The organism is Roseomonas aerilata DSM 19363 (assembly GCF_000711725.1).
Classification (GTDB): domain Bacteria; phylum Pseudomonadota; class Alphaproteobacteria; order Acetobacterales; family Acetobacteraceae; genus Roseomonas; species Roseomonas aerilata.
On record NZ_JONP01000006.1, the window covers coordinates 54283 to 168268 of the forward strand.

The 113986-nt window shown below is 71.0% G+C and carries 98 protein-coding genes (2 of these 98 running past the window's edge); 51 read left to right on the top strand and 47 right to left on the bottom strand.

Annotation, left to right across the window (positions count from 1 at the left end):
• The 4 genes in view from BO39_RS08650 to BO39_RS08665 are tightly spaced (at most 1 nt apart) and all read right to left on the bottom strand, a layout consistent with a single transcriptional unit that may run on beyond the window.
• Positions 1–797, bottom strand: partial view of a branched-chain amino acid ABC transporter permease gene (locus BO39_RS08650; protein WP_043832083.1) — the 5' portion only. Its footprint begins 169 nt before the window's first position; the window shows 797 of its 966 coding nt (coding positions 1–797); the start codon lies at positions 795–797; its stop codon lies off the left edge, out of view.
• Positions 794–1663, bottom strand: a complete 870-nt coding sequence (locus tag BO39_RS08655; protein WP_043832085.1) for a branched-chain amino acid ABC transporter permease — start codon at positions 1661–1663, stop codon at positions 794–796. Before BO39_RS08655 ends, BO39_RS08650 begins: the two co-directional genes overlap by 4 nt.
• Before the next feature lies 1 nt (position 1664).
• A complete protein-coding gene (locus tag BO39_RS08660) occupies positions 1665–2879 on the bottom strand; it encodes an ABC transporter substrate-binding protein (RefSeq protein ID WP_043832087.1) in 1215 nt (404 codons plus the stop codon).
• Entirely contained in the window at positions 2876–3736 is an 861-nt protein-coding gene (locus BO39_RS08665) for a GntR family transcriptional regulator (RefSeq protein WP_084697969.1), read from the bottom strand. Before BO39_RS08665 ends, BO39_RS08660 begins: the two co-directional genes overlap by 4 nt.
• A 126-nt stretch (positions 3737–3862) precedes the next feature.
• Between BO39_RS08665 and leuC the strand changes: the two genes are divergently transcribed.
• The 5 genes from leuC to BO39_RS08690 are packed head-to-tail and all read left to right on the top strand — an operon-like array spanning position 3863 to position 8421.
• A complete protein-coding gene (leuC, locus tag BO39_RS08670; protein WP_043832089.1) occupies positions 3863–5287 on the top strand; it encodes a 3-isopropylmalate dehydratase large subunit in 1425 nt (474 codons plus the stop codon).
• A 2-nt stretch (positions 5288–5289) separates the two neighbouring features.
• A complete protein-coding gene (leuD, locus tag BO39_RS08675) occupies positions 5290–5940 on the top strand; it encodes a 3-isopropylmalate dehydratase small subunit (protein ID WP_043832091.1) in 651 nt (216 codons plus the stop codon).
• Complete coding sequence (locus tag BO39_RS08680) at positions 5937–6725, top strand: MBL fold metallo-hydrolase (RefSeq protein WP_043832093.1); 789 nt, start codon at positions 5937–5939, stop codon at positions 6723–6725. Before leuD ends, BO39_RS08680 begins: the two co-directional genes overlap by 4 nt.
• Positions 6722–7618, top strand: a complete 897-nt coding sequence (locus BO39_RS08685) for a hypothetical protein (RefSeq protein ID WP_043832095.1) — start codon at positions 6722–6724, stop codon at positions 7616–7618. The genes BO39_RS08680 and BO39_RS08685 overlap by 4 nt, the downstream gene beginning before the upstream one ends.
• Positions 7615–8421, top strand: a complete 807-nt coding sequence (locus BO39_RS08690) for an HpcH/HpaI aldolase family protein (protein ID WP_052401829.1) — start codon at positions 7615–7617, stop codon at positions 8419–8421. The genes BO39_RS08685 and BO39_RS08690 overlap by 4 nt, the downstream gene beginning before the upstream one ends.
• Before the next feature lie 14 nt (positions 8422–8435).
• On the opposite strand, the gene BO39_RS08695 is transcribed toward BO39_RS08690, so the two are convergent.
• Positions 8436–9164 carry a hypothetical protein gene (locus tag BO39_RS08695; protein WP_043832098.1) on the bottom strand — a complete coding sequence of 243 codons (729 nt, stop codon included), beginning with the start codon at positions 9162–9164 and terminating at the stop codon, positions 8436–8438.
• A 92-nt stretch (positions 9165–9256) separates the two neighbouring features.
• Here BO39_RS08695 and BO39_RS08700 point away from each other — a divergent pair, with 92 nt between their 5' ends.
• Together BO39_RS08700 and BO39_RS08705 are read left to right on the top strand one after the other, a co-directional pair.
• Positions 9257–10234 carry a Bug family tripartite tricarboxylate transporter substrate binding protein gene (locus BO39_RS08700; protein ID WP_043832100.1) on the top strand — a complete coding sequence of 326 codons (978 nt, stop codon included), beginning with the start codon at positions 9257–9259 and terminating at the stop codon, positions 10232–10234.
• Between the two features lie 26 nt (positions 10235–10260).
• Positions 10261–11235 (top strand): Bug family tripartite tricarboxylate transporter substrate binding protein, encoded by a 975-nt coding sequence (locus BO39_RS08705; RefSeq protein ID WP_043832103.1) that lies wholly within the window; start codon positions 10261–10263, stop codon positions 11233–11235.
• A gap of 16 nt (positions 11236–11251) precedes the next feature.
• Here the strand turns inward: BO39_RS08705 and BO39_RS08710 are convergent, their stop codons facing one another.
• Both BO39_RS08710 and BO39_RS08715 read right to left on the bottom strand, forming a co-directional pair.
• Positions 11252–12214, bottom strand: coding sequence for a Bug family tripartite tricarboxylate transporter substrate binding protein (locus tag BO39_RS08710; RefSeq protein ID WP_043832105.1), 963 nt, complete (start codon positions 12212–12214; stop codon positions 11252–11254).
• Positions 12215–12219: 5 nt separating this feature from the next.
• Positions 12220–13452, bottom strand: coding sequence for an FAD-dependent oxidoreductase (locus tag BO39_RS08715; protein WP_052401830.1), 1233 nt, complete (start codon positions 13450–13452; stop codon positions 12220–12222).
• Between the two features lie 95 nt (positions 13453–13547).
• On the opposite strand from BO39_RS08715, the gene BO39_RS08720 reads away from it, so the two are divergent.
• A complete protein-coding gene (locus tag BO39_RS08720; RefSeq protein ID WP_043832106.1) occupies positions 13548–14333 on the top strand; it encodes a maleate cis-trans isomerase family protein in 786 nt (261 codons plus the stop codon).
• Positions 14334–14473: 140 nt separating this feature from the next.
• Here BO39_RS08720 and BO39_RS29765 read toward each other — a convergent pair whose 3' ends face one another.
• The 4 genes from BO39_RS29765 to BO39_RS08740 form a co-directional block, all read right to left on the bottom strand.
• Positions 14474–15094, bottom strand: a complete 621-nt coding sequence (locus BO39_RS29765; protein ID WP_052401831.1) for a MarR family winged helix-turn-helix transcriptional regulator — start codon at positions 15092–15094, stop codon at positions 14474–14476.
• A 391-nt stretch (positions 15095–15485) separates the two neighbouring features.
• A complete protein-coding gene (locus tag BO39_RS08730; RefSeq protein ID WP_211257404.1) occupies positions 15486–16232 on the bottom strand; it encodes an SDR family NAD(P)-dependent oxidoreductase in 747 nt (248 codons plus the stop codon).
• Positions 16233–16313: 81 nt separating this feature from the next.
• Positions 16314–17294: a Bug family tripartite tricarboxylate transporter substrate binding protein gene (locus BO39_RS08735; protein WP_169742746.1), complete on the bottom strand. Its 981-nt coding sequence runs from the start codon at positions 17292–17294 to the stop codon at positions 16314–16316.
• 44 nt (positions 17295–17338) lie between these two features.
• Positions 17339–18997, bottom strand: coding sequence for an FAD-dependent monooxygenase (locus tag BO39_RS08740; RefSeq protein WP_043832108.1), 1659 nt, complete (start codon positions 18995–18997; stop codon positions 17339–17341).
• Positions 18998–19108: 111 nt separating this feature from the next.
• Between BO39_RS08740 and BO39_RS08745 the strand changes: the two genes are divergently transcribed.
• Positions 19109–20023: a LysR substrate-binding domain-containing protein gene (locus BO39_RS08745; RefSeq protein WP_043832377.1), complete on the top strand. Its 915-nt coding sequence runs from the start codon at positions 19109–19111 to the stop codon at positions 20021–20023.
• Positions 20024–20263: 240 nt separating this feature from the next.
• Here BO39_RS08745 and BO39_RS08750 read toward each other — a convergent pair whose 3' ends face one another.
• The 10 genes from BO39_RS08750 to BO39_RS08795 form a co-directional block, all read right to left on the bottom strand.
• A complete protein-coding gene (locus tag BO39_RS08750; RefSeq protein ID WP_043832110.1) occupies positions 20264–22636 on the bottom strand; it encodes a hypothetical protein in 2373 nt (790 codons plus the stop codon).
• Between the two features lie 56 nt (positions 22637–22692).
• Entirely contained in the window at positions 22693–23136 is a 444-nt protein-coding gene (locus BO39_RS08755; RefSeq protein ID WP_169742747.1) for a nuclear transport factor 2 family protein, read from the bottom strand.
• Positions 23137–23143: 7 nt separating this feature from the next.
• The gene (locus BO39_RS08760) at positions 23144–23722 is read right to left on the bottom strand and encodes a VOC family protein (protein ID WP_043832380.1); all 579 of its coding nucleotides are present in this window, start codon (positions 23720–23722) and stop codon (positions 23144–23146) included.
• Positions 23723–23997: 275 nt separating this feature from the next.
• Positions 23998–25458, bottom strand: coding sequence for an HWE histidine kinase domain-containing protein (locus tag BO39_RS08765; protein ID WP_052401835.1), 1461 nt, complete (start codon positions 25456–25458; stop codon positions 23998–24000).
• Entirely contained in the window at positions 25455–25925 is a 471-nt protein-coding gene (locus tag BO39_RS08770; protein WP_043832112.1) for a response regulator, read from the bottom strand. The genes BO39_RS08765 and BO39_RS08770 overlap by 4 nt, the downstream gene beginning before the upstream one ends.
• A gap of 1 nt (position 25926) precedes the next feature.
• Positions 25927–28191, bottom strand: a complete 2265-nt coding sequence (locus BO39_RS08775; protein WP_043832114.1) for an ATP-binding protein — start codon at positions 28189–28191, stop codon at positions 25927–25929.
• Positions 28192–28703: 512 nt separating this feature from the next.
• Complete coding sequence (locus BO39_RS08780) at positions 28704–32261, bottom strand: molybdopterin cofactor-binding domain-containing protein (RefSeq protein ID WP_084697974.1); 3558 nt, start codon at positions 32259–32261, stop codon at positions 28704–28706.
• Positions 32258–32746: a (2Fe-2S)-binding protein gene (locus BO39_RS08785; RefSeq protein WP_052401836.1), complete on the bottom strand. Its 489-nt coding sequence runs from the start codon at positions 32744–32746 to the stop codon at positions 32258–32260. Before BO39_RS08785 ends, BO39_RS08780 begins: the two co-directional genes overlap by 4 nt.
• A gap of 105 nt (positions 32747–32851) precedes the next feature.
• On the bottom strand, positions 32852–34003 hold the full coding sequence (locus BO39_RS08790; protein WP_043832116.1) for an FAD-dependent monooxygenase: 1152 nt from the start codon (positions 34001–34003) through the stop codon (positions 32852–32854).
• 88 nt (positions 34004–34091) lie between these two features.
• The gene (locus BO39_RS08795) at positions 34092–35138 is read right to left on the bottom strand and encodes an aromatic ring-hydroxylating dioxygenase subunit alpha (RefSeq protein ID WP_043832118.1); all 1047 of its coding nucleotides are present in this window, start codon (positions 35136–35138) and stop codon (positions 34092–34094) included.
• Between the two features lie 232 nt (positions 35139–35370).
• Here BO39_RS08795 and BO39_RS08800 point away from each other — a divergent pair, with 232 nt between their 5' ends.
• The 5 genes from BO39_RS08800 to BO39_RS08820 all read left to right on the top strand — a co-directional run bounded on the left by BO39_RS08800 (position 35371) and on the right by BO39_RS08820 (position 40560).
• Positions 35371–36075, top strand: coding sequence for a TetR/AcrR family transcriptional regulator (locus BO39_RS08800; RefSeq protein WP_043832120.1), 705 nt, complete (start codon positions 35371–35373; stop codon positions 36073–36075).
• 92 nt (positions 36076–36167) lie between these two features.
• A complete protein-coding gene (locus BO39_RS08805; protein WP_043832123.1) occupies positions 36168–37922 on the top strand; it encodes a hypothetical protein in 1755 nt (584 codons plus the stop codon).
• A gap of 128 nt (positions 37923–38050) precedes the next feature.
• On the top strand, positions 38051–38830 hold the full coding sequence (locus tag BO39_RS08810; RefSeq protein ID WP_052401837.1) for an SDR family NAD(P)-dependent oxidoreductase: 780 nt from the start codon (positions 38051–38053) through the stop codon (positions 38828–38830).
• Between the two features lie 88 nt (positions 38831–38918).
• Entirely contained in the window at positions 38919–40001 is a 1083-nt protein-coding gene (locus BO39_RS08815) for an NAD(P)H-dependent flavin oxidoreductase (RefSeq protein ID WP_043832125.1), read from the top strand.
• 28 nt (positions 40002–40029) lie between these two features.
• Positions 40030–40560 carry a GNAT family N-acetyltransferase gene (locus BO39_RS08820; protein WP_052401838.1) on the top strand — a complete coding sequence of 177 codons (531 nt, stop codon included), beginning with the start codon at positions 40030–40032 and terminating at the stop codon, positions 40558–40560.
• Positions 40561–40573: 13 nt separating this feature from the next.
• On the opposite strand, the gene BO39_RS08825 is transcribed toward BO39_RS08820, so the two are convergent.
• The 3 genes from BO39_RS08825 to BO39_RS08835 all read right to left on the bottom strand — a co-directional run bounded on the left by BO39_RS08825 (position 40574) and on the right by BO39_RS08835 (position 43280).
• Positions 40574–40849, bottom strand: a complete 276-nt coding sequence (locus BO39_RS08825; protein ID WP_043832128.1) for a DUF6489 family protein — start codon at positions 40847–40849, stop codon at positions 40574–40576.
• A gap of 22 nt (positions 40850–40871) precedes the next feature.
• Positions 40872–41873: an LLM class flavin-dependent oxidoreductase gene (locus BO39_RS08830; RefSeq protein ID WP_043832391.1), complete on the bottom strand. Its 1002-nt coding sequence runs from the start codon at positions 41871–41873 to the stop codon at positions 40872–40874.
• A 75-nt stretch (positions 41874–41948) separates the two neighbouring features.
• The gene (locus tag BO39_RS08835) at positions 41949–43280 is read right to left on the bottom strand and encodes an LLM class flavin-dependent oxidoreductase (protein ID WP_043832129.1); all 1332 of its coding nucleotides are present in this window, start codon (positions 43278–43280) and stop codon (positions 41949–41951) included.
• Positions 43281–43533: 253 nt separating this feature from the next.
• On the opposite strand from BO39_RS08835, the gene BO39_RS08840 reads away from it, so the two are divergent.
• Positions 43534–43779 (top strand): hypothetical protein, encoded by a 246-nt coding sequence (locus BO39_RS08840; RefSeq protein WP_043832132.1) that lies wholly within the window; start codon positions 43534–43536, stop codon positions 43777–43779.
• Positions 43780–43795: 16 nt separating this feature from the next.
• Here the strand turns inward: BO39_RS08840 and BO39_RS08845 are convergent, their stop codons facing one another.
• From BO39_RS08845 to BO39_RS08860, 4 genes are all read right to left on the bottom strand, one after another.
• Positions 43796–46276 carry a glycogen/starch/alpha-glucan phosphorylase gene (locus BO39_RS08845; protein WP_043832133.1) on the bottom strand — a complete coding sequence of 827 codons (2481 nt, stop codon included), beginning with the start codon at positions 46274–46276 and terminating at the stop codon, positions 43796–43798.
• Positions 46277–46372: 96 nt separating this feature from the next.
• Positions 46373–47815, bottom strand: a complete 1443-nt coding sequence (glgA, locus tag BO39_RS08850) for a glycogen synthase GlgA (protein ID WP_211257411.1) — start codon at positions 47813–47815, stop codon at positions 46373–46375.
• A gap of 5 nt (positions 47816–47820) precedes the next feature.
• Positions 47821–49089 carry a glucose-1-phosphate adenylyltransferase gene (gene glgC / locus BO39_RS08855; RefSeq protein WP_043832137.1) on the bottom strand — a complete coding sequence of 423 codons (1269 nt, stop codon included), beginning with the start codon at positions 49087–49089 and terminating at the stop codon, positions 47821–47823.
• Between the two features lie 158 nt (positions 49090–49247).
• Entirely contained in the window at positions 49248–50912 is a 1665-nt protein-coding gene (locus BO39_RS08860; RefSeq protein ID WP_043832138.1) for an ABC transporter substrate-binding protein, read from the bottom strand.
• 137 nt (positions 50913–51049) lie between these two features.
• On the opposite strand from BO39_RS08860, the gene BO39_RS34925 reads away from it, so the two are divergent.
• The 6 genes from BO39_RS34925 (at position 51050) to BO39_RS08885 (ending at position 56753) form a co-directional block, all read left to right on the top strand.
• Positions 51050–51178 (top strand): hypothetical protein, encoded by a 129-nt coding sequence (locus BO39_RS34925; protein WP_281175534.1) that lies wholly within the window; start codon positions 51050–51052, stop codon positions 51176–51178.
• Positions 51175–52227 carry an ABC transporter ATP-binding protein gene (locus BO39_RS08865; RefSeq protein WP_043832140.1) on the top strand — a complete coding sequence of 351 codons (1053 nt, stop codon included), beginning with the start codon at positions 51175–51177 and terminating at the stop codon, positions 52225–52227. Before BO39_RS34925 ends, BO39_RS08865 begins: the two co-directional genes overlap by 4 nt.
• Positions 52224–53198 (top strand): ABC transporter ATP-binding protein, encoded by a 975-nt coding sequence (locus tag BO39_RS08870; protein WP_043832142.1) that lies wholly within the window; start codon positions 52224–52226, stop codon positions 53196–53198. Before BO39_RS08865 ends, BO39_RS08870 begins: the two co-directional genes overlap by 4 nt.
• 13 nt (positions 53199–53211) lie before the next feature.
• Positions 53212–54165: an ABC transporter permease gene (locus tag BO39_RS08875; RefSeq protein WP_043832145.1), complete on the top strand. Its 954-nt coding sequence runs from the start codon at positions 53212–53214 to the stop codon at positions 54163–54165.
• Positions 54162–55067, top strand: a complete 906-nt coding sequence (locus tag BO39_RS08880) for an ABC transporter permease (RefSeq protein WP_043832147.1) — start codon at positions 54162–54164, stop codon at positions 55065–55067. Before BO39_RS08875 ends, BO39_RS08880 begins: the two co-directional genes overlap by 4 nt.
• A 75-nt stretch (positions 55068–55142) precedes the next feature.
• On the top strand, positions 55143–56753 hold the full coding sequence (locus BO39_RS08885; RefSeq protein WP_043832148.1) for an ABC transporter substrate-binding protein: 1611 nt from the start codon (positions 55143–55145) through the stop codon (positions 56751–56753).
• A gap of 40 nt (positions 56754–56793) precedes the next feature.
• Here the strand turns inward: BO39_RS08885 and BO39_RS08890 are convergent, their stop codons facing one another.
• Positions 56794–58392 (bottom strand): zinc-binding metallopeptidase family protein, encoded by a 1599-nt coding sequence (locus BO39_RS08890; protein WP_043832150.1) that lies wholly within the window; start codon positions 58390–58392, stop codon positions 56794–56796.
• Positions 58393–58463: 71 nt separating this feature from the next.
• Entirely contained in the window at positions 58464–59360 is an 897-nt protein-coding gene (locus tag BO39_RS08895; RefSeq protein WP_156963597.1) for a DUF4189 domain-containing protein, read from the bottom strand.
• Positions 59361–59447: 87 nt separating this feature from the next.
• Here BO39_RS08895 and BO39_RS08900 point away from each other — a divergent pair, with 87 nt between their 5' ends.
• Entirely contained in the window at positions 59448–61316 is a 1869-nt protein-coding gene (locus tag BO39_RS08900) for a transglycosylase domain-containing protein (RefSeq protein ID WP_084697975.1), read from the top strand.
• Between the two features lie 37 nt (positions 61317–61353).
• Positions 61354–61923: a hypothetical protein gene (locus BO39_RS08905; protein ID WP_043832152.1), complete on the top strand. Its 570-nt coding sequence runs from the start codon at positions 61354–61356 to the stop codon at positions 61921–61923.
• Between the two features lie 4 nt (positions 61924–61927).
• Here the strand turns inward: BO39_RS08905 and lhpI are convergent, their stop codons facing one another.
• On the bottom strand, positions 61928–62893 hold the full coding sequence (gene lhpI, locus BO39_RS08910) for a bifunctional Delta(1)-pyrroline-2-carboxylate/Delta(1)-piperideine-2-carboxylate reductase (protein WP_245615051.1): 966 nt from the start codon (positions 62891–62893) through the stop codon (positions 61928–61930).
• A 220-nt stretch (positions 62894–63113) separates the two neighbouring features.
• On the opposite strand from lhpI, the gene BO39_RS08915 reads away from it, so the two are divergent.
• From BO39_RS08915 to BO39_RS08945, 7 genes are all read left to right on the top strand, one after another.
• On the top strand, positions 63114–64169 hold the full coding sequence (locus BO39_RS08915; RefSeq protein WP_052401839.1) for an amino acid ABC transporter substrate-binding protein: 1056 nt from the start codon (positions 63114–63116) through the stop codon (positions 64167–64169).
• Positions 64170–64246: 77 nt separating this feature from the next.
• The gene (locus tag BO39_RS08920; RefSeq protein ID WP_043832154.1) at positions 64247–65449 is read left to right on the top strand and encodes an amino acid ABC transporter permease; all 1203 of its coding nucleotides are present in this window, start codon (positions 64247–64249) and stop codon (positions 65447–65449) included.
• Positions 65450–65462: 13 nt separating this feature from the next.
• Entirely contained in the window at positions 65463–66605 is a 1143-nt protein-coding gene (locus tag BO39_RS08925) for an amino acid ABC transporter permease (RefSeq protein ID WP_043832155.1), read from the top strand.
• A gap of 35 nt (positions 66606–66640) precedes the next feature.
• Positions 66641–67432 (top strand): amino acid ABC transporter ATP-binding protein, encoded by a 792-nt coding sequence (locus tag BO39_RS08930; protein ID WP_043832157.1) that lies wholly within the window; start codon positions 66641–66643, stop codon positions 67430–67432.
• Between the two features lie 114 nt (positions 67433–67546).
• Entirely contained in the window at positions 67547–69427 is a 1881-nt protein-coding gene (locus BO39_RS08935) for a potassium transporter Kup (protein ID WP_281175535.1), read from the top strand.
• Between the two features lie 27 nt (positions 69428–69454).
• Positions 69455–69820, top strand: coding sequence for a hypothetical protein (locus tag BO39_RS08940; protein ID WP_043832159.1), 366 nt, complete (start codon positions 69455–69457; stop codon positions 69818–69820).
• Between the two features lie 160 nt (positions 69821–69980).
• The gene (locus BO39_RS08945) at positions 69981–70346 is read left to right on the top strand and encodes a hypothetical protein (protein ID WP_043832161.1); all 366 of its coding nucleotides are present in this window, start codon (positions 69981–69983) and stop codon (positions 70344–70346) included.
• Here the strand turns inward: BO39_RS08945 and BO39_RS08950 are convergent.
• Together BO39_RS08950 and BO39_RS08955 are read right to left on the bottom strand one after the other, a co-directional pair.
• Complete coding sequence (locus BO39_RS08950) at positions 70334–70744, bottom strand: MarR family transcriptional regulator (protein WP_043832163.1); 411 nt, start codon at positions 70742–70744, stop codon at positions 70334–70336. The two genes, BO39_RS08945 and BO39_RS08950, sit on opposite strands and share 13 nt — an antisense overlap.
• 173 nt (positions 70745–70917) lie before the next feature.
• Positions 70918–71721 carry an IclR family transcriptional regulator gene (locus BO39_RS08955; protein WP_052401840.1) on the bottom strand — a complete coding sequence of 268 codons (804 nt, stop codon included), beginning with the start codon at positions 71719–71721 and terminating at the stop codon, positions 70918–70920.
• Between the two features lie 138 nt (positions 71722–71859).
• On the opposite strand from BO39_RS08955, the gene BO39_RS08960 reads away from it, so the two are divergent.
• The 4 genes from BO39_RS08960 (at position 71860) to BO39_RS08975 (ending at position 77233) form a co-directional block, all read left to right on the top strand.
• Positions 71860–73953, top strand: a complete 2094-nt coding sequence (locus tag BO39_RS08960) for a hydantoinase/oxoprolinase family protein (RefSeq protein ID WP_043832170.1) — start codon at positions 71860–71862, stop codon at positions 73951–73953.
• Positions 73950–75752, top strand: a complete 1803-nt coding sequence (locus BO39_RS08965) for a hydantoinase B/oxoprolinase family protein (RefSeq protein ID WP_052401841.1) — start codon at positions 73950–73952, stop codon at positions 75750–75752. Before BO39_RS08960 ends, BO39_RS08965 begins: the two co-directional genes overlap by 4 nt.
• 9 nt (positions 75753–75761) lie before the next feature.
• The gene (locus BO39_RS08970; protein WP_156963598.1) at positions 75762–76166 is read left to right on the top strand and encodes a hypothetical protein; all 405 of its coding nucleotides are present in this window, start codon (positions 75762–75764) and stop codon (positions 76164–76166) included.
• A 95-nt stretch (positions 76167–76261) separates the two neighbouring features.
• Complete coding sequence (locus BO39_RS08975) at positions 76262–77233, top strand: Bug family tripartite tricarboxylate transporter substrate binding protein (RefSeq protein WP_043832175.1); 972 nt, start codon at positions 76262–76264, stop codon at positions 77231–77233.
• Positions 77234–77523: 290 nt separating this feature from the next.
• Here BO39_RS08975 and BO39_RS08980 read toward each other — a convergent pair whose 3' ends face one another.
• From BO39_RS08980 to BO39_RS09015, 7 genes are all read right to left on the bottom strand, one after another.
• On the bottom strand, positions 77524–82056 hold the full coding sequence (locus BO39_RS08980; protein WP_043832177.1) for an FkbM family methyltransferase: 4533 nt from the start codon (positions 82054–82056) through the stop codon (positions 77524–77526).
• Positions 82057–82542: 486 nt separating this feature from the next.
• The gene (locus BO39_RS08985; protein WP_043832180.1) at positions 82543–83643 is read right to left on the bottom strand and encodes an NAD(P)/FAD-dependent oxidoreductase; all 1101 of its coding nucleotides are present in this window, start codon (positions 83641–83643) and stop codon (positions 82543–82545) included.
• Complete coding sequence (locus BO39_RS08990) at positions 83640–84335, bottom strand: methyltransferase domain-containing protein (protein WP_043832182.1); 696 nt, start codon at positions 84333–84335, stop codon at positions 83640–83642. The genes BO39_RS08985 and BO39_RS08990 overlap by 4 nt, the downstream gene beginning before the upstream one ends.
• A 12-nt stretch (positions 84336–84347) precedes the next feature.
• Complete coding sequence (locus BO39_RS08995) at positions 84348–85400, bottom strand: type III polyketide synthase (RefSeq protein WP_043832184.1); 1053 nt, start codon at positions 85398–85400, stop codon at positions 84348–84350.
• A 109-nt stretch (positions 85401–85509) separates the two neighbouring features.
• On the bottom strand, positions 85510–86967 hold the full coding sequence (locus BO39_RS09000) for a replication initiation protein (protein ID WP_052401842.1): 1458 nt from the start codon (positions 86965–86967) through the stop codon (positions 85510–85512).
• A gap of 237 nt (positions 86968–87204) precedes the next feature.
• Entirely contained in the window at positions 87205–87573 is a 369-nt protein-coding gene (locus tag BO39_RS09010) for an HU family DNA-binding protein (RefSeq protein ID WP_043832192.1), read from the bottom strand.
• Between the two features lie 127 nt (positions 87574–87700).
• Positions 87701–89737 carry an NAD(+) synthase gene (locus tag BO39_RS09015; protein WP_043832194.1) on the bottom strand — a complete coding sequence of 679 codons (2037 nt, stop codon included), beginning with the start codon at positions 89735–89737 and terminating at the stop codon, positions 87701–87703.
• A gap of 189 nt (positions 89738–89926) precedes the next feature.
• Here BO39_RS09015 and BO39_RS09020 point away from each other — a divergent pair, with 189 nt between their 5' ends.
• The 4 genes from BO39_RS09020 (at position 89927) to BO39_RS09030 (ending at position 93192) form a co-directional block, all read left to right on the top strand.
• Positions 89927–91459, top strand: coding sequence for an MDR family MFS transporter (locus tag BO39_RS09020; RefSeq protein WP_052401843.1), 1533 nt, complete (start codon positions 89927–89929; stop codon positions 91457–91459).
• Between the two features lie 62 nt (positions 91460–91521).
• Entirely contained in the window at positions 91522–91680 is a 159-nt protein-coding gene (locus BO39_RS32500; protein ID WP_156963600.1) for a hypothetical protein, read from the top strand.
• A gap of 51 nt (positions 91681–91731) precedes the next feature.
• The gene (gene proB, locus BO39_RS09025; RefSeq protein ID WP_043832197.1) at positions 91732–92850 is read left to right on the top strand and encodes a glutamate 5-kinase; all 1119 of its coding nucleotides are present in this window, start codon (positions 91732–91734) and stop codon (positions 92848–92850) included.
• Between the two features lie 12 nt (positions 92851–92862).
• The gene (locus BO39_RS09030; protein ID WP_043832199.1) at positions 92863–93192 is read left to right on the top strand and encodes a hypothetical protein; all 330 of its coding nucleotides are present in this window, start codon (positions 92863–92865) and stop codon (positions 93190–93192) included.
• Positions 93193–93199: 7 nt separating this feature from the next.
• Here BO39_RS09030 and BO39_RS09035 read toward each other — a convergent pair whose 3' ends face one another.
• The 3 genes from BO39_RS09035 to BO39_RS09045 are packed head-to-tail and all read right to left on the bottom strand — an operon-like array spanning position 93200 to position 97352.
• The gene (locus BO39_RS09035) at positions 93200–94291 is read right to left on the bottom strand and encodes an ABC transporter ATP-binding protein (protein WP_052401844.1); all 1092 of its coding nucleotides are present in this window, start codon (positions 94289–94291) and stop codon (positions 93200–93202) included.
• On the bottom strand, positions 94288–96015 hold the full coding sequence (locus BO39_RS09040) for an ABC transporter permease (protein ID WP_043832201.1): 1728 nt from the start codon (positions 96013–96015) through the stop codon (positions 94288–94290). Before BO39_RS09040 ends, BO39_RS09035 begins: the two co-directional genes overlap by 4 nt.
• Entirely contained in the window at positions 96012–97352 is a 1341-nt protein-coding gene (locus BO39_RS09045; protein WP_156963601.1) for an ABC transporter substrate-binding protein, read from the bottom strand. The genes BO39_RS09040 and BO39_RS09045 overlap by 4 nt, the downstream gene beginning before the upstream one ends.
• 133 nt (positions 97353–97485) lie before the next feature.
• Here BO39_RS09045 and BO39_RS09050 point away from each other — a divergent pair, with 133 nt between their 5' ends.
• The 12 genes from BO39_RS09050 to BO39_RS09115 all read left to right on the top strand — a co-directional run bounded on the left by BO39_RS09050 (position 97486) and on the right by BO39_RS09115 (position 110230).
• The gene (locus tag BO39_RS09050; protein WP_043832203.1) at positions 97486–98772 is read left to right on the top strand and encodes a glutamate-5-semialdehyde dehydrogenase; all 1287 of its coding nucleotides are present in this window, start codon (positions 97486–97488) and stop codon (positions 98770–98772) included.
• A 28-nt stretch (positions 98773–98800) separates the two neighbouring features.
• Positions 98801–99682 carry a 2-keto-4-pentenoate hydratase gene (locus tag BO39_RS09055; protein ID WP_043832205.1) on the top strand — a complete coding sequence of 294 codons (882 nt, stop codon included), beginning with the start codon at positions 98801–98803 and terminating at the stop codon, positions 99680–99682.
• 33 nt (positions 99683–99715) lie between these two features.
• Positions 99716–100471, top strand: coding sequence for a nicotinate-nucleotide adenylyltransferase (locus tag BO39_RS09060; RefSeq protein WP_342666317.1), 756 nt, complete (start codon positions 99716–99718; stop codon positions 100469–100471).
• A gap of 82 nt (positions 100472–100553) precedes the next feature.
• The gene (gene rsfS, locus BO39_RS33925) at positions 100554–101894 is read left to right on the top strand and encodes a ribosome silencing factor (RefSeq protein WP_052401845.1); all 1341 of its coding nucleotides are present in this window, start codon (positions 100554–100556) and stop codon (positions 101892–101894) included.
• 6 nt (positions 101895–101900) lie between these two features.
• A complete protein-coding gene (locus tag BO39_RS09075; protein ID WP_043832207.1) occupies positions 101901–102368 on the top strand; it encodes a 23S rRNA (pseudouridine(1915)-N(3))-methyltransferase RlmH in 468 nt (155 codons plus the stop codon).
• A gap of 40 nt (positions 102369–102408) precedes the next feature.
• The gene (locus BO39_RS09080; RefSeq protein WP_052401846.1) at positions 102409–103083 is read left to right on the top strand and encodes an NnrU family protein; all 675 of its coding nucleotides are present in this window, start codon (positions 102409–102411) and stop codon (positions 103081–103083) included.
• A gap of 67 nt (positions 103084–103150) precedes the next feature.
• A complete protein-coding gene (locus BO39_RS09090; protein ID WP_043832208.1) occupies positions 103151–103924 on the top strand; it encodes a class I SAM-dependent methyltransferase in 774 nt (257 codons plus the stop codon).
• Positions 103925–104035: 111 nt separating this feature from the next.
• A complete protein-coding gene (gene gpmI, locus BO39_RS09095; RefSeq protein WP_043832209.1) occupies positions 104036–105571 on the top strand; it encodes a 2,3-bisphosphoglycerate-independent phosphoglycerate mutase in 1536 nt (511 codons plus the stop codon).
• The gene (locus BO39_RS34930) at positions 105568–106980 is read left to right on the top strand and encodes a murein hydrolase activator EnvC family protein (protein WP_043832210.1); all 1413 of its coding nucleotides are present in this window, start codon (positions 105568–105570) and stop codon (positions 106978–106980) included. Before gpmI ends, BO39_RS34930 begins: the two co-directional genes overlap by 4 nt.
• Positions 106981–107169: 189 nt before the next feature.
• Entirely contained in the window at positions 107170–108555 is a 1386-nt protein-coding gene (locus BO39_RS09105; protein WP_043832211.1) for a S41 family peptidase, read from the top strand.
• A 24-nt stretch (positions 108556–108579) separates the two neighbouring features.
• Positions 108580–109737 (top strand): divergent polysaccharide deacetylase family protein, encoded by a 1158-nt coding sequence (locus BO39_RS09110; protein ID WP_052401847.1) that lies wholly within the window; start codon positions 108580–108582, stop codon positions 109735–109737.
• 1 nt (position 109738) lies between these two features.
• A complete protein-coding gene (locus BO39_RS09115) occupies positions 109739–110230 on the top strand; it encodes an RNA pyrophosphohydrolase (RefSeq protein ID WP_043832212.1) in 492 nt (163 codons plus the stop codon).
• A gap of 2 nt (positions 110231–110232) precedes the next feature.
• Here the strand turns inward: BO39_RS09115 and BO39_RS09120 are convergent, their stop codons facing one another.
• The gene (locus BO39_RS09120) at positions 110233–111366 is read right to left on the bottom strand and encodes an endo-1,4-beta-xylanase (protein WP_043832422.1); all 1134 of its coding nucleotides are present in this window, start codon (positions 111364–111366) and stop codon (positions 110233–110235) included.
• Positions 111367–111376: 10 nt separating this feature from the next.
• Positions 111377–112231 carry a ferritin-like domain-containing protein gene (locus BO39_RS09125; RefSeq protein ID WP_043832213.1) on the bottom strand — a complete coding sequence of 285 codons (855 nt, stop codon included), beginning with the start codon at positions 112229–112231 and terminating at the stop codon, positions 111377–111379.
• A 168-nt stretch (positions 112232–112399) separates the two neighbouring features.
• On the opposite strand from BO39_RS09125, the gene BO39_RS09130 reads away from it, so the two are divergent.
• Positions 112400–113338: an alpha/beta hydrolase gene (locus BO39_RS09130; protein WP_043832214.1), complete on the top strand. Its 939-nt coding sequence runs from the start codon at positions 112400–112402 to the stop codon at positions 113336–113338.
• Between the two features lie 56 nt (positions 113339–113394).
• On the opposite strand, the gene atpC is transcribed toward BO39_RS09130, so the two are convergent.
• Both atpC and atpD read right to left on the bottom strand, forming a co-directional pair.
• Positions 113395–113805, bottom strand: coding sequence for an ATP synthase F1 subunit epsilon (gene atpC, locus BO39_RS09135; RefSeq protein WP_043832215.1), 411 nt, complete (start codon positions 113803–113805; stop codon positions 113395–113397).
• Positions 113806–113809: 4 nt separating this feature from the next.
• Positions 113810–113986: the 3' end of a F0F1 ATP synthase subunit beta gene (atpD, locus tag BO39_RS09140; RefSeq protein WP_043832216.1), read on the bottom strand. It continues 1251 nt past the right edge of the window; the window shows 177 of its 1428 coding nt (coding positions 1252–1428); the start codon falls outside the window, past its right edge; it ends in the stop codon at positions 113810–113812.

Consider the following 113986-nt stretch of genomic DNA (forward strand, 5'->3'; position numbering starts at 1 on the left):
GCCAGCGCTCCAACCACCGGCCCCAGCACCGTGCCCGTGCCGCCGAGCACGCAGGCGATCAGCACCTCAATCGAGATCCAGGTGCCGTAGGCGATGTTGGCGTCGAGATAGAGGAAGTTCTGCGCGTAGAGGCACCCGGCCGCCGCCGTGACGCCGCCCGAAAGCGCGATGGCGCGAAGCTTCGTCCGCAGCACGTCCACGCCCAGCGCCCGGGCCGCGTCCTCGTTCTCGCGGACCGCGACCAGTTGCGCGCCGAAGCGGTGGTGGGCGATCCAGCCCGTCAGCAGCAGCACCGCCGCGACGGCGCCGGCAAGCAGCCAGAGGAAGGCGGCGCGCGAGGCGAATTGCAGGTTCTCCACGCCGGGGGAGAGCCGGATCAGCAGCCCCGACGCGCCGCCCGTGAAGTCCGCGGCGTTCGCGAGGATCCGCAGCACCTCGGCGAAGGCGAGGGTGACGAGCGCGAAGTACGAACCGCGCAGCCGCGCCCGGAAGGAGAGCGCGCCGATCACCCAACCCACGGCGGCCCCGAGCGCGATCCCCGCCGCGAGGCCCGCCCAGGCATTCACGCCGTAGCGGATCTGCAGGACTGCCGTGGCGTAGGCCCCAGTGCCGAAGAAGGCCGCGTGCCCGAAGGAGAGCTGGCCGGCATAACCGCCCAGCAGGTTCCAGCCCTGCGCCGCCAGCGCGACGATGAGAGAGGAGAGCAGGAAGTTCAGCACGACGTTTGAGGCGACGAGCGGCAGCAGCGCGATCACCGCCAGCAGCGCCAGCCCGGGAATGACCTCCCGCGGATTCATGCCCTGGCCCCGAACAGCCCGGTCGGCCGCAGCAGCAGCACGAGGATGAAGATCAGGAAGATGCCGAGCTGCCCCAGGCTCTCGCCCAGCAGCAGCCCGCCGAGGCTTTCCACCACGCCCACGAAAAGCCCGCCGACCAGCGCACCGGGGATGGAGCCCATGCCGCCCAGCACGACGATCGTGAAGGCCACCAGCACGAAGGCGTTGCCCACGCGCGGGTTCACGTAAAAGGTCGGCAGCAGCAGGCAGGCCGCGACCGCGAGGCAGGCGCAGCCTAGCCCGAAGGTCACGGCATAGACGTGCCGCGGATCGATGCCGCAGAGCTGTGCGCCGAACTTCTCCTTCGCGACAGCACGGATGGCGCGGCCCGTATCCGTCAGGGCCAGCAGGGCCCAGAGTAGGGCCGCCGTGACGAGGGCCACGCCGAAGCCGATCAGCCGCGGGCGGGAGAGCAGCATGGGCCCGATCTCAACCACGTCGAACCCCGCATCGCCTCCGAGCGTCCGCGTGTCCGAGCGGAACAGCGCGAGCAACGCGTTCTCGATCATGATCGACAGGCCGAGCGTGACCAGCAGCGTGTTGCCGTCGTCGCCGTGGCTCGCGGGCCCGATCACCCAGCGCTGCAGCGCGTAGCCGAAGCCGAAGAAGGCCACCACCAGAGGCAGGATCGCCGTGTATGGGTCAAGCCCGAAGGCGGCGTGCAGTCCCCAGGCCGCGAACATCGCGACCGAGAGCAGGGCCCCGTGCGCGAAGTTCACGATGTGCAGCACGCCATAGACGAGCGTGAGCCCCAGCGCGACGAGCGCATAGGCCGCGCCGGCGAGAAGGCCGTTGGCGACGGCCTCCGCGATCAGTTCGGGCGGCACGTCAGCCCTGGATCGGGAAGACGGGCCGGGCGTCGGCGGCCTCGGCGGGGAAAATCACCTTGATGTCGCCGTCCTGAACCTGAGTGTTCACCGGGCGCGCGCCCTGGTTCTGGCCGTTCACGAAGCGCGTGGGGCCGTAGGGCATGATGTGCCCGGAATAGTCGGAGGCCGCGAGCGCCGCCATCACCTTCGCCCTGTCCGCCGCGCCGGCGCGGTTCACCGCATCGGCCACCAGCTTCACGCAGGAGTAGTTCAGCGGGATGTTGTAGGCCCAGAACTTGCCGGCCGCGTCCACCTGCGCCTTCAGCGCCACGGCCTCGGAGTTCTTCGGGTCGTGCCAGTGGTTGCAATCCATCACCCCCAGCGCGGCGTCCGGGAACTCCTTCACGAAGCGGTAGTTCGAGGCGGCGCCGTTCAGCACGGCGTAAACCCCCTTCGGCCGGATCCGCTGCTGCCGCATGGTGCGGGAGAGCAGCACGAACTCTCCGTAATAGGAGGAGGGGATCAGCAGGTCCGGCCGCAAGGAGCGCAGGCGCAGCGCAATGTTGTTCATGTCGCGCGCGGGAGTTGGATGCGGGATCGTCTCCAGCACCTCGAAGCCGTGCTTCGGCAGCTCCATTGCCATCAGCCGCGCCAGGCCCGAACCGAATAGCCCGTCCTCATGCACCAGCACGACGGTCTTGCAGGGTTTGCCCGCGGCGTCGTTCAGCCGTATGAGGTTCTCCACCGCCGCCGAGGTTACCGTCCCGAAGCCTGGCGCCAGGCGGAAGGTATTGGCCAGCCCGCGCGTGACGATCCCGTCGGCCACCCCGACATCGACCACATAGGGCAGGTCGTAGCGCGCGGCGGCCTGGCTGGCGGCGAGGCAGATCGGGCTGGCGAAGCCGCCGACGATCGCGACCACCCCCTCCCCTTGCAGCTTCTCCACCTCCTGCGCCCCGGCTTCGGGATTGGAGCGCGCGTCGGCCACCACCAGCTCGATCTTCGCCCCGCCCAGCGCCGGCAAGCCGCCATCGGCGTTGATTTTCGCGACCGCCGCCTCGGCGCCCAGCCGGCCGAGCTCCCCGTCCTGCGCGAGCGCGCCGGTGAGGGGCTGCAGCAGGCCGATTTTCACGGGAGCGGGCTGGGCCCGCAGCACGGCCGGCATCGCGAGAAGCGCGGCGCCAGAGGCCGCGGTGCCGAGCAGAGCGCGGCGGTTGATGGGATAAACTGTCATCGGCTCGTCCTCTTGCGCTCTGATCTGGAGGTCTTCGTGCAGCTTACCGATGCCGCCTTCGCGGAGGCGGCATCGGCGGCATTCGCCGCGGGCGGCACGCTCGTCGGGCTCCAGCGCCGCTCGCCCTCGGCGCCGGTTCGCTGAAGCTGCATCTCGAAGGAGAAACGGTCCGGGCGGTACAGGGCGCGCAGGTGCTCCACCGGCCGCCCCTCCTCGTCCTGCACAAGCCGCGTCAGCGCGATCAGCGGCGCGCCGATCTCAACCTCCAGGGCCTCGGCCAGCTCCGGTCCGGCGAGCGCCGCGCCGATGCTCTGGCGCGCCCGGCCGATCCTCAGCCCCGACCGCTCAAGCAGCGTCAGCAGCGGGTGGCTCGCCAGTTCCGCCTCGGAATAGGTCCGCCCGATCCCCGCGGGCACGTGGGTGGTGAGGTGGGAGAAAGGCCCGCCGCCCATGCGCCGCACGCGCACGGCCCGCTGCGCGGCCTCGCCCGGCGCCAGTTCCAGCGCCTCGGCCACGGGCGGGGGCGGCACGGCATAGGCGAAGGAGAGCAGCCGCACCTCAGTGCGCCGGCCCATCTCCTTGAGGTGCAGGAACACGTCCGAGAAATCGACGATGGTCGGCGGCAGCACCGCGCCGGCGCGGACGAAGGTGCCGACGCCGGGGCGGCGCTCCACGAGCTGTTCCTGCGCCAGCTGGTCCAGCGCGCGGCGCACGGTCACCCGCGCCACGCCGTGCTCGGCGGCCAGGTCGGGCTCCCCCGGCAGGCGCGCGCCAGGCGGCAGCGCGCCGCCCGCGATGCGGTCGCGCAGCACGAGGTAGATCCGGCGCGCCTTGAAGGGTTCGACCGCCGCGCTCAAACGTCCGCTCCTTCGTGCCCACCTGTCCTGTAGGCAGGACAGCTTCCTGTCTAGGTTACAGAACAGCAGGATTGCATCAAGCCTCATCGCAAGCCTATCGTTCAGAAGCACAGGGAGGCCAGGACAATGGCGGACCAAGCGCCGCGCACGCTGTTCGACAAGGTGTGGGACGCCCATGTCGTCCTGACGCGCGAGGACGGGCAGGCCTTGCTGCTCATCGACCGGCACTTCTTCCACGAGGGCTCGCACCACGCCTTCAACCAGCTGGCGGCGCGCGGTGCGCGGGTGCCCTACCCGACGCAGAACATCGGCGTGGTGGACCACTACATCCCTACGCGCGGCCCCCGGAACAGGGGTCCCGGGGCGATCGCCGATCCGACGATCCGCCGCATGGTGGAGCAGGTCACCGATAACGCCGCGCGGCACGGGCTCCGCCTCTTCGGCCTGAACAGCCCCGGCCAGGGGATCGTCCATGTCGTCGGTCCCGAGCAGGGCCTGACCCTGCCCGGCCTCACAATCGTCTGCGGCGACAGCCACACTTCCACGCACGGGGCCTTCGGCGCGCTCGCCTTCGGCATCGGCGCGAGCGAGGTCGCGCATGTGCTGATGACGCAGACCCTCTGGCAGCGCCGCCCGGGGCGGATGCGCATCGCGGTGGAGGGAGAATTGGGACCGGGGATTGGCGCGAAGGACGTTGCGCTTTCCATCATCGCCCGCATCGGCGCGGACGGCGCCGCGCGCCACGCGGTGGAATATGCAGGGTCCGCCATTCGCGCCCTTTCGATGGAGGGGCGCCTGACCCTCTGCAACCTTGCCATCGAGTCCGGGGCCCGCTGCGGCATGGTGGCGCCGGACGAGACCACCCTCGCCTTCCTTCGCGGCCGCCCCTTCGCGCCGCAGGGCGCAGAATTCGACCAGGCGGCCGAGGCCTGGTTGGCGCTGCCCGGAGATACGGACGCCGCCTTCGACCGCGAGGTGACGCTGTCGGCGGACGAGATCGCGCCGATCGTCACCTGGGGCGTGAGCCCGGAGGACGCGCTGCCCGTCACCGCCACCCTGCCCGATCCCGACCGCACCCAGGACCCCGCCCGCGCCGCCGGGATCCGCGACGGGCTGGACTATATGGGCCTTCGCGCCGGGCAGAAGCTGTCCGACATCGCCGTGGACCGCGTCTTTATCGGCTCCTGCACGAACAGCCGCATCGAGGACCTGCGCGCGGCCGCCGCCGTCCTCGCCGGGCGCCGTGCCCGCGTGCCCGGCCTCGTCTCCCCCGGCTCGACCCTCGTGAAGCAGCAGGCGGAGCAGGAGGGACTGGACCGCATCTTCCGCGACGCCGGATTGGAATGGGTGGAATCCGGCTGCTCGATGTGCGTGGGCATGAACGGCGACCTGCTGGCTGCTGGGGAGCGCTGCGCCTCCACCACCAACCGCAACTTCAAGGGGCGGCAAGGCAAGGGCTCGCGCACGCATCTCATGTCGCCCGCGATGGTCGCCGCGGCCGCCGTCACCGGCCACCTGACTGACGTGCGCCCCCTGCTCGAGGGCCGCTGACGGTGCAGCCCTTCCTCACACTGGCCGCCACCGCCTGTCCGCTGCCGCTCGCGAACGTGGACACCGACCAGCTCATCCCCGCGCGCTTCATGAGCCGCCCCCGCAGCGCCGGCTACGGCGACGTGCTGCTGTACGACCTCCGCTTTGACGCCGACGGCACGGCACGCCCGGGCTTCCCGCTCAACGACCCCGCCCGTACGGGCGCCGGCATCCTCGTCGCCCGCCGCAACTTCGGCAGCGGCTCCTCGCGGGAGGCGGCGGCCTATGCCCTGGTGGACCACGGCATCCGCTGCGTCCTCGCGCCCAGCTTCGGGGACATCTTCAGCAGCAACGCCGTCAATAACGGCCTTCTCCCGGCACGGCTCGAGGAGGAGGCGGTGGAGTGGATCCTAGCCTGGCTGGAAGCCGGCAACACTGAGATGACGGTCGATCTCGATGCCTGCAGCGTCTCGGCCGGTGGCCGCAGCTGGAGCTTCGCCATCGACCCGGTCTGGCGCACGAAGCTGCTCAACGGCTGGACGGACGTGGACCTGACCCTCAGCCACGCCGCCGCGATCGAGGCCTTCGCGACCACTGACCGGGCGCGCCGCCCCTGGGCGTGGTTGCCGGACGTGCCCTCGAAAGAACCAAGCCAGGAGACGCCAGCAGCATGACGAGCCCCGCGCCGGATTTCACGCGAACTGGCACCCTGCCCCGCGCCATCACGCCGGACTGCCTGTGGACGGGGCGCTGCCTGCCGAGCAGCGTGCCCGACATGCACGCGCATTACGCGCTCTACCTGCTGAAGGGCAGCGAGAAGACGGTGCTGATCGACACCGGCCACCCTATCCATTGGGCCGAGGTGCGGCGCGACGTGGACGCCTTCCTCGCTGGTCGTCCCCTCGACTACATCTTCCCAACGCATAGCGAGCTGCCGCATTCCGGCCTGCTGGAGCGATGGATGCGCGAGTTCCCGCAGGCTGTCGCGATCGGCGACATGCGGGACTACCCGCTCTACCACCCCCAACTCGCGCACCGCTTCCGCCAGGTCGAGCCCGGCGACCGCCTGGACCTCGGCGACCGCGAGTTGCTCTTCCTCCCGCCCGTCTGGCGCGACCTGCCGGACACCCTTTGGGCCTTCGACACGAAGGACCGCATCCTCTTCCTCTCGGATGCCTGCGCCTATTTCCACGCGCATGTCCCCGGCCAGTGCGACCACCTGAGCAGTGAGATCGCGCCGCCCGACCTCGCGATCATGAGGGACTTCAACGACAAGGCCCTGCACTGGCCAAAGTTCACGGACAGCCGCCCCAGCTTCCCGGAGATCGATGAGCTTCTTGCGCGCCTTCGCCCGCGCTTCCTCGCCGGCGCGCATGGCTGCGTGGTCGATACGCCGGCGGAGGCGCTGCCGCTCTTCAAGAGGGGCATCGCCATGGGCCCGGGGGCGGCAGCGACATGACCGAGACCGAGGGCTTCGCCGAAATCATCCCCGGCACGCTCGCCGCCACCGGCGGCTGGCTGGACGTGGCCGCGCGTCCCATCAGCTGGATCCCGCCCACGGCACGCGGCCTGCTGCCCGTGCAGGGTTATATCCTGCGCGACGGCGAGAGCTGGCTCATGGTGGATACCGGCCTTGCCGTGCACTGGCCCCTCGTGGCCGAAGGCATCCGCCGCACGCTGGAAGGTACCACGGAGCGCCGGCTGATCACCACGCGGCGCGAGCAGGACTGCATGATCAACCTGCCGGCCATCCTCGGCGAGTTCGGCGTGCGCGAGGTGCTATACGCGGGCGTTCTCAATCCGCTCGACTTCTTCGAGGGCGTGGAGGAACGCGACGCCGTCGCCCGGATTGAAGCGACGCCCGGCCTGCGCGCCACGCGCATCGCCCCCGGCGCGGTCACGGTCGTCGGGCGCCTGCGGCTGGAAGTCCTGCGCGTGGAGCTGCGCCTTCTCGCGACGAACTGGTTCTACGAGACGGAGACGGCGACGCTCTTCACCTCCGATGCCTTCGCCTTCCTCGCGCGGCCCGCGCAGGCCTGGAGCGCCGGCCTCTCGCGCCTGCGCGCGCCGGACGAGGCGCCGATCCGGGCGGAGGACGCCGCACTCTATCTCTCCGCCAAGATGGACTGGCTGATCGGCATCGACCCCGCCCCGGTGCTGGCCGATCTCGACGCTATCCAGGCCGCCCGTCCCATCGCCCGCCTCTGCCCCGGCTTCGGCCTCGTGATCGAGGGCGAGGCGGCGGTGCGCGAAGCTTTCGATGCGGTCCGGGAAGCGCTGCGGATCCTCGGCGCGCGCCCGCGTAAGGTGTGGCGCTTCCCGGACGCGTTGAACGCAGAGGCGGCGGCATGAGCGGCTATCCCGGCACCGCCTTCCGCGCCCGCATGCAGGCGGGAGAGCTCGCCCTCGGCAGCAATCTTCGCCTCACCCGCAGTGCGGAGGCAGGGCCCATCCTCGCGGCCTGCGGTTTCCACTGGGCGATGCTCGACTTCGAGCACAGTCCGGCCTCGCCACATATCGCGCACGACGTCGCGCTCTCGGCCATCCGCGCCGGCATCCTGCCCCTCGCGCGCCCTTCCAGCCACGACCCGCACGAGATCGCGGGGCTTCTCACCAACGGCGCGCTCGGCCTCGTCGTGCCGCATGTGGACACACCGGAGCAGGCGGCGGCCGTTGCGCGGGCGGCGCGCTTCGCGCCGCGCGGCAATCTCTCCGTCCCTGGAACCCTCGCGCATTTCGGCTATGACAAGGGCCTCGCAGAGGCCTGCGCGATCTTCAATGAGGAGGTCGTGGTTGCGGTGATGATCGAGAGCCGCACGGCAGTCGAGAATGTCGAGGCGATCGCGGCGGTGCCGGGCGTGGACGGGCTGTTCATCGGCGGCTCGGACCTGCTCTGGGATCTCGGCTTGCCCGGCCGCTACGACGCGCCCGAACTGCTCGACGCCGTGGAGCGGACCTGCGCCGCGGCCGCGCGCAACGGGCTCTTCGCCGGCATGGGTGGGCCACGCGACGAGGGCCCCTGGCACGGTTTCCTCCGCGCCGGGATGCGCATGATCCTGACCGAGAATGATCTCTCGCTGATGATGCGCGGCGCGCGCGACCGACGCGCCTTCTTCGAGGGTGTGCTCTCCGGCAGTGCGGCGGTGGGGGCCTGATGGAAGCGCCGGCCTCAACGTTGTGGGGCCGGCATCCCCTCCAGGACGAGCGGCCCCTGGTCGTCCACCGCGGCCCAGGCGGCGAAGGCGGGAGAGGGCGAGACGCGTCCGCTCCGCAGAAGGCGGAGCCAGGTCTCTGCCGCGCGCACGAAGGGGTTCACCCCGCGTGGCCAGATGATGAGGCTGATCGCCTCGGCCATTCGCCGCTCGTCGATGTCCGCGCCGTAGGCCGCTTCAAGCTCGACCTCCAGCGCCCAGAGCCTTCCGCGCGCAGCATGCACCGCAAGGCGCGCCAGCCGCACCGTCTCGTCCGGCAGGTCGCCCGCGGCATTCAGGGCGGAGGCGGCTTCGAGATAGGCGGCCGCAGGATCGTACCCCGGGAAGTGCGGCGCCCATTCCCCGCGCAGGAAGCCGAGCGCATCCGCGCCCAGGGCCCAGGCCGTCTGCCGGAAAAGTGCCGCTGCCTCGCGATCGGTGCCGCCGCAACGTCGGAAGGCGGCGACGTGGTGCGTGCCCACCGGCTCGTTGCAGGCAACGAGGATCGCGAGCCACACGCATTCCCGTGCGAGCGGCGTCATGTGGCGCTCATCCACCGTCAGCGCGCGGTACATCGCGCCGTAGGCCTGGTGCAACTCAGGCAGCGCGGCAGCGAGAAGCCCGCGATGCGGCAGCACGTAGCCGCGCTCCGCCTGGAGCGATGCCAGCGTATCGTGGATACCGGCCGCGGCCTCGTTCTTGCTCATTCGATCAGGGCCCTCCGTGCCGCAAACTCCCGCGCACTGTCGCGCCGGTCAATGGATGGCTGGGCGCCCGAGCAACATCTGTGAGGAACACCATGCGTCGCCGCACCGCGCTCAGCCTGCTGTCCACCCCGTTACTGCCCCTGCCGCACATCGCACGGGCGCAGGCGGCGTGGCGCCCGAGCCGCCCTGTGACGCTGCTCGTGCCCTTCCCGCCCGGCGGCGCCACGGATCTCTGCGCGCGCGCCCTTCAGCCCGGGCTTCAGGCGGCGCTTGGACAGAACGTGGTCATCGACAACCGGCCGGGCGCGACGGGGGTGATCGGCACGCGCGTGGTAGCCGCCATGCCTGGCGACGGACACGTCCTTCTCGTCAACGCCAGCGGCACGATGACGATCCAGCCCGTGGTCATGCAGTCCCCCGGCTTCGATCCTGAGAAGGATTTCAAGCCGATCATCCTGGCGATGAGCGCGCCGAACGTCATCGTCGTCCATCCCTCCGTGCCCGCGACGAATGTCGCGGAGCTGCGGAACTGGATGCTGCAGAAGGGCGACGCGCTCTCCTTCTCCTCCTCCGGCATCGGGTCATCCGAGCAGCTCGGGCTGGAGCTCTTCCTCCTCCGCACCGGGACGCGCGCCGTGCACGTGCCCTTCGCCGGTGGCGCGGCGGCGATCACGGCGGTCATCCAGAACACGGTACCGCTCTCGATGGTGAATTCGGGCACGGCCGCGCCACAGATCACCTCGGGTCAGGTCCGCATGATCGCCGTGGCCGGCCCCCGCCGGCTCACATGGGCGCCCGACGTGCCGACCATGGCGGAACAGGGACTGGAAGACCTCACCTCCCAATCTTGGACCGGTCTCTTCGTGCCCGCCGCCACGCCCGAACCGATTGCCGAAGCACTGCACGAGGCGCTTGCCGCCACGCTGCGCCAACCGGAGGTCGTGGAGCGGTTGGAGAGGATCCGCTTCGTCGTCGGGGGCGGAAGCCGCGTGGACCTCGGAAAGCTTGTCTCCGACGACCTCGTCCGCTGGCGCGGCGTGGTGCGGGACGCCCGCATTGCCGTGAACTGACGACCTTCCTGACGGAGCCACGCCCCATGACCGCTTCCCGCCGCTCGATCCTGACCGCGCTGTCGGCCGGGGCCGGCGCGTTCCTCTTGCCGCGTCGCCCTGCCGCGCAACCTGGCTGGATGCCCGCGCGCCCCGTGCGGCTCGTCGTGCCCTTCACGCCCGGCGGCACCACGGACCTTCTGGGACGCCTCGCCGCGCGGGGGATGGAACCCTCGCTCGGCACCTCCGTGGTCATCGACAACCGGGGCGGCGCCGGCGGCGTGATCGGCAGCGACCTTGTGGCGAAGGCCTCGCCGGACGGGTACACCATCCTTCTCTCGAACATCGCCTCCCAGGCGATCGGGCCTGCGGTGTCGAAGCACGTGCCCTACGATCCCGTGCGCGACTTCACGCCCATTGGCCTCATCGCGGCGGTGCCGAGCGCGATCGTCGTCGCGATGGACAGCCCGATCCGCAGCCTGCCCGAGCTGGTGGCGCGCGCCCGCACCGGCAACGTGAAGTTCGGCTCCACCGGCATCGGCACCTCCAGCCACGTGAAGCTCGAACTGCTCAACCGCGCGGCCGGTGTGACGATCCTGCACGCGCCTTATCGCGGCTCCGCACCGGCTGTCGCGGACGTGCTGGGCGGGCAGATCGACGGCCTGATCGCGGCGGTTCCCGATGTCGGGCGCAACGACCGGCTGCGCATGCTGGCCGTGACCACGCCGGAACGTGCCGCGCGCTGGCCCGAGGTGCCGAGCGTGCGTGAGTTCGGCTTCGAGACGCTTGTCGCCACCAACTGGTTCGGGCTCTCCGGCCCCGCGGGGATGCCGGATGCCGCCGCCGACGTGTTGCACGACGCCCTCGCGAAGGGCCTCTCCGCCCCGGAGGTGCAGGAACGGCTTCTCGACTTCGGGGCGGGACCCAACAGGCTCTCGCGTCGCGACTATGCGGCCCTGGTCGCCTCCGATGTGGCACGATGGGCCAGGATCGCGAAGGAAGCGGGAATCCAGGCGGAGTGAGCCGCCCCGCCCCTGCTCAGTCCGCCCGCACGCCGGCCTCGCGCACCGCCTTGCCCCAGCGCGCCAGCTCGTCCGCGACGTAGCCCGCGTACCAGGCGCGATCATGGGCCGGCGGCACGGCGCCGAAATCGGCCAGCCGTGCGCGCACCGTTTCCGTCGAAAGGGCCTCCAGCGCTGCCGCGCTCATCCGATCCGCGATTGCGTCCGGCAGGCCGGGCGGGCCAGAGAGGCCGAACCAGGTGGGCGCCGTCATTTGCGGCAGCCCCAGCTCGGTGAAGGTGGGCACGGCATCCCAGCCCGGCGTCCGGCGCCCCGAGGTGATCGCGAGGATGCGCACGCGGTCGTTGCGCCCGGCTTCGGCAAGGGTCGTGATCATCGCCTCTACCGTTCCGCCCATGACATCCGAGATGCCGGGCGCGGAGCCGCGATAGGGCACGTGGACGAGCTGGGTGCCCGTGAGCCGCGCGAGGGTGGTGGTGAGGACGTGCGAGGTGGTCCCGTTCCCCGGAGAGGCCACGGTCACCGGCCGCGTGCGCGCCGCGAACAAGAAGCCGGCCAGATCGCGGGCCGGAGAGGCTTCGCCGACGACCAGGACGGAGGGCACGTCCGCGAGAAGCGCGATATGGGTGAAGTCCCGAACGCTGTCATAGGGCACACGGGGGTAGACGTTCGGCCCTACCGCGTGGGAAGCAATGTTGGACATGACGAAGGCGTAGCCGTCCGGCGTCGCCTTCGCGACGGCGTCGCTGCCCACCGTGCCGCCCGCACCCGCACGGTTCTCCACCACCATGGGCTGGCCGAGCCTCTGTGCCATCCGCTGCGCATAGACGCGCGCCACGATGTCCGTGGTGCCGCCGGGCGGGAAGGGAACGACGAAACGGATGGGGCGGGATGGCCAGGCGCCCGCTTCCTGCGCGTGGAGGGTGCGGGTTGCGGTCAGCGCTGCGGCCGCCGCGAGCAGGATGCGTCGTTCCGTCATTCCCCTCACTCCACCCGCGCGGCTTCGCGCAGTCCGGTGATCATGGATGTTCGCAGCAGGTGTTCGCGCAGTCGGGCCGGGTCGGCGCAGAGCGCCTGCATGTCGGTGAGCATCGCGCGCCGGCGAGCCGGATCGGTCTCGCGCATGCGGGCGCGGTTGCGGTCGGCCTGGGCGATGATCTCGCGCTCCGCCACTGGTCGGCGGCGACGGGTGTAACGGTTGAGCAGCCCCTCCCCCGCCTCGCCGCGGAGTACGGGCAGGAGGGTCGCGGCCAGCTCGAAGGCGTCGTGGATGCCGCCGTTCATCCCCATGCCACCCGAGGGTGAGTTCAGATGCGCGGCATCCCCCGCGAGCAAAAGGCGGCCCTTGCGGTAATCCGCCACGATCCTCTGGTGGATGCGGTATGGGCGGAGGTCCGGTACGTCATAGGGCGTCGGCTTCGGGTGGATGGCCTGCAGCTTGCGCTCGACCGCCGCAGGCTCCAGCGCCTCCTCCACGCTCTCCCCCGGCGCGGGATAGAGGCTGGCGCGCCAGCGGCCGGGCACGCGTAGCAGCGAGAAGGTGCCGGAGAAGGCGGGATGGCTCGTCCAGACATAGTTTACGTTGGACAGGTGCGGAAGATGCTCGTGAAGGGGAAAGGTCGTCGTCGCGAGGATGGTGGTCTCGGGATAGGTGTCGCCCGGAAAATCGAGACCCATGGCGTGGCGGACCTGGCTGCGCGCGCCGTCGCAGCCGATGACGTAGTCCGCAGATACCGTCTCGCCACCTTCCAGCGTGAGGACCACCCCGTCTGCGTCCTGCATTAACGCCGTGACGGATGCATCGAAGCGCACCGTTCCCGCAGGCAGCAGCGAAAGCAGAAGATGTGACAGCCGCTGCTGCTCGCACTGCAAGCGATGCGGAAAGGCCGTGTCCTCGCGGAGCACGGAGAGGTCGAAGACCGCGCGTTCACCGGTTTCGTGCAGGCGGATCTGCCATTCCGGTGTCACCAGCCCCTGCGCGATCAGCGGCCGGGCGACGCCGATCGTGTCCAACATGTCGAGCGTCGGCGGATGGAAGGTGGAGGCGCGCAGCTCCTCCGCGATCGCCGGTCCCGCCTCCAACACCAGGGGCGTGGCCCCAGCACGATGCAGCAGAACGGCGAGCGTAAGGCCAACCGGCCCGGCGCCGACGATCGCGGTGCGGGAGGAACGATGCAGGGCGAGGACTCCGCTGGTTCGGCTTGCGCAGTCGGCCATGACCTGTCCAACTTGTCCATCACGCAACCTGAGCGGCGGGGCCATGCCGGAGTGCGAGCCGGAAGCGGTTTCCCAGCCTGAACGAGGCTGACCCGGTGGCCCTGGAATACGCACCCCGCGGACTGATCGGCGTGCTGACGCCGCAGGCGAACACGACGGTCGAGCCGGAGCTGGCGATCCTCCTGCCACCCGGGGTCGCGATGATCAACACCCGCCTCACCAGCCCGAAGCCGACGATCGTCGCGCGGCTGCTGGACTACCTGCGCGACCTGGAAGGGGCCGTCGCACAGTTCGCCAATGCGCCGCTGGCTGCGCTGGCCTTCGCCTGCACTGGCGCCTCCTACTACGCCGGCCCGGAGGAGGAAGCGGCGATCGTCGTCCGCATGGAAGCCGCGCGCGGCGTGCCCGTGGTGACGGCGGGACAGGCCGTACGCGACGCGCTCCGGGCCCTGTCGGCGCGTCGCATCGGCCTTGTCTCCCCCTATCCCGACGACCTGACGCGCGCGGCCATCGCCTACTGGAAGGCGCAGGGCTTTGAGGTCGTCCGCATCTCCGGCTCGGCGCTGCAGGACGGTGTCTTCCACCCGATCTACGCGATGGACGGCGCGGGCGCTCAGGCGGCGCTGGAGGCGCTGGACCCCGCGGGGCTGGATGCGATCGTCATGCTCGGCACCGGCATGCCGACGCTGCGGCCCATCCTCGCGCATGGATACCGCGGCGGCGTACCCGTGCTCTCATGCATGCTCTGCCTCGCCTGGCGCAGCGTGGAGGCGGCCGCCGGCGGCCCGGCCAATGCCGCAAGCCTGCAGGGATGGCTGGGTGGGCGAGATTGGCAGGCGCGGTGGCGGATGCGCCAGCACGGCGGATCACCCGACGCCTGATCGGGCCCGCTGCTGTTCCGCAACGCGGCAGGACTTACGGGCGCTCTGGACCCAAGCAGGAAGAGGCAGATGCCCAGCCCGCGCCAGACTGGTTTAAGGGATTTGAAGGCGCGTCCGGACGAGCGCACCTACCTCGAGCTTCAGGAAGCCCGCGACTGCCGTGGCTTGCGAGCGGCGGGCGGCAGCGCCTTCGCTGCCTGTGCCGCCGGCGTCTCACGGGGGGCCGCGCCCTCCAGGCCGAGCCTCACCTTCGCCAGCATGCGCAGCAGGGTCTCCACCTCCTCCGTGGTGAGGTGTTGCAGCGCGGCGGCGTTGCGCTCCGCGGCTATGTCGACGATCTGTTGGCGCAGCGCCCAGCCCTTCGGCGTCAGGTGGATGTTCACCGTGCGCCGGTCTTCCGCATTTCGCCGCCGCTGCGCCAGGCCAAGTCGCTCCATCTGGTTCACGGCCGAGACGACCGACGGGCCCATGAGGCGGACGCGCCGCGCCAGCTCGTTCTGGATCAGCCCATCCTCCTCGTAGAGGGCCCAAAGATAGGACCACAGGCTGACGGGAATGCCGAGCGGCTGCATGTGCGCCTGCACGCTTGCACGGAACATGCGGTGAAGATCACGGACCTGGTAACCGAAGTTCCAGCGGTCCGCGTAGAATTCCTCACGCTTGCTGACAGGCCAGCGCGCGCGCTCGCGGGCACCGGCCGGGGCGACAGGCTGCTGCCGGGGCTGGCGCGCACTCCCCGAGGCCGTGTCGCGCTTGGGCATATGGACGCTGGATCCTTGAATCTGGCCGGCCAGAAGAGGCCCGCGACGGGGCCGGCCCTCGGCCGCCTGCCCAAGGGGCTTGATAAGCACATCGCCGCAGCGAGGACCAGAAGCCCGGCGGCAGTATCAAGGGCGGGCACCAGCTCGGCCTATGCCGGCCGCTGCTCGCCGTAGAATCCACCCCTCCCCAGCGGAAGCCCAGGCGGGGCGAGTTCGGGGCAATCCTGCGCATGCGCGCTTGAACAGCCGTATTCTGTGTCCGGGCGACGCAGCCAGCCAGCATGGTCCCTCGTGCGCTTACCTGCGGCGCTTCAAACCCGAGTTGCCGCGGATGCCGCGGATGCCGCGGAGGCGATGCTTGCGGGGGGCCTTCGTGAAGGCCGCGTGAGCTTCAATGCATAACGGAGCCGCCGTCAACCACGACCGTCTGTCCCGTCATGAAGTCGCTTTCCGAGGAGAGGAGAAAGGCCAGCGCGCCGGTCAGGTCCTCGGGCGTCTGATCGCGCATCAGGCAGCGCGTTTCGAGGACGGATCTCGTCATCTCCTCAGGGTAGTCCTCGTTTCCGACCAGTCCATCGCTGAGCGTCAGGCCAGGCGCCAGGCAATTCACCCGAATGCCGCAGCCCCCGAGTTCGCGCGCCGCGGCCCGCGTCATCGCGATGATCGCGCCCTTGGAGGAGACATAGGGCATCATCATGGGCGTGCCCTTGAACACTGTCCCCGAGGCGATGTTGACGATCTTGCCATAACCCTTGGCCCGCATAACCGGAAGGACGGCCTTGATGCACTCGAAGGTGCCGCGCACATTCACCCGCAACACCCGGTCGAACTCCTCCGAACCGATCTCGCTGAACGGACGCGGGCGCAGTGTCGCGAAGAGCGCCGCGTTGTTCACCAGCCCGCTGACTCCCCCGAACTGCGCGACGCTGTGCTCGACGAGACGGGCCACGGCCTCGGAGTCGGTGATATCGCAGACCTGACCGGTGGCGTTCCCGCCCAGTTCACGGATCGCGGCCACGGTCGCATCGGGCGACAGGATGTCGCAGACAGTCACGCGCGCGCCCTCTGCGGCGAGCGCACGGGCATAGGCCGCGCCGATCCCCTGCGCGCCTCCCGTCACGATGACGCTGCGATCCAAGAGCCTGCGCATGGCCGATTTTCCCTGAAACGGAGAAGGGGCTTCGAGATGCCGGACGAAGGTTTGCGGGCTGTCCGCAGTTCACTCAATGCTCGCACCGACCTGAGCGATCAGTTCGCGGTACACCCGCCTGTCCTGGGCCAGCGAGGTTCGGAACTCGGCGGGCGTCCCGGCAACCACCTCGCCCCCAAAGTCCTGGAGCAACCTGGCGCGAAGCTCCGGCGCGGCGAGCACCGAGCGCGCGGCCTCCGCAATGTGCTGCACCGTCGCCTCCGCCATCCCAGCCGGCCCGAGCAGGCCGAACCATCCCTTGGAGGAGAAGCCGGAAATGCTTTCGGCTGCTGTCGGCACCTCCTCGATACCCGGGAAGCGCGCGGGCGAGGTCACGGCGAGGGCCTTCAGGAATCCACCCTTCACCTGCGGCGTGATGACCGGGGTGCCGTCGATCAGCAAATCCACACGACCCGCGATCGTGTCCTGCACGGCGCCTGACATGGCGGAATAGGGCACGTTCACCATCTCGATCCCAAGCGATGTCCGCAGCCGCTCGCCGACGAAGCGCGGCAGGCCGGTGGCGCTGATCGTGGCGAAGGTGACCGGCCCCGGCCGGCTGCGTGCGTAGGCGCCGAGTTCCGCCAGGGTGCTCGCCGGCATCCCGGGCCGCGCGGCCACCATGAAGGGCGTCGACATGAGGAGCGAGACGGGCGTGAAGTCGCGTTCCCCATTGAAGGGCACGTTCCGCATCAGCCCCTCGTTCAGCAGCAGCATGGAGGCATGCGCGAAGAGCAGCGTATGCCCGTCCGTCTCTCCCCTCGCGACGGCCTGCGCGGCCAGGTTGCCGCTGGCGGCCGGCCGATTGTCCACGATCACGGGCTGGCCCCAATGCGCCGAAAGGCGGTCCGCCAGGATGCGCGCGATCACGTCGGGCGCACCTCCTGCCGGTATGCCGACGAGGAACCTGACCGGACGGGAGGGATAACCGCCCTCCGCCGCTCGCGCCCGTCGCACGCACCAACCCAGGCCTGCCGCAGCCACGATCAACCCCCGGCGTGACGTCGTCATTCGCGTCCTCCTCCCTCTCTGGCGCCCCTCTTCGGGGGCGTTCCTCATGCCGCTGCTGTGGCGCGCTCCGCAGGGCGGCTTCGGCCCGCTTCGCTGGCGCCGCGCACCACGTCCAGCAGGACCGGTGCGTCCATGGGCAGCTCGCTTCCCCGCCAGGCCACGTGCTGGTCCGGCCTGATCAGGGCGAGCGGTGCCTCGTAGCGGGCAGCCAGGCGCGGGTCGCCGGGGCGCACCACCCGCAGGGGCAGGCCGATGCCCTGCGCGGCCGCCTGCAGCGCTGTCACCACCGCCTCGTGGCCAGCATCCAGCACCAACAGGCTGAACCCGTCGGAGAGGTGGTCGTAGAGCGAGGATCCGTCCGCGAGCCAGAGATGCGGCGCCACGCAGCCGGGATGGGCCGATGGCTCATAGACCATGCTGTGGCGCGGAGGCGGCTCCGTGTCGTCGGGCACGATGATCGGCGAACCGGCATAGCAGTAGCCCTTCACCACGCCGAGCGAGCGCATCTCACGGATCTTCTGGACGAGGATCGTCTCGCCCACCTCCCGCCGTGTCGCCTCGCCGAGAAAGCCCTCCGCCTCGATCCCCGGCCTGGCGAGCTGGTTGCCCACCGTCGCGTAGTTCGCCACCGCCTCCGCGATGGCCCATTCGTGCACGGGCCGCCGCTCCGTCTCGTAGGCGTCGAGAAGCCCCGCCCCTCCCCATCCCTCGATCATGGCGGCCAGCTTCCAGCCGAGGTCCACCGCGTCGCCCACGCCCATGTTCATGCCGAAGCCGCCGAAGGGCGGGTGGAGGTGGCAGGCGTCGCCGGCAAGAAAGACATCTCCGCGGCGGTATCCATCCGCGATCAACCGGCGCGCAACCCAGGGATCGGCCCCGACCACCTCCACGTCGATATCGAGCCCTGTCGAGCGTCGGATCAGGGCAGGAATGTCGATGGCGACTGGATCGACATCCGCGCCGATCTTCGTGGCAATGAAGTACCAGAGCCCGTCATCGCTCATCGGGCCGAGCAGCGCGGGCACGTCCTCGTTGATCATCCAGTACATGAGCGCCGGCCCGTGTGCGTTCAGCGCCGCAAGGCGCGAGGAGCGGAAGACGATGTTGAGGTTTGCGGCATATCCCCCATCGCCCTGCATGCGCGCGCCGATCAGCTTGCGCACGCTGCTGCGGGCGCCGTCCGCGCCCACGAGGTAGCGCGCGCGGATGCTTCGCCGCCTCGCCCCGGAAGGGTGCGCGACGGTAGCGAGGATGCCGGCCTCGTCCTCCACAAAACCTTCCAGAGCCGTGTCGAACTCGACCCGCACGGAGGGGAGCGAGACCGCATGCGCGCGCAGCACCTCTTCCAGCGTGTATTGCGGCACCCATTGCGCGCCTTCCGCATAGAGGTCGTTCGGGGCCTGCCCGCAACTGAAGACGCCCTCGAAGCGGGCGAGCAGCGGCCCGCCCATGCGGGTGGCGAAGACAACGTCCGCCGGGTAGTCGTCGCGGATCGGCGAGGCCCGGCGCAGCGTCTCGGCGATGCCCCAGCGGCGAAGGTGCTCGCGCGTGCGCACATTGGTCATCTTGGCGCGGGGGCTGTAGCCGACGCGGTCGTTCCTCTCGACGACCCCGCACGCGATGCCGCGACGTCCGAGTTCGATCGCGAGCGAGAGGCCCACGGGCCCCGCGCCGACAACGAGAACCTCCACGACGTCGCTCATCTGCCCGGTGCTTCCTTCCCTGATGCTGCCGAGGATCAGCGGTTGAGCGATCCGGAAGAAGATGGAGAATCGGGGTCAGCGATGCCGATTCGTTATCCGTGGCAGGTCAGGATGAAGCTTCAGCACTTCCGTGAAGTGGTCGCGATCGCCGAGCAGGGCAGCATTCGCGCGGCCGCGCGCCTGCTGGGCGTGGCGCAGCCCGCCCTCACCCGCAGTCTAGCGGATCTGGAACACGAGCTTGGCGCCCCGCTTTTCGAACGGCGCGTGCGCGGCGTGATCCCGACCCCGCTCGGCCAGGCCTTCGTCCGCCGCGCCGCTTCCATCTCCCAGGAGATCCGGCGGACGGAGGAGGAGATGGCGCAGCTTCGCGGCGCCACCACGGGCACGGTAACGGCGGGCCTATCCATCGCCGCGCACCTCGCCTTCCTTCCCTCGGCGCTTGCGCCCTTCCTGAAACGCTACCCGGACACGAGGCTGCACGTGATCGAGGGCTTCTATCCTACGCTCGAGGGCGGGCTGCGCGAGGGGCGGATCGACTTCTACTTCGGCGTCGATCCCGGCCCCCCCATCGCGCGCGAACTCTCGCGCGAGGTCTTCCGACCCAACCGCCGGACGGTCCTGTGCCGCGCCGGGCACCCGCTCGCCGCCTCCACCTCGCTGTCCCAACTCAGCAGTGCCGGATGGACCACCACCTCAATCACCGTCAGCGCGGAGGATGAGGTCAGCGCCATCTTCGAGCGCCACGGTCTGCCCGCGCCGAAACTCGCCCTGCGCTGCCAGTCCGCGCTCACGGTAATGACCTGCATCGCCTACAGCGACCTGCTGGCCATGGTGCCGCTGCAGTGGAGCAAATTCGCGCTGACCCGCGGCGCTCTGACAACGATCGAGGTGAAGGAAGAACTCGCCGCGCCACCCCTGGTGATCATCAAACGCGCCGACCTTCCGCTCACCCCCGCGGCGACGCATCTCCTCACCCTGCTCAAGCGGGCGCCAGCAGCGAGCGGGCACGCGACGAGGAGCCTTTGAGGCGGTCGTTCACCCCATCCCTAACGCCAGAGAGGACCCTTCCCTCTCCAGACCTTCGGCAAGCGCGCGGCATTCGTCCCACGCCATCCAGGGGCCTGGCTGGACGCACAGGTCCAACCCTGGACCTGCGTCTGGCCGCCGGCGAGGCGATGATTGAGGGCTTGTTCCCCCCTGGTGCCTTTCCTGCGCGTGCAGTCGCCTCCGGTCCATGACCCGAGGCGCACCGGCCGCAAACCGCCATCAAACCGCCCGGAGGTGCCGGATAGGCCGCCCCGGTGCGATCTCCTCCACCGCGGCCGCGATGGATTGCGCGTCGATCCCCGCCAGCTGGTAGAGATCTTGCAACGACCCCGTCTGGCCGAAGCGCGTGACGCCGAGCGCGCGGGCACGGTGGCCGCGTACGGAGCCGAGCCAGCCGAGCGTTGCCGGATGCCCATCCAGCACGGTGACCAGCGCGCAGTCGCGCGGCACCTTCGCGAGCAGCCGCTCGATATGGCATGCGGCCCCTCCTTTGCGCTCGGCCATCCAGCCCTGGTGCAGCCGGTCGGCGGAGGTCACGGCCAGCAGCCCGATATCGCGCCGGTCCTCGGCGACAAGGCTGACCGCCTCCAGCGCCTCGGGCGCCACGGCGCCGGTATAGGCGATGACGGCTTCCGCATTCGGCCCTGGGGGGCGCAGCCAGTAGGCCCCGGCGATCATGTCCGCTGCCTCCGCCAGCCCGATCTCGCGCGAAGGTTGCGGGATCGTCCGGGTCGAGAGGCGGAAATAGACGGATCCGCCGGCCTCGTCCCCCACTCCGCCGGCACGCTGCACGTGCTCGAAGGCCCAGCGCAGCAGCACCGCCAGCTCGTCCACGTAGGCGGGTTCGAAGCTCGCCAGTCCGTCCTGCGCCATGCCGATCAGCGGCGTCGCGATCGACTGGTGCGCCCCTCCTTCCCCGGCCAGCGAGATGCCGGACGGCGTGGCGACGAGGATAAAGCGAGCGTCCTGGTAGCAGGCGTAGTTCAGCGCATCGAGGCCGCGCTCGATGAAGGGATCGTAGAGCGTGCCCACGGGGATCAGCCGCTCGCCGTTAATGGCGTGGGACAGTCCGAGCGCGGAGAGCAGCGTGAAAAGGTTCATCTCGGCGATGCCGAGTTCCAGGTGCTGTCCCTTGGGGGAGAAGCGCCAGTGGAAGGTGGAGGGGATGCGCTCCGTCCGGAAAACATCCGCCACCTCCTCCCGCGCAAAGAGGCCGCGCCGGTTCACCCAGCCGCCGAGATTGGTCGAGACGGTCACGTCGGGCGAGGTGGTGACGATGCGCCGGGCGAGCGGCGTGTCCCCTTTCGCGAGCTCGTTCATCAACTGCCCGAAGCCATGCTGGGTCGAGAGTTCCCGCCCCGCCGGCACCGGCAGCGCCTCCGGCACGGGAATGGCCGGGGCTTCCAGGCGACGTGGGCCATTCGCGTTGAAGGGAACCGCGGCCAGGAAGGCGTCGAGCCTGGCAGCGGGCAGGCGCATCCCCTCGTGGCGATTCCATTCCTGCCCCGGCCGAATGCCCATCGCGGCGCGCAGCGTCTCCACCTGCGCCGGCGTCAGCAGCCCCGCGTGGTTGTCCTTGTGGCCGGCCAGCGGCAGGCCCGATCCCTTGATGGTGTAGCAGATGAAGCAGACCGGCCGGTCATGCGCCTTCGCGGTCTCGAAGGCCTCGATGAGGAGGGCGAGGTCGTGGCCGCCGAGGTTGCCCATCAGCGCCGCCAGTTCCTCGTCCGAGCGGCGTTCGAGCAGGGCCGTCAGTGGCCCTTGGTCGCCCAGTTCCTCCGTCAGCCGCGCGCGCCAGGCCGCGCCACCGCCGAAGGTCAGCGCGGAGTAGAGCGGGTTGGGGCAGGCCTCGATCCATTCCCGCAGCCTCTCCCCGCCGGGCTCGGCGAAGGCGGCTCTCTGCAGCCGGCCGTGGCGCAGCACCACGACATCCCAGCCGAAGTTGCGGAACATCGTCTCGAACTTCGACCACAGCCCCTCGCGGATTACAGCGTCCAGGCTCTGGCGGTTGTAGTCCACCACCCACCAGGTGTTGCGCAGGCCGTGCTTCCAGCCCTCCAGCAGGGCCTCGAAGATGTTGCCCTCGTCCATCTCCGCGTCGCCGACGAGCGCGACCATCCGTCCGACCGCTCGCTCCGTTCCCCAGCCCTGCGCCCGCACATAGTCCTGCACGAGGGAGGAGAAGAGTGTCTGCGCCACGCCGAGGCCGACGGAGCCCGTGGAGAAATCCACGTCGTCATGGTCCTTGGTGCGGGACGGGTAGGACTGCGCCCCGCCGAGCCCGCGGAAGTTCTTCAGCCGCTCCAGCGTCTGGTTCCCCAGCAGGTACTGGATGGCGTGGAACACCGGGCTGGCATGCGGCTTCACCGCGACCCGGTCCTCCGGCCGCAGCACGGCCAGATAGAGCGCCGTCATGATGGTGGCGATGGAGGCGCTGGAAGCCTGGTGCCCGCCCACCTTCAGCCCGTCCCTGTTCGGGCGAAGGTGGTTGGCGTTGTGGATCATCCATGTGGCCAGCCAGAGGATCTTGCGCTCCAGCTCCGCCAGCGCCTCAAGATCCGGCGCAGCCGCCCCCGCATCACCTTCGCGCATGATCGCCTCCCAAGATCCGGCCCTTTGCGGACCTGCGGCGCCGGCGCGCCCTGTTGTCAGGCCGCGCCGAACAGCACGCTCAGGCGCCGCTCCGCGAAGCGCCAGGCACCGTCCCCGCCCTCGGCGTAGGTATCCTCGTACTCCGCGATGAGAAGGGGGAAGGCCGGTCCCATGCCGGGCCCATCATGGCGATAGAGGGTGAGGAGAAGTGTGCCGTGCACCAGCCCGCCCTCCCCCGGCGAGAGGCGGAGGTTGCTCTGCGCGTGGCGGGAAAGGCGAGCGGTCATCGCCGCGCGCTCCTGCGCCCAGGCCGCGATGGTGGCGCGGCCGATCTTGTCCGCGCCGATCCCGATAACCCGCCCGTCCTCGGTGTAGAGGTTCGGCAACTCGTCGGCGCGCCCATGGTCGATCAGCCAGGCGTGCTCCTGCACGAGCCATTCGATGGCCGCCCTCGTCACGGGGTCGATCGCGATGGCCAGGCTGGCGGGCGCCGTCCGCACCACCGGCTCAGACCGGCAGGCCGATGGGCGGGATCGAGGCCGGCAGGAATTCGCCGGCACGGATCGCGGGCTGGAGCGACGCGAAGTCGCGGCCCGCGCTGTGAGCCTGGAAGACCTTCTCGGGGTCGAAGAAGGTGCCGATCGGGTTGGCCGCGAAATCCGGGGAGGAGCGCATGAACTCGCCCGAAAGCGCCCAGTCGCCGAAGTTGTCGCTCTGCAGCTCCACGTAGTTGCCCTCGGGATCTCGGTAGTAGAGCGAGATCGTCAGCCCGTGGTCCAGCGCGAAGGCCGGCAGGATGCCCTCGTCGCGCATCCGCGCGTAGGACGACATGAGGTCCGCGAAGCTGGCGTACTCGAAGGCGCTGTGATGCATGCCGTTGTGCCGCACCTTCTCAGGATCGTCGGAAAGGCCCGGAACCGACAGGAAGGCGATGCGGTGGTTCGCCTCGTCGTTCGTCGTCCAGGCGTTGTTGGCGTCCATGAAGTTGACGCGCACGCCGACCACCTTGCCGTACCAGTCCACCATCTCGGGCAGGCGGCTCGTCTTGAGCGTGACATGGTGAAAGACAGGACGGATGACGTTCATGTTTCCTCCGGGCTTCTTCATATCCTGGCGCGGGACGAGCGCGGCGGGCTGCTTTCTAAAGCCTCGACCGATGTGTCAGCAGATGGGAAGAGGCGATCTTTGATGCCTGGGAGGCATCACCCAAGGAACGGTTGCCGCTTCCGGCAGGTCGGTGGGTGCGCGAAGCCGGCGCCGCTTGCGCCCTGCCCGCGGACACCCACCCGTTGCGCCGAAACAGGAACGCTCATGCCCCCGCCGGGCCCGAGGATGCCAGAACGAAGGAGGTCCCGCGGCCGTCAGACCGCCATAAGACGGTCCCGATCGCCGCTCGCCGACAGAACCTCCGCCGGCACGGATTCAAGCGGCATCTGGATCTCGCAGACGAGTCCCTGCGGCTCCCAGAAAAGCGCGACTTCGCCGCTCAGCTGCACGCGCACCGCGCTTTCAAGCATCCGTCCGCCGAAGCCGCGACGCTTCGGGACATCGTTCAGCGGGGGCCCACCAGATTCCGCCCAGCGCAGCTTCAAGCGCGCCAGGTTGTCGCCGCCGCGCTCCACCTGCCAGGAAACGGATACGCGACCCTCCGCGGCCGAGAGGGCGCCGTACTTCACGGCGTTGGTGGCCAGCTCATGCGCGATCATGGCGAGCGGCTGCACCGTCGAGACGGGAAGCGAGACACGCGGCCCCTTCAGCACCGCGCGCCCGGGGTCGGTTCCCAGGAAGGGCAGGAGTTCCCCTTCCAGCAGGGCGCGAAGGTCGGCCCCGGCCCAGCGATCCTCGACAAGCAGCGCCTGCGCCCGGACCAGCGCCGCGACCCGGCCCTCGACCGCGCGGATATAGCCCGGCACGTCCGCCACCTTCGTCAGCCGCAGCGTGGCCTGCACGACCGCCAGCGCGTTCTTCGCGCGGTGATCCACCTCGCGGGAGAGCAAGGTCTGCCGCTCCTCCGCCAGTTTGCGCTCGGTGATGTCGAGCGAGACGCCTGCCAGGCCGAGCGCGGTCCCATCGGGCGCATGGACCGGTCGCCCGCGCACCTGCAGCCAGCGCACCGTGCCGTCGGATTGGACCGCACGGTACTCGACGTCGTAGTCCGCGTGCTCCGACACCGAGCGCGCCAGGGCCGACTGCACGCGCTCGCGGTCCTTGGCGTGGATGGCGGCGAGAAGATCCGTATAGGTGAAGGGGCCCTCATCCTCCTGGCCGAAGGCCGCGCGGAAATGCGACGAGGCGGTAAGAGCCCCGCTGCGGAGATCCAGTTCCCAGGTGCCGAGCCGCCCGGCCTCCAGAGCCAGGCGCAGCCGCGCCTCGCTCTCGCGCAGCGCCGCCAGTGTTTCCCGCTGGCCTGCACGAGCCCGGGCATCGTCCTGCGCGCGCCTGACGGCGATCGGCAGCCGGGCGAGGCGCTGCTTCACCACGTAGTCCGTGGCGCCCTGCCTCACCGCCTCGACGGCGGCTTCCTCGCCCATCGTGCCCGAGACAAAGATGAAGGGCGTATCGGGCGCGATCTCGCGCGCGACGGAAAGGGCCGTGAGGCCGTCGAAATCCGGAAGGACGAAGTCGGCCAGGATGAGGTCGATCTCGCCCCGGAGCAGGGCCGCGGTGAAGTCCGCGCGGCCGCCGACGAGCTGGATGGTGCTGGCAAGGCCCCAATGCGCCAGGTATTCCGCGATCAGCTCGGCATCGATCGCGCTGTCTTCCAGGTGCAGGATGCGGCAGTCGGCGCTTTCCGGCGCCAGGGCCGGTCGGGCTGACGTCACGTCCCCTCGCCCGGATTCCCGGAACCGGCATGGTCCGGCGGCGGCTCGTTCAGCACGGCCCAGAAGGCACCGATGTCGCGGATCGCCTCGAAGAACTCTCGGTGCCCGACCGGCTTGACCACGAAGGCGTTGACGCCGAGGCCGTAGCTCTTGATCAGGTCCTGCTCCTCGCGCGAGGAGGTCAGCATCACCACCGGCACGTTGCGCGTGCGCGCCTCGCGCCGCATCTCCTCCAGCACTTCGAGCCCGTCCATCCGCGGCAGCTTGATGTCGAGCAGCACCACGGCCGGCAGCTGTGGCGCTTCGTCCGGCGAATTGCCGCGGCGGAACAGCATGTCCAGCGCCTCGACGCCGTCCCGTGCCACCACGACCGGGTTGGCCAGGCGGCTTTTCTCCAGGGCGGCCAGGGTCAGCTCGATATCGTTCGGGCTGTCCTCCACGAGCAGAACGGGCCTGAGCTGCGACATCTCAGATCGACTCCCCGGTCACCGCGTCAGGGCGGGGCAGCGAGAAGCTGAACACCGCCCCCTTGCCCGGGCTGCCCTCGGCCCAGATCCGGCCGCCATGCCGCTCGATGATGCGCTGGGCATTCGCGAGGCCGATGCCGACCCCCTCGAATTCCTCGGCCCGGTGCAGCCGTTGGAACACGCCGAAAAGCTTGTGCGCGTAGGCCATCTCGAAACCGACCCCGTTGTCCTTCACGTGGAAGACGAACTCTTTCTCCGCCGTTTCGCAACCGATCTCGACGACTGCCGGATCCCGGCCGCGCGTGTACTTGACGGCATTCGAGAGAAGATTCTGGAAGACCTGCCTCAGCATGGCGGGATCCGCGTGGATCAGCGGCATCGGCGAGACCCGCCACTCGATGGGCCGCCCGCCCTGCTCCGGCTCCAATGCGCGGCGAACCTCCGCCAGGAGCGCCGCCGGGTCGAACCCCACGGGAACAAGGGAAGTCCGGCCCATCTGCGAGAAGTTCAGCAGCGCGTCCACCAGCCGGCCCGCATTCTCCGCGGCCTCGATGACGGTGGTGAGATACCGGCGCCCCCTGTCGGTCAGCCTCTCGCCCTCGCGCTCGCGCAGCATTTCCGAGAAGCCGACGATGTGGCGGAACGGCGCACGCAGGTCGTGCGAGACGGAGTACGAGAAGGCCGCCAGTTCCTTGTTCACGCGCTCCAGCCGCCCGGTCAGCTCCGCCCGCTCCTCTGCCGCCCGCAGCACGCCGCCGACGATGGCGGTGCGCAGGTCGCGCGCGGCCTCCACTTCCGCCGCGCTCCAGGGCGCCGAGCGCTGGCGGACCGTTTCCGCCCAGGCGGCGAAGGAACGCCGCGGATGCAGGCGGCTCGGCGTCGGATCCGCTGGCTTCCGGGGATCGCCACCCCATTTCACCGTCCGGACCAATTCGGGCCGGAACCACAGGACGAAGCTCGGGTGGAGCTTGGAGATCGAGACGGCGAGGAGGCCGCTGGCGGTGTCGGCGATGGCCTCGGCCGAGGGCAGCAGCTCGGAGAGGGCGCCGCTCTCCAGCACCTCCTCCATCCCGCGCTCGGCCAGCCAGGCCGCGATGCGCCGCACCTCCGCCTCCGGCGGCGTTCGGCCGGTGAGGACGCAGGCCCCCTCCGTCAGCACCGCCGCCCCCTCCGCCCCGGTCAGTTCGAGCAGGTCCCTGGGCACCGCCATCAAGCCATCGACGAAGTGCTTCGCCTCCGCCATGCGCGCCAGCAGGCGTCCTTCAAGGCCCTTCAGACGGGCGCGCGCCTCGGCATGCGCCATCTCCTCGCGGGCGGCGATGCGGACGGCGAACATCTGCGCCACCAGGTCGCAGGCATTCCGCGCGGCGAACGACACGCGGCGCGGCGTGGCGTGGTGGCAGGAGACAAGGCCCCAGAGCCGCCCGTCGCCGCGAATGACGGAGACGGACATGGAGGCCGGCGTCCCCATGTTGCGCATGTATTCAAGGTGCACCGGCGACACGCTGCGAAGGCTCGAGAAGGTGAGGTCGAGCGGCGGACCGTCCTCCGCCTGCAGGATGGTGACCGGGCTGTAGCCGGCGTCGGCGATCAGCCGCTGCGGGTTCAGCTCATAGAGCCGTCGGGCCTGCGCGGGGATGTCAGAGGCCGGGAAACGCAGGCCGAGATAGGAGGGCAGGCGCTCGTTCCGGTCCTCGGCGATGACCGTCCCGTCCCAGTTATCCTCGAAACGATAGACGAGCACGCGGTCGAAGCCGGTGATGCGCCGCACGGCCGCCGCGGTGGTGGCCGCCAGCAGCTCCGGCGTCGCCACGCGCCCGAGGCGGGCATAGGCGTCGCGCACGCCGGGATAGAGTGCCTCGAGGGTGCTCCGCGCCTCAGGCCCCTCGTCGTCGCCTTCCACTTCCAGCTCGAGCACGACCTGCCCATCGGGGGAGCGATGCCCCACCGCCTGGAAGGCCGCGCCGGATGTCGCCCGGAAGCGGCCGAGCTGCATCGGGCCGACGCTCGGCAGGCCGCGCAGCTTCGGGCGCAGCACCTTCACCCAGTCATTCGGGAGGACACGCTCGATCGGCTCACCGAACGCTACGGCAAGGTCCGTCGCGAGCACCGCCTCCGAGGCGGCGCTCGCGTGGAGAAGTTGCAGATCCTCTGCCCCAAAGGCCAGCAGGTGGCCGTGCGGCTGGATGCTACCGGGGATATGGATCGGCTCGCGCTCGCATCCCACCGTTGGATCGGCGGGCCGGTCAGCATGGTCGAGCGGCATCAGAGCGGCCTCTCTACCCTGGACTCGTGCGCCGCGCGTCCTCGCTGCAACCCTGCGCCGCCGACGCTGCCGAGCCCTGCGCGCCTCCCCCGCGTGACCATCGTGCGAAGCCGCAACTCCCCCCTTTCGGAAGTGGCTTCCGGAGCGGGGTCTCGGCGAGGTTCCGGACAGGAAAGCAAGTACACATCCGCAGAATGATCGGTCGATGCTTACGAAAGCGTTTCGCGCTTGTCTACGGAGCGGTTGCAGGTCAACTCCGGCCACGCCGAATAGTAGCAAGATGTGGCCTTGGCGACTTCCTCACGCATGATGAAGCTTTTACAACGCCCTGCACCGCTGGGCCGCCTGATGAAACGGCCAGGCGCGTGCCCGGCTCCTGGCGCCCGCGTCGCCCATCTCGGCACCATGTTTCCATGAGGCACCACGCGGCTGGCTGCGTCGGCTGAGAGGAGCGCGGGCGAGACCACGACAGCACGCTCGTGCCTCGCCCGCCCGGGATCATCCGGCGCCGGTCACCGGTCCCGAAGCCGCGCCAGCGTGCCCCGCACCTCCGACCAGGCCGGTCTCCCCGGGGCGAAGCGCGCGCGCAGGTAATGCGTGAGGTCGATAAGCTGCGCGTCCGTCAGGCTGCCCGCGAAAGCGGGCATGGCCCCGAGTTCCGGCACGGCCGGCCTCGGGATGCCCTCCAGCATCACGCGCAGCAGGTTGTCCGGCCGGTCGCTGTAAAGATTGGTGTTGAAGGCAAGATTGGGACGTGCGCCGAAGCCGGTCGCCGTCCGGGGATCATGGCAGACCGCACAGGCGCCGTCGAAGATACGCTGCCCGATGCTGCCGGTCAGGGGCCCGGCCGCCGCGTCGGAGGCCGCCTGCACACTCGCCGCAATGGCGGAGGGCACCTTCGGCGGCGGCTGCATGAAGGAGGCAAGATAGGTCGCCATGGCGCGGATATCGGCGTCGGGCAGCGCGCGGAGGCCTTCGACGACGGGGGCCATGTTGCCAGCCGCCACGCCGTGGAATTGTGCCTGCCCCGTGCGGAGATAGGCGAAGAGCTCCGCCTCGTCCCAGGGCACGGGCGCGCGGGAGAGGCCGGTCAGCGCGGGCGCCTCCCAGCCCTCTACCATGGCGCCCGTCAGATGGGCGCCCCCACCCTCCATCGCGCCCAGCGCGTTGCGCGGCGTGTGGCAGGCGCCGCAATGGCCCAGCCCCTCCACGAGATAGGCTCCGCGGTTCCAGTCGGCCGAACGGGCAGGATCGGCCTCCACCGTGCCCGGCCGGTGAAAGAGCGCGTTCCAGCCCGCCAGCAGCGGGCGCAGGTTGTAGGGAAAGGCGAGCCCGGTCCTCGGCAGCTCGTTCCGAACGGGCCGCTGGGCCATGAGGTAGGCATAGATAGCCTGCAGGTCGGCATCCGTGGTGCGCGTGAAGTTCGTGTAGGGAAAGGCCGGGTAGAGATGCCGCCCGTCGCGGCCGATGCCGTCCCGCATCGCGCGCTCGAAGGCGGTGTAGGACCAACCGCCGATGCCCGTCTCGGGGTCGGGCGTCAGGTTAGGGGTGACGATCTCGCCGAAGGGCGTTTCCAGCGCCCGGCCGCCGGCCATCGGAATGCCGTTCTCCGCCGTGTGGCAGACGGCGCAATCGCCCAGCGCCACAAGCAGCCGCCCCCGCTCGATGGTCGCCGGCGCATAGGCGGCCGGATCCGGCGGGGCGATCGGCGCGATGGCTGGCCGCCAGGGCAGGGCCGCGAGCGCGAGCCCGCCGGCGCCCACCAGGCCGGAGAGTGCCCCGGTCCAGAAGCGGCGCTTGCGGGCCGGCGGCGCGGGCGGGCCGGGCAGCGCCTGGGGAAAGGCGGGCTCCTCCGGGCGCAGACCGGCGCGGATCCGGTCCGGCGTGAAAGGCGGTTCGCGGAAGCGCACGCCGGTCGCGTCGAAGATGGCGTTGGCGATGGCGGCGGCGCTGGGGACGGAGGCGGATTCACCCGCGCCCAACGCCGGCTGGTCGTGCCGCTGCAGCAGCAACGCGTCGATCCTCGGCACCTCGGGGAAGGTGATGATGGGATAGGCGCCCCATTCATTGCTCGTAGTCACGCCGTGCTCGAAGGTCACGCGCTCCTTCAGCACGCGGCTGGTGGCCTGGATGACGTTGCCGTGGAGCTGATGGCGGACGCCGGCGGGGTTGATCATCAGCCCCGTGTCCTGCCCCGCCGTCACACGGGTGACGGAAACCTCGCCACTGCCCGGATCCACGGCGACATCCACCACCCAGGCAGACCAGGCGGCCGCGGTCCCGGGGAACTTGCCGTGGACATAGACGGCATAGGCGAAGCCGCGGCCGTGCAGCAGCCCGTCTTCCGCCACCGCGGGCGGGCTTGGTTCCGGCCGCGGTTGCCAGCCCGCGCGCTCCGCCGTGGCCCTGACCAGCGCGACGGCACGCGGATCGTGCAGGTAGCGCAACCGGAACTCGACAGGATCGATCCGCGCCTCCGCCGCCATCTCGTCCATGTAGGATTCATGCGCGAAGGTATTCGGCAGCGCGGCGACGCCGCGGAGCCAGGAGGCGCGCACGATCGGCGGCGTGTCCTGAACGGTGATCCGCATGTTCTCGATGTCGTAGGGCGGGATCGCCGTGCGATCCCCAATATCGCCGACGGATGGGATATTGGAGACGACGCCGGTGAGGATGAGCGCGAGAGTTGGCGCGCGGTTGCCCGGAAAGCGCGTCTCGAACTCGTAGGCGACCAGCTCGCCGCGCTCGTCCAGCGCGCCGTTCACGTCCATGAGCTGTCCGGGGCCCTTAGGCTCCCAGGCGTGTTCCTGCTCGCGCGAGAGCTGCACGCGAACGGGGCGGCCGACCGCGCGCGCGAGGAGCGCGGCATCGGCCGCCACGTCATCCGCGCAGTTGCGGCCATAGCAGCCCGCCGCCTCCATCCGCACCACCTCCACCGCCCCGACGGGCAAGCCGAGGAGGAGCGCGAGGTCGTCGCGCAGCCAGTGCGGGTTCTGCGTGCCGGCCCAGACGGTGATCCCGTCCTCCCGCATCCTCGCGACGGCGCAGGAGGGGCCGATGCTGGCGTGCATGTGGTAAGGCCAGACATAGGTGCGGCGCATGGCGGTCGCGGCACTTGCGATCGACGCATCCACGTCGCCCGTCTCCTTCAAGCGGCGCGGCACGGCGGGGTTCGCGCGCAGCGCCGCCTCAAGCTCCGCAAGATCCGGCAGCGCGGGCGGCTCCCGCCAGGCCACCTTCAGCCGCTGCGCCGCAAGGATGGCGTGCTCCTCCCGCTCGCAGACCACGCCGACGAAATCGGCTCTTGTGACCACGGCGACGAGGCCGGGGATGTCGGCCACGGAACTCTTGTCCACGCCGATGAGGCTGTTGCCGACGAAATCGCCCGAATCGATCCCGGCGTAGGGCGGGCGCACCACGCGGCCGTGCAGCATGCCCGGCACGCGCAAGTCGTGAACGTAGGAGAAGGTGCCCGCCGCCTTGGCCGGGATATCTGTGCGCGGCACGGGCTGGCCGACGACGCGGTAGCTCTCCACCGGCTTGACCGGCGTCGCGGGATCGAGCTGCAGATGGATACGGCGGCCGCGTAGCAGCTCGGCATAGGCGAGAAAACGGTTCCCATCCTCGGCGCCGACCACGCCATCCACCACGCGCAGCGCGTCGACGGGCACGCCCAGTTCATCAGCGGCGAGTGCCAGCAGCGCGGCGCGCGCCTGGGCGGCGGCGGCGCGCAGCGGATGGGCAGTGACCTGGATCGTCTCGCTCGCGATCGTGCCGCCCTGGTCCGGCCCCGCGCCCGTGTTGCCCAGCAGCATGGAAACCCGCTCCAGCGGCAGGTCCAGTTCCTCCGCCACGATCTGCGCGAGCGCCGTGCGGATGCCGGTGCCGAGATCGACATGGCCGTTCAGCGCATTCGTCGCGCCGTGCTCGTCCATGACGAGGAAAAGCTCCGTCGCCGGATCCTCCGGCCGCCTGCCCTGCCCCGCCGGATCGCGCGAGACGGCGAGATGGCCGCCGCGGCTGAGCAGCGCCTCTCGGCTCGCCTCGCTCGTGTCGCGCCGCGCCGTCACTCCTGCACCTCCGGCTCCGGAATGCCCGCGGCGCGGCGCACCGCGCGCAGGATCTCGATATGCGCGCCGCAGCGGCAGAGATTGTAGCGCAGCGACTGCCGGATCTGGGCGTCCGTAGGATGCGGGTTGCGCTCCAGCAGGGCCACCGCCGTCATGATCATGCCGTTGAGGCAGTAGCCGCACTGGGCGGCCTGCTCCTCCACGAAGGCCCTCTGCACGGGGTGCAGGCCGTGCTCATCCGCCAACCCCTCCAGCGTCACCACCTCGCGCCCCTCCACCAGGCCCAGCGGCAGGATGCAGGAGCGCGCGGCGACGCCATCCATCAAAACGGTGCAGGCGCCGCATTCGCCCAGGCCGCAACCGAATTTCGGCCCGTTCAGCGAGAGGTCGTTCCTCAGGACATAGAGAAGGCGCGTGTCCGCGGGAAGGCGCAGCGCGTGCGCCTCGCCATTCACCTGCAGATGGATGACCGGGTGCTGCATCATCGCGCAGGCAGGCCGCCGGACCCGTCGGCCGGGGGCACGAGGGCCCGGAGCTCCGCGCTGGGCACGTGGTTCACCTCGACCTCACCCCTTCTCCATGAGGAGAGTCTATGCCGCCGCGCGCACCGGCTCCACCAGCGGCACCTCGAACACGTCGTAGCCGAAGACCCAAGCGGGATCCTCGTTCGTGCGGAGCCAGGTGTTGTCGTGCGACACCTTCTGCACGCGCGAGGCCCGCTCGATCCGGTTGGCGCGATAGAGGGCGAAGGCCGTCTCGTAGTCCTCCGCGCCCACGGCCTTGAAGCAGCGCGCGAGCATCGCCGCATCCTCGATTGCCATCGCCGCGCCCTGCGCCATGTGCGGCTTCATGGGGTGGCAGGCATCGCCCAGCATGACCATCCGCCCGCGGCTCCAGAGCGGCAGCGGGTCGCGCTCCAGCAGGGGCCACTTCGTGATATCGGAACAGGCATCGATCAGCGACTGCACCATGGGGTGATAGCCGGCGAAGGCCTCGTACATCTCCTCCTGGCTGCTCTGCACCCAGGCCTTGCTCATGTCCCACTCCGCCTGGGGCACGCCGGTGACGTAATAGTACTCGTCCTGCCGCTCGGTGACGTAATAGACCATCATGTGCCGGTCCTCGGACCACCACTTCACGCACTGGTCGAAGCTGAAGTCGTACTTGGCCAGTGCCGAGGCCGGGAACACCGCGCGGTGCCCGACATAGCCGGTGTAGCGCGGCAGCTCCGTGCCCAGCATGTGCTCCCGCATGACGGAATTGACGCCATCCGCGCCGATGACGATGTCGGCCTCCACGCTCGTTCCATCCTCGAAGCGCAGCAGCACGTCCCGGTCGCGCTCCTCCAGGCCAATGAGGCGCTTGTCGTAGCGGATCCCGCCGGCCGGCACGGTATCCGCGAGCAGCTTGTGGAAGTCGCCGCGATGCACCGTCAGGTAGGAGGCGCCGTAGGTCCTGCGCGCGTAATCGCCGAACGGGATGCGCGACAGCACCGCCGCGTCGTCCCAGTTCCGGCTGATCCAGGCATCGGGGTGCGAGCCCATCGCCTCCATGGCCGGCTCCAGCCCGATCCGGCGCATGACCTTCATCACGTTCGGCCCGACATGGATGCCGGCGCCCAGCCGCGCGAAGGCGGGCGCCTGCTCGTAGAGGACCGAATCGAAACCCTCCTGCCGCAGCAGAAGGGCGGCGGCGATCCCGCCGAGCCCGGCTCCGACGATGGCAATGCGCGGCTTGCTCACGATGCGGTCTCCTTCGAGGAGGGGTGATGCCGGGTGCGAAGGGTAAGGATCAGCCGGCGGGCACGTCCAGTCCGCTCGGCAGCGGCGCCTATTTCGCTGCCTGCAGCGCCGGGGAAGCCGCCTCGGCCTCGATCAGGCGCCGCACGATGTGCCGCATGCGGTTGGGCGCGGCATCGATCGCAAGCTGCACGGGGCGGAAGCCGGGTCGGCTGCTCTCCTCGGTCTCGATCGCCTCCAGGATGGCCTTGTCCTCGTCGAAGGCGGTGCGGAAACTGCGGTTTAACGCCGCGTCCAGCGCCGCGTCGCCCTGGCCGAAATTGCGCAGGTGGAACCAGTGGTCGATGCAGTGCCCCTCGTCCACCGGGGTGATGCAGTGCACGGCGAAGATGCGAAGGCCCCTGTCTCGGTCGCCATCCGGGCCGATCAGCCCGGCCGGCGCCGTGCCGAAGTCGATGATCGCGACGCAGGGCGCGTGGTAATGATAGTAATGCCAGCGGTCCACACTGCCCTGCACCAGCCCGGTCTGCGCGAAGACGGGAATGGCCGGTGCGTCGAGGATCCAGCGCCACACCACCGTCTCGCGCCCCTCTGCGCGGCTCCGCACGGGCACGCCGACGCTGGCCGCGTTGCCGAGGGTGGAGGTGTGCACGAAGCTGACATGGGAGGGATCGCAGAGGTTGTCGGCCAGGCTGAGGTAGTTGGCCCCGATGGCCAGCGCTTCGCCCGGCACCACGGCCCAGGCGGGGTCGTCGAACTGCGCGAGGTCCACCAGCAACGAGGCCTCCGCCTCCTCTGCCGCGCCCATCCAGACCCAGACCAGGCCAAGCCGCTCCGCGACGGCGTAGGAGCGGACACGCGCCCTTGATGGAATGGTGTCCTGGCCGGGAATGCGCACACAGGCGCCCCGCCCGTCGAAGGTCATGCCGTGATAGCCGCACTCGATGCCGCCGCCGCGCACGCGCCCCAAGGAGAGTGGCGCCATCCGGTGCGGGCAGAGGTCGTCGAGCGCCGCTATGGCGCCACCCTCGCCGCGGAACAGCACGATGTTCTCCCCGAGGACGGTGCGGCGAAGGGGCCCCTCGCCCACGGCGCTGGAGAAGGCTGCCGGGTACCAGCAGTTCCGGATGAAGGCCATGCGAGCGATCCCAGCCTTTCAGAGGGTGCGATCCGGCGCCGCGAGGCTCCGTGACGGCGGGGAGGTTAGCCGGGCCACTTCTCGGAAGTAAACACTTACATACAAAAGCCGACGGTGGTGCCCCGACGTCCGAAATGGCGTCACGCCGCAGCCCCAGGGCGCCAGCGCCTCCCCTGCTTGCCGCTCTGGTATCGGGGTTCTATGGCTGCTGCCCCGAGAGGAACGGCCCGGCATGGCGAAGGCCGCAGCGAAGCGGAAAGAGGAACGGCCCACGGAGGGTGCGAAGGAGCCGCCCCGGCGGACGACGCGTGACGCCGCCGCCACGCGCGGTGCCATCCTTTCCGCCGCCATTGCCGAGTTCGCGCGAGACGGTTTTGGCGGTGCGCGAGTGGACAAGATCTGCCGCCGCGCCGCGGTGAACGAGCGCATGCTCTACCATTATTTCGGCAGCAAGGAGCTGCTCTTCAGAAGCTGCATCGAGAAGGTCTACGAAGATCTCGTAACGGCCGAAGCGTCGCTCGAGCTGGACGGTGCGGGCCCGCGCGAGGCCATGCGGAGCGTCATCGCCTTCACCTGGAACTACTACCGCACGCATCCGGAGCTGATCAGCCTCCTCAACACCGAGAACCTGCATGGCGGCGTCCATGTCCGTTCGTCGGAGCGGATCGAGGGCTTCGCCTCGCCGCAGATCCGCATCACCGAGGACGTGCTCCGCCGCGGCGTGGCGGCCGGACTGTTCCGGCAGGACGTGACGGCGGTCGAGCTGCTCGTGACGATCATGTCGATCTGTTACTTCCCGCTCTCCAACCGCTGGACGCTCGCCAAGTACCTGCGGCGGGACATCGGGGAGGACGCGGCCGGCGAGGCCTGGCTGGATCATGCGACCCGGCTGGTCCTCGATTTTCTCGGATCCCGGGCCACACCGGGCAGTGAATAAGCCGTGAGTGCATCGGCTGGCCGCCGCCCCGGCCTTCACCATCGTGCCTTTCTATAGGATGGACCGTTCCGGAAACTTTACGGGGCCGCTCCATGGTCGCTTGGCGACACGAGACCGAACGGGGGCAGGCTGCCCCCGAGGGCGCGGACCCCTTCGTGGGAAGGGTCGGCAGGTTAGCTGAAGACCCGGCCTCCACCGCGCAAGGCCGGCCGGACCGGCTCGCCCGCCTCCTCTCCTGGTTCGCGGCGCCGCCATCGCTGGGCGCGCTCGTGATCGCCCTATTCCTTTGCCTTCCAATCCCGCTGCTCTCCGCCCTCGCACCCAGGGCTGCGGTGAATTACACGCTGCACGACGTTTTCATCCCGATCGACGCCGCGTGGCGCAGCCTGCAGGGGCAGCGCCCGCACTTCGATTTCTACACGCCGATCGGCGCCGTCTACTTCTGGCTGCACGGCGCCGCCGCCTGGCTCTGGGGCATGGACGCGCGGGTTGTCATCTGGGCGAGCCTCCTTGCCCTGCCCCTCATCCTCATCCTCGGCGCGGTGCTCGCCTGGCGGCGCCTCGGCACCCTCTCCGCCGTGCTGCTGATGTTGATGCTCACGGCGCTCGTCGCGGCGCCCACCTTCATCGACGGGCCACCCTTCCTGGTTGCCCATCTCGCCAACTACAACCGTCTGGGCTGGGCCCTGGCCTCGCTCGTCTGCCTCTGGGCACTGTGCGCCGCACGACGAGAATCGCGCGGCTGGAACGTGGCCGAGACACTGGCGATCGGGGGCGTCCTCTTCCTCCTGTTCTATCTCAAGCTCACCTACTTCCTCTATTCCGTCGGCGTGCTGGCGATCGGCTGCGTCGTCACGCGCGGCCTCTGGCGCCGTGCGGTGCTCGCGCTCGTGGCCTGCGCCGCCGGCGGGATCGTGCTGGAACTCCTCCAACCCGGCCTCTTCGGCGCTTACCGCGCGGATGTGGCGCGAGCCGCCGCGGCCAACACCGTCCTGATGCGCGGCTACGCGGTGGAGCGCGCGATCGAGTACAACGCGACGCTCGGCTTGCTGGCCTGCCTCCTCGTCGGGCTCGCCTTGTGGCTCCTCCCGGCGCGGCGCCTCGCCATCCTCGGCGTCGCGGCCGCCGCCGCGGGCAGCGTGCTCCTCGCCACGCAGAACTGGGGCGGCTTCGCACCGCCCCTCGTCGTCCTGCTGATGATCCTGGCCGAATGGCTTCCCCAGGGCGCGGGTCCGAGCCGCGCGGACACCCGGGCGGCCCTGCTGACCCTCGGGGTTGGCACGGCGGTCCTCGCGACGCTGCCCTTCGTGCTCACCCAGGCCAACGGCACCCTGAACCATGTCGTGCTGGCGCGCGGCGGCGCGGGCGGTGGCCACCGCGTGGATGACGGCAGCACCGAGACCTTCCGCAACATGCGCTGGTACACGAACAGCTTCGAACGCTACGAGTTCCCCAAGGACTTCGACGCGGAGGAGGCGCGCCGCTGGGGGCTGAAGCCGCAATCGGACGCGATGCAGGCGGTCCTCGCGGACGGCTACGGCCTCATCGCCCGGCTCGGGGTGCAGCGGGCGCGGATCGAGAACATCGCCTTCTCCAACCCCTTCCCCGCCGGCCTGCGCTGGCCCTCCCCGCGCGGCGTCGCGCTGTGGTGGGACGTGGACCGCACCTTCGTGCCGGGGAAGCTCGCGCCCGAGCAGGTCTTGGGCGATGCCGACGTCGTCATGGTCCCGAAGGTCTGGCAAGACATCGCCAACAGCACCGCCCTGGAAGCGGTCGTCCATCCGGCGCTCGAAGCGGGATTCGCCCCGTATGAGAGCCGCTACTGGACAGCCTGGGTCCGGCGATAGGCCGGAAGGCACCGGCCCTGTCCGGGGCACCCGGCGGGGGAGGCCATTGCGCGGCCAGCCGCGCCGGAACTTCCTCGCCGGCCCGCTGTTTCTCCGCTGGCCCTTCCCGCCAGCACATCGAGGCACCCATGCAGCACCCGCCGAGCGCCGCACTCGTCAGCGGAGCCACCAGCGGCATCGGCGAGGCCTTCGCGCACGCCCTGCCCCCGACGACCAACCTTCTGCTGACGGGCCGGAACGAGGAAGGGCTGGCCCGCGTGGCCGCCGCTCTCCAGGAGGCCGGGCCGGGGCGACGCGTGGAGACGATCGCTGCCGACCTCTCGACCGACGAGGGCCTGGACGATGTCTGCGCCGCCGGCGAGGCCTTCGGCATCGATCTTCTCATCTGCGACGCAGGCGTCGGCCCCTTCGGCGACTTCCTCTCCGCCGCCGAGCCCGATCTGCGGCAGACGGTGCAGGTCAACGCCATGGCGCCGCTCGTGATGATGCGCCGCCTGCTGCCGGGCATGCTCATGCGGGCAGAGGCGGAGGCGCGCCGGGCCGGGCTGATCGTCGTCTCGAGCGGCCTCGGCTTCCTGCCGGTGCCGCGGCTGGCCACCTACGCCGCGACCAAGGCCTTCGACCTCTCGCTGACCGAGGCCCTGGCCGCGGAGCTTTCCTCCCGCCCCGTGGACATCCTCGCCCTCTGTCCCACCGCCACCCGCAGCCGCTTCGCCGAACGCTCCGGCTTCGGGCATAACCTGCCGGGCGCACAACGGCCCGCCTACGTCGCCCGCCGCGCCCTGGCAGCCCTCGGACGGCAGCGGACCCTCGTCCTCGGCCCGCTTTCCGGCTCCATCCTCACCGTCCCGGCCCTGGTCCGCGCCGCGGCGGCTCAGGCAATTCAGGCCGTGATGCCGCGGGGCTGATCCTCCCGCCGCGCGGCCGCCCCCTGGCCCTTCCACCCGGACGGAGGACGCGGGCATCATCGGCCGGCATGACGGGGGAGGAAGCGGGATGGTCGCGATGACCACGCGGGCGGAGGAATTCTGCCGCCGCTACGGGATGAGGATGCCGATCCTGCTCGCGCCGATGGCCGGTGTGCCCGCGCCCGCGCTTTCAGTGGCGGTGGCGAATGCCGGCGGGATGGGCTCCTGCGGCGTGCTGCTCATGACGCCCGACGCCATCCTCGGCTGGGCGCGGGGGGTGCGCGCCGGCACGAACGGCCCCTTCAACCTCAACATCTGGATCCCCGACCCGCCGCCGGAGCGCGACCGGGAGGGTGAGGACGCAGTGCGCGGCTTTCTCTCGGCCTGGGGTCCCCCGGTGCCGGAGCGTGCGGGCGACGCGACGCCGCCGGACTTCGCCGCCCAGTGCGCGGCGATGCTGGAGGCCGGCCCGGCCGTCATCTCCTCCGTCATGGGGATCTTCGCCCCGGATTTTGTCGCCCGGCTGAAGGCGCGCGGCATCGCCTGGTTCGCCAATGTCTCAACCGTCGCCGAAGCCCGCGCGGCCGAGGCCGCCGGCGCCGATGCCGTGGTCGCCCAGGGGATGGAAGCGGGCGGCCACCGGGGTTGCTTCGATGCGGCGGCGGCCGAGGCCGGGATGGTCGGCCTCTTCTCCCTCCTGCCGGCGGTGGTGGATGCTGTTCGCATCCCCGTGGTCGCGACCGGCGGCATCGCGGACGGGCGCGGCGTGGCGGCGGCCCTGACCCTCGGCGCCTCGGCGGCGCAGATCGGAACCGGCTTCCTCCGCTCCCCGGAGGCGGGCATCCCAGGCGCCTGGGCCGATGGCCTGGCCACCACGCCGCCCGAGGCCACGGTCGTCAGCCGCGTCTTCAGCGGGCGAACCGGGCGGAGCCTCCCCACCGCCTATGTGCGGGCCGCGACGGCGCCGGGTGCGCCGCGGCCCGCGCCCTATCCGGTGCAGCGGGGCCTGACAGCCGCCATGCGGGAGCAGGGCGTGAGGACGAACGACCTCGACCGCCTGCAGGCATGGGCCGGGCAGTCCGCCAGCCTTGCCCGCGCCGAGCCGGCCGGCGAACTCGCGGGTGCCATCTGGGCCGACGCGCGCCGCCTATTGCCGGCCGGTGCGGCCTGATGTGGGCAAGCCTGGCGCAGGGAGCAGGATGACCGGCCGGGAGGAAGATCGACAGCCCCAGGCGGAGGCGCCGCCATGGCGCGAGGCCGTGCCGTCCGATCTCCGCGCGATCGACCTCGTCGCGCGCGCCGTCCACCCCCTTCTCCCGGAACGCCCGGAGGTCTTCGCCGAGAAGCTCCGGCTCTTCCCCCCCGGCTGCCTCGTCGCCGAGCGCGGGGAGGAGGTGGTTGGGTACGTCCTGTCCCATCCCTGGCCATGCGGCGCGGTGCCGCCCCTCGACCACTTCCTCGGCACCCTGCCGCAAGGGGCGGCCTGCCTGTTCATCCACGACGTGGCGCTCATGCCGGGCGCGCGCGGCCTCGGCGTGGGACGATCCCTGCTGCCGCGGCTCGACCTCGTCGCGCGCCGCCACGGCCTGGGCGCGATGGCGCTGGTCTCCGTCTATGGGACGGAGCGGTTCTGGCATGGGCTGGGCTTCGCCACGGAACCGGACGGGCTCGCCGAGGGCTATGGCCCCTCGGCCCGCTACATGACCCGTGCGCTGCCGCCGGCCCCCTGAAGGCGTGGAGCCCTCAGGAGTTTTCCGGCTTCTTCGGCGTGAAGGCGGCCCCGAAGAGGCTCGACATCGCATCCTGCATCGCCCCGGGCGTCCAACTCGCGCCGGAGGTCCAGGGCGCCATGGGCAGCCAGGTCCGGAGCACTGCCTCCGGCGTCATCTGAGAGACCACATCGGCCATTTGCTGGCTGATCTTCGCCATGGCCGCCTCCTGCATGGGCTTCACGTCGGGGAGGCCGAAGAAGCTGCGCGCCTCCTCGGGCGTGCAGTCGACTTCAATGGTGAACTTCATCCTGCCTCCCCTCGCCCCGGTGTCACGCCGCGGCCGCCCGCTCCGCCGCCACCTCCGCCAGGATGGCAAAGGAGCGCTTGCGGGCCGCGTGATCGTGGATCTGCCCGGTGACCATCAACTCGTCCGCGCCGGTGCGGGCCACAAGATCCCGCAGCCCCTGCCGCACGGTGTCCGGCCCGCCGACGATGGAGACCGAGAGGGAGTTGCGGATCATCGCCTGGGCATAGGGGTCCAGCCCCTCGAAGAAACCCTCCTGCGGAGCGGGCAGCTTGCCGGGCCGACCGCTGCGAAGATTTACGAAGGCCTGCTGGTGCGAGGAGAAGAGCAGCCGCGCCGCCGCGTCCGTCTCCGCCGCGTGCACGTTCACGCCAAGCATGACGTAAGGGCGTTCGAGGTGCCCGGAGGGCCGGAAGCGCTCCCGGTAGATGGCCATCGCCTCCTCCATGGAACCGGGGGCGAAGTGGGAGGCGAAGGCGTAAGGCAGGCCCAGCGCCGCCGCGAGTTGGGCGCCGTAGGTCGATGAGCCGAGGATCCAGACGGGAACATCAAGCCCCGCACCGGGAACCGCCTGCACGCGCTGGCCCGGCTGGGCCGGGCGGAAATAGGCCATCAGCTCCATCACGTCCTGCGGGAAGGAATCAACATCCCCTTGCAGCGTGCGGCGAAGCGCATGGGCGGTCACCTGGTCCGAGCCCGGCGCGCGGCCGAGGCCGAGGTCGACGCGCCCCGGGTAGAGCGAGGCCAGGGTGCCGAACTGCTCGGCAATGGCCAGCGGGGCGTGGTTCGGCAGCATCACGCCACCCGCCCCGATCCGAATGCGGGAGGTGCCGTGCGCGACATGCGCGAGCGCCACCGCCGTCGCCGCGCTGGCGATGCCCGGCATGTTGTGGTGCTCGGCCATCCAGTAGCGGTTGTAGCCGAGGCTGTCCGCGTGGCGGGCGAGGTCCGCGGAGTTCCGCAACGCCTGGCCGGCGTCGCTGCCCTCTGGGACGGGGGAGAGGTCGAGGACGGAGAGCGGGATCATGGGCTGCATATGGGGCGCGCGTCCTCGACTTCGACAGGGTTGCCCCGCTGAAGGGGCAGGAAGGCGCCGCGCGGGCTAACCCGGGAAGAACCGGTTGCCCGGCCGCGGCAGCCCGAGGTTCTCCCGCAGCGTCCGCCCCTCGTACTCCGTGCGGTGAATACCGCGGCGCTGAAGCTCCGGAACCACCCGATCCACGAAGTCGTCCAGCCCGCCCGGCAGGTAGGGGAACATGATGTTGAAGCCATCGCAGGCGCCCGTCTCCAGCCATTCCTGCATCTCGTCCGCAATGCTCGAAGGCGTGCCGACCATGGCCGCGCCGGAATAACCGCCGAGGCGCTGGGCGAGCTGGCGGACGGTCAGTCCTTCCCGCCGGGCGAGGCCGATGGCGCGCTCCCGGCCGGACTTGCTGGCGTTGGTTTCGGGAATGCTCTCGGGCAGCGGGCCGTCCGGATCGAAAACCGAGGCGTCGGTGCCGAGGGCCACGGAGAGGGAGGCGATCGCGCTGTCGTAATGGACGCCGGAATCGAGGAGGGCCCGCTTCTCGCGCGCCTCCTCCTTGCTGTCACCGACGATGACGAAGGCGCCGGGGAGGACCAGCAGGTGGCCGGGATCCCTCCCCGCCCTCTCCGTGCGCGCCTTCACGTCGGCGTAGAAGTCGCGCGCGAGCTCGATCGTGCCGCCGGCCGCGAAAATCACCTCCGCCGTCTCGGCCGCGAGCTGCCGCCCGTCATCCGAGGCGCCGGCCTGGACGATCACCGGGTGGCCCTGGACCGGCCTCGCGACGTTGAGCGGGCCGCGGACGGAGAAGTGCTCCCCCTTGTGACCGAGGACGTGCATTTTATCCGGATCGAAGTACGTGCCGCTCTCGACGTCGCGAATGAAGGCGTCGTCGGCCCAGGAGTCCCAGAGGCCCTTCACCACGTCGATAAACTCATGCGCCCGGCGGTAGCGGGCGGCATGCTGCCAGTGCTCCTCGCGACCAAAATTCATCGCCTCGTTCGGATTGCCCGAGGTCACGACATTCCAGCCGGCGCGCCCGTGGCTGATATGGTCGAGCGAGGCGAACTTGCGGGCAACGTGCCAGGGCTCGTTATAGGTGGTGGAGGCCGTGGCGATGAGCCCGAGCCGCTCCGTCACCATCGACAGTGCCGGCAGGAGCGTCAGCGGGTCGAAGCTGGTAGTGGTCGCGCTGCGCTTCAGGGCCTGGAGCGGCATGTTCAGCACGGCCTGGTGATCGGCCATGAAGAAGGCGTCGAAGCGCGCCTCCTCCAGCCGCCGAGCGAAGCGGACAAGGTGGTCGAGGTTGAAGTTGGCGTCCGGATAGGCCCCTGGATAGCGCCAGGCGGCCGTGTGGATGCTGACCGGGCGCATGAAGGCGCCCAGGCGCAGGCGACGGGAGGAGGGCATCAGCGCTCAATTCACGAATTTATTTCGTTTATTTATATGATCCTCCCCCTGCGACGGTGCAAGGCACCCCGTGAGCGAGCGGCACCGAGGGCCGTTCCGCAGCTTTTGGAACGACACGCCGGCACGCCCACAGGCTCATTCCTGCAGGTGGAACAAAGGAATCGATGCGATCAAACAATGTTTCGACACCGTCGCCTCTCTTCCGTGCTAGAGGTCGCCGCGATGTCGCGACGTCGCGGGAAAAAGGCAGGAGATGGCCGACGAGACGCTGCGGAAAGCCATGGCCGCCGCTGTCCGAGCGGTCCTGAAGGAGGGACTGCGAAAGGCGGAGGACCCCGTGAGCTATCTCCGCTCCGCCGCTTCCGAGGTTCGCCAGCTCGTCACGCTCTTCGAGCAGGATGTGGCGGATGCCGATGAATCGAACGCCGCCGTCCGCGCCATCCTGGCCGAAGAAGTGGAAGCCGCCGCCGAGGAGCTGATTCGCCGGCTGCGACACTAGCCCACAAACGCGTCCCTCAGCGCGCCTTCACGCCCCAGATATCCGCCGCGTACTCCCGGATCGTCCGGTCGGACGAGAACCAGCCGACATGGGCCGTGTTCAGCACGGCCGCCCGCCACCAGGAAGCCGGCTCTCGCCAGCGCGTCGCGACATCGCCCTGCCGCGCGTTGTAGGAATCGAAGTCCGCCGTGACGAGGTAGCGGTCGTCGTGCAGCAGACCCTCGACCAGCCCCCGGTAGCGGTCCGGTTCGCCCGGGGAGAAGACGCCCGAGGCGATGGCGTCGAGCGCCCCCTGGAGGTCCGGGGAAGCCGCGGCGGCCGCGCGGGCGTCGTGGCCCGCGCGCTTGTGGGAGGCGACCTCCGCCGCGGTGAGGCCGAAGATGAAGATCTCGTCCCGTCCCACGCGCTCGTCGATCTCGACATTGGCGCCGTCCAGCGTGCCGATCGTCAGCGCGCCGTTGAGGGCGAGCTTCATGTTGCCGGTGCCGGAGGCCTCGAGCCCCGCGGTCGAGATCTGTTCGGACAGGTCCGCCGCCGGGATGATCGCCTCGGCCAGGCTGACATTGTAGTTCGGCATGAAGGCGACCTTCAGCAGGTCGCCCACGGAGGGATCGTCGTTGATCACGGCGGCCACGTCGTTGGCCAGGCGGATGATCAGCTTCGCCTGGTGGTAGCTCGGTGCCGCCTTGCCCGCCAGGATCTTCACCCGCGGCACCCAGTTGTCCGTGGGGTGCGCCCGCATCGTGTTGTAGAGCGCCACCGTCTGCAGGATGTTCAGCAGCTGGCGCTTGTACTCGTGGATGCGCTTGATCTGCACGTCGAACAGCGCGTCCGGGTCGATCTTCAGCCCCATGCGCGCGGAGACGAGCGCGGACAGCCGCTCCTTCGCGGTCCGGCGCTGGGCAGCGAAGCGCTGGCGGAATCCGGCATCGGCAGCGAAGGGCACCAGCGCCTCCAGCCGGTCCGGATCGTCCAGCACGGCCGGGCCCACCGCCTCGACCAGCAGCTGCGTCAGGCCGGGATTGGCGCGGTGCAGCCAGCGGCGGAAGGTGATGCCGTTGGTCTTGTTCGTGATCCGGTCGCCGCAGACATGGTTGAGGTCGGCAAAGACCGTGTCCCGCATGAGCTGCGTGTGCAGCGCCGAGACGCCGTTGATCCGGTGCGAGCCGACGAAGGCGAGATGCCCCATCCGCACGCGGCGCCCATGGCTCTCGTCGATGAGCGAGACGGAGGAGAGCAGCGCGTCGCGCGCCCCGTCCGCCCGCGCCTGGTCGAGGTGCCGGGCGTTGATGAGGTAGATGAGCTGCATGTGGCGCGGCAGCAGCCGCTCCATCATCGGCACCGCCCAGGTCTCCAGCGCCTCGGGCAGCAACGTGTGGTTCGTGTAGGAGAAGACGGCCTGGGTGATCTTCCAGGCGGGATCCCAGGCGAAGCCGTGCACGTCGATCAGCAGCCGCATCAGTTCGGCCACGCCGATCGCGGGATGGGTGTCGTTGAGCTGGACCGCAACCTGCTCGGCAAGGGTCGTCAGGTCGGGGAAGCGGGAGAGGTGCCGCCGGATGATGTCCTGCAGCGAGGCGGAGGCGAAGAAATACTCCTGCCGCAGCCGCAGCTCCTGCCCCGCCTCCGTCTCGTCACCGGGATAGAGCACGCGCGAGATCGCCTCGGCCCGCATCCGCGCGGTCTGGGCACCCACATGGTCGCCACGGTTGAATTCGCTGAGGTGGAGCGGATCCGTCGCGCGCGCCGACCAGAGGCGGAGCGTGTTGATGCGCTGCCCGCGCCAGCCCACCACCGGCGTGTCATAGGCCAGCGCGTTGACGATCTCGCCCGCGTGCCAGACGAAGCGCGAGGAACCGTCCGGCGCCACTTCCGAGCGCACATGCCCGCCGAAGCGGACCTCGTAGACAAGGCCCGACCGCTCGAACTCCCACGGGTTGCCGAGGGCGAGCCAGTCCTCCGGCACCTCGTGCTGCAGACCGTTCGCGATGATCTGGCGGAACAGCCCGTTCTCGTAGCGGATGCCGTAGCCATAGGCGGGCACGTCCACGCTCGCCATGCTCTCCATGAAGCAGGCCGCCAGGCGTCCGAGGCCGCCATTGCCGAGTGCCGCGTCCGCCTCCTGCCCGGCCACCGCGTCGAGATCGACGCCGAGCCCCTCCAGCGCCAGCCGCGCCGTCTCGGTCAGGCCAAGATTGCCCAGCGTGTCCGAGAGGAGGCGCCCGATGAGGAACTCCATCGAGAGGTAGCAGACACCCTTGCGCCCCTCCGCCCGCGTCGCGTCGTTCGAGCGGCGCCAGGCGTCCACCACGTGGTCGCGAGCGGCAAGGGCGGTTGAGACGAACCAGTCACGCTCGCTCGCCCGCTCCCGGCGGCCGCCGACATGATAGGCGAGCTTGTCCAGGATCGTCCGGCGGAAGGCCTTCACCGCCGCTTCGTCCGGCACCTGGCCGGGAGCGAAGCTCTGAAGGGACGTGGAGGGGAGGCTGTCGGTCATGGATCTCTTGATAAGGGATTTCCGGGCACGGGAGGACGGATGTTTGAAAGATTTCCCAGCCAGTGCACACGAAAAGTTTACCCTGTGGCAGGCGCGTCAGCGACCCGCGGCCACCTCCCGGTAGAGCGCAGCGTATCGTTCCGCGGAGCGGACCCAGCCGACCGGCGCACGAAGGGCGTTGGCCTGGGTTCGCGCCCAGGCGCCGCGATCCGCCCATAGCGCGGCGAGGCGGTCGAGCGCGGCCTCGAGGGCGGGCACGGTGGTCGGCGCGAATTGCAGACCGGTCGCAACCCCGGTGGCCAGGGCGGCCTCGTTCGCATCGATCACGGTATCGGCCAGACCGCCCACCCGCGCGACCACCGGCAGCGCGCCGTAGCGCAGGGCACAGAGCTGGGTCAGGCCGCAGGGTTCGAAGCGGGAGGGCACGAGCAGGGCGTCCGACCCACCCTGGATCAGGTGGGCAAGGGATTCGTCGTAGCCGATATGCGCCGCGATACGGCCGGGATGGGCCTCGGCGGCCGCGCGGAAACCCGCCTCCAGCCCCCCCTCGCCAGCGCCCAGGACCGCGAGGTCCATTCCCAGTCCCAGCAGCCGCGGTAGCGCCTGAAGAAGAAGGTCCATCCCCTTCTGCCCCGTCAGGCGGGTGATGACGCCGAGCAAAAGCCGCTCCGGCCGCGCCTCCAGCCCCATGCGGACGCGGAGGGCGGCGCGGTTCGCCTCCCGCGCGGCGGGATGCCCGGCGTCGAAGGGGGCAGCGAGGTGCGGGTCGGCGCCCGGGTTCCAGGCCGTCTCGTCGATGCCGTTGAGGATGCCGGTAAGCGCCCCCGCACGCGTGCGCAACAGGCCGTCCAGCCCCTGCCCTTCCTCGGGGGTCGCGATCTCCCGCGCATAGGTGGGGGAAACGGTCGTGATGCGGTCCGCCAGCCGCAGCCCGGCCTTCAGCGCACCGATGCCGCCGAAGAACTCCACCCCCTCGATGTCGAAGGCATGCGGCGGCAGGCGGAGTTCCGACAGCAGGGCGGCCGGTGCCCATCCATGGAAGGCGAGGTTATGGACGGTGAAGACCGTGCCCGGCCGCGGCCCCTCGCCATAATGCAGGTAGGCCGGCAGCAACCCGGCCTGCCAGTCATGCGCGTGCACGGCGTCGGGGCGCCAGTCCGGCAGGGCGCCGCGGCCGATCTCCGCCGCCGCCCAGCAGAGGGCCGCGAAGCGCTGCGGGTTGTCCGGCCAATCGCGCGACCAGGGATCGGCATAGGGGCCACCCGGCCGGGCATAGAGATGCGGCGCATCCAGCAGGAGGAGGTCCAGCCCCGCCTCCCGGATCGCGAGAACACGGGCTGGCCCGCCGAAGAGATCCTCGAAGCCGTGCACCGCCTCCGCCCCTGCGGCACGCGCCAGAACGGCGGGATAGGCCGGGATCAGGGTGCGGACCTCGACATCGCACGCCGCCAGGGCGGCAGGCAGCGCGCCGACCACGTCCGCCAGGCCGCCCGTCTTGACCAACGGGAAGCACTCCGAGGCGACGGAGAGGACGCGCAGCGCGCTCATGCGCGGAGAGCGTCGATCATCGGCTGGGTGATAAGGCAGACGCCGCCGGGGGAGCGGCGGAACCGCCGGGCGTCCTCCTCCGGGTCCTCGCCTACCACCAGCCCCTCCGGCAGCACCACGCCGCTGTCCACCACCACCTTCTCCAGGCGCGAGTGGCGCCCGACGATCACGCCAGGCAACAGCACCGCGCCTTCCACCGTGCCGTAGGAACGCACGCGCACATGGGAGAAGAGCAGCGAGCGCCGCACATGCGAGCCCGAGACGATGCAGCCGCCGGAGACGAGTGAATCGACCGCCATGCCGCGCCGACCGTCGTCGTCGAGGACGAACTTGGCGGGGGGCGTAATCTCTCCGTTCGTCCAGATCGGCCAGTCGCGGTCATAGATGTCGAGGGAGGGAACGACGTCGGTAAGGTCGATATTCGCCTGCCAGAACGCGTCGATGGTGCCCACGTCACGCCAGTAGGCCTCCGCCTCATCGCCGGAACGAACGCAGGACTCCTCGAAGCGGTGCGCGACCGCCGCGCCGCGCGCGACGAGGGCCGGGATAATGTCCTTGCCGAAGTCGCGGCTGGAGGCCGGGTTCTGAGCATCGCGTCGCAGTTCCTCCGCCAGGAGGCGCGTCTCAAAGACGTAGATCCCCATCGAGGCGAGGGCCACGTCCGGGCGGCCGGGGATGGAGGGCGGATCGGCGGGCTTCTCGAGGAAGGAGATGATGCGGTCCGAGGTGTCCACATGCATGACGCCGAAGGCACTCGCCTCCTGCCGCGGCACCTCGATGCAGGCGACGGTCACCTCGGCGCCGGAGGAGACGTGCCGCTGCAGCATCACCTCGTAATCCATCTTGTAAACGTGGTCGCCGGCGAGCAGGACGATGTAGCGCGGGCCGTAGCTCTCAATGATGTCGAGGTTCTGGAAGACCGCGTCGGCCGTGCCCGCGTACCACTCCGTCTCCGACACGCGCTGGCTGGCGGGGAGGATGTCGAAGCTCTCGTTCCGCTCGGGCCGCAGGAAGTTCCAGCCGCGCTGCATGTGGCGGATGAGGCTGTGCGCCTTGTACTGAGTCGCAACGCCGATCCGCCGGATGCCCGAATTGATGGCGTTAGAGAGAGCGAAGTCGATGATGCGTGACTTCGCCCCGAAGAACACGGCAGGCTTCGCGCGGCGATCGGTCAGCTCCATCAGGCGGGAACCGCGGCCGCCAGCCAGCACATAGGCCATGGCGTAGCGCGCCAGGGGCGCGGCGTGCACCGGGCTCTTTGCCATCGTTGTTGTAACTCCTCCCTCTCGCCGCGCGAGTATGCCAGCTTCCACGCGCTCGGGAATGGGGGGCTACCGGACACGCCCGCGCGATCCGCAACGAAAACGGGCCGCCCCTCCGGCGAGGGGGCGGCCCATTCGAGCCCGGCCAGGGAAAGGCGGGTTCAGTCCATCGACATGGTGGCGATGTCGATGAACCAGCTACGGGGCTGCACCACCCCCTTGATCCGCGTCGAGAGGGCACGCGGCCCGACATCGTGGGCCACCCAGAGGAAGGGCGCTTCCTCCACGATCCGGGCATGCAGCTTCGCCAGGGCGGCGTCGCGGCCGGCGGCGTCGAAGGTCGTGCGGGCGGTGGTGATGATCTCGTCGAACTCGGGGTTGGAGAAGTAGCCCCAGTTGTTCGAGACCGGCGGCTGCGCCGCGGTGGAAACGAAGCGGACCATGGCGAAGAAGGGGTCCATGGCGGCGAAGCTGACATTCGTGGCATTGGCGCCGCGGGCATTCGGGCTGCGCGCCCCTTCCCGCCAGTTGTTGAACACCGCGTTCCACTCGCCGACCTCGAGTTGCACGTCGAAGTAGCAGGCGCGCAGCGCCTCCTGCAGGAACTCGTTCATCGTCAGCGGCTGCATCTGGCCGGAGCCGGAGGCGGAGGTGAGCACCTTCACGGAAAGCCGCCGCTGGGGCCCGAAGCCGGCCTCGCGCATCAGCCGCTGCGCCTCCGCCAGGTCGTAGCGGATCCGGAAGCTCGGATTGCCCCACCAGGGATGCCCGGGCGCGACCGTGCCCTGCGGCACCTCCATCAGCCCCGAGAGAAGGGTCTTCAGCTCCGAGCGGTCCACGCAGAGGTTGGCGGCCTGGCGCACGCGGCGGTCCAGCCAGGGCGAGCCCTCGGCGAAGGAGAACTGCCAGGGCCAGACATGCGGCTGGGCGTTCTGGTACATGCGGAACCCGCGCGAGGTGATCTGCTGCACCGCATCCGGCGCCGGGGCCTCGATCCAGTCCACCTGGTTGCCCAGCAGCGCGGCGGTGCGGGTATTCGCCTCCGGGATGGGCAGGAGCACCACGCGGTCGATCTTCGGGCGGCGCGCGGCGTCCCAGTAGTCGCGGTTGGCGACCATCTCGAAGCGCTCCCGCGGGACGAGGCGGGTGCCGCGGAAGGGGCCAGTGCCCGAGGGCTCGGCCGCGAAAGCGGTCCAGGCCTGGGCCGCGCGCTGCTTCGGGTCGGTCACGGCCGCCGGCACGGCCGCGAGCTTGGCCGCCCAATGCGTGGGCGAGACGATGAAGAGGTTGGTGAGGTTGATCGGCAGGAAGCTGTCCGGCTCGCTCGTCACCAGCTCCACCTCGTTCTCCGAGATGGCGCGGGCGGAGCGCAGGGTGGGCATCCGGCTGGCCGTCACGCCCACCTGGGAGGCGTCGTAATGCGGCGCGTTGGGGTCGAGCACCTTCTGCACGTTCCAGACCACGGCGGCGGCATCGAAGGGGCTGCCGTCATGGAAGCGCACGCCCTGCCGGAGCTTGAAGCGCCACCGCGTCTTGTCGGCTTCGTCCACCGCCCATTCGGTCGAGAGGCCCGGTATGATGACGGAGGCGCGGTCCGCGCTGGAAAGGTCCCAGTTCACCAGGGCGTCGAACATCGGGATGCCGGTGAAGCGGTTGCCCTCGAAGCCCTGGTCGGGCTGGCCGAGGGTGCGGGGGATGTCGGCCGCGGTCATGCCGATCCGCAGCACCTTCTCCTGCGCGCGGGCAGGGCCTGCGGCCAGGGGCGAACCCAGCGCGGCGATCAGGGCGCCCGCCATCAGCCAGCGCCGTCCGGTAATCCTGCCCATGCGTGCTCCCTCTCAGTGTTCAGTCCTCCCCCGATGATTGGCAAGTTCGATGCCAGGGACGAACCGGGCGATGGCATGGGGATTGCTCCTCCGACCGAAGCGACTTCCTCACGGGACGAGGCGCCGGAGAGACTTTCATGACGACGAGCCGACCGGCCCTTCTGGGTGCCGGCCTTGCGGGCGCCGCCCTGCCCTGGGACATCGCGCTGGCGGGCAGCACGCGGCGGAGCCCATCCCCACACTTCCGCAGGGTCTCCACGGCATGACCGGTGCCACGCCCCTCCTCCTGCCGCTCCCGGATATCGGCGGCCCCGCGCAGCCGCTGCTGACCGTCCGCGGACTGACGAAGCACTTCCCGCTGAAAAGCGGCTTTCTCGGCCGCGGGGCGGGCGTGGTGCGGGCGGTGGACGAACTCGATTTCGAGGTGCTGAAAGGCGAGACCCTCGGCATTGTCGGGGAATCCGGCTGCGGCAAGTCCACCACCTCCCGCCTCATCATGGCGCTGATGGCCCCGACCTCCGGCGAGGTGATCTTCGACGGACGCAAGGTCGGCAGCCGCGAGATGCCGCTGAAGGAGTACCGCCGCCAGGTGCAGATGGTGTTCCAGGACAGCTACGCCTCGCTCAACCCGCGCCTGACCATCGAGGAATCAATCGCCTTCGCGCCGCGCGTCCACGGGCTGTCGCGCGGGGATTCGCGGGTACGGGCGCGGGACCTGCTGGCGGCGGTCGGGCTGGCGCCGGACAGCTTCGCGCGGCGCTACCCGCACGAGCTCTCGGGTGGCCAGAGGCAGCGCGTGAACATCGCCCGCGCCCTCGCGCTGCGGCCGCGCATGGTGCTGCTGGACGAGCCCGTCTCGGCCCTCGACAAGTCGGTGGAGGCGCAGGTTCTGAACCTGCTGCAGGACATCAAGGGCCAGTTCGGCCTCACCTACGTCTTCATCTCGCACGACCTGAACGTGGTACAGTACATGTCGGACCGCGTGTTAGTGATGTACCTCGGCCGCGTGGCGGAGGTCGGGCCGGCGGAGGCGATCTACGCCTCCGCCGCACACCCCTACACGGCGGCGCTGCTGGCCAGCCGGCCCTCCATGGACCCCGATCTTCGACGCACGGAGCCGCCCCTATCGGGCGATCCGCCGAACCCGATCAACCCGCCCGCCGGCTGTCGCTTCCACACGCGCTGCGGCTTCGCGGAACCCGTTTGCTCCGCCACCGTGCCGCCTCTGCACGCCGCACCGGGCGGGCAGCGCGCGGCCTGCCTGATGGTGGTGCCGGGCAGCGGCCACAGCCAGGCACCGGACCTCGCCGCATGAGCGCGCCGCTGGTGCATGTGCGCGACCTCGAGGTGCGCTTCGTGACGCGCGACGCCACCGTGCACGCGGTGAACGGCGTCTCCTTCGACCTCGCGGAGCGGGAATCCCTCTGCATCCTCGGTGAGAGCGGGTCAGGCAAGTCGGTCACGCTGCGGGCGCTGATGGGGCTCAACCCGCCGCGGCGCACGAAGCTCTCGGGCACGGTGCGGGTCGGCGGGCACGACATTCTCGCGGCCTCCGAGCGGCGGCTGGCCGATATCCGTGGCGGCACCGTCTCCATGATCTTCCAGGAGCCGATGACGGCGCTGGACCCGGTCTTCACCATCGGCCGCCAGATCGCCGAGACAGTGATGCGCCACGAGGGGCTGAGCCGCGCGAGCGCCGACGCGCGGGCGCTGGAGCTGCTGGAGCTGGTGCAGATCCCCTCCGCCAAGCGGCGCCTCGCGGCCTATCCGCACGAGCTGTCGGGCGGGCTGCGGCAGCGGGCGATGATCGCCATCGCCCTCTCCTGCCGCCCGAAGCTGCTTCTGGCGGACGAGCCGACCACGGCGCTGGACGCCACCGTGCAGATCCAGATCCTGCTCCTCCTGCGGCGTCTCCAGCAGGAAATGGGCATGGGCGTGATCTTCGTCACCCACGACCTCGGCGTCGCTGGCGAGATCGCGGACCGCGTGGCCGTCATGTATGCCGGCAAGTTCATCGAGGAGGGACCGGTGCGCAGCCTCATGCGCGCGCCGCTGCATCCCTATGCCCAGGGCCTGCTCGGCGCCACCGTGCATTCCGGCATGCGTGGGGAACGGCTGACGACCATCCCCGGCGCGCCACCTAACCTCGAGCGCGTGCCGAAGGGCTGCGCCTTCGCCCCCCGCTGCGCCCTTGTGGAGGAGGCCTGCCTGCCCGCGGTGCCGACCTTCCGCAGCCCCTTCCCCGGCCATGCCGCGCGCTGCGTGCGCGTGCGCGACGCCGCCTGAGCCGGAGGGAACCATGCTTCTCTACCTCATCCGCCGCGTGCTCTACGCCGTGCCGATCGCGCTGGCCGTCGGGCTCGTCTGCTTCATGCTGGTGCAGATCGCACCCGGCGATCCCATCAACGCCATCGTGCCCGCCGACGCGCCGCAGGAGGTGGTGGAGCAGGTGCGGCGCGACTACGGGCTGGACAAGCCGCTTCCCGTGCAGTTCGGCCTCTGGCTCGGGCGCGTGGTCCAGGGCGACCTCGGCCGCTCGCTCGCCACGGGAAGACCAGTGACGGCGGACCTCGTGCCCGCGGTCGCCAACACCCTCACTCTCGCATTGGTGGCGGCCGGCATCGGCTTCGTCCTCGGCACCTTGCTGGGAACCGTCGCCGCGGTGTTCCGCGGCAGCCTTCTGGACAAGGCGGCCGTGGGGCTGGCCGCCGCGGGCGTCTCGGTGCCGCATTACTGGCTCGGCATGGTGATGGTGGTGCTGTTCAGCGTCACGCTGAACTGGCTGCCCGCCATGGGCGCGGGGCCGGGCGGCTCCGGCGCCTGGGCCTGGGACTGGGCGCACGCGCAGTTCCTCGTGCTGCCCGCCGTCACGCTCTCGGTCATCCCCATGGGCATCGTCACGCGCACCGTGCGCGGCGTGGTGATGGAGCTGCTGAACCAGGACTTCGTGACGACGCTCCGCGGCAAGGGCCTGCGGCGTGGCGGCATCGCCCTGCACGTCGTGAAGAACGCGGCGCCCTCGGTGCTGGCGGTCATGGGGCTGCAGCTCGGCTACCTCATGGGCGGCTCCATCCTCGTGGAGACGGTCTTTTCCTGGCCGGGCACGGGCTTCCTGCTCAACAGCGCCATCTTCCAGCGCGACCTGCCGGTGCTGCAGGGCACCATCCTCGTGCTCGCCATCTTCTTCGTGGCGCTGAACCTGGTCGTGGACCTCGTGCAGACCGCGCTCGACCCCCGGATCCGCCGCGCATGAGCACCACCACCGCGACGCCTGGCACCCTCGTGGTGCCCGCACCCGCCCCCGCGAAGGGGCGCGGCTACTGGCAAGGGGTGGCGCGGCGCCTGTCGCGCGATCCGGTCACGCTGTTCTTCGGCGGCGTGCTGCTGCTGATGGCACTCGCCATCCTCTTCGCACCCTGGATCGCCCCGCACGATCCCTACCAGACGGGCATGATCCGCCGCCTCCGCCCCATCGGCTTCCAGGACTGGCGCTACCCGCTGGGCACGGACGAGCTGGGGCGGGACATGCTGACGCGCCTGCTCTACGGCGGGCGGCTGTCCTGGTTCCTCGGAATTACGCCGGTGCTGATCGCCTTCGCCATCGGCGGCACGCTTGGCGTGGTCGCGGGCTTCGCGGGCGGCTGGGTGAACATGCTGATCATGCGGACCACGGACGTGTTCTACGCCTTCCCCTCGGTGCTGCTGGCGGTCGCTATCTCCGGCGCCCTTGGGCCGGGGATCTCCAACGCCATGCTCTCGCTCACGCTCGTCTTCATCCCGCAGATCATCCGCGTGGCCGAGAGCACGACGACCTCCGTGCGCAACCTCGACTACGTGGAATCGGCGCGGGCGAGCGGGGCCGGCGCCTTCACCATCGTGCGGGCCCATGTGCTGCCCAACGTGCTCGGCCCGATCTTCGTCTATGCGACGAGCCTCATCAGCGTCTCGATGATCCTCGCCTCGGGCCTCTCCTTTCTCGGCCTCGGCACGAAGCCGCCCGAGCCCGAATGGGGATTGATGCTGAACACGCTGCGCACCGCGATCTACAGCCAGCCACTGATCGCCATGCTGCCCGGCCTCTGCATCTTCCTGACGAGCATGTGCTTCAACATGGTCAGCGACGGCCTGCGCTCGGCCATGGACGTGCGCGGATAGGAAGGCCGTCCCGGCACAGGCATTGCTTTCCCCGGTTACCGAAGCCGTGACCGCACCCGTTCTGGAGCCACCTGCATGACCTTGTCGCGCCGCGCCCTGCTGGGCGCCACGGGCCTCGTCGGCCTTCCCTCCGGCCTCCTCCTGCCCGAGGCCAGCGCCCAGTCCGAGCGGGTGCTGCGCTACGGCATTTCCATGGCCGACATCCCACTCACCGCCGGCCAGCCCGACCGCGGCGCCGGCGCCTACCAGTTCACGGGCCACACGATCTACGACCCGCTCGTCGCCTGGGAGATGGACGTGGCCGACCGCCCGGGCAAGCTGGTGCCAGGGCTCGCCACCTCCTGGGAGGCCGATCCCGCCGACCGCAAGCGCTGGACGCTCAAGCTGCGCCAGGGCGTCACCTTCCACGACGGCTCCGCCTTCGACGCCGATGCGGTGATCTGGAACCTCGAGAAGGTGATGAACCCCCAGGCGCCGCATTTCGACCAGCGCCAGGCGGCGCAGGTCCGGCCGCGCCTGCCCTCGCTCGCCGCCTGGAAGAAGCTCGACGCAGGCACGGTGGAGCTGACCACGAAGACGGTGGACAGCCTCTTCCCCTACCAACTTCTCTGGTTCCTCGTCTCCTCCCCCGCGCAGTACGAGAAGCTCGGCCGCTCCTGGGATCGCTTCGCGAGCGAGCCCTCGGGCACCGGCCCCTTCAAGCTCGCCCGCCTCGTCCCGCGAGAGCGCGCGGAGCTGGTAAAGAACACCGCCTACTGGAATCCGGCGCGGATGCCGAAGGTGGACCGCGTCGTGCTCGTCTGTGCGCCCGACGCTGTCACGCGCAGCAACGCGCTTCTCTCCGGCCAGGTAGACCTGATCGAGACGCCGGCGCTCGACATGGTGCCGCAGCTGAAGTCGGCCGGGAACCGCGTGGTGGAGAACGTCACCCCGCATGTGTGGAACTACCACCTCTCAATGCTCGAAGGGTCGCCCTGGCGCGACCTGCGGCTGCGGCAGGCGGCGAACCTCGCGATCAACCGCGACGACATCGTCTCGCTCCTCGGCGGCCTCGCAAAGCCGGCGACGGGCGTGGTCGATCCCGCTTCCCCCTGGTACGGCAATCCCTCTTTCAAGGTGCGCTACGACCCCACAGAGGCGCGGCGGCTCGTTCAGGCCGCAGGCTTCTCCCCGCGCAACCCGCTGAAGACAAGGTTCATCATCGCGACCGGCGGCTCGGGGCAGATGCTCTCGATGCCCATGAACGAGTTCATCCAGCAGTCCTGGAAGGAGGTCGGCATCGAGGTCGAGTTCCAGCCGGTGGAGCTGGAGGTGCTCTACACGGCCTGGCGGAACGGCGCGGCCCATGAATCGATGCGCGGCATCACCGCCAACAACGTGGCCTATGTCACGTCCGATCCCCTCTACGCCCTCGTCCGCTTCTTCCACTCGAAGCAGGTGGCGCCGGTCGGCGTGAACTGGTCCCACTACAGCGACGCGGAGACGGACGGCTTCATCGACCAGGCGATGCAGTCCTTCGACCCGGCGGAGCAGGACCGGCTGATGGCGCGGGTGCACGAGCGGGTTGTGGATCAGGCGCTGCTCGTCTTCGTGGCCCACGACACCAACCCGCATGTGCTGGGCCGCAACGTCCGGAACTACGTGCAGGCGCAGCACTGGTTCCAGGATCTCACGACTCTCGCCTGAGCCGAGGGCGCACGGGTTCCGGCCCGCGCGCGCCCTTCGGTCAGATCGGCTCGCCGGCGCCCGTGCCGTGGCGCGGCGTGGGGAAGGTCCATTCCTCGCCGCGCGGCGTTGTGACGTATTCGGGCCAGCGCAGGTCCACGGGCGGCTCAAAATCCGGCGGCAGCAGCGGCCCGACCCATTCCGTGCCGCCGACGCCGCCGCCTGTGCGCTCGCGGAACTCCGCCTGCGTCGCCTCCAGCGCGCCGGGCTTCGTGGCCAGGTCCACCATCGTCAGCGCCATGGTCTTCGCGGCCACGAACATCCCGGGATCGACGGCGGCGGGCAGCCCGCCGAGCGCGTTATAGGCCCAGTTCGGATAGGCATAGCCGGCCGAGGGCGCCCGCAGCCTCGGGCGCGCCGCCAGCAGCCGCACCGTCGGGCAGTGCCAGGAATACTCCACGTAGTCGTCGGCGCTGAGATGCGTCTGCCAGCCCGCGAGGCTGCGGCGCAGCCCGGCGTCGTTCTCGGCCGGCGTCGTCAGCGTGCTCACACCCGGGATGAAGGGATCCTCCATCGGCTCCAGGCCGAGGTTCCGCTGAATATCGCGCGCGAAGCTGAGCGCGTCTTCGCCATAAACAGGAGCGCCGACCGCCTGGAGGTTCTCCCAGGTCAGCGCCGTCAGCGCCGCATTCGGCAGCCCCACGCGCGTCTTCGTCACCCAGCGCACATGCGCGCGGCAGCCCGTCGCCATCGCCGCCGACTTCGCGTTGTTCGCCAGCACGCGCCAGATCTGCTCCTGGATCGCCAGCGAGGAGGAGCGCCAGGAGTACTGAATCTGGCTGAAGCGCGGCGCGAGGTTGTCCGAGGTGGCGCCGGCATCGCCGAGCACGTACTCGTTCAGCGTCCAGGAACCGCTGTGCGGGAACATCGCCTCCTTCGTGTACTTCGTCGTCGTGTACATGAGGCACATCGCATCCAGCGCGCCCGGGGAGCGCGCCACGGCGTGCGCCGCCTGCGTCGGCATCAGCGAGGGATCGACCCAACCCTCCGGGTTCTCCGCCTCGAAGGTGATCACGGCGCTCCAGTAGCTGCCGAAGTGGATCTCGCCCGTCACGGTGTTGCTCGGCCAGGGGTGCCAGACCACGGCCGCGTCCAGCCCGTCGTAATAGCCCTTCGCGGCATGGATCGGCTTCGAGCCGCAGACCTTCTCCGCCGGTTCGCCGAAGAGCTTCAGCGTGGCGGGAACGCCGTGCTGCTCGAAGGCCGCCTTCGTCCCGAGCATGGCCGCCAACGCCGCGGTGCCGAGGACGGAGTGCGGATCGGTATGCCCGGCGGCGTAAGGATGCAGCCCCGCGCGCGGCGCCGGATAGGGCACCACCCTCTGCGAATTGCCGGGAACCGCGTCGTATTCCGAGAAGCCGGCCAGCACCGGCCCGCCCTCCCCCCAGCGAGCCGCGAAGGCGGTCGGCATCTCGCCCGAGCCCTCCTCCACCGCGAAGCCCTCCGCGCGCAGGATCTCGGCATAGGCCTGGAGGGAACGGTACTCGCGCCAGGCGGGCTCCGCGAATTCCCAGATGCGGGCGCAGAAGGCGGAAAGCCGCGCCTCGTTGCGCCCGATCCAATCGAGGGCGGATTGGCGGACGGCGTTCGGTTCGGTCATCGCGGGGCGCGGCTCCTGCTGGCGGGCACCACCGCAGGCTAGGGCCGTCGGGCGTCGCGGTGAATCCCCGCTCAGCCCGCGCAGCGCGTCTCCGTGATGCGGCAGGAGGCACCGGGGCCGATCCGCACGCAACTCTGCGTCGCCTGGCGCTCCGCCTCCTCGCGCGTCGGGCCGGTGCCGATGGCCGCGCCGGCGACGATGAAGGTGCTGGGATGTTCGGTCATCACCAAGGCGCCCCGGTTGCGCAGGGCATGGGCGACGGAAGCGCAGCGGTCGGTGAAGTCGGCGGCCGTGCGGCAGGCGACGCCGACCGCGCCGAGGCAGGCCGCCTCCGCCCCGCGATGGGCCACGAGGCGATCGGCCGCGCCCACGACCAACCCGTAGTTGCGCGAGGGCGCCGGGGCCAGGTGGATGGCACCGAAGCCCGCCGGCCCGCCTTGGGGCCCAGCCGTTGGGGTGGCAGCAGCTGGGATCGCCGCCTGCGCCCCCATGATCGAGGCAAGCAGCGAGGAGGCCGGCTGCGCCTGCGCGGGGCGCGGCGTGCCCCCTGCCGCGGCCGTCGCCGCCTCTCCCCGCGCGCCGGCGCTCCGGGCGCGCGCCGCTTCCTGCCTCCCCCGCGCCCGCTGCGCCGCCGTGCGCGGCCCAGGCTGGGGAGCCGGGGCGGAGGCCGGGCGGCCCGCGCCGGGCCCGAGGGTCCAGGGCGTCTGCGGCATGGGCATGATGGTGGCCGCGGTGACATTGGCGCTGCCCAGCGCCGCAGCGCGAGCGGCACAGCGGACAAGACAGGTCTGGACGCTGATCGGATTCTGGGCGGGCTCGACGAACTGGGCGCCGCACTCCATCCGGCACATTGCCGGGTCCGGGGCCGCCGCGGCCGGGGCCAGAAGAAGGCCAGGGAGAAACGAGAGTCCAAAGGCGAGCCGCAGGGCCGCCATGATCGGCCCCCTGGCAGGACCCTCCCCACTCATTCGGCGCATCCTGCACCTCTTCCTCATGCGGTGCGGTCGCCCGTCGCGTATGCGGGGTTCACAGCGCCATGCTAGGATCGGTGTGCCATGCCACGGGCCACGATCGCAACTATTCCGCGTCCGGTTGGATCGCGACGCGCGCGCCCAGCGGCCCCCAGCCCTGGTCCGCAGCCTCCCCCGGCGCCCCTGCCCCCGGCGGTGCGGGCGCGGCGGCGCGTCGCGCGCCGGATCGCTGCCTGGGCGCTGATGCTCACCATCTGGGGCGGGCTCGCGCTCGGCCTCCTCCTACTCGTCTTCGCCTGGGACCTGCCGCGGCCGGAGGCGGCGCTGGAGACCACGCGCCGCCCCTCCGTAACGCTGGAAGCAGCCGATGGGCGGCTCCTCTCAACGAGCGGGGACCTCTACGGGGAGACGGTGCGCCTGCGGGACCTGCCGCTGCACCTGCCGGCCGCGCTGTTCGCGATCGAGGACCGGCGCTTCCGCTCCCATTTCGGCCTCGATCCCCTCGGCCTGCTGCGGGCGGCCTGGGTGAACATCACCTCCGGCCGCGTGGCGCAGGGCGGATCAACCCTTACGCAGCAATTGGCGAAGAACCTCTTCCTCACGCCGGAGCGTTCCCTCCGCCGCAAGGTGCAGGAGGCGCTGATGGCCCTCTGGCTCGAGAGCCGGTTCACCAAGGACCAGCTTCTCGAGATCTATCTCAACCGCGTCTATCTCGGCGGCGGCGCCTACGGGGTGGACGCGGCGGCGCGGCTTTATTTCGGGGTGCCGGCCCGGCGGCTGACGGTCTGGCAGTCGGCCGTCCTCGCGGGCCTGCCGCGCGCCCCCTCCCGCCTGAACCCGCGGTCCAACCCGCGCGCGGCGGCGGAGCGGGGGGCGGAGGTGCTGCGCGCCATGGCCGCGACCGGCGCGCTGACCTTGGCACAGGCAACGGCGGAGGCCGAGCGCATCGCCTTCCCCGCGCGCCCCTCCCGCGACTCCGGCTGGTTCGCGGACTGGGTGAACGAGGACCTGGCCACCCGCTTCCCGGGCTCCGCCGACCTCACGCTCCGCACCACGCTCGACCTGCGCACCCAGGCCCTGGTGGAGGCCCGGCTGGAGGCGATGCTGGCCGGCCCTGGGGCGGCGGCCGATGCCGGCCAGGGCGCCGTGGTGGTGCTCGACGCATCCACGGGCGCGGTGCGCGCCATGGCGGGCGGGCGGGACTACCGGCGCGGGCCCTTCAACCGGGCGGTCTCGGCGCGTCGACAGCCCGGCTCGGTGTTCAAGCCCTTCGTCTATCTCGCGGCGCTGGAGCACGGCCTCGCCCCCAATTCGACTGTCTCCGACCTGCCGCTGACCCTCGGCCGCTGGTCCCCGGGCAATGGTGGCTGGCGGTCCCGTGGCGACCTGCCGCTGGAGGAGGCGCTGGCCCACAGCGTGAACACCGCGGCCGTGCGCGTCCTCGCCCGCGCGGGCGGCGCGCGGGAGGCGGCCGGCGTCGCCCGCCGGCTGGGCCTCACCGGCCCCTTCCCGAACGACGCGACCATCGCTCTCGGCACCGGGGAGGCGAGCCTGCTGGAGCTGACATCCGCCTTCGCCGCCTTCGCCAATGGTGGGATGCGCGTGGTTCCGCACGGCATCGCCTCCGCCCGCGCGGACGGGCGCCCGGTGTCGGCGGGGCTGATCCCCCCCGCCCGCGCCATCGGGTCGGACGATGTGGCCGCCATCCGCCGGATGCTGGAGGCCGTGGTCTCCCGCGGCTCCGGCCGCGCCGCCGCCGTGCCGGGCCGCGCGGTCGCGGGAAAGACCGGCACGACGCAGGATTTCCGGGACGCTTGGTTCATCGGTTTTTCAGGCAACAGCGTTATTGGTGTTTGGGTCGGCAACGACGACGCCACCCCGATGGACGACGTGCGCGGCGGAACGCTGCCCGCGCGCCTGTTCCACGACATAATGGAGGGACTTCCAAGATGATCACCCCCCCGGGCCGCCCCGCGCGGGGGCATCCCTGATGCCCATCGACGACGCCGCGCACGACGAGCTTCCGGCGGGCGAGCAGGCCATGGCGATGCTGCTGCGCCCGGTGCGCCATGCCGTGAACAACCTGTCGATGGTGATGAACGCCAATCTCGACGCGGCCGTGCCCCAGCTCGTCGAGGGGGAGCGGCTGACGCGCCAGGTCCTGCGGGCGCGGGAGGCGGCGGTGGCCTATGACAGCCTCGTCCGCGGCTTTCTCTCGCTCGGCCGGGAGGAGGGAATGAAAGGCGCGGTGGCCGGGCGCTTCCTGCAGGACCTCATGCCCCTTCTCTCCCTTGCCGCCGGCGGCCCGCTGGAGCTTGAAGGCAAGGAGTCCGCCACCATCCTCCGGCGGCGCACGCCGACCCTGGAAGGCGCGCTCATCCTTGCCGCCTCGGGCGCCCGGTCTCTGGCCACCGGGCCGCTGCCGCCGCTGCGGCTCGAGGGAGCCCGGCTCGGCATGGGCTGGCCGCTGCCACCGGAGGCCCAGGCCGCGCTGGAGGGCCTGGGCGCGACGATCGAGCCCGCCGGCGAGGGCGTGGTGATCGCCCTTCCGACGGGATAAGGCCCTATTCCCGCGCCGCCCCCTCCACCGCGCCCTCATAGGCGAGGATGGCGGCCGCCAGGTCCTCGCCTGCCCAGCCGACGGACTTGAAGACGGTGACCTCCCCCGGGTTCCGCCGGCCCGGATGCTCCCCGCGGACGAGTTCCGCGAGGTCGGCCGCGATATGGGCGGCGTCGAAGGCCCCCTCCGCGATCGCCTGCACGACGTCCCCGGCCTCGGCCAGCGCGCCCGCGCGGGTGTCCACGGCGAGGGTGGCGCGGGCAAGGAGGGCCGCATCCGATTCGCGCATCTCCGGCCGGAAGGCGCCGACGAGGTCCACATGCGTGCCCGGCCGCACCACCTCCCCTTTCACCAGCGGCGCGCGGGAGAGGGTAGCGGCGGAGATGATGTCCGCCTCGCCGGGATTCGGGTCCGCCACCGCCCGCCCCGGATGGCCCTCGGCGCGAAGGCGCGCGGCCAGCCGCTCCGCCCGCCCGGCATCGCGCGACCAGACGGCGATATCCTCGATTGGGAAGGCGGCGGGATAGGCCGAGCCGAGGGCATGGGCCACCTTGCCGCTGCCGAGCAGCAGCAGGCGCCGGCTGTCCGGCCGCGCCAGGTGCCGCGCCGCCAGCACGCTCGCGGCCGCGGTGCGGCGGTCGGTCAGCGCCCCGCCGTCGAGCAGCGCAAGCGGCGCGCCGCTTCCCGCGTCCGAAAGAAGATAGGCGGCGTTCACGGCGGGCGTGTGGCCGGGCGCCACGTGCACGATCTTCACCCCGGTGTAGCGGCCCGCCTGCCAGGCGGGCATCAGCAGCAGGCTGTTCCGCTCCGCTCCTTCCGCCCAAGCATGGGCATGGCGCAGCGGCGCCTCGCAGCCGGTGCGAAACATCGCGCCGATTGCCTCCAGCAGCGCGGACCAGGGGAGAAGGGCCTCCACGCGGGCATGGTCGAGATGAAGCAGCCTGGCCTCCTTCGTCATCGGCCACGGCACGGCACTTGCCTCAGCGCGTGCCGTGGCCGATCCGAACAACAACCGCTTCAGCCTGCCTCCCCCTGCCCCTCGCCGGAAGTCCGGCGGGGCGGATTTGCCGCGGGCACGCCGGGACGCTAAGGGGCTGCCCCGCGATCCGCGCAATCCCGCGTTGATCGAGGCACATCCCTGGCGCAGCATGCGCCGAGGGGCGACCCTTACGCGTTTCACGGAGATACGGATGAATTTGCAGCCCTTGCGGCTCGCCACGTTCGGCTTTTTCGGCGCCGTCGCCCTGACGGCGCTGGGTGCCCTCCCGGCCCAGGCCCAAGCCCCGGCCGCGCCCGGCGCGTCCACCCTCGACGCGATCAAGGCGCGCGGCACCCTCGTCTGCGGCACCAACACCGGCCTGGCGGGCTTCGCCCAGCCGGACAGCCAGGGCGTGTGGCGCGGCTTCGACGTGGAGTACTGCCGCGCCCTCGCCGCGGCCATCTTCAACGACCCGAACAAGGTCCGCTACGTCCCGACCACCGCGCAGAGCCGCTTCACCGCGCTGCAGTCGGGCGAGGTGGATGTCCTGGCGCGCAACACGACCTGGACCCTCTCGCGCGACACGAGCCTCGGCCTCGATTTCGCGGCGGTGAACTTCTTTGACGGCCAGGGCTTCATGGTGAAGACCTCGACCGGCGTGAAGACCGCCAAGGAGCTGGGCGGCGCCACCATCTGCGTCCAGCCCGGCACCACCACCGAGCAGAACCTGACGGACTGGGCCCGCGCGAACAACGTGCAGTTCACCCCCGTGGTGATCGAGCGCCTGGAGGAGCTGGTCAGCGCCTATGCCGCCGGCCGCTGCGACGCCTTCACGACGGACGTGTCCGGCCTCGCCGCCACCCGCTCCAGCCAGCCCAACCCCGCCGAGCACACGATCCTGCCGGACGTGATCTCGAAGGAGCCGCTCGGCCCGCTGATCCGCCACGGCGACCAGCGCTTCACCGACCTCGTCCGCTGGACGCACTTCGCCCTCGTCGCTTCCGAGGAACTGGGCGTCACCCAGGCGAACGTCGCGCAGATGGCCGCCAACGACACCCGTCCCGAGGTGCAGCGCATGCTCGGCAAGAACGGCGGGCTCGGGCAGATGCTCGGCGTGCCGAATGATTGGGTGGTGAACGTCATCCGGGCGACCGGCAACTACGGCGAAATGTTCGCGCGCCACCTCGCGCCCATCGGGATCCAGCGCGGGCCGAACGCGCTCTGGAACACGCCGGGCGGCCAGCAATACGCGATGCCCTTCCGCTGAACCGACCCCCGGGAGGGCCCCAGGCGGGCCCTCCCGGACACGACCCGGCCGTAGATTAGAGAAGACGAGGCCCCTGGATGTCGCAGAGCGCCACCGACCCGCGGCAGTTCCGCGCCCCGCCGAAGAAACCGCTGCGCCTTTCCTGGGCGGATGAGCGGGTGCGCGCCATCTTCTGGCAGGTGCTAATCGTCGGCATCGTCGTCGCCGTCGTCTGGTGGCTGGTGCGGAACACCCAGCACAACCTCGAGGTCCGGCGCATCGCGACCGGCTTCGGCTTCCTCCAGCGGGAAGCGGGGCTGCCGATCGGCGAATCGCTGATCCAGTATACCCCGGCCAGCACCTATCTTCGCGCTCTGACCGTCGGCGTGCTGAACACGCTGAAGGTGGCGGTGGTCGGCATCATCCTCGCTACCATCCTCGGCACGCTGATCGGCATCGCGCGGCTCTCGAAGAACTGGCTGCTGTCGAAGGTCGCGGCGACCTATGTCGAGGTGATCCGCGACATCCCGCTGCTGCTGCAGCTGCTGTTCTGGTACACGATGCTCCAGGGCCTGCCCGGTCCGCGGCAGGCCCTGAACCCGGTCACGGGCATCTTTCTCTCCAACCGCGGGCTGCGCCTGCCCTTCCTCGACTGGGAGGCCGGGCATAGCTGGGGCCTGGTCGCCTTCGTTGTGGGCTGCTGCGGGCTCTATATCTATGGCAAGGCGATGCGCCGCCGGCAGATGCAGGACGGCCAACCGCGCCCTGTCTGGCCGGCCGCCCTCGGCTTCCTGATTGTGCTGCCGCTGGTGGCCTGGTGGCTCGGCGGCGCCCCCTCAGGCATCGAGTGGCCGGCTCTGCGCGGGTTCAACTTCCAGGGCGGCATGTCCGTCAGCCCCGAGTACTTCGCCCTTCTCGTCGGCCTGACCACCTACACCGCGGGCTTCATCGCCGAGATCGTCCGCGCCGGCATCCAGGCGGTGGCCAAGGGCCAGTGGGAGGCGGCGCAGGCGCTGGGCCTCAAGCCCGGCGTGGTGCTGCGCCAGATCGTCCTGCCCCAGGCGCTGCGGGTCATTATCCCGCCGATGACGAGCCAGTTCCTGAACCTGACGAAGAACTCCTCCCTCGCGGTCGCCATCGGCTACCAGGACATCGTTTCCATCGCGAACACGACGCTGAACCAGACAGGCCAGGCGATCGAGGGCATCGCCATTATCATGCTCGTCTACCTCACCATCTCCCTTTCCATCAGCCTGTTCATGAACTGGTACAACTCGCGCATCGCCCTGGTCGAGCGCTGAGGAGGGCTCCCGGATGAGCGACATTTCCCTCGGAAGCTCGGTGGCCGGCGTGCCGGAGGCGGTGCCGCGTCAGCCGCCGGCGCTGACCACCGGCCCCGTCGCCTGGCTGCGCGCCAATCTCTTCTCCTCCTGGCTGAACACCGCGCTCACGCTGGTGCTCGCCTATTTCATCGTGCGATGGGCGATCGGCTTCATCGACTGGGCCTTCATCAACGCCATTTGGTCGGTGCCGAACAGCCAGACCCAGGCCTGCCGTGCCCTCAAGGGATCGGACCATCCCGGCGCCTGCTGGGCCGTGATCACGGAGAAGCACCGCTTCATCCTCTTCGGCACCTATCCTTACGAGCAGCACTGGCGCCCGGCGGTGGTCTGCGTGCTCTTCACCGCGCTCTTCGTCGTCTCAGCGATGCGACGCTTCTGGCGCTGGGAGTTGGCGATCGTCTGGGCCGTCACGCTCATCACCATCGGGGTGCTGATGTGGGGCGGCGTACTCGGCCTCGAATACGTGCCGCAGGAGCGCTGGGGCGGCCTGCCCATCACGCTCATCCTTTCGACCTTCGGCCTCGCATTCGCCTTCCCGCTAGCCATCCTGGTCGCGCTCGGGCGGCGCTCCTCCATGCCGGCCATCCGCGTGCTCTGCATCGCCTATGTCGAGCTCATCCGCGGCGTGCCGCTGATCAGCCTTCTGTTCATGGCCAGCGTCATGTTCCCCCTCTTCCTTCCAGAGGGGATCAACATCGACAAGCTGCTGCGCGCCCAGGTGGCGGTGATCCTCTTCGCCGGCGCCTACCTTGCCGAGGTGGTCCGCGGCGGGCTCCAGGCCCTGCCGAAGGGCCAGTACGAGGCGGCCGACGCGCTCGGCCTCAGCTACTGGCACAAGACCGGCTTCATCATCCTGCCCCAGGCGCTGCGGCTGGTGATTCCGCCGCTGGTGAACACCTTCATCGGCTTCTTCAAGGACACGTCGCTGGTGCTGATCATCGGCATCTTCGATCTGCTGACGGCCGGCAAGACCTCCATCGTGGAGCCGGCCTGGCAGGGCTTCGGCGTAGAGGTCTACATCGCCATCTCGCTCATCTACTTCGTCTACTGCTTCGCCATGTCCCGCTACAGCCAGAACCTGGAGGCGGAGCTGAACCGCCACCGCGTCCGCTGAACCCCCCTCCCCCGCCCGGATCCCAGGAACAGCCCATGAGCGCCGCCCTCGCCGAAGGCCACATCGCATCCGCCGTCCGTACCGACGGCACGCCGGCCATCCAGCTCGACAAGGTCAACAAGTGGTACGGCTCGATGCACGTGCTGCGCGACATCTCCCTCCAGGTCGCGACGGGGGAGCGGGTGGTGGTCTGCGGCCCCTCGGGCTCAGGCAAGTCCACCATGATCCGCTGCATCAACCGCCTGGAGCAGCACCAGGAGGGGCGCATCCTGGTCGACGGCACGGAGCTGACCGACGACGTCCGCTCGCTGGATGCCATCCGGCGCGAGGTCGGGATGGTCTTCCAGTCCTTCAACCTCTTCCCGCACCTGACCATCCTCGAGAACTGCACCCTGGCCCCGATCTGGGTCCGCCGCATGCCGAAGAAGCAGGCGGAGGAGCTGGCCATGGAGTACCTGCGCCGCGTGAAGATCCCGGAGCAGGCGAACAAGTACCCCGGCCAGCTCTCGGGCGGGCAGCAGCAGCGCGTGGCCATCGCCCGGGCGCTCTGCATGAAGCCCAAGATCATGCTCTTCGACGAGCCGACCTCGGCGCTGGACCCCGAGATGATCAAGGAGGTGCTGGACACCATGGTAGGCCTCGCCGAGGACGGCATGACCATGGTGGTGGTGACCCACGAGATGGGCTTCGCCCAGCAGGTCGCCGACCGCGTGATCTTCATGGACCGCGGCGAGGTGGTGGAACAGGGTCCGCCGGAGCAGATCTTCAACCGCCCCTCGACCGACCGGCTGAAGCTCTTCCTCTCGCAGATCCTGCGCGGGCACTAGCCCCGCCAGGCGGCGCCTGGCCGGCCCCCTGCAACCCTGTGGCGGGGCCGGGGGTTGCAGCGTCCTGGGTGGCGGCCCTATGCCGCCGGTGACAAAGCATTGCAGGCGAGCAACGTGACATCAGAGGCCACCCATGGCCAGCGGCAGCCGATCACCGCGGCGGCCCTGCTGGGCGTACTCGGCATCGTGTACGGCGATATTGGCACCAGCCCGCTCTACGCCATGCGCGCGGCCCTGTTGCACTTCTCCTCGGATGGGCTGGAGCGCTGGGAGATCCTCGGCGTCCTCAGCCTGATCATCTGGTCACTGATCATCGTCGTGACCGTGAAATACGTCTGGCTCGTGACCCGCGCGGACAACAAGGGGGAAGGCGGCATCCTCGCGCTGATGGCCCTGGCCCAGCGCGCGGCCCGGAGCGAGCGGGGGCGATGGTTCATCATCCTCGTCGGCATCGCCGGCGCCGCCCTCTTCTTCGGTGACGGAACCATCACCCCTGCCATCTCCGTCCTCTCGGCCATGGAAGGGCTGAAGGTTATCTCGCCTGCATTCGAGGGCGCGGTGATCCCCCTGTCCCTCGCGGTGCTGCTGGCGCTCTTCCTCTTCCAGTATCGCGGCACCGGCAGCATGGGCGCGGTCTTCGGGCCAGTGACGGTGGTCTGGTTCGGCGCCATCGGCCTGCTCGGGTTGATCGAGGTGGTGCGGGAACCGGAGGTGTTGCTCGCCCTGTCGCCCCACTACGCCGTGCAGTTCTGCGTCGCCTACCACCTCGCCGCCTTCATCGCGCTCGGCTCCGTCGTGCTGGCGGTGACGGGGGCGGAGGCGCTCTACGCGGATATGGGCCATTTCGGGCGACGGCCGATCCAGCTCGCCTGGCTGGCCTTCGTGCTGCCCGCCCTCGCGCTGAACTATCTCGGCCAGGGCGCACTCCTCCTCGGCGACCGCTCGGCGCTGGAGAACCCCTTCTATCTCCTCGCGCCGGAATGGCTCCGGCTGCCGCTGGTCATCATCGCGACGGCCGCGACCATCATCGCCAGCCAGGCGATGATCTCGGGCGCTTACTCCATCGCCCGGCAATGCGTGCAGCTCGGCTTCCTGCCACGGCTGGTGGTGCGGCACACCAGCGAGACCGAGGAAGGGCAGATCTACATGCCCCAGGTGAACTTCGCCCTTCTCATGGGCGTCCTTATCCTCGTGGTGTCCTTCCATAACTCGGACAGCCTCGCCGCGGCCTATGGGCTTGCCGTCACAGGCACCTTCGTCGCGACCTCCATCCTGGCGGGCCTCGTCTTCCGCCGCATTTTCAACTGGGCCCTGCCGCTGGTCATCGCGGTCTTCACCCCTCTATTCCTTCTCGACCTCTCCTTCTTCCTGTCGAACGTTCTGAAGATCCCGGATGGCGGCTGGGTGCCGCTCGTGCTGGGCGGCGCGATCTTCACCATGATGCTCACCTGGCACCGCGGCCGGAACCTGCTGTTCAGCCGCTTTCGCCAGGACAGCCTGCCGCTGAAATCCTTCCTTGCCCGGCTGCCGCAGTCCCGCACCACCCGGGTGCCCGGCATCGCCGTCTTCATGACCAGCCAGGCCGACTACGTGCCGAATGCGCTGCTGCACAACCTCAAGCACAACAAGGTCCTGCACGAGCGGGTGCTGTTCGTGACGGTCTCGGTGGAGGACGTGCCGCAGGTGCGCAACCGCCGCCATGTGGAGGAGCTGGCGCCCGGCATCCACCGCATCTCGCTCTGCTACGGCTTCCAGGAGAGCCCGAACATTCCGAAGGAGCTGGAGGATCTGCGGGAAGTGGGCGTGAACTATGACCCGATGCAGGCTTCCTACTTCCTCGGGCGGGAGACGGTGGTGGCCTCCGCGATGCCGAAGATGGCGCGCTGGCAACAGTGGCTTTTCGGCATCATGTCGCGCAACTCGGTTCCCGCAACCGAGTTTTTCCGTATTCCCAGTGACCGCGTGGTCGAGCTGGGAGTTCGAGTCGCGATCTAAACGGCCGAGAGGCCACGGAGGTGCCAGATGCCGCTCGTCGTCCTTTCGCCGAGCGGCGGGACCGGCCTGCCAGAGGGCAGCCCGCAGTACCGCTACGAGGTTCGCCTGTCGCTTGACCCTCAGGGTTATCCTGACCCGAAGGCCTGGTACGCCGACCCTGCCCCCTGGCCCGCGCGCCGCTTCTGGCCGGATCAGGGGCTCATGGACGGAGACGTCATCTACGACGAGGATAGTGGCTGGGCGCTGCGCTTCTTCCGCCGCGACGATAGCCCGGTGGATGCGCCGATCCAGGCGGTCATCCGCGGCAGCGCCCCCTGCCGCCCGGGCGAGAACCTCACGATCACGGAGCCCGATGGGCGGGACTATGCCTGGAGGATCGTCGGCGTCAGCTGAGCGGCTCCGTGGTGCCGGGCGGCCCGGCGCCACCTTGCAGCAGCCACCCCGAACCGGGCCGAACCCTATTCGGGCGGGGCTTGACCGCACGACTTCGTGAGGCGACAAATAACGTCGGGCCAGAACCCGGCCACTCGGCCGGAGCCCGGGAACATCACCGATGTCCGCGACTATCCTGCCCTTCGCGCGCGTAGCGGCCACGCACCGGAGCGTGACCCAGGCAGAGCGTGCCCAGGCGGCCGGCTGGGCAGCCCATCAGGCCGCCCGGCTGGGCGGCTCCTGGTGGGTCGAGGCACATGTTGGCGAGGACGACGAGGTATGGCTCGGCGTCGTGACGCCGTCGAGCCTGGGACGCCTGCCCGAGGATCGCACGCTGACCTGGATGATCGCGCACCGTGCGGAGGGCTTCGCCCTCATCGCCATGCCGTCCGGCCGGACCGTGGGGGTTTTCCACAGCCTGGGCCGGCTCCTCACCACGATCGAGAGGCGTGAAGAGACCCCGCGCGGGGTCGCCTACGCTCCCTGATGTGAGACGCGGCGCGTCTCCTGCCGCTCCTGCAGGGGCGGCTGCTCCGAGGCTGTCGCGGTCATCGCGGCCTCACCCATGATCGTATGCATCTCGCGAAGCAGCGCCGCACCCTTAACGGTGCGCTGCACCAGCACGGAGCGCCGATCCTTCGGATCCGTCTTGCGCCGCGCGAGGTCGAGCTCGCCCAGCCGGTCGAGAGCCCGTGTGATTGCGGGCTTCGAAACATTCAGGTCCTTGGCGAGGCCACGAACCGTGTGCGGCCCCTCCCCGAGATAGACGGTCAGGAACACGCCGAGCTGCCGGGCCGAAAGATCGGGCCCATCTCGGCGGACAAGGGCCACGATCGTGTCCCGCAGCATGACGACGAACTCGTCCGGTATGCCTTGCACTGGCATGGGGGTTCCTTCCCGCGGCTGTTTGCGTCGCCCCCGCACCATAAATGATCGGTCGATTACATCAACAAGTCACAAGGCCCGGTTCAGGGCATAGAACGGCCATTTTTTTGCCCGACGGGCAAAAACGCACGAAAAAGCGTTCATGCCGGCCGACGTGGTCCATTCCCGGCCGATCAGCCTGCGGCGGCGAGTGCCAGGCCGAGTTCCCGTGCGCGGCCCAGCAGAGGCTGCCGCACGGCCGCTACGAAGTCCTCGACGGTCGCGCGCATAGCCGGTGCGGCAACGCTCAGGGCTGCCACCGGGAAGCCTCTGCGGTCCAGCACTGGGGCCGCGAGCACGCGCAGGCCGTTGACCGCGGCCCAGTCGCTCAGCGCCACCCCCTCCTTCCGGACGGCAGCGAGGCGTTCCCGCAACTCCGCCTCTGAGGCAGGAACATTGGGGCCCGCTCCCTCGAAGCCGCTTGCCCGGATCACGGGCAGGAGTTGCACCTCCGGCAGGAAAGCGAGCAGCGCGTGGCCAATAGCGCTGGAAGAGGCGGCGATGCGTGAGCCGACGCGGATATCCACGCCCATCCGCACAAGTCCCGCCTGCACGCGCTCGACATAGACGATGTCCGCCCCATCGAGCACGCCGAGGCTCGCCGCCTCGTTCACCTCGCCGACAAGGCTTCGGAGCAGGGGCCCGGCCAGGTCGCGCAGTCCTGTGCGCGCGATGGCGTTGAAGCCGAGCTCCAGGGGTTTGAGCGTGAGGCAGTAGCGGCGTGTCCCCGGCACCTTCGCGACATAGCCGAGCGAGACGAGGGTGTTGATCATGCGGAAGGCCGTGCCCTGGTCCAGCCCCGCTCGCCGGGCGACCTCGCTCTGCAGCAGTTCGGGCTCCGCCGCGGTGAAGGCCTCGAGCACCCGGAAGCCTTTGGCGAGCGAGTGGACGAGGTTCTTCGCGTTTGGCGCTTCGGCCTCCGCAGCGTCGCTGGGCATGGCGGGTCGTTCCATCTCGGCGCCGACAAATGGCTTGACGCGGTCGGCGCGGCAATCCTAGACCGTCATTAACGCTATGCGAAGTTAACTTCGCCATCCGAAGTTTAGCTTCGGCAAGCCTGGAGGACGCGCCCGACCATGCCCCTCGACCAAGCCGGTCCGGCCTCGCGGCCGAAGCTGCGCATCGCCGTCGATATCGGCGGAACTTTCACGGACCTCGCCGCCTTCGACGAAGCGGCGGGCGAGTTGCGCTTCGGCAAGGCCCTCACCACCCACGGCGCGCTGGTCGAGGGGATCCAGAACACGGTGGAGGGCGCCGGCGCCTCCTTCGCGGATGCCCATCTGTTCCTTCACGGCTCCACCATCGCCATCAACACGCTGCTGGAACGCACGGGCGCGAAGACGGCCCTGCTGGTCACCGAGGGCTTCCGCGACATCTACGAGATCGGCCGCGTGAACCGGCCGGACGCCTACAACCTCTTCTTCCGCAAGCACGTGCCCCTGGTGGAGCGCGCCTCCCGCTACGAGGTGCACGAGCGGCTGCTGGCGAGCGGCGCCGTGCACAAGCCGCTGGACGAGGACCACCTGCGGAAGGTTCTCCGCTCCATCGAGCCCGGCAGCGTCGAGGCCGTCGCCATCCTTCTCCTCCACTCCTACCGCAACCCCGCGCACGAGGTGCGGGTGAAGCAGATCGTGGCGGAGGAATTGCCCGGCGCCTTCGTCTCGGCCTCGCACGAACTGAGCCAGGAGTATCGCGAGTTCGAGCGCGTCTCGACCGTCGCCGCCAACGCCTATGTCGGCCCGCGCGTCGCCACCTATCTCGGCGAGTTGTCCGAGCACCTGGACGAGCACGGCTTCGGCGGCGCCTTCTTCGTCGTCCAGTCCACCGGCGGCCTCTTTCCCGTGGAGCACGCCAGGCGCGACTGCGTGCGGATGCTCGAATCCGGCCCCGCCGCCGGCGTGATCGGCACCCAGGCCATCTGCGAGGGCCTGGGCCTTCAGGATGCCATCGCCTTCGACATGGGCGGCACCACGGCCAAGGCCGGCGTGATCCACGGGGGCAAGCCGCTGACCACCGGCTCCGCCCTCATCGGCGGCTACGAGCAGGCGCTGCCGATCCAGATCCCGATGACCGACATCTTCGAGGTCGGCACCGGCGGCGGCAGCATCGCGCGGCTTGGGCAGGGCAACGCCCTCCGCGTCGGACCGCAGAGCGCGGGCTCCATGCCTGGCCCCGTCTGCTACGGGCGCGGCGGCACGGAGCCGACGGTGACGGACGCGAACCTCCTCCTCGGCCGGCTGGACCCCGACAACTTCCTTGGCGGCACCATGGCGCTCGACCTCGCTGCCGCGCGGCGCGCGATGGAGGAGAAGATCGCGGGGCCACTCGGGATGGAGGTGATGCAGGCGGCGGACGGCATCCTCCGCATTGCCGTCACCACCATGTCCTACGCCGTGAAGGCGGTGACGACCGAGCGCGGCCTCGATGTCGGCAGCTTCGTCATGGCGGTCTATGGCGGCGCGGGCCCGCTGCACGCCTCCGCCATTGCACGCGAGATCGGCATCCGCCAGGTGATGATCCCCTACGCGCCCGGCTACTTCTCCGCCTACGGAATGCTCTTCAGCGATCTTCGCTACGACTATGTCCGCTCCTGCTTCCGTCGCCTGGCCACCGCCGATTTCGCGGAGATCGAGGGCCTCTACGCCGGGATGGAGAGCGAGGGAATGGCGGCGATCGAGGGTTCCGCCGTGAAGCCGGAAGGCGTCACCATCGAGCGCGCGGCCGACATGCGCTATGTCGGCCAGGAGCACGCGGTCACCGTGGACCTGCCGCGCGAGCTGTTCGAGGGCGGCGACCGCGAGGCCATCAAGCGCCACTTCGACGCCCAGCACGCCGTGCGCTACGGCACCAGCGCCCCCGGCGAGCCGGCCGAGCTCGTCTCCCTCCGCGTCACGGTCTCCGGCCTCATGCGCAAGCCGCCGCGCCACGCCGTGCCCTCGGGCGGCGAGCAGCCGGAGGCGGAAGCGCTGGTGCGCCGCAAGCAGGTCTACTTCCGTGGGATGATCGACACGCCGGTCTATCGTCGCGACCTGCTGCGCGCCGGCAACCGCATCGCCGGTCCTGCCCTCATCGAGGAGCACGCCTCCACCACCGTGCTCCAGCCCGGTGACGCGCTGGAGGTCGATGCGGCCGGCAACCTTCTCATCGCCATCGGGAGCGACATGCAGTGACCGACAGGAACAAGGTGGACGCCGTCACCGTCGAGATCGTCCGCCGCGGCCTGCTCGCCGTGACGGAGGAGATGAAGACGAACCTGATGAGGACCGCCTACAACCTCATCATTTACGAGGCGCTGGATTTCACCGTCGGCCTCTTCACGAAGGAGGGCGAGACGATCTCCATCGGCCTCGGCCTGCCGATGTTCATCCGCGGCATGTCGGAGACGGTGAAGGCCAAGATCCGCCACTTCGGCTACGAGAACATCCACGAGGGCGACATCCTCGTCACCAACGACGCCTATACCACCGGCAGCCACCTCAACCACTTCACCTTCACCATGCCGATCTTCCACGGCGGCGAGCTGATCGGCTTCACCTGCTGCATGGCGCACTGGTTGGATGTCGGCGGCACCCTCGGCACCGTCACCACCGATATCTATTCCGAGGGGATCCAGATCCCCATCGTGAAGTACCGCCGCCGCGGCGAGGTGAACCAGGACCTGGTGGATATCATCGCGCTGAACGTGCGCCTGCCCGAGAAGGCGCTCGGCGACCTCCGCGCCCAGATCGTCGCCGTCACCACCGGCGAGCGCCGCTACCTCGAACTCGTCACCCGCTACGGCTGGGGTGCCGTGCGCGGCGCCATCTCCGTCATCATGGACCAGTCCGAGGCACTGGCCCGCGCCAACACGATGAACATCCCCGACGGCATCTACGAAGCCGAATCCTTCATGGACGACGACGGGCTGGAGGTGGGCGAGCCCGTGCCCATCCGCGTGCGCGTCGAGAAGCGCGGCGAGGAGATGACGGTGGACCTCTCCGACGTCGCGAAGCAGGTGCGCGGGTTCTATAACTCGGGCGTCACTACCGGCATCGCCTGCGCCCAGGTGGCCTTCAAGTGCCTCGCCACCCCCACCGACTACCCGGTGAACGAGGGCAGCTTCCGGAACCTGAAGGTCATCATGCCCATGGGCACGGTGGTCAGCGCCGAGCGGCCCGCGCCGATGCGCGTCTGGATGACCTATCCGATGACGGTCATCGACACGATCTTCAAGGCCATGGCCAAGGCCATCCCCGACCGCGTCGCCGCCGGCCACCACGCCGACCTCGTCTTCCCGAACATCCACGGCATCAACCCGGCGGACGGCAAGTTCTACATCGTCGGCATCGGGCCGCTCGGCGGCGGCTGGGGTGCGAAGGCGATGGAGGACGGCGTCTCCGCCACCGTCTGCATCAACGACGGCGACACGCACAACTCGCCCTCCGAGCAGTTAGAGGCGAAGTACCCTGTGCTCGTCGAGCGCTACGCCCTTCGCGAGGATAGCGGCGGCGCCGGGCGTAACCGAGGCGGCCTCGGCTGCGAGATGGTGGTGCAGGCCCTCGCGCCCTTCCAGCTCACCACCCGCATCGACCGCGTGCATTGCAAGCCCTGGGGCCTCGAGGCGGGCGGCGACGCGGCGGGCAACGGCATCGGCCTGCGGCGCAACGGCACCTGGGAAACGGAGTTCCCCAACGCCAAGGTCTTCAACGTCCGCTTCAAGAAGGGCGACGCCTACATGATGCGCTCCGGCGGCGGCGGAGGCTTCGGCCTACCGGCGGAGCGCGAGCCGGCGCGCGTCGCGCGGGATGTGCGGCAGGGCTACGTCTCCCGCGCCGTCGCGCTCGATACCTATCGTGTGGTGCTGGACTCAAGGGGAGAGGTGGACGAGGCCGCGACCCGGAACCTCCGCGCCCGCTCCGACATCGCGCCCGCCGGCGCGCCGCAGGCGACGGACGCGGGCGGCCCGCAGCTCGAAGTCACGCAGGGCTGAGTGGCGGCGGTGTCGGCAGCGCCGGGGATTGCGGAACGGGTCGCGCGGCTCGCCGCCCTCTGGCGGGTCGTCACCTCGCGCCCGGTGCATCCGGCCGGCTGCACCTGCATGGGCCACTTCCTCATCCCCGCGATGAACGCGCGGGACATGGAGGCGGACATCCTCGACTACATGCGCGGCCGCTACGCCGCGGAGGGGATCGGCGCCCTCGTCACGCTGCTGGACGCGCGGGAAGCGGAGCGGGAGGCGACGGACATCCCCGCCCCGCCCCTTCGCGCCTGGCTCGCGCGGCTGCCCACGGCAGGGGTGGAGGAGAGCGCGCTTGAGCGCTTCCTTGATGACCTGACGGCCACGCTGGAGTCCTTCGACGCGGGCCCCGGAGGATCCGCCTCGGGCGGGCTGATCTGCACCTGAGGCCCGCGCCCGCGAGAGATTGAGAAAGCGGCCCGTTCGGCCCGCAGGCCATAATGACGAAGAACGGCCCGTCGAGGCCAAGGGAGGAGTCGGGAATGCGCAGGAGAAACCTCGTGGGCGGCGCCGCGATCGGCGCGGCGCTCGCCACCTCGGCGATGGCGCAGCAGGCAGCTTATCCCAGCCGCACCATCCGGATGGTCATCCCCTTCGCGCCGGGCGGCGGCGTCGATGCCGTGGGCCGCGTGGTGGCGCAGCGCCTCTCCGAGCGGCTGGGCGTGCAGGTCGTGGTCGAGAACCGCGCGGGCGGCAGCGGCACCATCGGCGGCCAGTCCGTCGGCTCCTCGCCGCCGGACGGCTACAGCCTTCTCTTCAGCGCCTCGACCCACACCATGGCGCGGCAGGTGCTCCGCCGCCCGCCCTATGATCCCATCGCCGACTTCACGCCCATCGCCCTTCTCGGCGGCGCGCCGCTGATCCTCGTCCTCTCTCCCAACCGGCCGCAGACAACCATCGCCGAGATCGTCGCCGACGCGCGTGCCCGGCCGGACAACTGGACCTTCGGCGCCTCCGCCCTCGGCTCGCCCGGGCACCTCGCGACGATCCTCTTCCTGAAGCTCGCGGGGCTCGACCTCGTCGTCGCACCCTATCGCGGCACCGCACCGGCCCTCACCGACGTGGCCGCGGGCAACGTGCAGATGATGATCGACCCTGTCCTCGCCCTGCTGCCGCTCGTGCAGAGCGGCGGCGTGAAAGGCATCGCCGTGACCACCCCCAGGCGCAGCTCCCTCGCCCCCTCCATCCCCACCTCCGCGGAGGAAGGCATGCCAGGGCTGGTCTTCTCGAGCTGGTACGGCCTCTGGGGTCCCAAGGGCCTGCCCGAACCGGTCGTCTCGCTGCTGAACGGACACCTCGGCGAGATCATGCGCGAACCCGCCACGGTGGAACGCTTCTCCGCCCTCGGCCTGGAGCCGATCTACTCCCCGCAAGAGGAGTTCGCGCGCTTCATCGACGCGGACGTGGCGCGGAACGCCGAACTCCTGCGAAGCGCCAACTTCCAGCCGGAGTGAGATCGGAAGGCGTCGCCGGAGAGGGCTCTGCCCTCTCCGGACCTCACCTGCCAAGGGCCTGAGGCCCTTGGATCCCCCTCTGGCTGCCGCGGATGCGGTGATCGGGGTTGGTTCTGGTTGTTGGCGCCCTTCCTGCGTGTGCAGTCGCCTCGGGTCCATGCCCCGAGGCGCACCGGCCGCAAGACATCTCCAACAAATAAAAGAAGATGATGGTGAGGGGTCCGGGGAGAGGAAGAATTCCTTCTTCCTCTCCCCGGAGACACGGGCGCCGGCTCCGCAGATCGAGCCGACTACCGCTCGATGTGCCGCGCCGCCGCGAGCCCGAGGATCATCCCCTGCAAGCGCCGCGCGACCTTGTCCCAGGACCGCGCCGCCAGCCAGGCGCGGGCCGAGGCCTGCACGGCCACCCGCGCCGCCGGGTCCGAGAGAAGGGCATTCAGGCCGCTGGCCAGGGCAGCCGCATCCGTTCCCTCGGCACGAAACACCGCGTCGCCGGCCTCTTCGAAAATGGGAATCGGCGTGACCATCACCGGCGGCCCGGCCACGAGCGCATCGCTCAGGGAACCGCTCCAGCTCTCCTTCGATGCGGGGTTCGGAAGAGCAATAACGGTGCAGCCGGAGAGGAGGAGGAGAGACTCGGCTGTTGGCAGGAAGTCCGTATGCCAGTCGATCGCGTCGGCCACGCCCTCCTCCTCCGCGATGAGGCGGCAGAGGGCGATTTCCTTCGTTGAGTCCGCCGTGCCGTAATCCGCGTTCACGAGGCGCAGGCGCAGTTCCGGCCAGCGGCGGCGAAGGACCGCCAGGGCCCGGATCAGCTCGCCGATGCCCTTGCCTGGGAGGAAGAAGCCGTAGCAGCCGATGACCGGCGGCCCCGCGGTTTCGGGCGGCAGGGGCAGCGGCGCCTTCATCCCGTGTGGCAGCAGGGCGACGTTGTCCGAGAGGCCGAGCGTGCGGAGGCGCCCGAGGTCGGCCACCGAATGAACCAGCACCCGGCCCGTGGTGGCCAGCACCTCGGCCATCCGGCGCCGAAGCGGCTCCTCCTGCTCCAGCAGGTGCTGCGTGTTGTGCAGGGCGACGAGAACGACGCGGTCCGCCACTGCGGGATCGGCGAGAAGGTCGTGCAGCGCCTCCCAGGGGATCAGCCCCGGCTGGTGCTCCACGACCACGGCATGCGGATCCTCCGCGACAATGGCCGCGGCGAGCGCGGAAAGGCTGGCGGGATCGCCGATGGTCCAGCAAGGCCGCGCCTCATGGACCGGCGTGCCGGATTGCCCCTCCTCCACCTTCCAGCGCCGGTCCGGCAGGATGACATGCGAGGCGATGTCCGGATGCGCGGGCATCGCGTGCACGAGCTGGCGCGTGTACTCCGCGACGCCGCAGCGCACCCCCCAACTCGTCACCCAGGCGACGCGCTGCGGCGGCCGGGGCGGCGCGAGGAGGAGGTCGAGCGACAGTTCCTCCAGGCGGCGCAGCAGCGGCGCGCGACGCAGCCGCTGCATCACCAGTTGGCGCGCCCGGCGTGTCCGCTCCGCCAGCATCGCGCGCCCGGCGGGGCTGCGAAGGTCGGCCACCATGCCGCGCAACGCCTCCACCAGGTCGTCCTCGTCCGGCTCGACCCAGAGCGAGCCCGAAGCCGCGACATGGCTACCGGAGGGCGCGAAGCGCCAGGCCAACAGCCGGGCCGTCTCCGCATCGCAGAAATCCATCTGCCCGCCATGGCCGGTGACAATCAGCGGCACCCCCGCTGCCATGGCCTCGGCCGCCGGCAGGTTGAACCCCTCCCCGCGCGTCGGCAGGACCATGGCATCGGCCCCGGCGAAGAGGGACCGCATCTCCTCCGCCGGCAGGTCGCGGTTGATCAGCTCGATGGCCGGCGCCTCCGGATCGGCCGCGCGCAGGGCGTCCAGGTCCTCGGGCATGGTGTTGTGCGGGTTGGGAAAACCTTTGATCACCAGCCGCACGGGATCGGCCCGCCGAAAGGCGCGGGCGAAGGCCCGCAGCAGCACGTCCGCCCCCTTGCGCGGGAAAAGCGAGGAGACGTGCAGGAAGGTGACCACGTCGGCCGGATCGGCCGGGCTCTCGTCCAGCCGGCCGCGCCGCCGCCCGATTTCCTCCATTCCCGTCAGATCCGGCGCGTGGCCGACGAGGCGGACCGGGATCGGCAGGCCGGAATCCACCAGCGCCTTCGCCACCACGGCGGTCGGCGCCAGCACCGCGCGGAAGCCGGCGGCCAGCGCGTCGATGGTGGCGGCAGGCAGGAGGGATTCCTCCCAGAACAGCATCGCGAGCGGCAGGTCGCCCGGCTCCTCCGGCAGGTGGACGGGGTAGTGCTGGCTGATCACCACCTCCGGCCCCGTCTCCGCCGGCCCACGCTGCACGAGCGGCCGGACCAGCGGCAGTTCCTCGGGCGGAATGCCCGAGATGTCGTCCGTCCGCGCGCCCTCCACCGGGCGCAGCCGCACATCGCCGGGCCGCTCCGCCTCGATCGCGAGGGCGAGCGTGCGGTTCACCGCCGCCAGGCTGTAGCTGCCGGAGGCGTGTCCGGTGACGGTGAAGCGCAGGTTCGGCCGCACCGCCTCCCGCGCCGAGCGGTCGAGCGGCGGCACCGCGCCCGCCATCGCCAGCGCCTCATTCAGCGCCGGAAGCTGGAGCGGCAGGGCGAAGCGCTCGACCGCCTCCCGCTGCGCCGCGACGAGCGCCGTGCGGGCTTCCGGATCGCGCACGAGTTCCAGCATCCGCGCGGCGACGCGCTCGGGGTCACGGCTGTCGAGCAGGCCGCCGGCCCCGCCGAGGATGTAGGGAATGGCGCCGCCGGGCCAGGCCAGCACCGGCAGGCCGTGCAGGATCGCCTCCATCAGTGGCAGGCCAAAGCCGTCGTGCCGGCTGAGCGAGACGAAGAGATCGGCCTCCGCGAGCCGGGCGTGCAACTCCTGCCTCGGGATGCGGCCGGTGATCACCACCTCCCCCTCCAGCCCTCCCTCGCGCAGCGCGTCGTCCAGCGCACGGAAGAGCGGCGCATCGGCCATATCGGCCCGGCCGACGAGCACGAGCTGGCAGGGCCGGTCCATCAGCGCCCGGAAGCGCGCATAGGCTTCGAGCAGGTCGCGCTGTCCCTTGGACTCGCTGATGCGGCCAATGAAGATCACGGTGAAGGGGCGCGCGCCGCCCGTGCGACGCTGGGCCGCCGCCTCGCGCCGCAGCGCCTCCAGGTCGAAGTGCAGCGCGCAGGCGCGCACGGGCGAATAGCCGAGCGCGCGCAGCTCGTTCGCGTGGAACTCGCCCTCCGCCAGCGCCGCGACGACCTGCGGCCGAAGCGCTTCGAGCTGCCCTCGCCCGAGCCGCGCGGCCGCCGCGGGCGCACCGCTCAGGAAGGCCGGCGGCGTGATGCTGTGGGAGAGAAGAACCTTCGGCGCCGCGGAGGCGAGCACGCGGCCGAATTCCTCGTCGCCGCCGGCGTGCCGCACGATCAGCACGTGGTCCGCGTGCAGCGGCAGTTCCTCCAGCAGCCGCAGCTCGCCTTTCAGGCGCTCCGCGCGGCGCTCCACGAAGATCTCGCTGCGATAGCCCAGGCCGCGCAGCAGACGACGCAGCATGAGCATCGCATCGAGCGCCCCGTCGTCGATGGCGGAGGAGGCGTGGACCTGGTGCACCGCCGTCAGCGGGCGCGGCGCGCGTCGCGAGGCCGCCATCGGGCTTTCGACCACCTCGGCCCGGGGCACCGCGGGCGGCGCCTCGGGCGCCGGCAGCGCGGGCTCGGCCGGTTGAAGGGAGAGGATCGGGCCCGGCGCGGGCCGCAGCGCCCGCCGGGCCACACGGATCGACCCGCGCAGGAGCCAGGACAGGCCTCTCCGCACGATCCGCCGCTGCACCGCCGCCTCACGCTCCATGGCCGCCAGGCTTTCGGTCAGGCCCCGGATATGCGCGTCCATCGCATCGTTATGGGCGCTCATGGCCGCAAGCTGCCCGTCGCGGAGGCGGATGGCCTCCTCCTGCTCCCTCTCGCGAAGGACCGCGGCCTCGCGCAGCGCCGCCATCTCGCGGGCGACGTCCAAGGCCTGGGCATAGGCCTCGCGGGCCGAGGCCTCCGCTACCGCCGCCCGGGCCGCCACGCCCGCCCTTTCCCCGGCCACGCCCCGGTCCGCCGCGCGGACGAAATCGTCAAAAACGTTAGCGGGCGTCGTGAAGTGCGGCGCAAGCTCCGCGAGCTTCTCCCGCGCGACATAGTAGCGGTTCAGCCCGTCGAAGAAGACATGGGCATAGCGGGCCTCGAGAAGGATCGGCTCCCATTCCTCGTGCGATGCGTGGGTGGACATCGGCCACGTCGCCTCGACGAGCACGATCCAGGGACGGAAGAGATCGAAGTCGCAGCCGGCCAGCACCGCCCGCTCCGCCCCCTCCGCGTCGATCTTGAGGAAGTGGATGACCGTCGGCGCGTGCTCGGCGAGAAGTGCCGAGAGCGGCCGAACGGGCACCTCCATCCTCTCGATCGCGAAGCCCTGGGCCGCGATCGCGGCGGTCAGATCCTCGCGCGTCGTGGAAAGCCCGGTGCCGGGGGCCGCGTAGAAGGTGGCCGTCCCCGCCCGCTCCCCCGCGGCGAGCTGAAGGTTCGTATCGCGCGGCCGTGCCTGCCGCAGCCGCTCGGCGAATTCCGGCAGGGGCTCGATGTTCAGGCCGCGCCAGCCGCGGTCATAGAAGGCGCGGGTGACCGAGTCATGTTCCGGGTCAGCCGCGCCCACATCCACGTAGAAGCCGGCTAACTCGTTCCTCAGCGCCCGCCAGAGAAGCACGTCCTCGAAGTTCTGGGCGTATGAGACGAACGGCATTCTTCTTCCCCGACCGGCGCCCCTTATAGGCCGCGGGGAAGAGCATCGATCAAGGCGCCGGGCCCTGGCGGCGCGGCCCGGGGTCAGATCGCGACCATCCTCTCCACGAGGTCGCGACAGGCGTCGAGCGCCGCCATGCCCCCTCCCCCGCTGCGGCTCTGGCCGCGGCGGCTTCAAGCCCGGCCGGAGCGCGGCGTAATGGAGCGGCACCACCTTCGACGGATCCGGCCCGACGCACGGGGCGGAAGGTATTGCCCTCGGGGAGGTGCACCCGCACCGTCTCCGCCTTCACGGTATCCACGACGAAGTGCGCCCGCGCCGCGCCGCGCCGCGCGACGGTGCTGCCCGGCAAGTGGAGCCCGGGGCGGCTGCCGGCAGAGGAACGTATCGCATTTACAACAGGAAGGGCCGTCGCTCCGCCTCCACCGGGCCAGGACTGAAGGGCCGCCGCCGGGAACGGAGTCCCTCTCCCCGGCGGCCAAAGGGTCAGAAGATCCCGCCAGCATCGACCAGCCGGGTCCGCGCGGCCGCCAGCCGGGCCGCGGCCGGAACCGTACGGGCCGCCAGCGCGAGCGCCCCCGGCGCGGTCTCCAGCAGCCTCGCCAGGGCTCCCGCCCAGCGCATCGGCCGATCCAGCCGCCGGTCCATCGCCCGGTGGAACCCGGAGGCGGGAACACCGCCGAGGATCGCCTGCGCGGCCGCGGTCCCGCCCGCCAGGGCCATCGCCATCCCGTCCCCGGCAAGGGAGGGCACCACCGCGAACTGGTCGCCGGCGCGGTAGAGGCCGGCCGGGGCGGCGGGCGCGTCGCGGTGGCGGAAGCCGTAGGGCACGCCGGCCACGGCAAGCGGCCGGTCCAGCAGGGGTTCCGCCCCCCGCAGAAGCCCCGACGCGAGGGCTGAGCCGGCGGCGACGCGGGCGAGCAGCGCCGCCGCATTCCGCGCCTCCGGCCCCGCCTCGTGAAGGGCGGCGCAGAGGTTCGCCTCCCCTCCCGCACCCTCCCCGCCGCGCGGCTGCAGCCCGGCATAGCCGCCGGCGAAGGGCAGCAGCACGACCGCCTCGTCCATCGGCGCTGCCAGCCGCAAGGGCAGCTTCAGGCCGAGGGACCCGCCGCGCGCGGCCCTCGCCTGCCCGCGAAGCTCGTGCTTTCCGGTGGCCAGTACCACCGTCGCGGCGCGCAGGATGGCACCATCGGAAAGGCGCAGCGACCAGCCGCCCCCCTCCGGCACCGCGCCGGCCACCGCGCGCCCGCGCAGCAGCACCGCGCCCGAAGCGCCGGCGGCCGAGAGAAGGGCCTCGTCCATGACCGTCCGGGGCAGGCTCCAGGCCGGGAAGGGCAGCGCCCAGGCCGCGTCCCACCCCCCCGCCGCCAGCCGTCCCCGGCGGATGGGCACGGCGCCTAGCCCCGGTAGCGGCAGCCCGAGGCCCTCCATCAGCGCCGCGGCATCCGGTCCCAGGAACTCGCCGCAAACCTTCTCGCGCGGCCCGGCCTCACGTTCCACCAGCGTGATGCGCGCCCCTGCCCGCGCGAGGGTGATGGCGGCGGCCGCGCCCGCCGGCCCGCCGCCGATCACCACCGTCCCGCTCACGCCCCGCCCTCTCCCGCGACGGTCCATCGGAAAGGAAAGGCCCAGCGCAACCTGGCCGGAACATCAGCGCGGGCGATCAGCCCCTCCCAATCCGCGCGCGAGAAGCCGCGGGCGATGGAGACGGTGCTGTCATGCACGACCATCGGATCCATCCGCAGCAGCCGCACCCCCGCCCAGACCGTCGCCCAGGGCAGCGGATGGCGGTGCAGGTCGCTGACGAACCATCCCAGCCGCGCCCGCGCGCCCATCCAGCGGAGGAAGCGGACCAGCGTCTCGTCGTCGAGATGATGGGTGAACAGCGCGCAGATCGCCGCGTCGAACCGCTCCTCGGCCGGGAGGTCGAAAAGGTCGGCCATGATCCAGCGGACGGGAAGCCCCGGGTGGCGCGCCCGCGCATGGGCCGCGGCATGGGGCGAGCGGTCGAGCGCGGCCAGCTCCACCGCCACGCCGCGCCGGGCGCCCCAGGCCGCTACCCTCGCCAGCATGTCCCCGCCGCCCGCGCCGACATCGAGCACGCTCATCCGCCGCGCCCCGGTCCGACGCGCCAGCGCATCGAGCCAGTGGAGCGTCGGGCGATAGGCAAGGCTCATCCGGTTGATGCGCTCGAGGTCCCGCAGCGCCGCGGAGAAGGCGGCGAAGTCCTGCGCGGCGTCGTCCATGATCTCCGGGGCGGAGGAGCGGGCACGCAGCATACCCGGTGCCGCTCAGACCGTCGCGAAGCGCATCGTCTCGGCCGAAAGGCCCGGCCCGAAGGCCATGGCGATCCCGCGCCGCCCCGGATCGCGCTCCGCCAGCATGGCCGCCAGCACGAACATCACGGTGGGGGAGGACATGTTGCCGTGCTCCGCCAGAACCGCGCGCGACTGGGCCAACGCGCCCTGCGGCGGCCGGCAGGACTCCTCCACCGCGTCGAGCACCGAGCGCCCGCCGGGATGCACGGCCCAGAGCTCGTAATCCCCCGCATCCAGCCCCGCGAGCAGCGCGGGCAGGCGCGGCGGCAGGGCGCGAAGAAGGCTTTTCGGCACCTCGCCCGAGAGGACCATGTCGAAGCCGTTGTCGCCCACGCGCCAGGCGATCTGCTCCTCGGCTTCCGGCATCAGGGCACAGCGGAATCCGTCCAGCCGCAGCCCCTCGGGATCGGCGCTGACAAGGGCGGCGGAGCAGCCGTCGCCGAAGAGCAGAAAGCAGAGAAGCTGCTCCACCTCCGGCCGCTCCTGGAGGTGCAATGTGCAGAGCTCAAGGTTCACGACCAGCACGCGCGCGGTTGGATCGGCGCGCACCGCCGCGTGCGCCAGCCGCAGCGCGACGATTGCCGCCTGGCAGCCCATGAATCCAACATTCGTGCGCGCGACGCTCTCATCGAGTCCGAGATGCGCGCTGATCGCGTGATCCAGCCCCGGCGCCGCGAACCCCGTGCAGGAGGCGACGACGAGATGAGTGATCCCCTCTCCCGGCGCCAGCGCGTCGATCGCCCGGAAGGCGAGCGCCGGCGCCTCGGCCTCCCAGCGCCGCATGCGGTCGCGGGTGGAGGGGAAGCGCCCCGATTCGTAGAAGCCTTCGGCATCCACGAGGCCCGGCCGCCCGTCCGGCTCCAGCACGCTCCAGCGGCGCTGGATACCGGCCCGGTCCGCCATGCGGGAGAAGAGGCGGCGCTCCCGGCCCTCGGGGATCAGCCCCTCCGCGAAGGCGCGGAAGGTGCCGTGGACCTCGTGGGCGGGGTTGGCGGTGCCGATGCGGTTGAGGAAGACAGGATGCATGCCCGATGCAACGTCGGGCCGATCCGCCGATTTGCGAGGCCTCGGAAACTTCGCGCCCGCACACGAGGGCGGCACCGCGGCCCCGGCACGTGCGGGGCCGCGATGAGGACTACCGGAAGCTCGGCCCCGGCGCCTTGCGGACGCGACGGTTGACCTCCTCGGCGGAGGCGATCCCCCCCTCCCAGAAGTCGTCGATCAGGTCACGGTTGGCCATCACCCAGGCCGAGACGCGCTCGAAGTCGCTCTGCCCCAGGCCGCCGCTCACCTGCATGATGATCGGCTCCACCATGAGGATCGTCAGGCGGTCCGTGTCGAGGCGCGCGCCGGGCGTCACGCCGACGAGGATGTTCTCGTCCCCGTGGCCGCGGCGCAGCCAGACCACCTGCGGCAGGCCCGTGAGATGCGAGCGCAACCGGATCATGTCGTCGTTGATCTGGTCCACCGCCCCCTGATCGGGCTGGTCGTCGCGGCGCGGCCGGCGCTCGTCCCGAACCCGATCGTCGCGCGGACGGTCGTCACGGTAACGCTCCTCGCGGGGCCTTTCGTCCCGGGGGCGGTCCTCACGGGACCGCTCCTCGCGCGGGCGATCTTCCCGCGGACGCTCCTCGCGCGCTTCGCGCGGACGCTCATCCCTCGGACGATCTTCGCGCGGCCGCTCGTCACGAGGATGCTCTTCTCGCGCGCGCGGCTCGTCGCGCGGGCGATCCTCCTGCGGGCGGGGCGGGGCGGGAACAGGCGGCGGCTCAGGCGCCTCGACCGGCGCGGGCGGCTCGGCAGCCACCGGCTCGGGGGCCGCCGGCCGCGCGCGGCGAACGCTCACGCCGTCGTCGTCCACGGCCAGTTCAATCGACAGGTCCGCCTCGAAGACGAGCCGCAGCGCCGATTCGAAGGCCTCGCGGAAACCTGCGGCATCGACGCCGGGCGCGCCGAAACGCGCCATCAGGTCCGCCCATGGCGCGGTGAAGGTGCCGTCCTCGCCCGTGCGCGCCAGCACCTCCCGCGTCCAGGCATGGGCGTCCATCGCCTCCGCCGAGGCGGAGAGGGCGCGGAGGATGCCGCGGTCAAGCGCCACCGCGTTCTCCCCGAGGCTCGCGAGGAAGCGGGCGTTAAGCTTCACGGAAGCCGGCCAGGTGCCGCCGCGTGGGCGGCTGCGGGCATCGAGGACCGAAAGCTCCGGCCCGTCATCGACGCTGACGACGATCCGCGCGGTGAGCATCCGCTCCGCCTGCTCGGCCAGCGGCGCCGCCGCGCCCTCGCTCAGCCCCATGCGCGCGGCCAGTGCCGCGGCGTCGGCGCCGAGCGCGACCGTCGGGCTTCCCGCGCGCAGCGCGGAGTCGCAGAGGAAGGAGAGCAGCAGGCGCAGGCCCGGCCCGTCCGGCAGCGTCTCGCCGGCCGTGCCCGGAGAGATCCGGAGAGCGGCGTCGCTTCCTTCACGCCGCCACGCCTCCTGTCCGGGCGCAACGGGAAGGCCGAGGCGGCAGAAAGCAGCGTGCTGCCAGAGCACGTTCTCGGGCGCGGACGCGCGATCGGTTTCCGCCGCGACGGGAGGATCGTTACGTGTCGTCATGGGCGGGCGGGATTCAAACTCAAAGTGAGGAAGGATGGCCGCAGGACAGGCGGCGGAGTCGAGCGGCCTGACAAGGGCCAGATAATTGCCGCAGGCCCCCGGGGCAACCCCGACGCGGTCAAATCCGGCGCTCACCCCCTGCAGCGAGGCCCGAAAAGTGGCTCCAGAAACGAAGCGAGCCCCACCGGAGGGTGGGGCTCGTCGAAGCTGGCCGGAACATTTCCGCTGAAACGGGCCTCAGACGGCTTCCTTCAGCTCCTTGGCCGGACGGAAGGCGATCTTCTTGCTCGCCGCGATCTCGATCTGCTGGCCGGTGGCCGGGTTGCGGCCCATCCGGGCCGGGCGGGACTTCACCTCGAGGATGCCGAGGCCGTTGATGCGGATCTTGTCCCCGGCCTTCAGGTGGTCGGCGAGCGACTGCACGAAGTCGTTCACCAGGGTCTCCGCCTGCTTCTTCGGCATCTCATGCGTCTCGGCGAGGCCGGCCGCGAGCTGCTTCAGGCTGACCACCGCCGCCGCCGCCTTCGCGGGGGCCTTGTCTGCCGAAGCCTGGGCCGCAGGAGCCTTAGCCGCCGCAGGCTTCTTGGGTGCCGCTGCCTTCGCCATGTGAAACCGCCTGTCTGTTGCGCTTAGTCGGCGAAGTCACCACGAAGTCCGCAGCCCAACAAGGGCCAAGGCGGCTTTTCACCTCAGGCCGGGCCGAAAATCGGCATCCGTGCCACAGTGTGGGACGTCACGCTTCCGGCACGTTATTCCGAAGCTCCGCCAGCCAGGCCGCCGCGTTCCCGTCCGAGGGTGCCCGCCAGTCCCCACGCGGGGAGAGCGAGCCCCCGGCCGCGACCTTCGGCCCGTTCGGCAGGGCGGAGCGCTTGAACTGGCTGAAGCCGAAGAAGCGGGAGAGGAATACCTCCATCCAGTGGCGGATCTCGGGTAGCGCGAAGGCCCGGCGGCGCTCCTCTGGGAAGTGCGGCAGCCAGAAGCCACGGGCCGCGTCCGACCAGGCGCGCTCGGCCATGAAGGCGATCTTCGACGGCAGGAAACCGTGGCGCAGCACGTAAAAGAGCGTGAAATCCTGCAGCGCGTAGGGCCCGATCTTCGATTCGGTGCTCTGGATCGCCCCGCCCGCATCGGCTGGCACCAGTTCCGGCGAGATCTCGGTGCCGAGGATGTCCACGAGTACGGCGGAGACCTCCACGTCGAAGAGCCCGGTCTCCGCCACCCAGCGGATGAGGTGCTGGATCAGGGTCTTCGGCACGCCGCCATTGACGTTGTAGTGCGACATCTGGTCGCCCACGCCATAGGTGCACCAGCCCAGCGCCAACTCCGACAGGTCGCCCGTGCCGAGCACGATGCCGCCCTCGTTGTTCGCGGCACGGAAGAGGTAGTCGGTGCGAAGCCCCGCCTGGACGTTCTCGAAGGTCACGTCATAGACGGGCTCGCCGCCCGCGAACCGGTGGCCAAGATCGGACAGCATCTGCCGGGCGGCGGGCCGGATATCGAGCTCCCGTACGGTGATCCCAAGCGAGGCCATCAACCGGTGGGCGCTGCTCTTCGTGCCCTCGCTCGTCGCGAAGCCGGGCATGGTGTAGCCGATGATGTCAGTGCGCGGCCGCCCCATGCGGTCCATCGCCCGCGCCGCCACGATCAGCGCCTGCGTCGAGTCGAGCCCGCCCGAGACCCCGATCACGATCTTCGGGTTCCCGATCGCCCCCAGCCGCTGCATGAGGCCCGAGACCTGGATGGCATAGGCCTCGTAGCAGTCCTGCGAGAGGCGGGCGGGATCGGCGGGCACGAAGGGAAAGCGCTCGATCCGGCGCTCGAGGCCGAGATCCTCCATCGGCGGGTCCAGCCGGAAGGTGATGCGCCGGAAGGGCCGGGCGTGCAGGCGACGGTTATCGTCGAAGGTGCCCTGCCGCGCCCGCTCCTGCCGCAGCAGGTCGAGGTCGGCATCCGCGATCGCGACCTGCTGACCCGAGGGGAAACGCTCGCTCTCCACCAGGGTCGCGCCGTTCTCGTAGATCGAGACCTGCCCGTCCCAGGCAAGGTCCGTCGTCGATTCGCCCGCCCCCGCCGCGGCATAGACATAGGCCGCGAGGCAGCGCGCGGATTGCGAGGCGCAGAGCAGCCGCCGCGTGTCCGCCTTGCCGATGGTGATGTTGCTGGCCGAGAGATTGGCCAGCACCGTGGCCCCCGCCAACGCGCCGTCGTTGCTCGGCGGGCTCGGCACCCAGAGGTCCTCGCAAACCTCGGCATGGATCACCAGGCCGCGCAGGTCCTCGGCCTCGAAGAGAAGGTCAGGGCCGAAAGGAGCCTCCAGCATGCCTATCCGGATCGTGCCGCCCTCGGTGCCAGTGCCCGAGGCGAAGTGGCGGCGCTCGTAGAACTCGCGGTAGTTCGGCAGGTGGATCTTCGGCACCACGCCCAGCAGCCGGCCGCGGTGGATCGCCAGCGCGCAGTTGTAGAGCCGCCCCTCGTGCCGCAGCGGCGCGCCCACCAGCAGCACCGGCAGCAGGTCAGCCGATTCCATGACGATCCGCGCGACCGCCGCCTCGACGGCGTCGAGCAGCACGTCCTGCAGCAGCAGGTCGTCGATCGAGTAGCCGGAGAGGCCGAGTTCCGGGAAGACGGCGACCGCCACCCCGCGCGCGTGGAGGTCCCGCGCGGCGGCGAGGACCGCCTCCGCGTTTGCCGCCGGGTTCGCCAGCGAGACCTGGGGGGTGCAGGCCGCGAGGCGCGCGAAGCCGTGACGGTAGAGGGAGTGGAAGCTCATGGTGCGGGGTGAACGATCCTGAAGCCCGGGCGTTGGCCGGAAAGAAGCATCGCCGCCCACCCCGGCGCAGCACAACCCCAACGTAGCAAGGGCCCGACGCAGCGAGAGCCCGACGCAGCAGGAGCCTGGCCGCCCCAGCCCTCCCCGCCGCGCCGTAGGGCGGCGGCGGCTGGACCGGAACCGCACCGAATGCCCGATTCCCTCGCCCTGACCCGTCCCATCCAAGCGACCACCGATCCCGCCCCTCCCCCGGAGCGCCCGGCCTCCCGCCGCGTGGTGATGACGGGCGCGCTGCTCTCGATCCTCCTCGCCTCGCTCGACCAGAACATCGTCAACACCGCCCTCCCCCGCATCGTGTCGGACCTGGGCGGGATGGCGCATCTCTCCTGGGTGGTGACGGCCTTCATGCTGTCCTCCACCGTCACGACGCCGCTCTACGGGAAGCTTTCCGATACCTATGGGCGGCGGAAGATGTTCCTCGTGGCGATCGGGCTCTTCCTCGCGGGCTCGCTGCTCTGCGGCACGGCGGGATCCATGGGGCAGCTCATCCTCTTCCGCGCGCTGCAGGGGCTGGGCGCGGGCGGGCTGATGGTGCTGGCCCAGGCCTCGGTCGGCGATGTCGTCTCCCCACGGGAGCGGCCGCGCTACCAGGGGCTCTTCACCGGCACCTTCGCGCTGGCGAGCGTCGCCGGGCCGCTGCTGGGCGGGATCATCACCTCCACCCTCTCCTGGCGCTGGGTCTTCTACGTGAACCTGCCGCTCGGCGCGATCGCGCTGCTGCTGATCGGGTTCGGCCTCCGCGCTCCGGCGGCGAAGCGCAAGCGCCCGCTGGACATCCTCGGCACGGTCCTGATGGCCGCCGGCACGACGGCACTGCTGCTCTTCCTCGCCTGGGGCGGGGTGGAGTTCCCCTGGGTCTCCGCCGTCTCTGCCGGCGGTGCGGCCCTGGTGATCGCCCTTTTCGCCGCCTTCCTCTGGCGCGAGACGCGGGCGGAGGACCCGCTCGTCCGCCTCGGCCTCTTCCGCAACCCGGTCTTCGCGCGCGGCGTCAGCGTGGGCGGGATGATGGTCTTCGCCATGCTCGGCTCGACGGTCTTCCTGCCCCTCTACTTCCAGCTCGTCCTCGGGATGAGCCCGGCGCGGGCGGGGGCGATGATGCTGCCGCAGGTGATCGGCATGGTGCTCACCTCCATCTTCGGCGGGCGCGCGGCGGCACGGCTCGGGCGCAACAAGGGCTTCCTCATGGCGGGCCTCCTGTTGGAGGCGGTGGCGCTGGCGGGCCTGGCCGCCCTCGCCTGGCTAGCGGCGCCGGCCTGGGCCTTCCTGATCGCCATGGGCGCGCTCGGCCTCGGCATGGGAATGGGCATGCCCAACCTGACCACCGCCGTGCAGAACGCCGTCGCCTACAAGGAACTCGGCGCGGCGACGGGCGCCATGACCTTCATGCGCTCCCTCGGCGGCGCGGTGGGGGTTGCCTGTTCGGGCGCCATCCTCTCGGCCCGGCTGGCGGGGCCGGTGGACGTAGAGGGCCTGACACGCGGGGGCGCCGAGGCGCTTGCCGCCCTCAGCCCTGCGCAGCACGCCATGCTGGCCGAGGCCTACCGCACCGCCCTCACGGGCTGCTTCGCCCTTAGCGGCGTTGTGATGACCGCGGCCTTCCTGCTGGTCATCGGCCTGCCCGAGCAGAAGCTGCGCAGCACCGTCGAGGAAGGGGCGGCCTGACCGGCCGATACCCGCCGCCCGCTCGGGCGTTTCAGGCGGGCATCGGAAGGAAGGGCCACCCCATGGACGGGCGCGAGAAGGACGAGACCCTGGAGGAGCGGACGCGCCGGCTGGAACGCCAGGCGGTCCACCCCGAGGACGAGCTGCGCAAGTCCCCCGAGGAGGCCGAGGAGCGGCTGGACGTTCCGGAAGAGGCCCCCTCCCCGCCCGCCCGGCGCTGACCCGCGGGCGGCGGTGTCGCCGCCCCGCCCCACCCGTGGTAGGGCGGCCCCATGCTGCCGCCCGACCTCGCCACCGCCCGCCGCATCGTCGTCAAGATCGGCTCCGCCCTCGTCGTGGACCCGGCGACCGCGGCCCCGCGCGCGGACTGGCTCGCCTCCGTCGCCGAGGACGCCGCGCGGCTGCGCGCCGGGGGTGCGGAGGTGGTGCTCGTCTCCTCCGGCGCCGTTGCCCTCGCCCGCCACACCCTCGGCCTCACCCGCCGCTCCCTCCGCCTGGAGGAGAAGCAGGCGGCGGCGGCCGTCGGCCAGATCCGCCTTGCCGGCGCCTGGCAGGGGGCGCTGGCCGGCCACGGCATGACCGCTGCCCAGGTGCTGCTCACGCTGGAGGACAGCGAGGACCGCCGCCGCTACCTCAACGCGCGCGAGACGCTGCGCACGCTGCTCGGCCTCGGCTGCGTGCCCGTCATCAACGAGAACGACACGGTGGCGACGGCCGAGATCCGCTTTGGCGACAACGATCGCCTCGCCGCCCGGGTCGCCGAGATGATCGAGGCAGACGCGCTCGTGCTGCTCTCCGACATCGACGGCCTCTACACCGCCGACCCCCGCCGCGACCCCGAGGCGCGCCACCTGCCGGTGGTGGAGCGGATCACGGAGGAGATCATGGCCATGGGGGGCGAGCCGCCGCCCGGCTACTCCTCCGGTGGGATGCGCACGAAGCTCATCGCGGCGCGGATCGCCACCGGCGCAGGCTGCGCCATGGCGATCGCGCTGGGCTCGGCGCCCAACCCTCTCTCCTCTATGCTGGCGGGCGCGCCCTGCACCTGGTTCCTGCCGGCACCCGAGGGCCGCTCGGCGCGGAAGAGCTGGATCGCGGGCTCGCTCGCCCCGCTCGGCCGGCTGGTGGTGGACGACGGCGCCGCGCGGGCGCTGGCGGACGGCCGTTCCCTCCTCCCGGCGGGCGTGCGCGAAGTGGAGGGCCGTTTCGACCGCGGTGATCCCGTTTCCGTGCGGGACACCGATGGGCGCGAGCTCGCCCGCGGCCTTTCGGCGTATGACTCCGAAAGCGCTCGCCGCATCGCCGGCCGCCGGAGCGCCGAGATCGAGGCGATCCTCGGCTGGCGCGGGCGCGACGTGATCGTGCACCGCGACGACATGGTTCTTATCTAAGGAGCACGCCGGATGGACAAGGACGAGCTGACCGCCTGGGCCCTGAAGAACGGCTGGCAGGTCATGGCCGGCGCCCCGAGCCTCACCAAGCCCTCCAACCCGAAGGAGGCCATCGTCCGGATGGCCTTCAAGGCAACGGTGGTGAACCTCGAGGTGAAGAAGCCCGCCGGGAAGTGGGAGAAGGTCTCGGGCGAGGCCTATGGCAAGATCCAGCCTGACCCCGACACGGGCGTGCCCCAGGGCCTCGGCTTCGAGAAGATCCCGAGCTTCTCCATGCTGATGCAGGAGAACAAGGACGCCCAGGTCTTCGCCAGCATGGGCGGGATGGGCAAGCGGCGCTGAGGCGCGCTCAGCCCGCCAGCAGCTTCACCCGCGCGGCGTCCAGCGCCAGCGCCGCGCGGCCGCCGACCGCCAGATGCCCCTCGCCCCCCGTATGCGGGGCGTCCACCAGCACCTCCGCCCCCGCCACGCGCACGCCGTAGCGGATGGAGGCGCCGAGGAACTCCCGGTGCGTCACCTCCCCCTCCAGCAAGCGGCGGCCGGGCGCCTCCGCACCCAGGGGAAGCAGCGCCACGTCCTGCGGACGGAACATCAGCCGGGCGCCGGGCGGCACGTCCAGGCCGGTCGGCAGGGGAATGCGCGTGCCGCCGTCGATCTCGAAGGCGCTCGTCGCACCGTCGCGCAGAACCTTGCCCGGCATGATGTTGGCGGTGCCGAGAAAGCCCGCGACGAAGAGGTTGGCGGGATGGTCGTAGAGCTCCATCGGCGTGCCGACCTGCTGCACCACGCCGTCGTTCATCACGGCGATCCGGTCGCAGACGGTATTCGCCTCCTCCTGGTCGTGGGTGACGAAGATGGTGGTCAGGCGCAGGCGCTGCTGCATCTCGCGCAGCTCCCGCCGCACCTGCACGCGCAGGCGGGCGTCGAGGTTCGACAGGGGCTCGTCCAGCAGCAGCACCTTCGGCCGCACCGCGACCGTGCGGGCCAGCGCCACCCGCTGTTGCTGCCCGCCCGAGAGCTGCGAGGGGCGGCGATCCCCCATGCCCTCCAGCCCGACCCGCGCCAGCGCCGCCTCCACGCGCCCCGCGATCTCCGCCCGCGCCACGCGCCGTTCCTCCAACCCGAAGGCGACGTTGCGGCGCACGGTCATGTGCGGCCAGAGGGCGTAAGACTGGAACACCATCCCCACGTCGCGCTTCCAGGGCGGCAGGTTCGAGATGTCGGCGCCCCCCACCAGCACCCGCCCGCGCTGCGCCTGGTTGAACCCCGCAATCAGCCGGAGCAGCGTCGTCTTGCCGCAGCCGGAAGGGCCGAGGAAGGCGAAGAACTCGCCCGGCCGTATCTCGAGGTTAACGTCGCGCAGCACGCGGGTGGCGCCGTAGGAAAGGTCCACCCCCTCCACCCGGATGCCCGCGGGCTCGCGCGCCAGGATGTCGCTCATGCGCTTTCCTTCCCGCCGCGTGCGGTCACCAGGTGCGAGACGAGAGTGGACAGGCCGACGATGACCACCGCGATGATCCCCAGCGCCGCCCCTGCCCCGCGCCCGGCCGGCGACTGCATGAAGACGTAAAGCCCATAGGCCAGCGGCGCATCGGCATTGGATTGCACGAGCATCAGCGTCGCCGAGAGCTCCACCGCCGCCGTCGCGAAGGAGGTGACGAAGCCGGCCGCGATCCCGCCGGCCATTAGCGGCAGCACGATCCGGCGCACCACCCGCAGCCGCCGCGCGCCGAGGTTCTCGGCCGCTTCCTCCAGGCTCGATGAAATCTGCTGGAGCGCCGCCGTGCAGGCCCGAAGCGCATAGGGCAGCCGCCGCACGGCCAGCGCCAGCACGATGATCCCCCAGAAGGCCGCGAGCGAGGTGCCATCCGGCAGGGTCACGCCGAAATAGGTGCGGAGGTACCCGATGCCCAGCACCAGCCCCGGCACCGCCAGCGCCGACATGGCCAGGTAGTCCAGCCAGCGCGCGCCCACCATGCGCGTCCGCAGCACGAGATAGGCGATGGCCGTGCCGATCACCACGTCGATCAGCCCGGCAAGCCCGGCATAGACGAGCGTGTTGGTGATGTACTGTGAGCTTTCGGCAAAAACCCGCGTGTAGTGCGCCAGCGTGTAGCCATCCGGCAGCGGCGCGAAGGACCAGATCGTGGCGATGGAGAGCAGAAACAGCCCGAGATGAGGCGCCAGCACGAGCGCGAGGATGGTGAGGATCAGCGCATAGGCCGCCAACGCCTGCCCTCGCGGCAGCCGCCGCCGCGCGAGCCCTCCCCCGCCCCGCTGTACCGTCGCGTAGTCCCGCCCGCGCAGCGCCAGCGACGATACCCAGAGCGACAGCACGGAGAACAGGATCAGCACGACTGAGATGACGTAGCCGATCGGGTCCTCCAGCCCCACGGAGGTGATCCGCAGATAGGCCTGGGGCGCCAACATCTCGCGCACGTTCAGCAGCAGCGGCGTCGCCAGGTCGTCGAAGACCTTGATGAAGACGAGGCTGGCGCCGGCGACGTAGCCTGGCATGGCCAGCGGTAGCACGATGCGTCGGAACAGGCGGAACCCGTGGCTGCCGAGGTTCTGCGCCGCCTCCTCCATCGATCGATCGATGTTCCGCAGGCTGGTGGAGAGGTTGAGCAGGATGAAGGGAAAGTAGTGGATGGACTGGACGAAGATCACCCCGTTCAGCCCCTCCATGAAGGGGATGTTGATGTCGAAGTAATCGCCCAACAGCAGGTTCAAGCTGCCACTGCGGCCGAACAGCAGCCCCATCGCCACCGCCCCCGCGAAAGGCGGCATGATCAGCGGCAGCACGCCCAGGGTTTGCACGAGCACGGCGCCGCGAAATTCGAACCGCGTAGTGAAATAGGCCAGCGGCAGCGCGATCAGGCTCGCCACCACCACGGACATGAGGGAGACGTAGAGGGAGTTCCAGAAGCTCCGCATGAAGAGGTCGTTGGACAGAAAGTCCCCGACATGGGCGAGCGTGAAACCGCCCGTCGCCCGGTCCTGAAAGGCGACGGTGATCACCGTCAGCACCGGCACCACCAGGAAGGCGATGAGGAACACCGCGACCAGCCCGAAGGCCACCGCCTCCCCCGGCCGCGCCGCCCATCGGCGCAGGCGGGCGGCGGGCGGGGTGGCGGCGGTCGCCTCGGTGGCGGCGAGGCTCACCCGGCAGCCTTCGCAGCGTCCGCAGCCTTGGCGGCGGCGGCGGTGTACTTGTCCCGCGCGAAGCCGGCCCAGCGCTGCTCCAGCTCGGCCTGGCGCGGTCCCGGCCCGCCACGGCCGGAGAAGGAGCCGGCCACTGCGTCCGATGCCGCCTCATCGGCCGTCACGGGCATGGCGGCGATGAGCGCTCGCGCCTCTTCCAGTAGGGCGCGGGCCTGCGGGTTGTCCCGCCGCGCCAGCCGCGTCTCGACATCGCCGATCGCCTTGGTCGCGCGCTTCAACCCCTCAAGATTGGTGCCGACGAGCTGGTCGTAGAGCGCATCCACCACCGCGTAGCGCCGCTCCGACACGCCGAGGTCGAAGCGGAAGTTCGGCAGGCCGATGGTGCCGTTGAACGGATTGGGATAGCCGGGAGGCGCCTTCGCATAGACCGCCGGGTTCACCGGAAGCCGCCGGATCGTCGGTTCCAGCAGGATCTCCTGCCCCTGCACCGAGAGCAGGAAGTCGATGAAGGCCCGCGCGCCCGCCGTGTTCGGCGCGTTCTTCACCACCGCGATGTTGGCCGGCACCACCGTGGTCACGGAGGGGTAGGCGAACTTCACCGGAAAGCCCGCGCCCTGGGCGGAGAAGGCGAAAAAGTCGATCACGATGCCGATGCCGACCTGCCCGGAATTCACCGCGTCCGGCACACCGAAGGAGCGCTCCGTGATCTGGCGGAGGTTGCCCGAGAAGCCCTTGATCGTCGCCCAACCCTTCTCCCAGCCCTCGCCCTGCAGGATCGTCTCGACCGTCAGGTGCGTGGTGCCGGAGCGGGACGGCGCGGTGATGATGATGTGATCGTGATAGGCGGGCTTCGCGAGGTCCGCCCATTCCTTGGGCTCCGGCAGGCGGTTCGCGCGCATGTAGCGCTCGTTCCACATGATGCCGTAGCCGGAGGCCGCGAAGCCCGTGACGAAACCCTCGGGGTCGTTGATCGCGTAGGGACCGATGGTATCGGGGATGCCCTGCGTCTGCGGCCTGTAGGCCTCCAGCAGCCCCGCCTTCTTCAGCACCTCGAAGGCGTCGGGGGCGGAGGCCCAAAAGAGATCCACCGCGTTGTTGCTGCGCGTCTCCTGCACGAAGCGCACGCCGGCGGTGGTGTTGCGGCTCTGCACCTCCAGCGTGGTGCCGGGATGGGCGGCCTCGAAGGCGCGCTTGAAGGGGGCCGTGACATCGTTGGAGAAAGAGGTGACCACCGTCACCTTGCCGGACACACCCTGGGCGCGCGCGGCGCCGGAAAGGGACGCGGCGGCCGCGGCGGCCAGGGCACGGCGGCCCAGCACCGGTTGGGTGAAGCGCATGGTTCCCTCCGTTGCATTCTCTGATGCATCCTGGTTCTCGGGCAGGCCGGCAGCGCTGGCAAGCCTGGGTGGCGGGGCAGCCCCCGGCGCGCCGCGCTTCCACCGGGCACCCGGCGGCGCTACCGATACGGTCATGAACGCGATCACCGATCCCGCGGCGGATTCCGCCGCCATCGCCCGCGCCGCGCTGGAAGGGGCCGCCCAGGCCGCCCGCGCCGCCGCAACCGTGCTCTCGCGTGCCCCGCGACCGGTGAAGGACCTCGCGCTCACCACCGCCGCTGCCAGCCTCCGCGCCCGGAGCGCCGAGATCCTGGCCGCCAATGCCGCCGACCTCGCCGCCGCGCCCGAGCTAACGGACGCCTTCCGCGACCGCCTCACCCTCACCCCCGCCCGCATCGAGGCGATGGCCGTGGGGCTGGAGGAGGTGGCGGCCCTGCCGGACCCCGTGGGCCGCGTGCTGGCGGAATGGACCCGCCCCAACGGCCTCGTCTTCCGCCGCGTGGCGCAGCCCATCGGCGTGATCGGCATGATCTACGAGAGCCGGCCGAATGTGGGCGCCGATGCCGCCGCCCTCTGCCTCAAGGCCGGCAGCCCCGTCATTCTCCGCGGCGGGCGGGAGAGCCTGAACAGCGCCGCCGCCATCCACGCCTGCATCCTCGACGGGCTGCGCGCCGCGGGGCTGCCCGAGGCCTGCGTCGCCACCGCCCCGAACACGGACCGCGCCTTCGTCGGCGCCATGCTGCGCGCCGCGGGGCTGATCGACCTCATCATCCCCCGCGGCGGCAAGGGCCTGGTGACCCGCGTGCTGGAGGAGGCGCGCGTGCCTGTCCTCGCCCATGCCGAGGGTCTCTGCCACACCTATGTCCACGAGGGCGCCGACCACGGCATGGCCCGCAGCGTCCTCGCCAACGCCAAGATGCGCCGCACCGGCGTCTGCGGCTCGACCGAGACGCTGCTGATCGACCGCGCCATCGCCCCCGACCTCCTGCCGCTGCTGGTGGGCGATCTTCGCGCCCTCGGCTGCGACTTCCGCGCGGACGAGGCGGCGCGCGCCATCCTGCCCGCGCTGCCCGCGGCGTCCGAGGCCGACTTCTCCACCGAGTGGCTCGCCCCGGTCCTCAACGTCGCGGTGGTGGACGGTGTCGAGTCGGCGCTCGACCACATCCGGCGGCACGGCAGCGAGCACACCGAGGCGATCATCACCGAGGACGCGGGGGCCGCTCAGGCCTTCCTCGACGGGCTCGGCTCGGCGGTCGGGCTCTGGAACGCCTCCACCCAGTTCTGCGACGGCGGCGAGTTCGGCTTCGGCGCCGAGATCGGCATCGCCACCGGCCGCCTGCACGCCCGCGGCCCCGTCGGCTTGGAGCAGCTCTGCACCTGGCGCTACCATGTGATCGGGACCGGCCAGGTTCGCCCCTGACCGCCCGCCACGGGAAGGAAAGAGAACCATGCGCCGCCCTGCCCTGCTCGCCGCAACGGCCCTCCTCGCCGCGCCCCTGACCGCGGCGGGTGCCCTCGCGGCCTGCCCGAGCGACGCGGATGTCGCGCGCATGGCCGGCGACATCCTCGCCAGCCGTCCCGCCCAGGGCTACGGCCCGAACCTCTCGATGGAGGACGCCACCTGCGCGCGGGAGAAGCTCGTGCCGATCCTCGCGCGGGAACTCGGCGCGCCCGTCGGCTACAAGGTCGGGCTGACCAACGCCGCCGCCCAGCAGCGCTTCGGCCTGCCGCACCCCATCCGCGGCACCATCTATCAAGCAACCATTCGCGCCCACGGCACGGCCGCGAGCCCGGCCGAGGTGCGGCACGACTTCGGTGCCCTCCCGAATGTCGAGGCCGACCTCCTCGTCCGCGTGCGGGACGAAGGGATCAACGAGGCCGGCGCGGACCGGGTGCAGATCCTGCGCCACCTCGACCAGGTGATCCCCTTCATCGAGATGCCGGACCTCGTCTTCGCCCAGGGGCAGATGACCGGCACGAATCTCGTGGCCGCGAATGTCGGCGCCCGCCTCGGCGTGCTCGGCGATCCCATCCCGGCGGAGGCCACGCCGGACTTCGCGGCGCGGCTGGCGAGCATGACGGTGATTCTGGCAACCGATCAGAAGGAGCTCTCCCGCGCCCCCGGCAGCGCGCTGCTCGGCCACCCGCTGGACGTCATCCCCTGGCTGGTGGAGGACCTGAAGCGCGACGGCCGCCGCCTGCGCGCGGGCGAAATCATCTCGCTCGGCGGCTTCTCCGCCGCCACCCCGACCGAGGCGGGGCGCACCTTCACCGTCACCTACCAGGGGCTCGTCGCGCAGCCCGTCACCGTCGCGGTGCGCACGCCCTGAGCCTTTCGCCCTCCGGCGGCGCGGTCTGAAGCCTTGCCGCCGCCCGTCCTCCCCTTCGACCGCGCCCTGGCGCCGCGCCCGTCCACCCTCTCCCACCGCAAACCAGGGCGATGGGGCGACAGGCGGCGCGTGCGCATCGGCCTGCTCGGCGGCTCCTTCAACCCCGCCCATCCCGGCCACCGCCACGTCGCGGAGATGGCCCGCCACGTCCTGCGGCTGGACGAGGTCTGGCTGCTCGTCTCCCCCGGCAACCCGCTGAAGTCCGGCGACGGCATGGCCCCTTTCGCGGAACGCTTCGACTCGGCCCGCCGCATCGCCGACGGCCGCCACGTGATCGCGGCCGATATCGAAGCGCGGCTGGGCCTGCGCCAGACCGAACGCACCCTCGCGCGGCTCCGCCGCCTCTTCCCGCGCGCGCGCTTCGTCTGGATCATGGGGGCGGACAACCTCGTGCAGCTGCCGCGCTGGCGCCGCTGGCGGCGGCTGGCGAAGCGCACGCCCATGGCCGTGCTGCCGCGGCCGGGCTACACGCGCCGCGCCCTGCACGGGGCGGCGGCGACGGCGCTGCGCCACCATCGCAGGGCTTGCGGCGCGCTGCTGTCGGGCGCATCCCCCTCCACCGGCGGGCAGGCCGGGCGCGCCCACGCCGGCTGGTGCCTCATCCCGGCGCGCGAGCACCCGGCGAGCGCCACCGCCATCCGGGCGCTCCGCGCCATCGCAACCGCGCCCGCCTCGCCCCATTCAATCAACGAACCCTCGGCCCCGGCCCTCCGGCCTGCCGAGGTCTGACAACGCCATCGCGCCCTGGCCACCATCCCCTGGGCGCGTAGAAACCCAACGCGCCCCGCGCGCATCAAGAAAGGAGCCGGACATGGCCCGCCCCCCGAAGGACCCGCCCCGCCCCGCCGCCCGCGGCACCGCCTCGCGTACAGGCACCCGCGCAGCCGGCGCCACGACCACCCGCAAGGCGCCCGCCGCCCGCGGAACCGCCACCAAGGCCCCCGCGCAGGCCAAGCCCACCGCGCGGAAGGCCCCGGCGAAGCCGCCGGCCAAGGCGCCGGCGCGGGCCGCCACCAGGCCGCCCGCGAAGGCACCGGCCAAGGCCCCGGCGCGCACGAGGGCAGCCGAGGCCAAGCCGACCGCGAGCCGCGCGACCGCCCGGCCCGCCGCCAAGGCTGCCGCGCCCAGCCGCGCGAAGGCCGCCCCCGCCCGGACGAAGGCTGCCGCGCCCGCCCGGGCGAAGACCACGCCAGCCCGGACGAAGGCCGCGGCGCCCGCCCGCGCCCCCGCGCGCAGCCCTGCCGCCACCACCACCCGCACCAAGGCCCCGGCCGCCACGACGCGGGCGAAAGCGCCCGCCGCGACCGCGCGGGCCAAGCCGGCGGCCCCCACGCGCGCGGCGAAGCCCGCGCCGAGCCGGACCGCCAAGCCCGCCGCCGAGCGGAAGGCGCCCGCGCGCGCCGCGGCCCCTGCCGCCCGGACCGCGGCCACCACCACCCGCGCCAAGCCCGCCGCGCCCCGTACCGCCCGCGCGGCCGCCCCGGCCGAGCGCGCACCGGCCAGGGCACCGCGCAAGCCCCTCCGCACCACCGAGGACGCCCTCCGCCGCCGCCCCGCGGCCGAGCCGGACCCGCTGGCCGAGCGGATCGCGGAGTTGGAGGCCGAGTCCGCCCCCACCCCGCGCAAGCGGGAGGTGGCCGCCGGCCCGAAGAAGCGGGGCCGCGCCGCCCCGCGCCCTGCGCCGAGCCCGGACCGTATCGACGAGCTGGTGCGCGCCGCCGTCACCAGCCTCGAATCGGACGGCGCGGAGGACGTGGTCGTGCTCGACGTCGCCACCCGCTCCTCCTTCGCCGATCGCATGATCGTCGCGACGGGCCTCGTGGAGCGGCAGATCGAGGCGATGGCCGGCCACATCGAGGACGCGCTCGCGGAGCACGGTATCCGCCGCCTGCGCCGCGAGGCCTCGCCCGACTGGGTGCTGCTCGATGCCGGCGACCTTGTGATCCACCTCTTCAAGCCGGAGGCGCGGGCGAACTACGCGATCGAGCGCATGTGGGGCCCGGACAGCCCCGCGGCCGAGAGCATGATGCCAGACTCGGAATTGGAGTCGGAGCCTGCATCCGAGGACGGCGAGGCCCTGCCGATCGACGAGGTGCTGGACAGCCCCGACGGCGGCACCATCGACCTCTCCTCCGACGAGGAAGGGGACTAGCCCCCGATGGCGCCGCCTCTCCTGCTCGCCGTGGGCCGCGCCCGGGGCGGGCCGGAGGCGGCGCTCTTCGAGCAGCACAACGCCCGCCTGCGCCCATCCCTCCTCCTGCGGGAATTGCCGGAGGCGCGCGGCACCCCCGCCGAGATGCGCCGGCGGGAGGGCGCGGCGATCCTCGCCGCCCTGCCAGAGGGCGCCTTCGTCATCGCCCTCGACCTCGGCGGCGAGATGCCGGACAGCGAGCGGCTGGCCGCCCTCGCCGCCCGCTGGGCCGAGGCCGCCCGCCCCCTCGCCTTCGCCATCGGCGGCGCGGAGGGGCTGGACGAGTCGGTGCTCTCCCGCGCCGACCACCGCCTCTCGCTCGGCCGCCTCACCTGGCCGCACATGCTCGTGCGCGGCCTGCTGGCCGAGGCGCTGTTCCGCGCGCAATGCATCCGCACGAACCACCCCTATCACCGCGCCTGGCGGCCCGGCTGACTCGTTGCAGCACCGCCTCCGGACGGTGCAGGCTTGCGGAATGATCCCTCTGGTCCTCGCGGCCCTCCTCTGGGTCGGCCTCCACGTCGGCATCGCCGGCACCCGCGCCCGCGCGGCGATCGTCGCCCGCCTCGGCGAAGGGCCCTTCCGCGGCGCCTTCTCCATCGCCTCGGCGGTGGCGATCACCCTGCTGGTGCTTGCATGGCGCAACGCGGAGACAACGCCGCTCTGGGTCGCCCCGCGCGCCCTCGGCTGGCTGCTGGTCGTGGCGATGCTCGCGGCCTTCATCCTCTTCGCAGGCAGCCTGATGACGCGCAACGCCACCTCCCTCGGCCAGGGGGCGGCGCTCTCGGCGGAACCGCGGGGGATGCTGCGGATCACCCGCCACCCGATGCTCCTCGCCTTTGCGCTCTGGGGCGCCGTGCACGTGATCGGCAACGGGGACAGCGCCTCGGTCGTCTTCTTCGGCGCCTTCTTCCTGACGGCGGCGCTGGGCATCCCCTCGCTGGACGCCAAGGTGGCGGCGCGGAACCCGGCGGCCTGGAGGGAATTCGCGTCGCGCACCTCGGTCCTGCCCTTCGGCGCCGTCGCAGCGGGGCGGAACCGCGTGGTGTGGCGCGAGCTGCTCTGGCCGGGGCTCGTCGGCGCCCTCGCCTGGGCCGCGCTGCTGCACCTTCACCCCGTGATCTTCGGCGTCTCGCCCATCCCGCGCTGAGACCGGTCTTGCGTCCGATGGAACGTCTTGCCATCCCTGCACCCGCGACGGACAGGAGGCGCCCGGCATGACGCAGCACCCGCAGGAGGCCGCTCCCCTCGGAAGCCCGGGCGCCGCCCCGCACCCCGTGCTCGCCCACCGCTACACGCGGGCGGAGGAGCGGGAGGGCTTCGTCCGCACCCTCTTCGACCAGACGGCCCCGCATTACGACCGGATCGACCGCATTTTCTCCCTCGGCACCGGCCCCGGCTACCGGCGGCGTGCGCTGCGCGAGGCGGGACTCCGGCCGGGGATGCGCGTGCTGGACGTCGCCGTCGGCACCGGCCTCGTCGCGCGGCAGGCCGTCGCGATCACCGGCGACCCCGCCCTCGTCACCGGCCTCGACCCCAGCGAGGGGATGCTGGCCGAGGCGCGGCGTGCCCTGCCGGGCGTCACCCTCATCCAGGGCCGGGCGGAGCGCATCCCGCTGCCCGATGCGAGCGTCGATTTCCTCTCCATGGGCTACGCGCTGCGCCACGTGGCGGATCTCGGCGCCGCTTTTGCCGAGTACCGCCGAGTCCTACGCCCCGGCGGGACCGTGCTGATCCTGGAGATCGGCCGTCCGGAGAGCCGCCTCGCGCGTGCCATCGCGCGCTTCTACATGGGCGCCGCCATCCCCGCGCTCTGTTGGCTCGCAGCCCCCCGCCACCGCTCCGGCGAGTTGATGGCCTATTACTGGGAGACGATCGAGGCCTGCGTGCCGGCCGAGACCATCCTCGGCGCGATGCGCGCGGCCGGCTTCTCCGAGGTCGGCCTCACGACGGAGCTGGAGGTCTTCCGGGCCTATACGGCGCGGGCCTGATCCTCCCGCCTCCGCACCCGCGGGCGTGAAGGCGCGGAGACTGCGGCCGCCCCGTGGACCATCGGCGCCCGGCGCGTTAATCCGCCCGGAGTCAGCGCGCACGAGGTCTCGATGTCCCATCCCAAGCCCGTCATGCTTGTCATCCTCGATGGCTGGGGTTGGCGGGAGGAGACCGCGGACAACGCCGTCGCGCAGGCGAACACGCCCACCTTCGACGCGCTCTGGTCCACCTGCCCGCGCGCCTTCCTTCGCACCTGCGGGCCCGATGTCGGGCTGCCGCAGGGGCAGATGGGGAATTCCGAGGTCGGCCACCTGAACATCGGCGCCGGCCGCATCGTCATGCAGGACCTGCCGCGGATCGACGCCGCGATCGCGGACGGCACGCTGGCCGGCATGCCCGCCGTCGTCTGGCTCGGCGAGCAGCTCCATGCCAGCGGCGGCGTGCTGCACCTCTGCGGCCTGACCTCCCCGGGCGGTGTCCACGCGCACCAGGACCACGCGGTGGCCGTCGCCGAGATCTTCGCGGCCAAGGGCATCCCCGTGGCCGTCCATGCCTGGACCGACGGCCGCGACACCCCGCCCGAGGCCGCCGCCGAGACCCTGCCCGCCTTCGAGGCCGCGCTGCCCGAGGGCGCGGTGATTGCCACCGTGACCGGCCGCTACTTCGCCATGGACCGCGACAACCGCTGGGAGCGCGTCTCCCAGGCCTGGCGCGCGATGGTCCTGGCCGAGGGCACGGAGGCCGCCAGCGCCATCGACGCGGTGCGTGCCGCCCACGCCGCCGGCCAGACGGACGAGTTCATCCCCCCGAGCGTCATGGCCGGGTATGACGGCATGCGCGACGGCGACGCAGTGCTCTGCTTCAACTTCCGCGCCGACCGCGTGCGGGAGATCATGGCGGCCCTTCTGGACCCCGACTTCACCGGCTTCTCCCGCCCGCAGGATCCCGCCCTCTGCGGCGCCGTCGCCATGACCGAGTACTCGGAGGCGCTGAACCCGCTGCTGGAGACGATCTTCCCGCCGCAATCCATGGCGGGGCTGCTCGGGCCGACGGTATCGGCCGCGGGCATGACCCAGCTGCGCATGGCCGAGACGGAGAAGTACCCGCACGTCACCTACTTCCTGAACGGCGGGGTCGAGACGCCCTCCCCGAGGGAGGAGCGGCTGATGATCCCCTCCCCCAAGGTCGCGACCTACGACCTGCAGCCGGAGATGTCGGAGCCCGAGCTGGCGGAGAAGGCCGAGGCCGCGATCCGCTCCGGCATCTACGACATGATCATCCTCAACTTCGCCAACGCCGACATGGTCGGCCATACCGGCGTGCTCGAGGCCGCGATCCGCGCCTGCGAGGCGGCGGACGAGGGGCTCGGCCGCATCGCCCGCGCCATCCACGACATGGGCGGCGCCCTTCTGGTGACGGCCGACCACGGCAATGCGGAAATGATGCGCGACCCCGTGACCGGCGGCCCGCACACCGCGCACACCCTGAACCCGGTGCCGGTGCTTCTCTACAACGGGCCCGAGGATGTTACGGCCCTGCATGACGGCCGGCTGGCCGACCTCGCGCCCACCATCCTCGCGCTGCTGGGCCTGCCGCAGCCAGCGGAGATGACGGGGCGGAACCTGATGGAGGCCCCTGCCGGGTGAGGCCGCGCGGGCCCCGCGCCGCTGAAGCCCTGCGCCGCGCGGCGCTGGCCGTGCTCGCCCTTTCCCTCGGCCCGCTTCCCGCCAAAGCACAGCCCGCGACAGCGATCGACCGCCAGTCCCTCGGCGAGGCCGAGCGGGATGCCCGCAGCGCGCGCGACGCCGCCGCCGGCATCGCCCGCGCCGCCCGCGCGGCCGAGGCCGCGGAGCGGGGCCTGGCGGAGCGGCGGGCCGAGGCCGGGCGGCGCGCCGTCGCGGCCGAGGCGGCGCTGGCCGCGGCGGAGGCAAGGCTGGCCGCCGCCGGGGCCGCCCGCGACGCCGCCGAGGCGGACCTGACCCGACGCGCCGAGGAGCTGGCGCCGCTGGTCCCGGCGATGCGCCGCCTCAGCCTCTGGCCCGCCGAGACGCTGCTCGTGGTGCCCGCCCCGCCCGAGGAGGCACTGCGCGGCGCGCTCGTCCTGCGCGGCGTCGCCCGCCGCCTCGCAGCGGAGGCCGCCGATTACCGCAGCGCCCGCGAGGCCGCCGCCCGCGCCGCGGCCGGCCTGGAGGAGCAGCGCCGGCGCCTCGTGACCACCCGCGTGGCGGCGCGCGAGACCTCCGATGCGGTTGAGGTCGCGCTGAACGAGGCCCGCACCCGCCGCGACGAGGCCCGTGACGCCGAGGCGGCCGCCACCCGCCGCGCCGCCGCCGCCGCCGCCCAGGCCCGCGACCTTCGCGGCGCGCTGGAACGGCTGGAGCGCGAGGCCCAGGCCCGCGAGGCGAGGGAGCGCGCCGAGGCCGCCGCCCACGCCCGCGAGGCCGAGGCGCGCGAGCGGCAGGCCGAGGCCCGTCGGCGGGAGGCCGAGGGCCGCGCGCGCGAGGCCGAGGCGCGGGAGGCGGCCAGGGACGCCCTGGCCCGCGACACGTCCCGCGAGACGTCCCGCGACCGGGCCGCCCAGGAAAAAGCGGCGCGTGAAATGCAGGACGCCGACCGCGACGCCGAGCGGGCGCGGGAGAGCCTCGCCGCCGCGCGGGAGCGGGCGCGGGACACCGGCCGGCCGCGCCCCGGGCGGGCCGCACCCGTGGCGGGCAGCGTCCAGCGCGACTTCGGCGAGCGCGGCGCGACCGGCCAGACCTGGCTCGCCAGCCCCGGCGCAAGGGTGGTCAGCCCCTGTAGCGGCCAGGTGGTCTTCTCCGGCCCCTTCCGTTCCTACGGACGGATGTTGATTGTCGATTGCGGCGGCGGATACCATTTCGTCCTGGCCGGTCTCGACCGGCTGGACGCGGAGCCCGGGCAGCGCGTGCTGGCCGGCGAGGCGGTGGGAACACTTGGTAACGCTGTGTCTGCTGGCGGAGGCCGCGCGTCGCTCTACCTTGAGCTGCGCCGCCGCGGCCAGCCGGTGGATCCCGCGAGTTGGATGAGACGCGGCTGAGGCCCCCGCCGGGGCAGGCGCGGAACTGGGTAACCGTTGGGCAAGCCGCCCCGCGGCAATATGAGAAGCCGCGCGGTGCGCTGCGGCAGAAAGGGTGCCTGACCGATGCAAAACCCTGCCGGACCGTCGGACACGCCCCGGACCCAACCGCGGAGTGAAAAAGGCCGCGCAGCTGCCCGGCGGTCGAGGATGCGCCTCGTCGGCCCCGTCATGGCCGCCTTCACCGCCGGCGTCGTCATCGGCCCCGTGGTGGCCGCCTGGGCGCAGGACGGCTCGCGCGCCGAGACCTACCGGCTGCTGAACCTCTTTGGCGACGTCTTCGAGCGCGTCCGCGCCGAGTACGTGGAGCCCGTGAACGACCGCGACGTGATCGAGAACGCGATCAACGGGATGCTCCAGGGACTCGACCCGCACTCCTCCTACATGAACGTCCGCAGCTTCCGCGACATGCAGGTCCAGACGCGCGGCGAGTTCGGCGGCCTGGGCATCGAGGTGAGCCAGGAAGCGGGCTACGTGAAGGTCATCTCGCCCATCGACGAGACCCCCGCCGCCCGCGCCGGGGTGAAGCCCGGCGACCTGATCACCCACATCAACAGCACCAGCACCCAGGGCCTCACCCTGCAGGAGGCGGTGGACCAGATGCGGGGCGAGCGCGGCAGCAGCATCCGCCTGACCATCCGGCGTGAGGGCACGGCCACCCCGATCGAGATCTCCCTCACCCGCGACGTGATCCGCCCGCAGGTCGTGCGCTCGCGGCTGGAAAGCGGGGACATCGCCTATATCCGCCTCACCTCATTCAACGAGCAGACGGAGGTGGGCATGCGCCGGGCGCTGTCGAACCTCCGCACCCAGTCGCGCGACGGGCTGAAGGGCATCGTGCTCGACCTCCGCAACAATCCGGGCGGGCTGCTCGACCAGGCGATCCAGGTCTCGGACGACTTCCTGGACCAGGGCGAGATCGTCTCCACCCGCGCCCGCCGGCCGGAGGACGCGCAGCGCTGGAACGCGCGCACGGGCGACATCGCCCAGGGCCTGCCGGTGGTGGTGCTGGTCAATGCCGGCTCGGCCTCGGCCTCCGAGATCGTGGCCGGCGCGCTGCAGGACCACCGCCGCGCGATCGTCATGGGCATCCGCAGCTTCGGCAAGGGTTCGGTGCAGACCGTGATGCCGCTGCCAGGCAACGGCGCCATCCGCCTGACCACGGCGCGCTACTACACGCCCTCCGGCCGTTCCATCCAGGCGACAGGCATCGAGCCCGACATCGAGGTGCTGGCCCAGCGTGAGGACGCCGCCCAGAACCGTGAGCGCGACCGCGAGGCCGACCTGCGCCGGGCCCTGCGGAACGACAACGGCGGCACCCCCGGGCCCGCGCAGGGGGTGAATGCCCGCCCGGCCGCGCCCCTGCCGCCGCTGAACCTGCCCGCGGGCGTGGCCGACCGCGTCCAGCGCCTGCCGGCCGAGGGCGCGCCCGCCTTCGACCCGACGAAGCCGGAGACCGACCACCAGCTCCAGCAGGCGGTCGGGCTGCTGCACGCGCTGGCGGCCAACCCGCCCCAGCGCCGCGCCAGCCGCTGAACCGCGAGGGCGCCGAAGCCACGCATGAGGGCACTCGGCGTCTTCTGGCTGGTCGTGCTCGCCGCCCTGGCAGGCGGCGCGGCCGTGCTGCAATGGTTGGGCCCGCCGGAGGGCGGGGTTCCGCCGCGCCTCGCGCAGGGCGCGGCGCCGGGCGAGCCGCCCGCCGAACCTGCTGCCCCTGCCAAGCCGGCGGAACCCGCACCCGCCCCGCCGTCTCCCGTCGTGGCCGCAGCGCCGGAACCCGCCTCGCCCACCCCGGCTCCACCGTCGGCAGCGGAACCCGCTGCGGCTCAGGCTGAGCCGCCCGCTCTTCCCAGCGCGCCCGAGCCACCGCCCCTGCCCACCCCGGTGCGCCGTGCGGAGGCGCAGCCCGACCGGCCGATCCCGCCGCCCGACCCGGCCTTGCAGGAACCCTCCCGCTACGGCCCCCTGCCGAGGGTAGGGCCGGAGGGCCGCACCTCCATCCGCGCCTATGGCCGCTCCTTCGACAGAGGCGAGACCCGGCCGCGCGTGGCCCTGGTAGTGGGCAATCTCGGCCTCTCCGCCGCTCTGTCGGAGGAGGCGATCGCGCGCCTGCCCCCGGCTACCGGCCTTGCCTTCTCGCCCTATGCGCCGCGGCTGGACCCGCTACTCGAGCGCGCCCGGCTACGCGGCATGGAGGTGCTGAACGCCATTCCGATGGAGCCCGCCAACTACCCCGCGAATGATCCTGGCGAGCGCGCGCTGATGACCACCCTACCCCCCGCCGAGAACGGCGACCGGCTGGCCTGGGTCATCTCGCGCCTCTCCGGCCAAGTGGGGGCGATCGGCGCGCTCGGGCCCATGCGGGGGGAACGCTTCGCGGCCCTGCCGGAGCTCATCGGCGGCGTGCAGGACGTGCTGCGGCAGCACGGGCTTCTCTACGTCGATCCCCGCCCCGGCGCGCCCTCCCCCGCCCGGGCCTGGGGCCGCAGCGTGGACATCGTGGTGGACGAGCCTGCCACGCGCGGCGAGATCGACCGGCGCCTCGCCGAGCTGGAGCGCATCGCCCGCGAGCGCGGCTCGGCACTCGGCCTTGCGGGGGACGTGACGCCCGTGCTGGTTGATCGCGTGGCCGCCTGGGCCTCGGGGCTGGAGTCCCGCGGGCTGGTCATGGCCCCCGTCACCGCCCTCATCCGCCGGCCTGAGGAGATCCCCCGCTAGGATGACCCCGCTTCCGCTCCGCCCGAACGTGGGCGCCTGCCTCTTCAACCGCGACGGCCTGGTGCTGATCGCCCGCCGCGCCGACCTGCCGGCGGGCGAGGCCGCCGCCGCCGGCGCCTGGCAGCTTCCCCAGGGCGGGCTGGACCCCGGCGAGGACCCCGAGGCCGCGGTGCTGCGCGAGCTGTCGGAGGAGATCGGCACCCGCAACGCCCGCGTCATGGGCCGGATGCCCGAATGGCTGGACTACGACCTGCCAGCGCATCTCATCGGCAAGGCGTTGGGCGGCAAATACCGGGGGCAGACGCAGCTCTGGTTCGCGCTGCGCTTCCTCGGCCAGGATGCCGAGATCCGGTTGGACGCGGACAAGCACCAGGAATTCGACGCCTGGCGCTGGGCTCCGCTCGCCGAGCTGCCGGAGATCGCCGTCGCCTTCCGCCGCCCGATCTACGCGCGGCTGGCGAAGGACTTCGCCGCCTACGCGGTGCCGGGCTGAACTCAGGCGCCGGAGAAGGCGCGGGCCATGGCGCGCCACATCTCCTTGCGGTTGTACTCCCAGTCCAGCGGCAGGCCTCGGTGCAGCTTGCCGTCCGGCCGCGCGACGCCCGCGAAGGTGACGAGCCAGGAGTGCCGGTCCGCCAGCCCCCAGGTGAGGAAGGTCTTCACCCCCGCGCCGATGGCGGACTCCATGAAGGCCGTGACGCGATCCCCAACCAGCCGGTCGCGGGCCACGTAGTCCTCGGGCAGGGCGTTGCCTTCCCGCACGTCCAGCTCCGTCACGAGCACCGAGAGGCCCTCGGCCCGCAGCGCGTTGACGAATGAGGCGAAGACCGCACCGCTGAAGGGCCTCACGAGTTGCAGATGCGCCTGGATGCCCACTGCGTCGATCGGCACCCGGCGTTGCAGCATGCCGCGGACGAGCGCCAGCAGGCGGCGCCGCTTCTCCTCGGCCCACGGAGTGTCCTCCTCCACGCCGTAGTCGTTCAGCACGAGGCGGAGTGTGGCGTCCTGCTCGCGGGCCAGGCGGAAGGCCGTGTCGATGTAGGAGGGGCCGAGGGCGCGGAGCAAGGGCGTGTCCCGCAGCTCCCCCTGGGCCTGGGGCGTGTCGCTGCCGGGCGGATCCGCGACGGCCTCGTTCACCACGTCCCAGTCACGGATGCGGAGGCGCGTGGTGGAAAGGACGCGAGCGATATGCGCAGCCATGACCGAACGGGCACGGGGCGCTCCCTCGGCCACGGCGGAGACGGCCCAGTCGGGGAAGGACTCATGCCAGACGAGCGCGTGGCCCCGCGTCGGCCGACCCCGCGCCAGCCCCCACCCCACCACGCCATCGAGGGCGGCGAAGTCGAACTCGCCCTCCTTCGGCTGGAGGGTGGCCCACTTGCCCTCGTATTCCGGCACGAGGAGACCCGCCTCGTTCTCGTAAATGGCCGCGTAGGACGGGTCACCGGCGAGAAGGCCGGACTGCACCGCCGCCCCGAAGGTGAAGCCCTTCGCGCGCGCGATCTGGTAGAGGCCGGGCCCCTGGCCCCCTCCCTGCGCCCAGGCGGCGCCCCCGCGGCCCAGCCCAGCGGCAAGGCCGGCGCCGAGCACGAGGCGGCGGGAAGCGCGCCCCGCCGGGCGAGACGACACGCGGGCCACCTCAGGCCGCGGCGCGCGGGGGGGCGTTCTCGTTCGCGGCGCCCGAGCCCTGGGCGTACTTGCTCCGCCGCCATTGCAGCAGCTTCCAGGCGCCCTTCGCCGCGAGGTCCGAGAGCCGCCCGCGCGGCTCCAGCCCGATCGACTTGAAGATCATGCCCATGCCCCGCTCGATGTGGCGGAAGCGGTAGTAGGACATGGAGCGACCCATATAGCTGCGCATGCAGCGCTCATGGCTATAGGGCTGGCTGGCCGGCTCGTTGCCGCAGTGGTAGGCAAAGGCCAGCTCGTCGTCCTCGGACTCGCCGATGCGCCCGGCGGCGACCCGCAGGCGCTGCGGGAAGGAAAGCTTCTCCCGCGCCAGGTAGCGCTTCATGTGGTCGTAGAAGAGCTTGAAGTGCCGGTACTCGTCCGCCGCGATAAGGCGGCAGACCTGCTTCAGCACCGGCTCCTCCGTGCTCTCGCCGAGGGCGGTGTAATAGGAGGAGGTGCCAGTCTCGACCATGCAGCGCGCGATCAGCTCCCCCGTGCGGGAGCCGCGGATGGAGGCATCGGCCTTCACGTCGATTTTGAAGCCCTCGCGGTAGCGGGCGAAGGCGTCGTCGAAGGACCAGCTGGGATCGGCGATTTCCGCCCAGCGACCAAGGGCATCGCCGTGCTGCACTTCCTCCACCGCCCAGTTGTCGGCGGCCTGCCGGAAGTCGGGATCACCGGTGAAGACGTTGTTGAGGTAGATCGCGTAGTCCACCCCGTTCTTCTCCACCAGGGCGGCGGCCTTCACGAGCGACAGGATGCCTGGATCGACCTTCGTGGGAGTGAACGCATCCCAGGCGATCTGGTCGAGGGTCCAGTGCTTCATGGGTTCGGTGGTCTCGCGCTAGAGGATCGGGCCTTGCAACCCATTTGCCGGTCCGAGGGGGCCGCTTTCAAGCCCCGGCCCGATCTTATCCGCGCCTTGCCCGTATGGCATCGGCACCTCATCCTGCCTCCTGGGCGGCGAAGACCGCTTCGGAGAGGGGACGACCGCATGAAGGCAGCAAGGCGCGTGGCGGCCCCCTTGGGTCTGCTCCTCTCGGGCCTGGCCGCCGTACCGGCGGCCGCGCAGATCGACCGCCTGCCGCCCGATGTCGGCACCCGAATCGCGGAGATGGGCGCGAGGTTCGACGGCGACGTGCTCGCCGCAACCCGCGCCCTCTTCGCCCCGATCCCCAACGCCTCGACCGAAGGGCTGACGGTCACCAAGGACCAATCCTACGGCCCGGACCCGCGACACCTGCTGGATGTCTACAGCCCGGCCAGCCCCGGCGCCCCGCGGCCGGTGCTCGTCTTCGTCCATGGCGGCGGCTTCGTGCGCGGTGAGCGCGAGGCGAACATCCCTGCCTATGCCGCGCGCAACGGCATGGTCGGCATCACCATCACCTATCGCCTCGCGCCGGCGAATCCCTGGCCGGCGGGGGCGCAGGACGTGGGCGCGGCCATCGCCTGGGTGCGAGCGAATGCGGCACGCTTCGGCGGCGACCCCGCGCGAATTGTGCTGATGGGCCATTCCGCCGGCGCCACCCACGCCGCCTCCTACGCCTTCGATCCCGCTCTTCATCCGGCGGAGGGGCCGAGCATTGCGGGCCTGATCCTCGGCAGCGGCTTCCTGAAGATGACGGTGGAGGACAAGGCGCCGGGGAACGTCGCCTATTTCGGCAGCGATCCCGCGCAATACGCGGCGCGGTCGCCCATGACGCATCTCGGCCAGAGCCGGCTGCCGATGCTTCTCTTCAACGCCGAATACGACCCGGCCTTCCTCGGCGCCCCCACGATGGAGTTAGCGACCGGCGCCTGCTGGCGAGACGGGAAATGCCCGCGCACCATTCAGATGCGCGGGCACAACCATGTCTCGGAGATTTTTGCGGTGGGCACCGCGGACGACCAACTAGGGCAGGAGATCCTGCGCTTCGTCCGCGAGCTTCGCTGACGTTCCGGAAGCACAGCAGCCATTCCCCGGCCGGGAGAACGGCAGGCGTTCCCGGATCAAGCCGCCTGGGCGGCGTCCTGCATCGCGCGAGCGGCCATCAGCCGGTCGTTGGCGCGCTCGCGGATCTCGGGCGCATCGTTGGCGGCGGCAGCCAGGGCGGCCTCCGCCTCCGTCACGCGCTGCGCGGCGGCGGCGCGGGAGAGGCTGGCGAGCGGCGTCGCCTCATCCGCCAGCACCGTCATCCGCGCGGGGGTGATCTCCGCGAAGCCGCCCATGATGAACAGGCTCTCGGTCTCGCGCCCGCCCTCGGTCACCCGGATGACGCCGCCCCGAAGGGCGACGATCATCGGGGAGTGCCCGGGCAGCACGCCCATCTCGCCCTCATAGGCCGGGATGACCGCCATCTCGACGGGGCGCGAGAGGAGCAGGCGCTCCGGGCTCACCAGCTCGAGGTCGAAGGTGGCCATGGGATCAGGCCGAGACCTTGAGGGTGTCGGCCTTCTTCACGGCCTCCTCGATGGTGCCGACCATGTAGAAGGCGGCCTCGGGGAGGTGATCGTACTCGCCGGCCACGATGCCCGCGAAGGAGCGGATCGTGTCCTCGAGCTTCACGAAGACGCCCGGCGTGCCCGTGAAGACCTCGGCCAC

What these genes read in the sequence shown, in the direction of transcription:
- BO39_RS08990 (WP_043832182.1), bottom strand. Translation starts at nt 84,335, where the DNA reads ATGCTGCGTGCCCGCTCCTCCGCCCCGGAGATCATGGACGACGCCGCG.
- BO39_RS08875 (WP_043832145.1), top strand. Translation starts at nt 53,212, where the DNA reads ATGCTTCTCTACCTCATCCGCCGCGTGCTCTACGCCGTGCCGATCGCG.
- BO39_RS08920 (WP_043832154.1), top strand. Translation starts at nt 64,247, where the DNA reads ATGTCGCAGAGCGCCACCGACCCGCGGCAGTTCCGCGCCCCGCCGAAG.
- BO39_RS08740 (WP_043832108.1), bottom strand. Translation starts at nt 18,997, where the DNA reads ATGAGCGACGTCGTGGAGGTTCTCGTTGTCGGCGCGGGGCCCGTGGGC.
- BO39_RS34925 (WP_281175534.1), top strand. Translation starts at nt 51,050, where the DNA reads ATGACGACGAGCCGACCGGCCCTTCTGGGTGCCGGCCTTGCGGGCGCC.
- BO39_RS08660 (WP_043832087.1), bottom strand. Translation starts at nt 2,879, where the DNA reads ATGACAGTTTATCCCATCAACCGCCGCGCTCTGCTCGGCACCGCGGCC.
- BO39_RS09015 (WP_043832194.1), bottom strand. Translation starts at nt 89,737, where the DNA reads ATGAGCTTCCACTCCCTCTACCGTCACGGCTTCGCGCGCCTCGCGGCC.
- BO39_RS08880 (WP_043832147.1), top strand. Translation starts at nt 54,162, where the DNA reads ATGAGCACCACCACCGCGACGCCTGGCACCCTCGTGGTGCCCGCACCC.
- BO39_RS08895 (WP_156963597.1), bottom strand. Translation starts at nt 59,360, where the DNA reads ATGAGTGGGGAGGGTCCTGCCAGGGGGCCGATCATGGCGGCCCTGCGG.
- BO39_RS09045 (WP_156963601.1), bottom strand. Translation starts at nt 97,352, where the DNA reads ATGCGCTTCACCCAACCGGTGCTGGGCCGCCGTGCCCTGGCCGCCGCG.
- BO39_RS08960 (WP_043832170.1), top strand. Translation starts at nt 71,860, where the DNA reads ATGCCCCTCGACCAAGCCGGTCCGGCCTCGCGGCCGAAGCTGCGCATC.
- BO39_RS08810 (WP_052401837.1), top strand. Translation starts at nt 38,051, where the DNA reads ATGCAGCACCCGCCGAGCGCCGCACTCGTCAGCGGAGCCACCAGCGGC.
- BO39_RS08945 (WP_043832161.1), top strand. Translation starts at nt 69,981, where the DNA reads ATGTCCGCGACTATCCTGCCCTTCGCGCGCGTAGCGGCCACGCACCGG.
- BO39_RS08995 (WP_043832184.1), bottom strand. Translation starts at nt 85,400, where the DNA reads ATGCATCCTGTCTTCCTCAACCGCATCGGCACCGCCAACCCCGCCCAC.
- glgC (WP_043832137.1), bottom strand. Translation starts at nt 49,089, where the DNA reads ATGGCAAAGAGCCCGGTGCACGCCGCGCCCCTGGCGCGCTACGCCATG.
- BO39_RS08705 (WP_043832103.1), top strand. Translation starts at nt 10,261, where the DNA reads ATGACCGCTTCCCGCCGCTCGATCCTGACCGCGCTGTCGGCCGGGGCC.
- BO39_RS08680 (WP_043832093.1), top strand. Translation starts at nt 5,937, where the DNA reads ATGACGAGCCCCGCGCCGGATTTCACGCGAACTGGCACCCTGCCCCGC.
- BO39_RS08980 (WP_043832177.1), bottom strand. Translation starts at nt 82,056, where the DNA reads ATGCCGTTCGTCTCATACGCCCAGAACTTCGAGGACGTGCTTCTCTGG.
- BO39_RS09010 (WP_043832192.1), bottom strand. Translation starts at nt 87,573, where the DNA reads ATGGCGAAGGCAGCGGCACCCAAGAAGCCTGCGGCGGCTAAGGCTCCT.
- BO39_RS08770 (WP_043832112.1), bottom strand. Translation starts at nt 25,925, where the DNA reads ATGTCGCAGCTCAGGCCCGTTCTGCTCGTGGAGGACAGCCCGAACGAT.
- BO39_RS09000 (WP_052401842.1), bottom strand. Translation starts at nt 86,967, where the DNA reads ATGACGACACGTAACGATCCTCCCGTCGCGGCGGAAACCGATCGCGCG.
- BO39_RS08835 (WP_043832129.1), bottom strand. Translation starts at nt 43,280, where the DNA reads ATGCCCTCCTCCCGTCGCCTGCGCCTGGGCGCCTTCATGCGCCCGGTC.
- BO39_RS08840 (WP_043832132.1), top strand. Translation starts at nt 43,534, where the DNA reads ATGGCCGACGAGACGCTGCGGAAAGCCATGGCCGCCGCTGTCCGAGCG.
- BO39_RS08785 (WP_052401836.1), bottom strand. Translation starts at nt 32,746, where the DNA reads ATGATGCAGCACCCGGTCATCCATCTGCAGGTGAATGGCGAGGCGCAC.
- BO39_RS08825 (WP_043832128.1), bottom strand. Translation starts at nt 40,849, where the DNA reads ATGAAGTTCACCATTGAAGTCGACTGCACGCCCGAGGAGGCGCGCAGC.
- BO39_RS08870 (WP_043832142.1), top strand. Translation starts at nt 52,224, where the DNA reads ATGAGCGCGCCGCTGGTGCATGTGCGCGACCTCGAGGTGCGCTTCGTG.
- BO39_RS08975 (WP_043832175.1), top strand. Translation starts at nt 76,262, where the DNA reads ATGCGCAGGAGAAACCTCGTGGGCGGCGCCGCGATCGGCGCGGCGCTC.
- BO39_RS08885 (WP_043832148.1), top strand. Translation starts at nt 55,143, where the DNA reads ATGACCTTGTCGCGCCGCGCCCTGCTGGGCGCCACGGGCCTCGTCGGC.
- BO39_RS32500 (WP_156963600.1), top strand. Translation starts at nt 91,522, where the DNA reads ATGGACGGGCGCGAGAAGGACGAGACCCTGGAGGAGCGGACGCGCCGG.
- BO39_RS08915 (WP_052401839.1), top strand. Translation starts at nt 63,114, where the DNA reads ATGAATTTGCAGCCCTTGCGGCTCGCCACGTTCGGCTTTTTCGGCGCC.
- BO39_RS08860 (WP_043832138.1), bottom strand. Translation starts at nt 50,912, where the DNA reads ATGGGCAGGATTACCGGACGGCGCTGGCTGATGGCGGGCGCCCTGATC.
- BO39_RS09110 (WP_052401847.1), top strand. Translation starts at nt 108,580, where the DNA reads ATGAGGGCACTCGGCGTCTTCTGGCTGGTCGTGCTCGCCGCCCTGGCA.
- BO39_RS08735 (WP_169742746.1), bottom strand. Translation starts at nt 17,294, where the DNA reads ATGACGACGTCACGCCGGGGGTTGATCGTGGCTGCGGCAGGCCTGGGT.
- BO39_RS08925 (WP_043832155.1), top strand. Translation starts at nt 65,463, where the DNA reads ATGAGCGACATTTCCCTCGGAAGCTCGGTGGCCGGCGTGCCGGAGGCG.
- BO39_RS09050 (WP_043832203.1), top strand. Translation starts at nt 97,486, where the DNA reads ATGAACGCGATCACCGATCCCGCGGCGGATTCCGCCGCCATCGCCCGC.
- BO39_RS08690 (WP_052401829.1), top strand. Translation starts at nt 7,615, where the DNA reads ATGAGCGGCTATCCCGGCACCGCCTTCCGCGCCCGCATGCAGGCGGGA.
- BO39_RS08890 (WP_043832150.1), bottom strand. Translation starts at nt 58,392, where the DNA reads ATGACCGAACCGAACGCCGTCCGCCAATCCGCCCTCGATTGGATCGGG.
- BO39_RS08710 (WP_043832105.1), bottom strand. Translation starts at nt 12,214, where the DNA reads ATGACGGAACGACGCATCCTGCTCGCGGCGGCCGCAGCGCTGACCGCA.
- BO39_RS09055 (WP_043832205.1), top strand. Translation starts at nt 98,801, where the DNA reads ATGCGCCGCCCTGCCCTGCTCGCCGCAACGGCCCTCCTCGCCGCGCCC.
- rsfS (WP_052401845.1), top strand. Translation starts at nt 100,554, where the DNA reads ATGGCCCGCCCCCCGAAGGACCCGCCCCGCCCCGCCGCCCGCGGCACC.
- BO39_RS08800 (WP_043832120.1), top strand. Translation starts at nt 35,371, where the DNA reads ATGGCGAAGGCCGCAGCGAAGCGGAAAGAGGAACGGCCCACGGAGGGT.
- BO39_RS08695 (WP_043832098.1), bottom strand. Translation starts at nt 9,164, where the DNA reads ATGAGCAAGAACGAGGCCGCGGCCGGTATCCACGATACGCTGGCATCG.
- BO39_RS08950 (WP_043832163.1), bottom strand. Translation starts at nt 70,744, where the DNA reads ATGCCAGTGCAAGGCATACCGGACGAGTTCGTCGTCATGCTGCGGGAC.
- BO39_RS08815 (WP_043832125.1), top strand. Translation starts at nt 38,919, where the DNA reads ATGGTCGCGATGACCACGCGGGCGGAGGAATTCTGCCGCCGCTACGGG.
- BO39_RS08775 (WP_043832114.1), bottom strand. Translation starts at nt 28,191, where the DNA reads ATGCCGCTCGACCATGCTGACCGGCCCGCCGATCCAACGGTGGGATGC.
- BO39_RS09125 (WP_043832213.1), bottom strand. Translation starts at nt 112,231, where the DNA reads ATGAAGCACTGGACCCTCGACCAGATCGCCTGGGATGCGTTCACTCCC.
- atpC (WP_043832215.1), bottom strand. Translation starts at nt 113,805, where the DNA reads ATGGCCACCTTCGACCTCGAGCTGGTGAGCCCGGAGCGCCTGCTCCTC.
- BO39_RS08955 (WP_052401840.1), bottom strand. Translation starts at nt 71,721, where the DNA reads ATGCCCAGCGACGCTGCGGAGGCCGAAGCGCCAAACGCGAAGAACCTC.
- BO39_RS08715 (WP_052401830.1), bottom strand. Translation starts at nt 13,452, where the DNA reads ATGGCCGACTGCGCAAGCCGAACCAGCGGAGTCCTCGCCCTGCATCGT.
- BO39_RS08795 (WP_043832118.1), bottom strand. Translation starts at nt 35,138, where the DNA reads ATGGCCTTCATCCGGAACTGCTGGTACCCGGCAGCCTTCTCCAGCGCC.
- BO39_RS09020 (WP_052401843.1), top strand. Translation starts at nt 89,927, where the DNA reads ATGCCCGATTCCCTCGCCCTGACCCGTCCCATCCAAGCGACCACCGAT.
- BO39_RS08750 (WP_043832110.1), bottom strand. Translation starts at nt 22,636, where the DNA reads ATGCGCGAAGGTGATGCGGGGGCGGCTGCGCCGGATCTTGAGGCGCTG.
- BO39_RS08845 (WP_043832133.1), bottom strand. Translation starts at nt 46,276, where the DNA reads ATGACCGACAGCCTCCCCTCCACGTCCCTTCAGAGCTTCGCTCCCGGC.
- BO39_RS09105 (WP_043832211.1), top strand. Translation starts at nt 107,170, where the DNA reads ATGCGCCTCGTCGGCCCCGTCATGGCCGCCTTCACCGCCGGCGTCGTC.
- BO39_RS09075 (WP_043832207.1), top strand. Translation starts at nt 101,901, where the DNA reads ATGGCGCCGCCTCTCCTGCTCGCCGTGGGCCGCGCCCGGGGCGGGCCG.
- BO39_RS29765 (WP_052401831.1), bottom strand. Translation starts at nt 15,094, where the DNA reads ATGCCCAAGCGCGACACGGCCTCGGGGAGTGCGCGCCAGCCCCGGCAG.
- BO39_RS08745 (WP_043832377.1), top strand. Translation starts at nt 19,109, where the DNA reads ATGAAGCTTCAGCACTTCCGTGAAGTGGTCGCGATCGCCGAGCAGGGC.
- BO39_RS08930 (WP_043832157.1), top strand. Translation starts at nt 66,641, where the DNA reads ATGAGCGCCGCCCTCGCCGAAGGCCACATCGCATCCGCCGTCCGTACC.
- BO39_RS08805 (WP_043832123.1), top strand. Translation starts at nt 36,168, where the DNA reads ATGGTCGCTTGGCGACACGAGACCGAACGGGGGCAGGCTGCCCCCGAG.
- BO39_RS08760 (WP_043832380.1), bottom strand. Translation starts at nt 23,722, where the DNA reads ATGAACGTCATCCGTCCTGTCTTTCACCATGTCACGCTCAAGACGAGC.
- BO39_RS08905 (WP_043832152.1), top strand. Translation starts at nt 61,354, where the DNA reads ATGCCCATCGACGACGCCGCGCACGACGAGCTTCCGGCGGGCGAGCAG.
- gpmI (WP_043832209.1), top strand. Translation starts at nt 104,036, where the DNA reads ATGTCCCATCCCAAGCCCGTCATGCTTGTCATCCTCGATGGCTGGGGT.
- BO39_RS09130 (WP_043832214.1), top strand. Translation starts at nt 112,400, where the DNA reads ATGAAGGCAGCAAGGCGCGTGGCGGCCCCCTTGGGTCTGCTCCTCTCG.
- BO39_RS08940 (WP_043832159.1), top strand. Translation starts at nt 69,455, where the DNA reads ATGCCGCTCGTCGTCCTTTCGCCGAGCGGCGGGACCGGCCTGCCAGAG.
- BO39_RS09030 (WP_043832199.1), top strand. Translation starts at nt 92,863, where the DNA reads ATGGACAAGGACGAGCTGACCGCCTGGGCCCTGAAGAACGGCTGGCAG.
- leuC (WP_043832089.1), top strand. Translation starts at nt 3,863, where the DNA reads ATGGCGGACCAAGCGCCGCGCACGCTGTTCGACAAGGTGTGGGACGCC.
- BO39_RS09090 (WP_043832208.1), top strand. Translation starts at nt 103,151, where the DNA reads ATGACGCAGCACCCGCAGGAGGCCGCTCCCCTCGGAAGCCCGGGCGCC.
- BO39_RS08700 (WP_043832100.1), top strand. Translation starts at nt 9,257, where the DNA reads ATGCGTCGCCGCACCGCGCTCAGCCTGCTGTCCACCCCGTTACTGCCC.
- BO39_RS09080 (WP_052401846.1), top strand. Translation starts at nt 102,409, where the DNA reads ATGATCCCTCTGGTCCTCGCGGCCCTCCTCTGGGTCGGCCTCCACGTC.
- BO39_RS09115 (WP_043832212.1), top strand. Translation starts at nt 109,739, where the DNA reads ATGACCCCGCTTCCGCTCCGCCCGAACGTGGGCGCCTGCCTCTTCAAC.
- BO39_RS08685 (WP_043832095.1), top strand. Translation starts at nt 6,722, where the DNA reads ATGACCGAGACCGAGGGCTTCGCCGAAATCATCCCCGGCACGCTCGCC.
- BO39_RS08820 (WP_052401838.1), top strand. Translation starts at nt 40,030, where the DNA reads ATGACCGGCCGGGAGGAAGATCGACAGCCCCAGGCGGAGGCGCCGCCA.
- BO39_RS08865 (WP_043832140.1), top strand. Translation starts at nt 51,175, where the DNA reads ATGACCGGTGCCACGCCCCTCCTCCTGCCGCTCCCGGATATCGGCGGC.
- BO39_RS09035 (WP_052401844.1), bottom strand. Translation starts at nt 94,291, where the DNA reads ATGAGCGACATCCTGGCGCGCGAGCCCGCGGGCATCCGGGTGGAGGGG.
- BO39_RS08900 (WP_084697975.1), top strand. Translation starts at nt 59,448, where the DNA reads ATGCCACGGGCCACGATCGCAACTATTCCGCGTCCGGTTGGATCGCGA.
- proB (WP_043832197.1), top strand. Translation starts at nt 91,732, where the DNA reads ATGCTGCCGCCCGACCTCGCCACCGCCCGCCGCATCGTCGTCAAGATC.
- BO39_RS08830 (WP_043832391.1), bottom strand. Translation starts at nt 41,873, where the DNA reads ATGATCCCGCTCTCCGTCCTCGACCTCTCCCCCGTCCCAGAGGGCAGC.